This is a genomic window from Celeribacter baekdonensis (genome assembly GCF_003047105.1).
GTDB classification, from domain to species: domain Bacteria; phylum Pseudomonadota; class Alphaproteobacteria; order Rhodobacterales; family Rhodobacteraceae; genus Celeribacter; species Celeribacter baekdonensis_B.
On record NZ_CP028475.1, the window covers coordinates 617,225 to 732,567 of the forward strand.

The window sequence follows — 115,343 nt, forward strand, 5'->3', positions numbered from 1 at the left end:
GGGGCGACCAAAATGCGCCATCAACACAGGTTTGCCGCCTTTGGCCAAAATATCGTCGATCGTTGGTTTGATCCGTTCGATCCGGGTGGCGTCGGTGACATGGCCCGCCTCAAAGGGGACGTTGATGTCCACCCGTGTGAGCACCACTTTGCCGTCCAAATCCATGTCGTCGAGGGTTTTCCATGCCATGTTTGCGTCCTTTCGGGGAGGTTGCAGCATCTTTGGCCCTTGTTTGCGCTTTAGACACGCTTTCGTCAACTCTGGGTTACCCCACTGCGCACTCTTGCCTCTTTCCCTCGCGCGCGTGCCGCTTTAGAGTGCGCTGAATTTATGATGGTGAGGAGGCTTCCATGGCCGAAATTAAAGATCCCGAAAACACGATTATCCTGACGCTTGAAAATGGCGAAGTGGTCATCGAGCTGATGCCTGAAATCGCGCCGAAACATTGCGACCGGATGAAAGAACTGGCCCGTTCCGGTGCCTATGATGGCGTTGTGTTCCACCGCGTGATTGACGGATTCATGGCCCAAACCGGCGATGTGCAATTTGGCAACAAAACCAAAGACTACGAGCCGCGTCGCGCTGGCACGGGCGCGTCCGATCTGCCCAATGTTGAGGCCGAATTCTCCGGTATTCCGCATGATCGCGGCACCATCGGTGCAGCCCGCGCCCAAAACCCGAACTCTGCCAACTCGCAGTTTTTCATCAACTTTTCCGACAACCATTTCCTCAATCGCCAATACACGGTCTATGGTCGGGTGATTTCGGGCATGGACGCCGTGGATAAAATCACCCGTGGCGAGCCGCCGCGCGACCCCGATGTCATGGTCTCCATGAAGGTGGCCGCCGATGTTTAAATCCGCTCTGACAGCTCTGGCCATTTGCGTGGCCGCGCCGAGCTTTGCGACGGGTCTCGACATCACGGTTGAAGGCGAGGCCAATGGCGTGGTTCATATCGACCTGTTCGACGATGTGGCCCCCGGTCATGTCGCTCAAATCACCGCTCTGGCCAATGAAGGTGCCTATGACAATGTGGTGTTTCACCGCGTGATCGACGGTTTCATGGCGCAGACCGGAGATGTCGAATTTGGCAAAATGGACAAAGACGGCTTTTCTATGCAGATGGCCGGACGTGGCGGGTCGCATTTTGATGATTTGAAAGCCGAGTTTTCCGACAAAAGCTTTGACACCGGCGTCGTCGGCATGGCGCGGTCGCAAAACCCGAACAGCGCCAATGCCCAGTTCTTCATCATGTTTGCTCCCGCGCCGCATCTTGATGGTCAATACACGGTGGTTGGTCAGGTGACCCAAGGGATGGATGTGGTCAACGCGATCAAGCGCGGCACAGGTCCAAACGGGGCCGTGATCGGCGCACCGGATGTGATGAAATCGGTCAAAGTCACCGATTGAGCCAAGACAAAATTGAAACGATCAAAGGGCGCTTTCGGGCGCCCTTTGATATGCGCAGCCGCTTAAAATTCGAACCGCAATCCCGCCATAAACGCGCTTTGCGTGTCCGTATAGGACGCCGCCGCATTCAAAGACCATGCCTCGCCAAGCCCGACCTGCGCCCCCAGCGCCACAAGCGCTTGATCCGGGTCCGAGAGCGGCACAGAGAGGATCTCGCTCAGGGTCACACGCGCCCCAACCGGATGGCGATAGGCCAGCTCAAATTCCGTGCCCGCCGCATTGGCCCCGCTATAAAACAGGCCTGCTGAGGCCGCGCCTTGCCCAATGTCGCGGTTCAGTTGCAGTTTCGCATTGGCTTTGGTCCTGTCGCCATCGACCAGTTCAAGGGCGGCCTCGACGCTCATATCGGAGAGATCCATACGCCCGGCGACACCTAAGATGTAGACGTCATAGTCATCAATGTAATGCAGCGACATCGCCGCGCCGTCGCGGGTGTAAGAGGCCCCAAGCGGCAGGTATTTCTGCTCGGTGATCGTGCCATCCGTGGCGCGGCTGAGGCCCATATCACTGCGTTCAAGGGCCGCCGACAGAAACACATCGGTGAGGGCGGGGCGGGCAAAGAGATCATAGGCCGGACGCGGATTGCCAACTGAAAACCGTTCCCCTTGTGCGGTTGTCCAGGTGACAGCGGCGTAGGTCTCGTGCAGGCGTCCAAGACTGCCAAACGCACCAAAGCTCAGGCCTAGGCCATCCCCGGGCGTCGACCAAGTGCCATTGCCGCCGAAGGTCAGGCCCTCGTCCTTTGAACTGTGATCAAGCCCATCCGTGGCACCCAACATCACCCAACCCTCGCCAAGCAACCAAGACTCCGCACGTGCGGTGCCGGTCAGTGATGCGCCAAGGCACAGGCCGAACCAAAGAGAGGTGAGCGCAATCTGGGCGCGGTGAGAGGATTTGCAACAGGTCATAGACCCAATATGTCCTGTGCCGCCATCGCATTCAAGTTTCAGTGATGCGGTCTGTGTGCACATTCGAGTGAAGCATAAAAATGCCGCGCCCAGTTGGAAAAGGGCGCGGCAGAGTGTTCGTTTTATGGTCAAATCCGACCGGTGTTTCAGGCTTTCAACGTCACCAAAGCGTGGCGTTTCTTGCCAGCAGAGAGTTTCAGCGGCGTGCCAAGATCGGCGGCGGTGATCAACAGACCTGCGTCCTTGTGATCGGTATCGTTCACCTTGGCACCGTTGTCGGCAAACAGGCGTTTGGCCTCTTTGCCTGTGCCCACAAGCCCCGAGCGCACAAACAATTGCACGATGGAAATCCCGTCGCCAATCTCTTCTGCACTCAGTTCCAAAGTCGGAAGGTCATCGCCCATTCCGCCCTTTTCAAACACTTCGCGTGCCGTGGCCTCGGCCGCCGCTGCGGCCTCAGCGCCGTGCAAAAGCGTGGTGACCTCATTGGCCAAAATGATTTTCGCGGCGTTGATGTCAGAGCCTTCCAACGCGCCAAGGCGATCACATTCTTCCACCGGCAATTCGGTGTAGAGTTTCAAAAACCGTCCCGTGTCCGCATCCGTGGTGTTGCGCCAGAATTGCCAGAACTCATAGGGCGACAACATATCCGGGTTCAACCAAATCGCCCCGCCTTGGGATTTGCCCATCTTTTTACCGTCCGACGTGGTCAAAAGCGGTGTGGTCAGGCCAAAGATTTCATTGTCCAGCACGCGCCGGGTCAGGTCGATGCCGTTGACAATATTGCCCCACTGATCCGATCCGCCCATCTGCAACAAACAGCCATAGCGGCGGTTCAATTCCAGGAAATCATAGGCCTGAAGGATCATGTAGTTGAATTCGAGGAAGGACAGGCTTTGTTCCCGGTCCAGACGCGATTTCACGCTCTCAAACGACAACATCCGGTTGACCGAAAAATGCCGCCCGATGTCGCGCAGGAACTCAAGGTAGTTGAGCTGATCGAGCCACTCGGCATTGTTGCGCATCAAGGCGCCATTGTTATGCCCTACCGCTTCGCTACTTGAGGGCGCGGCCTTCCCCTCGTCCTTATAATCAAGGTAGCGTGCAAACACCCGCTGCATCCTGTCGATATTGGCGTCGATCTGTTCAGAGGTCAGCAAAGGCCGCTCATCGGCGCGAAACGAGGGATCGCCCACTTTGGTGGTGCCGCCGCCCATCAGGGTGATCGGTTGGTTGCCGGTCTTTTGGAACCAGCGCAGCAACATGATGTTGAGCAGGTGCCCGACATGCAAGGACGACGCCGTGGCGTCATAGCCGATATAGGCGGTGACCATCCCTTTGTTCAGATAATCGTCCAGCTCTTGCAGGTTGGTGCAGTCGGCCAGGAACCCGCGTTCCATGATGATACGCAGAAAGTCTGATTTAGGATGGTAGGTCATCGGTCACATTTCCGTTCAAAGGGTCAGCGCGGCCTGATATATCCGGGCAAAGGCCAAAGGGAAAGAGTGTCATGCGCGGTATCAGTAAAGCAGAGCCAATCTGGGTGGCCGGATGTATGTCCGGCACCTCGTTGGATGGGGTCGATGTGGCCATGGTTCTGACCGATGGGGTGGAGATTTTCGCGTTTGGCGACAGTTATTTTCGCCCCTATAGCGAGCCGGAACAGGCGTTGTTTCGTGCCGAGTTGGGGCTTTGGGCCGCCTCGACGGAGCTGTGTGAGTTGATAGAGACCGCCCATGCTGAAGCCCTGTCCAATCTCAAAGGGTTTGATCTTATTGGCTTTCATGGTCAAACACTGGCCCATGACCCGGATCATGGCCGCACCTATCAAGCAGGCGATGGCGCGGTTTTGGCTGAGCTGTTCGACGTGCCTGTGGTTTGGGATTTTCGCAGTGCGGATGTGGACATGGGCGGGCAGGGCGCGCCGCTTGCGCCGTTTTACCATCATGCCTTAGCGCGCCACATTGGCGCGACATCCCCGGTGGCTTTTCTTAATATGGGTGGGGTTGGCAATCTCACTTGGGTCGATCCGCGCATCGCCGATCCTGCAAGCCCCGGCGCTTTGCTGGCCTTTGATACAGGTCCGGCCAATGCTCCGGTCAATGATCTGATGCGCGCACGACGCGGCATGGCCTATGATGCCAATGGCGCATTCGCCGCCTTGGGCACGCCTGATATGGCCATCGTGACGGCAGGGCTGGAGCTTCCGTATTTCTACAAAATGCCACCCAAGTCTCTGGATCGGAATGATTTTCATGGCGTCATTGATGCGGTTTCGGCGCTCTCAGACGCCGATGCTGTCGCCACTTTGACCGCATTCGCCGCCGCCGGTGTTGCGCGGGCAATGGATCATTGTCCAACCCCGCCGAGCGCGCTTTATGTCACCGGCGGAGGGCGGCACAACACGACTTTGATGACCATGCTCGCCGCCGGGGTTGCCGGTGATCTTGAGTGCCCGGTGCTTCCGGTCGAAGTGGTTGGTTTGGATGGGGATATGTTGGAGGCTCAGGCCTTTGCCTTTCTCGCCATGCGCGTCAAACGCGGTTTGCCGACCTCATGTCCCGCGACCACCGGGGTGCGCGCGGCGATCGGCGGCGGACGGGTGTCGAAGCCCAGCCCATAAATCCAGCCCATAAACTCTGGGCTTGCCACGAAAACACCCCCGATCCACGCCGGACGGGGGTGTCTTACCTTTCAGATCGCTTTAGGCGGCTTCTGTCGCGCCAGATTTTGCGGTCAACAGGCCCGCACCCTTTTCAGAGACAAAGCCAAACAACGTGCCGATGATCATCGACACCAGGACCATCACTGTGGCCTGCGCGGAGGCGGCCAGATCGCCAATCGCCACGCCGGACAAAAGCGCAAAGCCCGCCGTTGCCGCATAGCCGTAAACCGCCGCCGGGATGGTCGCCAAGGCCGGAAGATGCGCGCCCAGCACAAGCACCACAACCGACAGGCCGACGATGATTGAGGTCACGGCGACAGACCCGCCAACCGTTGCCACAACAAACAAGGCGGCCGTTGCGACAACCGCGCCCCAAGCGTGATTGATGGCACATTTGCCGATGGAGGAGGCGGTGCCCCCGGTGTGATAATAGGCACCCCAGCCAATAAAGAGCGCCCAAACTTGTAGACCCAATCCGGTCCCAAGGCAGAGATATGTGGCGACAGACGCCAGCACGCCGATAGAAATCGCCAAAGCGTTGATAAGATTCATGTGACTTTCCTCCCAGTCGGTTCGAGGCGCTTTTGTCCTGTCTCCCCCTTAGGTGTCCCTCAGGTCTTTCACAGTGCGCCTCTTACTTTGAACCTAGAGGGCAGCAACCGTGGGCGGCTATCGGGACCATGGTGGGTCGGGTCTTGCGACCGACCCGACCAAAGGCGCGGATGCAGCTGCGGCATATGCGGGCGGATTTATTGGGAAAATGACGTTTGTGCGGAAGGTCTGAGCACAATCTTTGGTGTGGGGCTGGGGAATGTCGTCTTGGAACGTGGCTGGCGGACAGGCAGAGCGGCGGGACCCCCCCATTCCGTCCTGACCGACCAGCGCTTACTCAACCAAACCATCGGGACAGGCAAACACACCACACGCTCCCGCACTCTTTAACTGACACTAAGTTAACCTAACGTCAGTTTAGGGCTAGTGCGGGAATCCTTACCTTTGGAAAGAAGTTGCGGGGAAAAAGGGCGCGACTTTCCCCGTCCTCTCGGCCCGCAGGCGTTTCTTCCGGCTTTTTGGCGTTTTTCCTGACGGATCCCCCGCGCCGAAGCTCAGGCGCGGGGATGTCAAACCCGCGAGGGGCCAGTTCAAACCCCTCAAACCGGAAACCGGGCGAGACCGTACAGCCCACCAGCGTATAGTCGCCCGTGCTGCGGGCGGCTTGCCAAACCCCTTTTGGAACAATCTGTTGCGGCTCTTGGTCCTGTGTAAAATCAGGCCCTAACATCACATCCCGTGCCGGGCCTCTGTCCGTTTCGGACAGTGACAGGACCAGCGGTGCCCCTGCGTAGTAGTGCCAGATTTCGACCGCATCAACGCGGTGCCAATGGCTGTTTTCGCCCGCTTTCAGCAGGAAATAGATGCAGGTTCCCGCCGGACGTGCGCCATCTTTGGCCTCTGCCACCCATGTCTGGCGAAAATATCCGCCCTCGGGATGTGGCTGTAAATTCAGGCGTTGGATCAGTGCGTCGGCGGTGGGGGCGCTCATGGAAAATCTCTCTCAAATCTTGGGAATATGTCCGGCCGCATCGCCCCGCACCGGCCCATTCATGCGCGGGTCGTCCATCACTTCGATAGCGCGGCCGTAGGGAACAAAGCCTGAGCGGATATAAAATCCCACCGCCTGCGGGCTATCAAGCGTACAGGTGTGTACGAACAGCCGCCTGATCGGGCGCTTGAACGCCAAATCCAAGGCCCGCTCCATCATCCACCGTCCCGCACCCGTGCCGATCAGCTCTTTCGAGAGGCCAAAAAACGCAAGCTCCGTGTTGTCCGGGTCGCGGAAGTCCAATTCCAACAGCCCCAAGTCCCGCCCATCTTTGCGCAACGCATAGACCTCGACATCCTTGTGATGCAGGATCGCCGCCAGCGCCGCATCCTCCATATACAGCCGCGAGAACCACAACCAATCCTCGCCAACCGCGCGATACAGCCCGCGATACCACGCCAAATCCGCCGCCTCATAGGCCAGCAAGGTCACGCCCTCAGGCACCGCCACATCGCGCGGCGCGGGGCGTTGAGACATCTCAAGATACGTTACCACCGCCGCCAGCTTGCCGGAGGGGAGGGGATGGAGGCCGTCAGGAAGAGGCGAGGCGGGGAGAGGGGATGTGTGGGTCATGGGATGCTTATTTAGGAGTTGTCAGTAGGGTGGTAATCGTCTGGATTGGACCATTCTTTAAAGTCGAGAATGTTGTCGAGGCAATGAACGTTCTCAGAAGGCACTGATAGAATTGTCTCCCAAAACACTTTGGCGGTTACGGCGTTATCTTCAACTACATCTCCCTCATCGGACAGAGGATAATGTGTTGATTCGCTCCATTCAATGACGTGAATCGGGCCTTCGCGCTTCTCTCTGATCAGTTCGTTTAAGTGAAGGTCGAGGCCGCTATACCCAAAAAGAATAATCTCTTCTGCGTCGGCAATGCACTTTGGAAGCCGATTGTCCCAATAGTCAGATAGGATTTCTGAGCGACGGATGATGGTTTCTTTGTCATTGCGGTTTGCAAGAACGATATGGCGTTGCAATGTTCTGGTGGAGGCCGCAACCTCGCTCCTATTTAGCTTTCGAGCATCGGTGTCGCTTACGTACAATGGTGATCCGTGTAGGTGCAGGTAGTATCCGCAGTCGCCTTTATAGCTGAAAGTCTCAGGGGTGAACGACCCCCTTAGAAAACCATCTCGAAGATAGGGAGCATTGTTCGTGCCTTCTGTGGCTTTTTGTGATAGTGAGAAATTGACCACATCATTACCTTCTTGGATACGGTGGCCGTCAACAAACGGGGCATAAAGTAAGTCGTCATAGTTAAGTGTCGCGACGTGAGAGCGTGTATCGCGGATGAAGCAGATAAGGTTGGTTAAGAAATCATTCCAAATTTCCTTTTTTTCTTCTGGTATACAGTAGCTGTATAGCTCGTATGCCACTTCAAAAACGTACTTATTTAATGTGCCGGGGTAATTGAGTGCATCGTCCTTGAACCATTCGTTGAGAGCTTCATCCCCTAGCTCAGCCCGAAACGACGACAAATAAGCGAGCGCAACTTGTGCCGTCGCAAGTTCATCTTCATTTTTGGGGCCTGTGGCCGTTTCAATACCTTTTAATGAACCAAGTGTCGTCTTCTCGCCCTCTGCAAGCCGAGTGGGGCAGGTCCAGACGCGCGTCATAGCATTCGTAAGAAGAAAATGGCCTGGGTTGAGCGCCATGCCTAACCCGTTGCCAAAGATAATCAATTTTTTCGGCATGTAAATTCACCACTTAAGAATATAAAAAGCCCCACCATTTGGCGGGGCTTTCGTTGTTTCGTCAAGCGCAGCAAGCACATGCTTGCCGTGGCTCACGGCCTTACTTCTTCAAAATCGACCGCCCGGCATATTCCGCCGTTGCGCCCAATTGTTCCTCGATGCGGATCAACTGGTTGTATTTGGCCATCCGGTCAGACCGCGACAGCGAGCCGGTTTTGATTTGGCCACAGTTGGTCGCCACAGCCAGATCGGCGATGGTGGCGTCTTCGGTTTCGCCGGAGCGGTGCGACATCACGTTGGTGTAGCGGGCGCGGTGGGCCATATCGACGGCTTTGAGGGTTTCCGACAGGGTGCCGATCTGGTTGACTTTGACCAGCATCGAGTTGGCCACGCCCTGCGCAATGCCGTCGGCCAAGCGCACCGGGTTGGTCACGAACAGATCGTCACCGACGAGTTGCACGCTGTCGCCCAGTTTCTCGGTCAACAGTTTCCAACCGGCCCAATCGTCCTCGGCCATGCCGTCTTCGATCGAGATGATCGGGTAATCGGCACAAAGCGCGGCAAGGTAATCGGCGTTCTCGGCGGAGGTCAAAGATTTGCCTTCGCCCTTCATTTCATATTTGCCATCGACGTAATATTCGGTCGAGGCGGCGTCCAGCGCGAGGTAGATGTCCTCGCCCGGTTTGTAGCCGGCTTTCTCAATGGATTTCATGATGAAATCAAGCGCTTCGCGGGCGGAGTTGATGGCGGGCGCAAAGCCACCCTCGTCGCCGATCCCGGTGTTGTAGCCCGCCGCGGAAAGCTCTTTTTTCAGCGTGTGGAACACTTCGGAGCCCATGCGGATGGCCTCTTTGATGGTCGCGGCAGAGACCGGCATGATCATGAATTCCTGAATGTCGATCGGGTTGTCGGCATGTTCGCCGCCGTTGATGATGTTCATCATCGGCACCGGCAGGATGCGCGCGGACGACCCACCGATGTAACGGTAGAGCGGCAGGGCGGAGTAATCGGCGGCGGCTTTGGCACAGGCCAAAGAGACGCCCAAAATGGCGTTGGCGCCAAGGCGGGATTTGTTCGGCGTGCCGTCGAGTTCCATCATCACCGCGTCGATGGCTTCTTGCTCGGTGGCATCCATACCGACGAGCGCTTCCAAAATCTCGCCATTGACCGCAGCCACAGCTTCCAAAACGCCTTTGCCCATGTAACGGGATTTATCGCCGTCGCGTTTTTCATTGGCTTCATGCGCGCCGGTCGAGGCCCCTGACGGGACAGCGGCGCGGCCCATGGTGCCGTCTTCCAGAATAACGTCGACTTCGACGGTGGGGTTGCCCCGGCTGTCAAGAATTTCGCGGCCGATGATGTCGATGATGGTGCTCATGGCGGAGGTCCCTTTGTGAGATTGGGTAGCATGGGTGTTCGGCGCAAGTCTCGCGCGTCACGTTGGTGCTTTGATACCAGTCAAGACGCGCGCGTCAACAATTGAGCGCTAACATCGCGCGCTTCTTTGGGGGTTGTATGACAGAAGTGGCGTTAGCGGTAACTGATTTGGGTCAAAGTGGGGGGATCGGACGCAAGTGGTTCGTCATGGTTTGGGCAAATGGTGCATTTGAGCCCTACGCAGACGGACCTCACTTTGGCTTATCCTGTGCATACTCAGGGTATTTAACGCAAATTTCATAGACGAAGTCGTTGTCTATAGTCGCAATCAACTCCGCATATTTCCGTCGCAGATCACGCCTTTCATCCATGTTTTCACTTCATCAGGTCCCCCTCAAAACCCGTGTGTTTGCACCTCATCGGCCAGCGTCGCCACCGACAGCCGCGCCAGTTTGCGTTCGCGCAGGTAGGCGTAGAGGCCGGAGGCGATGATCAGCGTGGAGCCGAGGTAGGTCATCAGGTCGGGTCGTTCGCCAAACACCACGATCCCCACCAACATGGTGAACACCAGACGGGTGTAGCGAAAGGGGGTGACAGCGGAGGCATCGCCCAATCGCATCCCGGCCACGATACAGGCATAGCCAATGGTGCCAAACACGATCCCGGCGAGGACCATCAGCGCCTCAGGGGTATCGGGCCTTACCGGCGGCGTGCCGGGGGTGAGCGCAAGCATTGCGATGGATGCAACGGCGACCGTCAGATAGGCCTGAAACGACACCACATTGGAGGGCACCGCAGCGTCCATAACGCGGGTCATCAGGTCGCGGATCGCCACGGAAAGGACGGCCACGAGCACCCACAAGGCCTCAGGTTCAAAGCCGGAAAGTCCGGGGCGGATGATCATCAAAACTCCGATGAAGCCGATGACAATCGCCATCCAGCGCCGCCAGCCGACGGATTCATTCAAAAACAAAGCCGCTCCCATGGTCACGACCAAAGGCATGGATTGAAACACGGCACCGACGGTGGAAATATCGACCAAAGACAACGCTGTGGCAAAGGACAACGCGGCAAAGGCTTCGGTTCCGGCGCGGGCCAAAACCATAGGCCGCCAATTGCGTCGGGCAAAAATCACATTGCCCTTGATCCGCGCAATGAGGCCAAAAGCCAGACAGCTCCCAATCGCGATCAACGCCAAAATCTCGCCCACGGGTAGGGTCTCCGAGAGACGTTTGATAAACATATCCTCGACCGTGAAACTGGCCATAGCGGCGACGACGAGGAGGATGGCATTGAGATTGTTCATCGGGGCGGCCCTTTGTGTTGCTTTCCCGCTTGCCGTGTTCTGGCGCCTCTCGCAAGCCCTCACCCCGGATCAAAGCCGCAGATGGGGGATGCAAAAAAGGGGTCAGGGCTTTTTGCGCACACCATAAAGTTCAAAGCGATGGCCCTTAAGATCATAGCCCAGCCGATCTGCGATCTGTTTTTGAAGGGCCTCGATTTCTGGGTCGACAAATTCGATCACTTGGCCGGTTTCGATGTCGATCAGGTGATCGTGATGGGCGCGATCTGCGGCCTCATAACGGGCACGACCATCACCAAAGGCCAGCTTTTCCAAAATTCCGCGCTCTTCAAACAATTTCACCGTGCGGTATACCGTGGCCAGCGAAATGCCCTGATCCTTGGCGGCGGCGCGCCGATGCAATTCTTCGACATCGGGATGATCCTGCGCTTCTTCGAGCACAGAGACAATCACGCGACGCTGTTCGGTCAGGCGCAGCCCCTTGGCCTCGCAACGAGATAGGATCGTGGTGGACATCGGGCCTCCGGGTGAATGTGGGTCTAGGGTAGAAAAACGGGCCGGAATGGTCCAGCCCGCTTTTTGCTCGCTCGGATGAAAAGGCGGTTTGCGGCGCAGGGCCTATCTGGGCGGCTAAAAGCAGAGCTGTCCTTGCATCATTCGGACCGCGTGACCTTGGATGGTCACGGCCTTTGGCGTGGCGGTCACGAAGATGCGGGAGGCGCGCCCCATGTCTTCGCCTTGGTGGATCACCAAAGACAGATCGCGCCCCAGGTCCTCACAGAGCAAACGCCCTAACGCCGCCGCCGCAGATCCGGTCGCGGGGTCTTCGGGAATATTATCCAACGGCGCAAACATCCGCATGTGGATCGTCTCGCCATCGCGCACATAGGGCGCCAGAGCAAAATCCAGGCCCTCGGGGTGGCGGGCGTGACCGTCGCGCAGGGCCGCAATGTCGAGGGTGATGCGCGACAGAGCCGCCCGCGAAGTCAATTCGACAAAGGTAAAGGGCAAACCCATGCTGGCCATCACCGGGGCGGTGGCCAGATCGGACACCATAAGGCCCAAAGCGCGTGCCACCAAGTCGGGGGCGGGCTCCGCGAGGATGTCCAGCGGCTGCGACGCGGTAAACGCGGCGGTGCCATCCTTGGCCTCCGCTGCGATCACCCCAACGGGCAATTCCAACCGCATTTGCGGCCCGTGCCCCAACTCGGAGAGCGCCACAGCCGCACCGATGGTTGGATGTCCGGCAAAGGGCACCTCCATCGTTGGTGTAAAGATCCGCAGGCGAGCGGTGTTGGCCGGGTCTTGTGGCGGTAAAAGAAACACCGTTTCGGAATAGTTGAATTCCCGCGCAATCTTTTGCAACTGATCCTCGGGCAGATGTGCCGCATCGGGGATCACCGCCAAAGGATTGCCGCCAAAAGGACGATCGGTGAAGACATCATAGGTCAGATAGGTCGTCATACGTTCAACCCCGGTTCGCGGCCCACACGTTTGGCCAATTTGGCCACTGTCAGGCCCTGAACGATGATCGAAAACACCACGACGATATAGGTCGCGGTCAGGATCACCGGCTTCCATTCACTGTCCGGCAGTGAGAGGGCGAGCGCCACCGAGATGCCGCCCTTCAGCCCGCCCCATGTCATGATCGGGATGGTGCCTTTGGAAAAGGACCGAAACGGTTTGAGCAACAGCACAGGCACGGCCACGGAGGTGAGGCGGGCCAAAAGCGCCAGAAGGATCGCCATTGCGCCGCCCAAAACCGACGACATGTCAAAGGCCACGGCAAAGACTTCAAAGCCGATCATCAAGAACAGGATGGCGTTGAGGATCTCGTCAATCATCTTCCAAAACGCATCGACATAGCGCCGGGTTTCCTCCGACATGCCGTATTTTGCGCCGACATCACCGATCAACAGCCCGGCACAGACCGCCATGATCGGCGCAGAGACTTCCAGCGCCACGGCAAGCTCGTAGCCGCCAAACGCCAGCCCGAGGGTGATCAACACCTCCAGCGCGTAATCATCAATCAACCGCATGACGCGGAAGGTCAGCCAGCCCAAAATCAGCCCCAAAAGCGCGCCGCCAATGGCCTCTTGAGCAAAGAGTTTCGCCGCGCCTTGCACCGCATTGTCCGAACCATGCGCATCGCCATGTCCTCCCGTCACCCCAAAGGCCAATCCAACCAAAACAAGGTAAACCACATAGCCAACCCCATCATTGAACAGGCTTTCTCCGGCGATTTTGGTCTCAAGACTTTTCGGCAAAGACGCCTGACGCAACACGCCCAACACGGCCACCGGATCGGTCGGCGAAATCAGCGCCCCAAAGGTCAGCGCGATCAACAACGGCATCCCGGTCATCCAGCTAAAGCCCACGCCAACCACCACGGTTGAGAGGCCCACGCCCAAGGTGGCCATCAAAAACACCGGCACCCATTGTGCGCGCAAATCCGAGGTTTTGACATGCAATGCCCCTGCAAACAGCAACAGGCCCAACATGCCCTCCAGCAATGTGTCCGAGAAATCAAAGGCCATGACCTCGGAGCGGATGGTTTCTTCGACCAGAGAGGCGGGGAAAATCGCGTCCAACCCGATGACCACCAGCGAGGCGATCAGGGCGACGACGAGGATGCCGATGGAGGAGGGGAGTTTGAGAAAAAGGTAATTGATCGCGCCAAACGCGCCGGCGAGGACGATCAAAAGCGAGGCGATTTGCAGAAGTGTCATAAGGGAGAGCCTTTGTCAGTCAATCCCGTCTGTTTATCAGGCGAGGCGCGCGCGCCTAGGGGAAAGTTTGCGCACCCCGCTGTGCCACATCGGCCCAGATCGGCAAATGATCGGAGGCCCGACGCGACAGGAGCGTTTCCATCACCCCGGCGTCGCGCATGTCAAGCTCCCCGGTGAGAGCGATCCGGTCCAGCGCGGCCATCGGGCGCGCGGCGTGAAAGCTGCGACCGGGGGCAAGAATGTCAAAGGCGTCGCGCAGCGGATCGAGACCTCTGTGCGCGGACCATTCGTTGAAATCGCCCAAGATCACCGTGGGGCGGGTGTCAAACGCGCGCAATTGATCAAGAATGGCATGGAGTTGCTTTTGCCGCGATGCGCGCAACAGCCCAAGATGAACCCCCACAATCCGCAGTCCCGGCAGATCTACGGCCACCGCGCCGCGCGGCTCCAGCCCTGGCAGGGTGAGCCGATGCGTGGCCTCCGCCACCGTCCCTTTGCGCAGCAAAATCGCGTTGCCATGCCATCCCAAAGACACCGGGGAGGTGTTGAGCGGGAGTGCGACAAAATCCGTATGGGTGTCGATCATCCGGGCGGGCAGGGCGGCCGGGCGTGCCCCCAATCGCATGTCGGCCTCTTGTAGCGCCACCACATCGGCATCCATCGTGTTGATCACATCCAAGATACGCCCCGGCGCGCGCAGCCCATCTGTCCCACGGCATTTGCGCAGGTTATACGAGGCGAGGCGCAGTGCGCCCATTTCCTTTGCTGGCATCATAAGAGTAACATAAGATCGCAGACCCCGGATTGCACCCCGTCGACCGGGTCTTGTTTTGGCCGCCCTTTTCGTGCGGCGCTACGATGAAGGACCGCTATGAAACGCTTGCTCAAAAACGCCCGATCTCAGCCATTGGTGATGCGGCTGGTGTGGCTGGCGCTGATTTTTGAATGTTGTGCCGGGCTGATCACGGCGCGCTACACCTCGTCCTTCGTGGCGCTCGGTACTTTTGGGCTGACGCTTTTGCCGATGCTGTTTGCAAAGCGCTATCACATCTACATCCCGCGCTCATTCATGGCCGGGATTGTGCTGTTCCTGTTTGCGACGTTGTTTTTGGGCGAGGTCGGCGATTTCTACAATCGCTATTGGTGGTGGGATGTGGTGCTGCACGCAGGCTCCGCGCTTGGCTTTGGTTTGATCGGGTTTGTCGCGATTTTCATGCTGTTCCAAGGCGATCGCTACGCCGCACCGCCTTGGGCCATCGGCATGTTTGCCTTTTGCTTTGCCATGTCCATCGGCGCGCTCTGGGAGATTTTTGAATACGCGATGGACCAAGCCTTTGGCACCAATATGCAAAAATCCGGCTTGCAAGACACGATGTGGGATTTGATCGTCGATGCGGGGGGCGGCTTGATCGGAGCGATCTCAGGCGCGCTCTATGTGGCGCGTGACCAAGGTTCGCTGTTTGCGGGGCCGTTTGCCGGATTGTTTCGTGATTTCATCACCCGCAATGCCCGTTTGTTTGGCAAATACCGCTCCAAATAACCCGCTCTCTCCCCCGGCCTCTCCTAGCCCCCTAAGTGCCGCAAAACGTCTGCGCCACCACCTCATCCTCGGCGGGCGGTTGGATCAAGTCACGGTCCGCCTCCGCCAGATCAAATGGTGTGGACAACACCCGCACAAGACGCTTTGCCAAACTGTCATCGCCCGCCAAAGAGGCCTCAATCGCCTGCTCAATCCGATGCGTGCGCGGGATCACGGCCGGGTTGGCGCGCGCCATCAGGGCGGCATAATCCGACGGCCGCCGCGCCTGCCAACGCTCAGACCAGCGATCAAATGCCTCGCGATCCAACATCCAATCCCGTGCAGTGCCGTCCGACAAGCCACGGAACACATTGGTGAAATCGGCCCCGTTCTTGGCCATCAAAGCCAACAGATCTTGGATCAAGGCCACATCATCCTCACCCGCATCCGCAAGGCCGATTTTGGCCCCAAACACCTGCCGCCATTCGGCTTGGTAAAGCGCGGGGAAACGGTTCAATGCCTCGGAGAGTGCGTCAATCGCCTGCGCTTGCGACCCAAGTTCGGCCTCCATCAACGGCACAAAGCACGACCCAAGCTGCGCCAGGTTCCAATGCGCGATCGAGGGCTGTTGCTCATAGGCATAGCGGCCCTGTCGGTCGATTGAGGAATACACCGCCTTGGGCGAATAGCCGTCGATAAAGGCGCAGGGCCCATAGTCGATGGTCTCGCCGGAGATGGCCATATTGTCAGTGTTCATCACCCCATGGACAAAGCCCAGTCCCATCCATTTGGCGATCAGGCGTGCCTGAGCCGCAAGGATCGCCTCATAAAGACCCAGCGTGCCGTCAGCTTCGGGGAAATGTCGGGCGCGGACGTGATCGGCGAGACGTTTCACCGCCTCTAAATCCTCTTGCGCGGTGAAATATTGAAACGTGCCGACGCGAATATGACTGGCGGCCACCCGCGTCAGGATCGCGCCGGGAAAGGCGCGTTCGCGTTGCACCCGCGCGCCGGTGCGCACGGCGGCCAAGGCCCGCGTGGTCGGCACTCCGGCGGCCTGCATAAATTCGCTGACGATAAATTCGCGCAACACCGGACCGATCCATGCCCGCCCGTCGCCATTGCGCGAATAGGGGGTGCGGCCCGCGCCTTTGAGCTGGATGTCAAACCGGCCTTGCTCTGTGATCGCCTCGCCCAACAACACCGCGCGCCCGTCACCCAAACGCGGCGACCAGCCACCGAATTGGTGCCCGGCATAGACCTGCGCCAAAGGATCGGCCCCGTCCGGGATCACATTTCCGGCAAACACAGCCGCGTCCCAATCAGAGGCACCCAACTGCGCCGCCAGTTCTGTGTTGAACAACACCATCTCGGGGGCGGGCACCTCTTCGGGGGCGATTTTAGTGAAAAACCGCTCTGGCAGGCGGGCGTAGCTGTTGTCGAATTGGACCTCAGATTGGACCATAGTGCGCCCTCCGTTTCGTGTCACAAGTTTACTTAGCGCATCCGTTCAGTCGCGCCACCCGTTCGGTCAAAAGCGCGAAAAATCCGTCCGCATCCGCCTCGCCCATAAACATCGCATTTGGCGCGCGATCTGTGACCCCCCACCAATCGGCAACGGTCATGCCGCGGGTCAGATCGGAGTGGGTCTCGATCTCGACATTGATAAACCGCCCCGAAAACAAGTCCGGTTTGATCAGATAGGCGATCACGGTCGGATCATGCAGCGGCCCGCCCAGAGAGCCATATTTTTCCACATCGAAGCGCTCAAAAAAGTCCAGCCACCCGGCCACAACATCGCCCAGATGGGTGCCGAAATCGCGAAAGGCCTGAAGCCTCGGCGCGGTCACCAGCACCTTATGGGTGCAATCGAGTGGCATAACGGTTAGTTTGACGCCAGATTTGAACACAATATCAGCGGCTTCTGGGTCAACGTAAATGTTGAATTCGGCGGCGGGAGTGACATTGCCGACCTCAAAATATGCACCCCCCATCAAGACGATTTCCTGAACCTTTTCAACAATATCCGGCGCTTTGTTGAAAGCCGTCGCAATATTGGTCAAAGGCCCCAAAGGACAGAGCGTCACTGTGCCAGCAGGGTGCGCCCGCACTGTGTCGATGATGAAATCAACGCCGTGTTGATCCTGGATCGGCATCTTTGGCTCAGGCAATTCAATGCCGTCCAACCCGGTTTTGCCATGCACATGCTCTGCCGTCACCAACGTATGCGCCAGCGGGCGGTCGCAGCCTTCGAACACTTTGACATCGGGCCGCCCAGCCACTTCGCAGACCTTGCGCGCGTTCTTCGCGGTCAACGCCAAAGGCACGTTTCCGGCAACCACGGTGATGCCGAGGACGTTCACCTCTTCGGGCGAACCAAGCGCCAACAGGATCGCCATGGCGTCGTCTTGGCCCGGATCGGTGTCGATGATGATATTGCGGGGAGAGTTGGGGGACATCGCGCGCCTCTTTGGTATTTCGTCTAGGCGCAGGATGTCTTGGCAGAGCCGGGATGTAAAGGCGGGCCAGAGGCTGGTCCCCGCCGTTTTAGCGCCGTTTTAGCGACGAATTTGACGCGCGCCTGCGGCCCCTTTGACCACGATGGTGCGAATGCCCGCAATCTCTTCGTTCGACAGCGATTTGGCCGCGGTGATCTGACGTTGTGCGGCGGTGCCGGTGGGCGCGTTTGATGTTGGCGGGCGCAGGCGGAACTCATAGGCGGCGACATCGGCCCGATCGGAGGCAACGCGGACCAGTTCGGCATCGAAATAGCCAAGCGTGGGCAAGGTTGCGGTGGCGGTGATGATTGCGCCGGAGGCCGATCTGACCACTGTGACATCCGAAATGACGGGGGCCAAGGGCCGGGTGTCGACGAAATTCGGATAGCCTTTGCGCGGTGCGAGAGACGGCAGGACGGTGACAGCGGTGCCATCATTCAGTACCGTGACAGGTTCGGACTTTCCAAACCAATTCAGGGGGTTGATCCGCGACTCTTTGATCGTGGCACAGCCCGTTACCAACATGAGCACCAGCCCAGAAACAATCACCTGACGCCGCATCGGGCCTCTCCCCATAAATCTCTTTGACCAAGGGCTACCTGAAAACAGCAGGCTTGAAAAGGGCCGCAATCGGCGCGGATGCTGGACCTTCGCCCCCAGACGCCTTATGTGACACAGCAACGGAACAAGGAGAGACCCGATGGCGACGGAGCGCTTTGAAGACATCGTTGAAACTTTTGAGTTTCTGGACGATTGGGAGGACCGCTATCGCCATGTGATCGAGATGGGCAAGGCCTTCGCCCCCTTGGATGACGCGTTCAAAGTGGCCGCGACCAAGGTTGAGGGCTGTGCCTCGCAGGTCTGGTTGGTGCCGACGATCGAAGAGGGGCGGTTTGATTTTGCCGGGGCCTCTGATGCGATGATCGTTCAGGGCCTGATCGCGATCCTGCATGAGCTCTACGCCGGTCTGACCTTGCCCGAAGTTCTGGACGTTGATGCCCATGCGGAATTGGCCCGTCTGGGGTTGGACGAACACCTCTCCGCGCAACGCTCAAACGGGGTGCGGGCGATGATCACCCGCATTCGTGAAACGGCGGCCAGAGCCACTGCGTGATTGACATCAGGCGTTGATAAACCGCTCAAGATCGCCGTAGCCTGTCAAGCGGCGCTCGAATGTTAGGCCCAGACGGTCGGCACAAACACGCGCCGTCGCGGTCAATTCCGCATCCTCTGTCTGCGCCAGATAGACCAGTTTTTCGTAGTTACCGAAATACATGTGACGCAAATCCGGGTAGCGGTCCAATCCCAAAGGTTTCCACACAAAGGCGTCAAATTGCCGGGCGAGAAAGTCCGTCAGATAGAAACTTGTGACTTCGCCATGGGCGGCAAAGACCTCGGCCCCTTCAAAAAACGAATAGCAATGCGGAGCAGAGATCATGTCCGCGCCGTATCTCTCACATAAATCCTGCAACTGCCCGCCCGTACCACAATCCCCGTAAGCCACGAGAATATGATCATAATTCCCCCGGTGCTTGAGGATCGTGGCCTCCACCGCCGGGGTGATTTTTTCGGGCGTGTTGTGCAAGATCGCGGGCAGGCAGGTCAGCGTCAGATGATCCAACCCGTTGGCCGCAATCAGGGCCAAAACCTCGCGTGCCAAAGCACCACAGGCGATGACCAAGGTCTTGCCTGTGCCGATTTGGTCGAGGCCCTGATCGCGCAGGGTCTCGTCGCTGAGCGGGATGGGTTTCATGTCAGTTTGACCGCGGTCCCATAGCACATGACCTCAGAAGCGGATTGGGCGATGGCCGAAGTTTGAAACCGCACCGCGACAATCGCATCTGCGCCAAGTGCTGTGGCCTCTGCGATCATCCGGTCCATTGCCTGTTCGCGGGCTCCGGCCAACAGGGAGGCATATTCTTTCACCTCGCCGCCGACGATATTGCGCAGGGATGCGACAATGTCAGAGCCGATGTGTTTGGCGCGCACCGTCGAGCCACGCACCAGTCCAAGAGAGACGGACACCTCTCTCCCGGCGACGGTTTCAGTTGTCAATACAAGCATTTATAGACCCTTTTACTTTTCAATTTTGTCGTAATGATCATCTTCGGCGCTGGACAGACGGTCCTCCAGCACGCGCCAAGCTATGTAGCCCACGATGAGGGCGACGATCACCACGGGCCACATCAGGGGCATTTGCAAACTGGCCAAAATCATGGAGCCCAACCACAGCGTCCCAAAAATAGCGCCGCCCACGACGACGAGGATTAAGGCCAATTTGTCAATTCTCATGTCTGGCTCCTGCGTTCGTGGGCACGCGGTTAGATCTGATTGTGGCGCGCGGCGATCAGGCGTTTCGCGGTTTCCACTGCAATCGCCGCATCATCACAATAGGCATCCGCACCGATGGCCCGGCCGAATTCTTCGTTCAGAGGCGCACCGCCACAGAGCACGATATATTTGTCGCGCAGGCCTTGAGTGGTCAGGCTCTCGATCACGGTTTTCATGTAAGGCATGGTCGTGGTCAACAGCGCGGACATGCCAATGATATCCGCACCTTCGGCCTCTGCCGTACCGATGTAGCTTGCGGCCTCGGTGTTGATGCCCAGGTCGATGATCTCAAACCCCGCGCCCTCCATCATCATCGCCACAAGGTTCTTGCCGATGTCATGGATGTCGCCTTTGACTGTGCCAATGACCATTTTGCCCATTTTTGGCGCGCCTGTTTCGACCAAAAGCGGCTTCAGGATCGCCATGCCGCCCTTCATCGCCTGCGCCGCGCGCAGCACTTCGGGGACAAACAAAATCCCGTCGCGGAAATCATCGCCGACGATCTGCATCCCTGAGACCAGCGCTTTGGTCAGGATGTTATAAGGGGTCCACTCCCGTTCCAACAGGATGCGCACGGCCTCTTCGATCTCGTCTTTCAGACCATCATACAGGTCATCCATCATCTGTTCGGTCAATTCGTCGTCGTTGAGATCGGACAGGATCAGGTCGTCTTCATTGTCAGACATCTGCAATTCCTTCTTGGACAGCGCCATACTGCGCCTCTGTGTGCGGTGATTTCTGCCAAATCCCATGCAAAGGGGACTGGCAAATGTTCTCATTTTGTTCTACATCTTGGGCATGGCTCATGATTCCACTCAACACCCAGATATGCTTGCTGATACGCTGCCGCTTGGGCTGGTGCCCAAGGCGCGTGGCGCGCAGTCGAACGCCAGCGGACGCTTTGAACGGCTGGCGCGTGAAACCTTTATCGACGGCTGGGATGCCGAGTTGGAGCAAACCATCGCGCGCACCACCACGGTGGACGAACGCCCGCGCAAAATCATCACCCGCAATGACAGTCCCGACATCCCGTTTGATCGCTCGATCAACCCGTATCGGGGCTGCGAACACGGCTGTTCCTACTGTTTCGCGCGGCCCACCCATGCCTACCTCGGCCTGTCTGCGGGCTTGGATTTTGAAACCCGGCTGACCCGCAAAAAAGGCGCAGCCGAGGTCTTGGCCCGCGAACTCAGCGCCCCATCTTACACTGTGGACCCGATCGCCATTGGCACCAACACCGATCCCTACCAACCGATTGAGGCGCGCGATCGGGTGATGCGCGCGCTGATTGAGGTGCTCTGCGCGCACAATCATCCGCTCACGATCACCACCAAAGGCACGTTGATCGAACGCGATATTGATCTGTTGAAACCCATGGCCGCAAAGGGTCTGGTTCAAGTTGGCTTGTCTGTCACCACGCTGGGCTCGCGCCTGTCGCGGCAACTCGAACCCCGTGCGCCGGTGCCGGCGCGGCGGTTGAAAACAATGCGCCTTTTGGCGGATGCGGGCATCCCCGTGCGCGTCATGATTGCACCAATCATCCCGGCGCTGACCGATCACGAGTTGGAGGCCATCATGGGAGCCGCCGCCAGTCACGGTGCCAAGGCCGCAAACTATATCATGTTGCGGTTGCCCCTGGAGGTTGCGCCCCTGTTTGAGGATTGGCTGGCCACCCATGTGCCCGACCGGGCGCAACGGGTGATGAACCGCGTGCGCGAGTTGCATGGCGGTCAGGTTTACGACAGCCATTGGGGCAAGCGGATGAAGGGGGAGGGCGAATGGGCCGAGTTGATGGCCAAACGTTTTGATCTCGCGCTCAACCGTACCGGCCTCATGACAAAGCTGCCCGCGCTCAGACAGGATCTGTTCGCGGTGCCGCCCAAAGCGGGCGATCAACTGAGCCTGTTCTGAGACCGGGCGGATCATAGTGGGTCCTCTATGGATTAGGTATGGATCAATCGCGGGCCCGGCGGCGGCCGGAGCGTTCGCGTTTGGCGGGGCCCTTGTCGTCGGTGCCATCGGAGGCCGATGAGAAGCCGCCAAGTTTCGCGGTGATCTGTTCCAACGTCGGACGCTCGCCGCGCGGACGGGTTTCAAGCGCCTCTTTCATGGCACGCAAATGTTCGGGCGTAGTGCCGCAGCAGCCGCCAATGATCGTCGCCCCCGCATCGCGCGCCATACAGGCGTAATCACCCATCAATTCGGGCGTGCCATCATAATGGATATGCCCATCCATGTAGCGCGGGATGCCGGCGTTGCCTTTGGCGATGATCGGGCGCTCATGGCCCTGAGCGGAAAAGCCCAAAACCGTGCGCAACAAATCCGAGGAGCCGGTGCCGCAGTTGGCGCCGTACGCCACGGGCGGCGTTGCCATTTTTTCAACCATATCCGCAAGTTGCGCAGAGGTGACGCCCATCATGGTGCGCCCCGCCGTGTCAAAGCTCATAGTGCCAACCCAAGGCAGTCCGGCCAAAGCTGCGCCTTCTGCGGCGGCTTTATATTCGTCGGCGGCAGAGATCGTTTCGATCCACGCCACATCGGCCCCTCCGGCTTTCAGCCCCTCGGCCTGTTCGTGGAACATTTCGACGGCGGCAGAATATGAGAGCGGCCCCATCGGTTCCATGATCTCGCCAGTCGGTCCCATAGACCCGGCCACGATCACCACACGCCCGGCGCGGTCGGCGACATTGCGGCCGATTTCGGCGGCGGCTTTGTTCAGCTCATGCACGCGGTGTTCGGATTTGTGCAGTTTCAACCGCGAGGCGGTGCCACCAAAGGAGTTGGTGAGGAAAATGTCAGATCCGGCCTCAACCGCGCCCAAATACAGCTGGGTGATGTTTTCGGGTTTGTCGACATTCCAAAGCTCCGGCGCATCGCCAGAGGACAGCCCCATGTTAAACAGCGTTGTCCCCGTCGCCCCATCAGCCATCAGCCAATCGCGGGTTTCGAGAAGTTTGGAGAGGGCGTTGGGCAGGGGGGCGTCGGTCATGGCGGCTCCGGGGGACTGAAGTAAGGGGGCGCGCGGGGCGCGCGGACAAAGAAAAACGTCCCGGACGGGCGGACCGACCGGGGATTTGTAGCCCATGTGACATGTCTGGCCCGATTTATCAAATTCAATCAGGTCATAAAGATCATGAGCGCGCTGCACATTCGCCTGTTCATCATGCGCAAGGCTGGATCAGTCCGTGGGCCTTGGTCGGCGGCGAAACACATGCAATGTGCGGTGCGTGGCAAAGCGTGAGGCCTTCATCGGGTTCGCGGTCGGTTTGGGCGGCGGCGCTGTCACCCGGCGCAACACATCCATGCCCGCCACCACAAGAGCCAAGCGCGAAGGCGCGGCGAGATAGAGCGTTTCCCACTGCGGGGCAAAAGCGGATTTGAACCGACGCAGGCCCGCAGCTCCCGATTTTGCCAGGAATTTGGACCGGACCCAGCGGGTCAAAGCCCCTGCGTCCTGACCGTTCCATGGCACGGCGGCCAAGGACAGGCGCGGACAGCCATAGGCAGCCGCGGCACGAATGGCCTCGACGATCAGCATCTGTATCGTGCCATCCGGGGCCGCGGGGCCTGCACGCATCAGGTCCAGCGTCATCTCATGGCGACTTTCGTGCAGGGAAATAAAGGCCACAAGGTTTGCGCCCTGATAGGCGAGAAACACCCTTTGGCAAGAAATGTAATCGCGGTCATAGGTGCCCATGGAAAACCCGCGCTCTTTGCCGCGCATCCTGAGCCATTCTTGCGCCACGCGATCCATGTCTGCCAAGGGCAGGTCGCGGGACCCTTCCTGAACTTTGATCTGCGCCTCTTCGGCCTTGCGGATGACCCGACGCAACTGCCGGGTTTTTGAGCCTTCGAGCGAAAACTCGGCGGGGACGAGCCAGGCCTCTTGTGCTGTGGGCAGCACTTTCCACCCCGCCCTGCGCGCCGACGCGGCCATGCGCGCGCCGCATTTATAAATCGCAGGCATACGGTAGCGCATGCCTGCGGTGCGGGTAAGGGCATCACGGGCGGCAGACGGGCAGCCCCGTGCGGCAAGTGGGTCCGAGAGCATGACAAGCGATTGGCCGATCGGGGCCGCGAGGCCTACGGGCAAGCCCTTTTCCGATGTCAGTAGAGAGAAATCACGTGTGCGCAACAGGTTGGCTTCAGCCCGCGGGGCAGAAAACAGCTGTAATTCCATTTCAGGTGTGAGGTAGGGGGAGCTTTTGGTTTTGACCAGACCCGGTTCGCGCGACAGCGAGCACGAGCGGGGTCCGCGCAGGATCAGCAGCCCGGCGAGCGTGGCTGGGAGGGCATAATAGACCAGTCGAAATGCCAAAACCGCTCCCAAAAGTTGTTCGAGTTCAATGGTGTGGAGCAGTGAGGCCAGCGTGGCCTCAAACGGGCCGACCCCGCCCGGTGTCGAACCAATGATGCCCGCGCCCAGTGAGAACAGATAGGCCGAAATGGTTTGGCCGATGGCCAGGTGCAACTCGGGGGGCATCAGCGCATAAAGGGCGAGGCCCGCGAGGATGGTGTCACAGGCGGCCAGCCCGATGACCGTGCCCATGGCGCGTAGACTGGGCCAGGGCACACGCACCAGTGGTCCGGGCGGGTAGACTGAGATCACAGCCATCACTGTTGCCAGCGCAATCGCCCCTGTGGCGAGCGATTTCATCCATGGGATGTCCGGTTGAAAGGCCAGCACCGCGACAGCGGCGACCACGGCCCAACCGGCCAAAAAGGAAAGCGCGACCGCAGCAGAGAGGCGCGCGGCCTGCCAAAGCGTCAATTCCGGCAACATCCGCCAACGGATCAACGTGCCCGTCAAAGCGCCAAACCCCAAGAATTGCGACAATCCGATCGCCGCAATGCCAGACAGTCGTGCCGCACGGGCGGAAATGCCAGTGCCAAGCTGAGCATGCAGCACGCGGTCATACTGTCCGACGGCCCAGAAACTCCCCAACGTGGTCAACCCCGCCAGCCCCCATTGTCCGGGGCGGATCGTGGTGATCGACGCGGCAATGGCGGCAAGGTCGAGATGGGCGATCTTGCCCCAGATCAGCCAACCGATGAACAGGGTCATGGCCAGCGGCAAAAGCTGTTTGCCCAAAAGTGCGCGAAAGCCGTGTGTCGTATCCGGTTTCGCCTCGTGTGCCCGCCCAAGTTGCGACGGCCCCGGCGTGGATTTTGGGCGCACGGGGGCAGGGGCGCGAAGGGCCTCTTCGATGTCGAACGGACTGTGGCGCATGGCGAACATGGTCCTTTTGGCTGAGCCTGAGGCCGGGTTTTGGTGCGTGCCGAGAGATCAGACGCACACATCATTGGTCTGTGAGCATTAGTCCCGGTTTGCCAAGATTCGATTAATCCGGGCTCAATTTGATCGCAGCGCAGTCAAAAATACCAAATGGAGCTGTGAGAGGGTGGGAATGTTAAAACGGCCCGCAAGATAACTGCGGGCCGTGACGTCAAAATAGACAGTGTCTGTTAGAGGCTGAACCACACCCACCAAACCCGACCACAGCCGAGCGTGTCGGATCGGCGCTAAGCCAAACTTATTGCGTCAGCTCGTTTTGAGCCTCGACCATGAAGGCGGCATATTGTTCGCGGATTGCGATGGCGGATGAGCGTGCGCCGAGATCTTCGGCAACTTTGGCGATCACGTCTTCGGCACCGGATTCTTTCAGATCAGCCCGGATCACCTCAGCCACATAGGCCAAAGCATCGGCTGCGGATTTTCCCATAATATCGGCGGCCCAAAGCGCGATTTTTTTGTCCGCACGCGCCTCCAACCGGAATTGAGCTTCGGCGTCATGGGCAAATTTCGATTCAAATGCAGCTTCACGCTCGTCAAATGTGGTCATTGTTGGCTCCTCCTCAACAGATGATCTTATTTAAAATATGGGACTTATCTTTGCGACATATCAAGTCACTTGGGTGAAATTTTATCAAAAACTTTATACGCGTAAAATCCGCGACCGACGGGCAGGGGGCGTTTGCGCAGAGTTTTAGGCTCAGGCGGGTGCAATTATGGCACCGAACTTGCTCCCGGCGTTCCCTTGCCCTAAAGAGCGGCATAAAGAGGCCGGTCGCGATGATTCCCGGCCCATCAGCTTTTGGAGGCCCCATGGCGCGCCGTAAAAAAATCTATGAAGGCAAAGCGAAGACCCTGTACGAAGGTCCAGAGCCAGGCACGCTGATCCAGTATTTCAAAGATGACGCCACTGCGTTCAACGCCGAGAAGCGCGCCACCATCGAAGGCAAGGGCGTGTTGAACAACCGCTTGTCCGAGTTTTTCATGAACGGGCTGACCGCCATCGGCGTGCCGAACCACTTCATCAAACGCCTTAACATGCGCGAGCAGTTGATCCGTCAATGCGAGATCATTCCGCTCGAAGTCATCGTGCGCAACTTTGCCGCGGGCTCGATGGCGAAACGTCTGGGTCTTGAAGAGGGCATGCGTCTGCCGCGTCCGATCATCGAATTTTCCTACAAAGACGATGCTTTGGGCGACCCTTTGGTGCCCGAAGAATATATCATCGCTTTTGGTTGGGCTTCGCAGCAGGACCTCGACGACATCGTCGCTTTGGCGCTGCGGGTGAATGATTTCATGTCCGGCGTGATGTACGGCGTTGGCATCAAATTGATTGATTTCAAAATCGAAATTGGCCGAGTTTGGGAGGGCGATTTCATGCGCCTGATCGTGGCCGATGAGATTTCACCGGACAGCTGCCGGTTGTGGGATATTGAAAGCGGGCAGAAGCTTGACAAAGACGTGTTCCGCCGTGACTTGGGCTCGCTCACCGATGCCTATTCCGAAGTGGCCCGCCGCCTTGGCGTTTTGCCCACGAACGGCCCGATCGGCGACAAGCCGACCCTGATCAACTAACTTCCTAAAGGATTGCCCACGATGAAAGCCCGCATCGACGTCATGCTGAAAACCGGTGTTCTCGACCCCCAAGGGGCGGCCGTCCAACACGCGCTTGGCGCGCTTGGGTTCGAGGGCGTCAACGAGGTCCGTCAGGGCAAGGTGATCGAATTGGATCTGGCCGATGGCACGTCCGAGGACACCATCAAAGAGATGTGTGACAAGCTTTTGGCCAACACCGTGATCGAAAGCTACCGGATCACCCTGCTCTGATCTGAGTTTGATCTGTAAGACATTGAAAAGCCGCTCCTTTGGGGGCGGTTTTTTGTTGGGCGATTGGGGTGCTTGGAGGTCTTTGTGTCTGGTCGTCAGGGGGGCTCCAAAAACCGCTCCACTCGTTCTCGGTCTGCATTGGACAGAACCGGGTCTAGAGAGTGAAGGGCGGCAAGGCTTGCATGGATCAAATCCTGGTAAAGTGCTGTGTCCGCTTTCAGGACGCAGGGGGCAAGTTTGAGCACCTGTATGAGACGGTCACCGTGATAAAAATCGCCTTCTGAAAAGGGATTTACCTTAAGGGGTTCAATCGCTTTGGGGAGCAGGAACTTTATGCCAATGCCTTGGCCGATTATGATGCGAAGGTCTTGGACTGTGAATGCGTTTAACGGTTTTTGACGCCATTGATGACAGGTTGTCACAAGATAGGAACCGAATTCCGGCGCAGGCCACACGTCTTTTTCCAATTGCTCAAGTGTTTTGCGCTCTATGGCTGTCATGCGATGATGCTCGTGTACAATCCTTGTTTGCTCAAGCTCCGTCATGCGCAAGGGACAGCGCTCTGGCCCCGAAATCCGTTTCCACAGGATTCGGGTCGCCAAAATGAAAGCGGCTTTTTAGGTCTGAGGCACATCTACACAGGAGCCTTATGATGATCTTTCAAGGAGTGCCCACACTCACCACCCATGCGCTGCGTCTGGGCATGCCGGACGCCAATGGCCAGACGCCCGAGCGGGTGTTGAACCCCTATGACGCCGCGCCATGTCGGCATTGTTTGTGCCATGTGCCCAAAGGGGCGGGGATGCTGATTTGCGCGCATCGACCGTTCTCCGCGCTGCACCCCTATGCTGAAACCGGACCGATCTTTCTTTGCGCACAGGCGTGCCCGCCTTACTTCAGTTCAGAGATCCCGGAGGTGTTGACCAGCTCGCCGGACTATCTGATCAAAGCCTATACCGTGGAGGAGCGCATCGTTTACGGCACGGGACGGATCACGCCACAATCCGAGATCAAACCCTATTGCGTCGAATTGCTGACCCGCGAGGACATCGCCTTTGTCGACATCCGTTCCGCGCGCAACAATTGTTGGCAAGTCCGGGTGACACGAGGGTAATCCCCACTTGATCCAAACCCCGTCCCATCGTATCAGGCGGGCGAATGCCTCCCATCTGCCTATCTGCCAAGGAGCTCTGCTGATGAAAGCCGCCGTTCTGCAATTCCCCGGATCGAACTGTGATCGCGATATGTACACGGCGCTTAAACGCGCGGGGGCGGATGTTACGATGGTTTGGCACAAGGACGCGGACCTGCCCGAAGGCGTCGATGTTGTCGGCGTGCCGGGTGGGTTTTCTTATGGCGATTACCTGCGCTGTGGCGCGATTGCGGCGAACTCGCCCGTCGTGGCCTCGTTGAAAAAACACGTTGAGCGTGGCGGCTATGCCTTTGGCATTTGCAACGGCTTTCAGGTGCTCACCGAAGCGCGGCTTTTGCCCGGTGCTTTGCTGCGCAATGGGGATTTGAAATACATCTGCCGCACCGTTGGCTTGGCCGTTGAAACCACCGACAGCCCCTATACCTCCGCCTATGCTCAAGGTCAGCACATCCGCATCCCGATTGCGCATCACGACGGCAATTTCACCGCCGATGCCGACACGTTGGACATGTTGGAGGGCGAGGGGCTTGTGGCGTTCCGTTATCTGGACAACCCGAACAGCTCGGATCGCGACATCGCGGGCATCTTGTCGCCGAACCGCCGCGTCTTGGGGATGATGCCGCACCCGGAACGGGCGTCTGAGCCCGCGCATGGCAATGAAGACGGCGCTGCGTTCTTTGCCGCGCTGCTCGACGCCGTGGTCTCTGCCTAAACCGGGTTAAGGGTGGGTCAACTCTGAGCCGCCTGTGGACCGCGCATTGGGCTCCTCTGTGGCGAAACTCCGCTCAAATTGTTGAAAACCGTCAAAAATCCGCTGGGTTTGACGCCGGAGCCGCTCTCGCGCCCTCTTGCGGCTCCGGGGCGGGCGGGCGTATTCTGTTCGCATGAGTGACCGCGACCTGATGGGGCCGAAAAGGCCGAAAACAATGACCTGGGCCGGACGACTGGCGCTTGTTGCGTTTGTCGTGGCGGCCATTGGTGTGATTTGGGTCACCAACCTGTTTCTGACCGAACGCTACACCATCCTGACGCGCAACCGCGCCGAGGTGCGCCAAGCGCTCTACTCCGGCAACCTGCTGTCCGAGCTTCAGCGCAATTCCATCGTTCCAATCCTGTTGTCGCGCGACCCGGTTTTGGTCGGGGCTCTGAATTCCAATGATTTCGCCCAGACCTCGCAACATCTGATCTCCTATGTCCAAGAAATTGGTGCCGCGGGGATCACACTTTTGGATGAAAGCGGGCGGGTTGTGGCGGCGACAGATCGCTCGCTTTTGGGCGCCAACAACCGGCAATCACCCTATTTCGTCGACGCGCTGCGCTCCAACGATACGATTTTCAAAACCACCCAGCTCGACAATGGCGCCTATGAGTTCACCTACAGCCGCCGGATTGATGTCAACGGCGCGCTGGCTGGGGTGATCGTGGTGCTGGTCGATCTGGCCCGATTTGAAAAAACATGGGCCGGGATTTCCGACGCGGTGGTGGTGGCCAACTCGGAAGGTCAGATCATCCTGTCGACCGAACCCCGTTGGCGCTCGAAAACCGAAACCGAGGCCTTGGCCGTCACCGATGCGCCGACCGCGATTGAACGGGCGTTTCAAATCACCACCGATTGGTCGCCGGACCCGGCAGAGGTCTATTTGGGTGGTGAGGCCTTGATGCGCTTAGAGAGCCGCATTCCGTTTCGCGGCTGGCGGATGACCTCCTTCACGGCCTATTCCAGCGTGCGCGAGCGGGTGAATGGGTTTTTGGCGCTTGAGATCATGGGCTTTGCTGTGTTGCTCTCGGGGGTGTTTTACCTGACCTCGCGGCGTGCGGTGTCACGAGCGGGTTTGTTCCAACGTGAAAGTGCCGAGTTGCGGCTGTTGAACGCGGCGCTTGAGCGTGAGATTTTGGAACGCAAACGGGCGGAGAAAAGCCTTGAGGTTGCCGAGCAGACCTTGGCGCAATCGTCGAAATTGGCCGTGCTGGGCGAAATGTCGGCGGCGGTCAGTCACGAATTGAACCAACCGCTGGCGGCGATGAAGACCTATTTGGCGGGGGCGCGGCTGTTGATCAAACGCAAGCGCTCAGAGGAGGCTTTGGCCTCGTTTGGGCGGATTGACGACCTGATCAACCGCATGGCCGCGATCACCAAACAGCTCAAATCCTATGCCCGCAAAGGCTCTGATCAGCTTCAGCCGATTGACCTGCGCGACTGTGTGTCCTCGGCGCTCTCAATGATGGAGCCGCAACTCAAACAGCGCTCGGTCGAGATCATTCGCACCTTGCCGCCGGAGCCGGTGATCGTCGATGGCGACCGGGTGCGGTTGGAACAGGTCTTGGTCAATCTGCTGAGAAACGCCTTTGATGCTTGTAAAACCGCATCTGAACCCCAAATCGAAATATTGGTCACAGGTGGCACTCAAGCCGCCGTGACCGTGCGCGACAATGGCAGTGGCATTGAGGACCTCGATACGCTGTTTGAGCCGTTCTACACCACCAAGGCGCCAGGCGATGGCGTCGGGCTTGGGTTGGCGATCTCGTCTGGGATTGTGGCCGAGTTGGGGGGGCGCTTGATGGCGCGCAACCGTCCTGTGGGCGGTGCCGCCTTTGAAATGGTGCTGCCCTTGTCGCGCGAAAGCCGGCACGCGGCGCAGTAACGCCGCATCTTTGGTGGCCTGAATGAAGGTGGCCCAGAGTTTGGGCCGAAAAAGAAGAGGAAAGACCATGGCGACGGCAATGAAAATCGCGATCGTCGATGACGAACAGGACATGCGCCAATCCATCAGCCAATGGCTTGCGCTGTCTGGATTTGACACGGAAACCTTTGCCACGGCGGAGGAAGCTGTGAAGGCGCTTGGATCGGATTATCCGGGCGTTGTCATCACCGATATCAAAATGCCGGGCATGGATGGGATGCAGTTTCTCAAGAAACTGATGAGCGTCGACAGTGGCCTGCCGGTGATCATGATCACCGGGCACGGCGATGTGCCGATGGCGGTCGAAGCGATGCGCATTGGCGCGTTTGATTTCCTGGAAAAGCCGTTTAACCCGGACCGGATGACGGAACTGGCGAAAAAGGCCACCAATGCGCGCAGGCTGACGCTTGATAATCGGGCGCTGCGCCGCGAGTTGTCCGATGGCACCGGCATCATGAATAAACTGATCGGCGCAAGCCCGGTGATGGAGCGTTTGCGCGAGGATATTCTGGATCTGGGCCAAGCCGATGGTCATGTGTTGATCGACGGCGAAACCGGCACGGGCAAAACCCTGATTGCCCACGCGTTGCATGCTGTCGGTGCGCGGGCCTCGAAGAAATTCATCACCTTTGCCTGCGCCGGACGCGATGAGAATGATCTGGCGAAGCGGCTGTTTGGTCCCGACCCGGACGGGCAAATTCAACCGCTGTTCGAAGAGGCGCGTGGCGGCACGTTGGTGCTCGAAGACATCGAGGCAATGCCGATGCCGCTTCAGGCGCGTTTGCTGACCTTGATCAACGAACAGGGCACGCCGCCGGAAACCCGGATCATCGCGATCTGTAACCTGCAAGAACAAGGCCGGACCTGCGAGTCCGCGATGCGCCCGGACTTGTTTTACCGCTTGGCGGCAATGAAAATCACCACGCCGCCCCTGCGCGCGCGCGGCGAAGACATCCTGTCGCTGTTCACCCAGTTGAGCCAACAGTTTGCCGAGGAATACGGCTGCGACGCGCCTGAGGTGTCAGCGCAAGAGGCCGCACAATTGTTGCAAGCACCGTGGCCCGGCAATATCCGGCAGTTGATCAATGTGGCGGAGCGTTCGGTGTTGCAAAGCCGTCGTGGCTCTGGCTCGATCACCTCTTTGTTGCTCTCGGAATCGGACGCCCCCGAACAGCAAACCATGACCACCGAAGGCAAGCCGTTGAAGGAATATGTCGAAGCGTTCGAGCGGATGTTGATCGACAACACGATGCGCCGCCATAAGGGGTCTATCGTGGCGGTGATGGACGAATTGTGCCTGCCGCGGCGGACGTTGAATGAGAAAATGGCGAAATACAGCCTGCAACGCGCCGATTATCTGTAACCGGATTTGGCCCTGCCCGTGACCTGCCCGTCATCGTGCGGGGCCTATTCACAGACTTGAAATTCGACAACTCCGTCCCCCGCGCCAAACCGCGCCATGGTGTTGACCTCGATATCGACCAAATAGCCATCCCCGCCAAGGTTTTGGGTACAACAGCCGTCACAATCCGCATCTGAACAAATGTCGATGGCTTGGGCGGTGATCTCGTGCCCACCTTGGCGCAGATGCAGCACCTTCATGCCCAACCATCCCCAGTCTTTTTCATGCACTGCCACGATATTATGCGCGGCGACCCAAGCCTCGGTTTGTGCGTCTTCCAGGCCGTAAAACAGCCCCGCCCAAGTGCAGGCATTATAGGCAATGCATTCTTCGCTCTCAGGGGCGGGGTAGGAGGTGTAATTGGTCAGATTGGCCTGATGCCATTCGGACGCGCAAGTGAGGGGGGCGGCCTGGCTGAGTGTCGGGGCGAGGGCTAAGATGAGAGCACAGGTGGTTGAAAAGGGCAGGGTTCGAGGCATTGCTGGCTCCTTTGACGCAGGTCTAGATCAGCAAAGCGCAGATGCCTGAGCCAGGCAAGTGAAGAGGGCCCTGGGGGTGAGAACAGGTGAGCCTTTGTTAAGCTCTTGCAGATAAAAGGGCAAAAGTCATTGGCATTCTGCTCCCATCCGTTGGGGCGCAAAGATACGCGATTGGCGCATGTTTTTCCGCGATTTCCAACGTGAAATGTCACTTTGCAAATTTGCGTGTTGTCATAGAGGCGCGGGATCACTACTGATAGGAGAACGCAGGTCCGGCTTGGTGTCCCTTTGAGGTCCCTTGTGTCCTTTGGGAAAACGCCACCCTGGAAACCGCGTGAGACTCATTCGCTGCATGCGAGAGCTGGAGCCGCCTGTGAGGTCCTTGATCCACCTGAGATCAGTGAACCCCATCGACGCCGCCCGCCCGTAGTGCAGACCGATGCCGCAGCTGGGCAGACAAGGTCAGGCATGACAAAGCCAGACGTGACACACCCAGCAGCATGAAACGCCCCTCACGTCCAGATCGGACAAGGGGATTTGTATGGGGACTAGGGCAGGGCCGAAGGGCGCGCCTGATGTGCCGGAGAAGAACCGCGATGCAACGCGACGAGGCAAGATTAGAGCACAGACGGGACGCTTGCGTCCCCGCGCCCTTGCCCGCACGATCGCTCGCCCCAAAACATCACCCGAAAACACGCGTGCCCGCCCGAAGGGGAGGCGCGTCTGTTGTGGGTGCCGAAAGACAACAATGGCTAAAAAGATGCTTATCGATGCCACCCACGCGGAAGAGACCCGCGTTGTGGTGGTGGACGGAAACAAGGTCGAGGAATTCGATTTTGAATCTGAAAACAAACGCCAGCTTGCTGGCAACATTTACCTCGCAAAAGTAACGCGCGTCGAACCGTCGCTTCAGGCGGCTTTTGTCGATTACGGTGGAAACCGTCACGGCTTTCTCGCGTTTTCGGAAATCCACCCGGATTATTATCAGATCCCGGTCGCGGATCGCGAAGCCTTGATGGCCGAAGAATTGGCCTATGCGAAAGCGCAAGAAGAGGAAGAGGACAAGCCGAAACGCCCGCGTCGTCGGTCGCGTTCGCGCACACGGTCCAAGGCCGAAGAGCTGTCGTCCTCTGATGCGGTCGAGACCCAAGAGGTCGCGGGCGAGCAGACGGATCAAGACAGCGCCACCCAAGACAGCGCCACCGAAGAGAACGTTAAAGAAGACAGCGCGCCCCAAAGCATTTCGGGCATGGATGTGATCGAACCGGAGGCCTCCGAGGCCGATGACATGATCGCGGACCCGTCCGAGCATAGCCCGGTTGAAGAGGGCACATCGCCCGCCTTTGCGGTACAAGACACGCCCGTGGAAGAGCCTGCGGATGACGCTGAAACGGCCTCTGACGACAGTTCGGATGATCAAGGCGACAGCGACGATGATGGTGATGAGGGCGACGACGAAGACGACGCCGAAACCGCCGCAGACAAAGACGACAGCATCGAAAGCGTGGCTGACGATGACACGTCGGATGATTTCCGCCCGGTGCGCAAGCCGCGCCCGCGTAAATACAAAATCCAAGAGGTTGTTAAAGTCCGCCAAGTCTTGTTGGTTCAGGTCGTCAAAGAAGAGCGCGGCAACAAAGGCGCGGCTTTGACCACCTACCTCTCTCTGGCCGGCCGCTATTGCGTATTGATGCCGAACACCGCACGGGGCGGCGGCATTTCGCGTAAAATCACCAATATCGCAGACCGTAAGAAACTCAAAGAGATCGCAGGCGAACTTGAAGTGCCGCAGGGCGCTGGCCTGATCGTGCGCACCGCAGGGGCGCAACGCACCAAGACCGAGATCAAGCGCGATTACGATTACCTTAAACGGATGTGGGAACAGATCCGCGCGCTGACGCTGAAATCCACTGCGCCTGCGAAAATCTATGAAGAGGGCGACCTGATCAAACGCTCGATCCGTGACCTTTACAACAAAGACATCGACGAGGTGTTTGTGGAGGGCGAGGCGGGATTCCGTGAGGCAAAAGCCTTTATGGAAATGATCATGCCGACTCATGCCGAGAACGTGAAACATTACTCGGACAGCTTGCCGTTGTTCGCGCGGTTCCAGGTCGAAAGCTACCTCAGCTCGATGTTCAATCCGACCGTGCAACTCAAATCCGGTGGCTATATCGTTATTGATTTGACCGAGGCTCTGGTCGCTGTTGACGTCAACTCCGGTCGCGCCACCAAAGAAGGCTCGATCGAGGAAACCGCGCTCAAAACCAACCTTGAGGCCGCCGAAGAGGTGGCCCGCCAAGCGCGTTTGCGCGATTTGGCCGGGTTGATCGTGATCGACTTCATCGACATGGAAGAGCGTCGCAACAACGCCGCTGTCGAAAAGCGTCTGAAAGACAAGCTCAAAACCGACCGCGCCCGCATCCAAGTGGGCCGGATCTCGGGCTTTGGTTTGCTTGAAATGTCGCGTCAACGTCTGCGTCCGGGCATGTTGGAAGCCACGACCCAGCCCTGCCCGCATTGTCACGGCACCGGTCTGATCCGCTCGGATGACAACATGGCGCTGACGATCCTGCGCCAACTCGAAGAGGAGGGCACCCGCAAGCGCTCCCGCGAGGTTTTGGTCAAAGCTCCGGTGGCGGTGATCAACTATCTGGTCAACATCAAACGCGAACGTGTGGCTCAAATCGAGGCGCGTTACGGCATGGCCGTGCGTCTTGAGGCCGATCCGTTCATGATCTCGCCAGACTTTACCATCGAACGGTTCAAAACCGCGACCCGGGTGATTGTGGCCGAACAGAGCAACGTCATTTCGGCCTCCGCCGATATGATGGCTGACTATGTCGAACCGGAGGAAGAGCCGGTCGATGCCGTGGTTGAAGAGGCTGAGGCTGTTGAGGTGTCTGAGCCGCGCAGCGTTGATGCCACCGAGGACACGGGCGAAGAAGAGAAGCCGAAAAAACGTCGTCGTCGTCGTCGCCGTCGCCGTAAACCCGGTGATGCGCCTGAGGGGCAAGAGGGTGAAAACGGGTCGGATGAGGACGCTGGGTCCGATGATGATACCGCGTCTGAAGATGGTGAAAGCACTCCGGCTGAGGCCAGATCGGATGCGTCTGAAGCGGCTGAGGATGCCCCGGTTGAAAAGCCCAAGCGTACCCGTACCCGGTCGCGCAGCAGCAAAAAAACCTCGCCTGTGAGCGAAGAGGTCACAGAGACAAAAGACGAGGCGAAAGAAGAGGGCGCGCCGGAGGCTGAGGCTGTGGCTGTGGCTGTGGCTGTGGCACCCGCCGCTGAGGATGCGCCGGTTGAAAAGCCCAAGCGCACGCGGACCAGTCGGGCACGCAAACCTGCTGTTGTTGCGGAAGAGGGAGCCGAACCGGCTGCTGAGACTGAGACCGTCGCAAAGCCCAAAACCACACGTTCGCGGGCCAAAAAGCCTGTGACCGAAGGGGAGGGCGAAGCTGCGGTTGCAAAGCCGAAGCCCGCACCGCGCAAACGCAAGACCAAAGCCCAACGCGAAGCCGAAGAGGCCGCGAAAGCGGCTGAGGCGGCAGCGGTTGAAGCGTCGGCCCCTGCTGTGACGGAAACGCCTGCTGAAGCCCCGGTTGAGACTGTACAGGTTGAGGCAGCGCAAGTTGAGGCTGTGCCTGAGGTTGCTGCGGAGGTCGTGCCCGAGACCGTCGCTGAGGTGGCTGTTGAAGCCCCCGTGGTCGAAACACCTGCCGAACCAGTTGTTGAAACCGTTGCCGAACCTGTCGCCGAAGCGGCCTCGGAGCCGACACCGGCACCGACCACGGAGTTGGCCGAGGCCTCCAGCGGGACAGAGACCGCATCCGAGCCAGAGGATGAAGGTCCGAAACGCCGCGGTTGGTGGAGCATCGGACGCTAAATTGAGCGCTAAAGCCTCGCAATATTAATCAAAACGGCCGGGTTAATCCCGGCCGTTTTTGTCTGTATACCCACGGACCCAACGCAAAAGTGAGCAGGCGCGACATAGCGGACGCTTTTCACAGGCGTCGGGACATGGCATGAGCAGGACATGTTTGGAATCGATCTCTTTGACGCAACCCTCTTGCCCTCGATGCTCGTGGCTTTGGCCGCTGGCATGGTGTCGTTTTTGAGCCCATGCGTTTTGCCCATCGTGCCGCCCTATCTGGCCTACATGTCGGGCATTTCGATGAATGAGCTCACCGGCGGCGGGCGCGGGTCGCGCAAGGCGATCCTGCCCGCGATCATGTTCGTTCTGGGCCTGTCCACCGTGTTTTTGTTCATGGGGTTCACGGCCTCGGCTTTTGGCATGTTTTTTCTGAAAAATCAGGAGGTTTTCGCCAAAATCTCAGGCGTTGTGATCCTGATTTTGGGCCTGCATTTTCTCTCTGTCTTTCGTATTCCGGTCTTGGATCGAGAAGCGCGGCTGGATGCAGGCGACAAGGGGGGCACGGCGTTCGGGGCCTATATCCTCGGGTTGGCCTTTGCCTTTGGTTGGACGCCGTGCATCGGCCCGCAATTGGGCGCGATCCTGTCCATGGCCGCTTCTGAGGGCTCGGTCTCGCGTGGCACCATGCTTTTGGCCACCTATGCCTTTGGGCTGGGACTGCCGTTCCTGTTGTCAGCGATCTTCATCACCCGCGCCGTTGGCCTGATGAACCGGCTCAAACGCCACATGGGTCTGATCGAAAAACTCATGGGCGGGCTTTTGGTTTTGGTCGGTCTGATGATGCTGACAGGGGCGTTTACACGCCTGTCCTATTGGCTTTTGGAAACCTTCCCGGCATTGAGTCAGCTCGGGTAACACACCGCTTTGTGTCCCTTTGAGCCAAGAGGGGTCGCGAGACAGAAATTCGGGCTTATTTTGATCACATTTGCGCGCTAAGATGTTTGAAAACCAAAGGGTTCGGGCATGACGGCGCAAGGCAGTGAGGTGGGAGAGCAAGAGGTCAGGCGGCGGCGGGTGTTTTACATCCCCGGCTACGACCCGATCCCGCCGCGCCGCTATCGCGAACTTTACCGCAAAGAAAGCCGCGCTCAGGCGGAGATTTCCGGCTATGAGATTGCGCTGTCTGCCAAGAAAGGCCCGCGGTTTGGCTGGTCGGTGCGCAGCCACATCCACGGTGCACAGATCGAGAGCGAGATCGACGTGTTGGTCTGGTCCGATATTGTCCAAGCCAGCATGGACGCCGGGATTTTACGCACCTATCTGATCCTTGCGCGCACGGCGTGGACCTATATTGGCTCTGGCGCGTTGTTTCGGTTGATGAAATTGCGTCGCGGCCCGGTGTTGGCGGCGCTCTATCCGATTGGTGTCTTGCTGTTGCAGCTTGCCGTGGCGCTTGGGCTGGTCTGGGGCGTGAGCGCACTGGCCGGGATGTTTGGGACGCTTGCCCATTGGGGCGGGATCGCGATCGGGCTGGGCTTGGCCTCTGCGCTTTTGACATGGTTCAAGCGCCAAGATGGCAGGTTTTTCGCCTATTACCTGATGCATGATTACGGGTTTTCGGCGCGCTGGCACGGCGCCGATCCTCCGGCCTTGGTCAACCGGATTGCTGAGTTTCGCGCCGATATTGCCGAGGCCATGCGCCAAGACTGGGACGAGGTGTTGATCGTCGGCCACTCGTCGGGCGCGCATTTGGGCGTGTCGATTTTGGCGGACCTGATCCGCCGAGGCGAGGTGCCGGACGCTGGCCCCGAAGTGTCATTCCTCTCGCTGGGGCAGGTGGTGCCGATGGTGTCCTATCTGCCGCAGGCGAAGGCGTTGCGCCGGGATTTGGCCTATTTATCGGCGCGTGAGGAGGTGTTTTGGCTCGATGTCACCGCACCGGGTGACCCCTGTTCCTTTGCGCTGTGCGATCCGGTGAAAGTCTCCGGTGTCGCACCCAAAGATCAAAAATACCCGCTGGTGATCTCCGCTGCGTTTAAAAACACGCTCTCTCCCGCGCGCTGGAACGCGCTCAAACGGCGATTTTTTCGGCTGCATTTTCAATATCTTTGCGCCTTTGATCGACCCGGCCCCTATGATTATTTCCAAATCACCGCAGGAGGGCACACCCTTCGCACCCGCTTTGCCACGCACATGCCCAGCCCCAGCCGGATCGACATCCCGGCCAACAAATATACGGACATGGCCCCCGAATGACCCCAGACATAAACCCCGATATGATCCCACCGAAGCCGATGCCGCGCCCGGAAAAAACCAGCCTGCGCCAATATGTGAAACTGTTTCGCAAAGACATTCTGTCGGCTCAGCCCGCCAAGCTTTATCGTGCATGGATGGCGGAATATAAGACGCCGTTCTTCCGCTCGTTTCTGGTCAATCAGCCGTCCTTGGTCAAACGGGTGCTCAATGACGAGCCGATGAATTTCCCTAAATCCGCACGCATTGCCGAAGGGCTGCGGCCGCTTTTGGGCCATTCCGTGTTTTTGACCAATGGCGAAACGTGGCTGCGGCAACGGCGGATCATTGACCCGGCCTTTGAAGGCGGACGGTTGAAAGACACGTTTCCGGCGATGTTGGCCGCCGGGCAGGGCATGGTGGAGCGTCTGCGCAGCCAATACGGCGCGTTTGACATCGAACCTCATGCCTCGCACGCAGCCGCCGATGTGATTTTTCGCACCCTGTTTTCAATCCCGATCACCCATCATGTCGCGCGCGACGTGTTTGACGAATTTCAAGCCTATCAACGGGCCCAACCGATCCTCAACATCGCGGCCTTTGTGCCGTTACCGAAATGGATGCCGCGGTTTCATCGCAAACACACCCGCAAGGGGGCCAAGGCGATCCGCCGGTTGATCACGGATCTGACCGCAGCGCGCCAAACCGAGATTGCCGCGGGCACCGCGCCGGATGATCTGGCCACCAAAATCATGACCACCACAGACCCGGTCACGGGGCAGGGGTTTGACACCTCTGAAATGGTCGATCAGGTGGCGATCTTCTTTCTCGCAGGCCATGAGACCTCGGCGTCTGCGCTGGCTTGGGCGCTGTGGCTTTTGGCAGCCAACCCGCAGGTGCAGGATCGGGTTGCCGCAGAAGGCACGGCCTTTGGCGATCAACCGAGTTTCTCGGACCTCTCGAAATTGCGCTATACCAAGGATGTGTTCCGCGAAACCCTACGGCTCTATCCGCCCGTGCCGATGATGGTGCGAGAGGCCAAATGCCCGGTGCAGTTCCGTGAGCGCCAAGTTCCCAAAGGCGCGCAGATCGTGTTGTCGCCTTGGCATTTGGGGCGGCACGAGCGATTTTGGGACCGCCCGGATGCCTTTGACCCGGACCGGTTCAAAACCGAAAACGGCAAACAATGCCTGCGCGATGCGTTTATTCCGTTCTCATCCGGTCCGCGGGTCTGTACTGGGGCGGGGTTTGCCATGGTGGAGGGGCCGTTGCTTTTGGCAATGGTGGCGCGCGCTTTTCGGATCACGACGGTGGCGGAGCAAACGCCAATGCCCGTCGCGCATTTGACTGTGCGCTCAAAAGACGGGATTTGGCTGCGTCTGGAACCGCGCGTTTAACTGTGATCCCGGATGTGAGCGTTTGGCGGATGGCCCCGGCTGAGAAACGTCCGTTCTGAAGGAGCAGCAAAAGCGCGAACAGGCTCCCTGACTGATGGCGCGAGGCTTGAGTTCGGGGAATGCGCGTTCTACACATTCAGGGACTGCTATAGTCTTTCGCACATATCTGTGTCGCAGGTTTGTTGCGAAACGCTTAAGATAAAAGGACGAAACACATGTCTGCGCCTTCCCCGATCAAACGCGATCTGATTGAGACCATTGGCAACACGCCGTTGATCCGCCTGAATGGGCCATCAGAGGCCACGGGCTGTGAGATTTATGGCAAGGCCGAGTTCATGAATCCGGGTCAATCGGTCAAGGACCGCGCAGCGCTTTACATCATCCAGGATGCTGTGGCCAAGGGGCTGTTAAAACCCGGCGGTACGATTGTTGAGGGTACAGCGGGCAACACTGGCATCGGTTTGGCGCTTGTTGGTTCGGCTCTTGGGTTCAAAACCGTGATCGTGATCCCGGAAACCCAGTCGCAGGAAAAGAAAGACATGCTGCGGCTTGCAGGCGCTGAATTGGTTCAGGTGCCTGCCGCGCCCTATAAGAATCCGAACAATTATGTCCGCTATTCGGGTCGCTTGGCCGAAGAACTTGCACAAACCGAGCCAAACGGCGCGATCTGGGCCAATCAGTTCGACAACGTTGCCAACCGTCAGGCCCATATCGAAACCACCGGACCCGAGATTTGGGACCAAACAAACGGCAAGGTTGACGGCTTTATCTGTGCGGTTGGATCGGGCGGGACTTTGGCCGGTGTGGGTTTGGCGTTGCAACCCAAGGGCGTCAAAATCGGCATCGCTGATCCGATGGGCGCGGCACTTTATAGTTTCTACAAAACCGGCGACCTGACCTCAGCGGGCAGTTCGATCACCGAAGGCATCGGCCAAGGCCGCATCACTGCAAACCTCGAAGGCTTCACCCCGGATTACGCCTATCAGGTGCCGGACGAAGAGGCGCTGCCGGTGGTGTTTGATCTGTTGGAGAAAGAGGGGCTTTGCCTTGGCGGCTCCTCCGGTGTGAACGTCGCGGGGGCCATGCAAATGGCGCGCGAGATGGGGCCGGGGCACACGATCGTCACCGTGCTGTGCGATTATGGCACGCGCTATCAGTCGAAACTGTTCAACCCGGAATTTTTGAAGGAAAAAAATCTTCCGGTGCCGCAGTGGCTGGACCGTGGACCGCGTGATCTGCCTGACGTATATGAAGGTGTATGATCACACGCATATTCGTTCGCCTTCTTTTTATTCTCTCCCTCGCGCTGCCGCTCGCCGTCAGCGCGCAGGAGACCGTCGCCCCCGATTATAAAGCCTGGGCGAGCCAGGCCAGTGCCGCCGAAAAGCAATTGGCGGACAGCGGCACGGCCAATGCCACGTTGGAAAACCTACGCGATGAATTGGTCGGGTGGCGCACGCAATTCTCCGACGCCCAAAGCACCAACAGTGCGCGCATCGACACGCTCAAGGCCCAAATCGCCGCTTTGGGGGCTGCGCCCGGCGAGGGGGAAAGCGAAGCGCCCGAGATCGCCAAGCGGCGCAAGGACCTCAATTCGCAATTGGAGGCGGCGCAGGCCCCGGTCAAATCCGCCGAAGAGGCCTATACCCGCGCCAATGGGTTGATCTCAGAGATTGATTCTGAACTGACCTCGCGCCAAACCGACGCCCTGATGAAACTGGGCAGCTCTCCGATCAATCCCACCCTCTGGCCCGAAGCTCTGGCCGCGATCACGCAAACGGGCGTAACCGCATGGACCACAATTTTGGGCAATGCCCGCTCCGAAACCGGGATTGCCAAACTCAAAGCTAACGCGGCCACTTTGCTACTCTATCTGGTGATCGCATTGGTTTTGGTGGCGCGCGGGCGCTATTGGTCTGAACAATTCACCGGCTTTGTCCGGTCCCGCTTTGTCGGGGCTGCCGGGCAGGGCGTGACCGGATTTATCGCCTCGCTGTCGCAAATCATCGCCCCCGTCTTGGGGCTTGTGGCCATTTCCGCCGGGGCACAGGCGTCGGGGCTTTTGGGGCCGCGCGGCGCTCTTTTGTTCAATGCGGTGACCGCTGTTGGCCTGTCCTATTTTGTGTCGCGCTGGGTCGTCGGGCGCACGTTATACGCGGGCGGGCATGATCGGCCTATTTTTGATCTGACAAACGGTCAGCGGGCCGAGATGGCCGGGCATGCCGCCTTGATGGCGGTGATGATTGCGGTTCAATTCATTTTGACCCAATTGGCCGATCTGGATGGCTATAGCGACGACACGCGGGCGGTCTTGTCCTATCCGCTGGTGGTGCTGACCGCGATTTCTCTCTATCGGTTTTCATTGCTTTTACGCAAAGCCTCACAAGCCCCAAACCTCTCGGAGGAGGGTGAGGCCGAAGATGATGCGGGGCCGCAAAGGTTCACCGCGCTCCTGTCCAATATTGTTGCCCGTCTGGTGCGGGTCGTGGCGGTGGCTGCGGTGCTTTTGGGTGCGGTCGGATACATGTCAGCGGCCGTGTCGGCGGTCTATCCAACGGTGATGTCGCTGGCGCTTTTGGCGCTTTTGACTGTGTTGTCGCGTTTGGCCTCTGATCTTTATGCTCTGATCACCCGTCAAAAGGATGACGAGGGCGACGGGCTTGTCCCGGTGCTTTTGACCTTTGCCCTGAGCCTCGCGGCCCTGCCGGTTCTGGCGCTGATTTGGGGCATGCGCAAAGAGCGGCTTTGGGACATTTGGGCCCGGATGCGTGAAGGCGTGCCGGTCGGGGGTGTTGATCTGTCCGTGTCGGTGTTTTTGACGCTGATCTTGGTCTTTGCCTTTGGCCTTGGGGCGACGCGCCTATTGAAAACCGCGCTGTCTACGGCGGTCCTGCCCAAAACCCAGCTCGACAAGGGCGGCCAAAACGCCATCGTCGCAGGCGTCGGCTACGTCGGGGTGTTCCTCTCCGCGATTTTTGCCATCACCTCGGCGGGGATCGACCTGTCGGCATTGGCGATTGTCGCCGGTGCGCTCTCCGTCGGGATCGGGTTTGGCCTGCAGAACATTGTGCAAAACTTTGTCTCGGGCATCATCCTTTTGATCGAACGGCCGATTTCGGAGGGGGATTGGATTGAGGTCGGCGGCCAGATGGGGTTTGTCCGTGACATCTCCGTGCGCTCGACCCGTGTCGAGACCTTTGATCGCACCGATGTCATCGTCCCCAACGCCGATTTGATTTCCAATCAGGTCACCAATTACACCCGTGGCAATATGATTGGCCGGGTCATCGTCCCCGTCGGCGTGGCCTATGGCACCGACACGCGTAAGGTCGAAGCGATCCTCAAAGACATTGCCAACGCCCAACCCATGGTTTCGGTCAACCCGGCCCCACAGGTGTTGTTTCTGAATTTCGGCGCCGATGCGCTTGAATTCGAAATCCGTGCGATCTTGCGCGACGTGACCTTTATCGTTGCGGTGAAAAACGACATCAACCATGAGATTGCCCGCCGCTTTGGCGAAGAAGGCATTGAAATTCCCTTTGCCCAACGTGACATTTGGCTGCGCAATCCTGAGGCGTTGAACCCGCGCAGCCGGGCGGGGACCGTGGCTGCCACAGAGGCGGAAATAGCAACGATTGAGCCCAGCGATTTTGACTCAGAAGATGGGGCAGGCGAGGCAGACGGAGACAGCACATGACGCAACCGCTTTTTCGTGAGGACGCATATCTTCAGGACATCGAAGGTGTGGTCACCGGGCATACGCCCGAGGGTGGGGTGATTTTGGATCAGACGATCTTTTACCCCACTGGTGGCGGTCAGCCGGGCGACAGTGGTCGGTTGATTTGGGGCGACACAGGGCTTGCGATTGCCACGACGGTAAAGGGCGAGGGGGCCGAGATCGTCCTTGTGCCCGCCGAACCTGCACCGATGCCGGAGATTGGCACCAAAGTGATCCAACGTCTGGATTGGGTGCGCCGCCATCGCCACATGCGCATCCACACCGCATTGCATCTTTTGTCGGTTGTCATCCCTTTGCCGGTCACCGGCGGTTCGATTGGCACTGAAAAAGGCCGTCTGGATTTTGCCATGGACGCGCCGCCCACCGACAAACAGGCGCTGGAAGACGCGCTCAATGCGTTGATCGAACGTGATTTGGTGGTCTCGGATGATTGGATCACCGATGAGGCGCTTTTGGCTGATCCGTCGATTGTCAAAACCATGTCGGTGATGCCGCCAACCGGGCAGGGCCGGGTGCGGCTGGTGCGGATCGGGCAGGGGGCCGATCAGATTGATCTTCAGCCCTGTGGCGGCACCCATGTGGCGCGCACCTCCGAGGTCGGGCGCATTCGGTTTGGCAAGATTGAGAAAAAAGGCCGGATGAACCGGCGCGTCACGATTATTCTTGATTGATCGGGTGCGGTTCGGTGCGTTTTCAAGCCATTGTTTTTGCGAAAATGGCGTGCGCACCGGGCTTCTTTTCATGCACTGCATTTTTCTTTGAGAAAATATAGCAACAGGCCTTGCATAGGGCGCGCGCTTCGGGCTAAAGAGCGCTCCACGGACAGGTGGCCGAGTGGTCGAAGGCGCACGCCTGGAAAGTGTGTAGGCGGGGAACCGTCTCCAGGGTTCGAATCCCTGTCTGTCCGCCACTTCCCTCTTATGACTTAGAACCGAACTAACATCTTGAACGCCAAGGTGTTTTCGGGTTTGGCGTTCTACCCATCAGGCTTTGTTTACGTAAACACCGAACTCCACACCGCATTTTGCATGAACACGGTGCCGCTCCCCAAGGGGGCAGGGCTTGTCCGGTTTCCGCGATTGTGTGGGGCGCTGTTCGCCTGTGTATCGCTGGCATCAATCTCGTCCATAAAAAGCCATCAGTGCGCATAGCTCACAGGCCACGTTCATGGCCTTAAGTCTTGAGCCGAGTAAGTTCACCTCAAGAAAGGGTCTGTCGCTGTGGGTCTCATCGAGGCCCGTCGCGGTTTGCGTCTCCCGGTGTGCCATGCAGCAGGGGGCGGGAGTATTTCGCGCAATCCAAACCCCTCGCGGCCCTGCCCAGAGATCAGCGTGCCTCCGCGTCGTGCTCTCTTATGTGGGGCCTGCTTATGTGCCTGTGGATTTGATTGCCACATGATCTGTTGCGTCCCCCCAGGCGTGTGTGAGGCTGTTGATGTTTGGGCGAGTCGTGTGGGTTTGCGTTTTGGAGAGATTCATCTGTGATTCCTGATGTGATTTGTGGTGATTTGGCCTTTGAATACCAAATGTTGCGCGGGGCGGTGTGGATAACCCGGGTCTGTTGCGTTGGCGCCTGACGTGGCGGGTTGGGGTTGATAGGTTTTGGGGAGGGTGCGCAAGAAAAGTCATAAAAAAATATGTTTATTAACAGTGGGTTGCTTTGTTTTTCGATCTATCTGTCATAAAACTGAAAAAAGGGGTTGCGGGTTTGTCGCACTCGCCTTAGAACCCCCTTCACCGGCAGCGACGCAGTCACTGACGGGGCGCTGAACGGGGCGGACGGAACGGGGTCGCGAGAGTGACTTAGGGAAGTTCGGATTGGGACGCGGAAGAAAATTTTGAGGTTTGATCTGGGCGGGCGCGCTGAAGAGGTTTGGCGCACTGGTCTGGTTTTTGTCTCTGGCTCTTTGAAAATTTGGTTGAACGAAGAGATATGTGGGCGGTTTGGTCTTATCGACTGACGAAGCTCAGCATATCGCGCTCTTAGGGAATGGGTTTTACTCGCTACCGATTATAGAGTGTCAGCTTCACTGTTTGTCGGCTTTTTGTTAACTTTGTTAACTGAAGCACAACAAACAGAAGTCCCTACTTATTTGATAGGTAGGGCGATGTGCAGAGGTTCGAACGTCAAGGTTATGCAGTAATGCATTTCAACTTGAGAGTTTGATCCTGGCTCAGAACGAACGCTGGCGGCACGCCTAACACATGCAAGTCGAGCGGGATCTTCGGATCTAGCGGCGGACGGGTTAGTAACGCGTGGGAACGTACCCAGATCTACGGAATAGCCTCGGGAAACTGAGAGTAATACCGTATACGCCCTTCGGGGGAAAGATTTATCGGATTTGGATCGGCCCGCGTAAGATTAGATAGTTGGTGGGGTAATGGCCTACCAAGTCTACGATCTTTAGCTGGTTTGAGAGGATGATCAGCAACACTGGGACTGAGACACGGCCCAGACTCCTACGGGAGGCAGCAGTGGGGAATCTTAGACAATGGGCGCAAGCCTGATCTAGCGATGCCGCGTGAGTGATGAAGGCCTTAGGGTCGTAAAGCTCTTTCGCCTGTGAAGATAATGACGGTAGCAGGTAAAGAAACCCCGGCTAACTCCGTGCCAGCAGCCGCGGTAATACGGAGGGGGTTAGCGTTGTTCGGAATTACTGGGCGTAAAGCGCACGTAGGCGGACTAGTCAGTCAGAGGTGAAATCCCAGGGCTCAACCCTGGAACTGCCTTTGATACTGCTAGTCTTGAGTTCGAGAGAGGTAAGTGGAATTCCGAGTGTAGAGGTGAAATTCGTAGATATTCGGAGGAACACCAGTGGCGAAGGCGGCTTACTGGCTCGATACTGACGCTGAGGTGCGAAAGTGTGGGGAGCAAACAGGATTAGATACCCTGGTAGTCCACACCGTAAACGATGAATGCCAGACGTCGGGTAGCATGCTATTCGGTGTCACACCTAACGGATTAAGCATTCCGCCTGGGGAGTACGGTCGCAAGATTAAAACTCAAAGGAATTGACGGGGGCCCGCACAAGCGGTGGAGCATGTGGTTTAATTCGAAGCAACGCGCAGAACCTTACCAACCCTTGACATCCTGATCGCGGATCGTAGAGATACTTTCCTTCAGTTCGGCTGGATCAGTGACAGGTGCTGCATGGCTGTCGTCAGCTCGTGTCGTGAGATGTTCGGTTAAGTCCGGCAACGAGCGCAACCCACATCCTTAGTTACCAGCGGTTTGGCCGGGGACTCTAGGGAAACTGCCCGTGATAAGCGGGAGGAAGGTGTGGATGACGTCAAGTCCTCATGGCCCTTACGGGTTGGGCTACACACGTGCTACAATGGCAGTGACAATGGGTTAATCCCAAAAAGCTGTCTCAGTTCGGATTGGGGTCTGCAACTCGGCCCCATGAAGTCGGAATCGCTAGTAATCGCGTAACAGCATGACGCGGTGAATACGTTCCCGGGCCTTGTACACACCGCCCGTCACACCATGGGAGTTGGGTCTACCCGACGGCCGTGCGCCAACCTTTCGAGGAGGCAGCGGACCACGGTAGGCTCAGCGACTGGGGTGAAGTCGTAACAAGGTAGCCGTAGGGGAACCTGCGGCTGGATCACCTCCTTTCTAAGGATGTTCCTAGCAGCAAGAACTTGTTCTTACTCGTGGAACACTTAGCAGCTACAGTCCTCACTTAGCCGGATAGGCGGTAGGACATTCAATGTAGCATAAGATCAACGTAATAGTTGATCAAACTCGGACCAGGCCGTCCTCATATCTCTTCGTAACACTAGAATTTACAGGCCACTACCGGTCTGTCTTGGGTCGGTAGCTCAGGTGGTTAGAGCGCACGCCTGATAAGCGTGAGGTCGGAGGTTCAAGTCCTCCTCGACCCACCATCACTTTGTGATAACGGGGCCTTAGCTCAGCTGGGAGAGCACCTGCTTTGCAAGCAGGGGGTCATCGGTTCGATCCCGATAGGCTCCACCATCACTTTGCACTTTCTGCAAGAAAGTGTCAGTCGCGAGAATGGCCATAGTTCGACCTTAGCCGTCTGAATGTATCAGCAAACACTTTAGAGTGTTTTCTCGTCCATTTGGACAGCGGTGCCTCCGCAAGGAGGTGCCAATTGACATCGTATAGAGAGATTAAAATGCAACACTGTTGATCATCACGCGTAAGTGGTTGATCTCAGATGGACTTGCACCCACTGGGTGCGAGAGGCGTTTTAAAGATTGTTTCCTCGATCTTTAATGACGTATCCCTTCTGAAATCGCAGTGTTGTCCAAGTCAAAATACACTAACCGGTTCAAGATCGCACGGTCTTGAACCAAGACGCATCCGCTTCATACGGTGGATGTGATCTTATGTCAGACCTGAGAGGTCTGGCGGGAAAATGTATGCTTTTGGTTTGGAAAGCGCGCCGTCACATCTTACCAGCTTGTGTCGGCCTGCAAGATGGCGAGAACCTTTTGGTTCTCAGTTTTGCTCTTTCTGGATCAAATCAAGCGCGAAAAGGGCGTTTGGTGAATGCCTAGGCAGTAAGAGGCGATGAAGGACGTGATACTCTGCGATAAGTCATGGGGAGCTGAGAATAGGCTTTGATCCATGAATTTCCGAATGGGGGAACCCACCTGACAGTTTGATATAATTGCCTGACCACTTTCGAGTGAGATGGCACTTTATATCCGGCTGAACCAGGTACTTATAGACTGAATACATAGGTTTATAAGAGCAAACCCGGGGAACTGAAACATCTAAGTACCCGGAGGAAAGGACATCAATAGAGACTTCCCTAGTAGCGGCGAGCGAACGGGAACCAGCCGAGCCTGATAAGTGACTAGAACATGTTGGAAACCATGGCCATAGCGGGTGACAGCCCCGTATAGGAAGCTTTGAGGGACGTATTAAGTAGGGCGGAACACGTGAAATTCTGTCTGAAGATCGGGGGACCACCCCCGAAGGCTAAGTACTCCTTACTGACCGATAGTGAACCAGTACCGTGAGGGAAAGGTGAAAAGCACCCCGACGAGGGGAGTGAAACAGTTTCTGAAACCGGACGCCTACAAGCAGTCGGAGGGGCCTTGAGCCCTGACGGCGTACCTTTTGTATAATGGGTCATCGACTTGGTCTCACGAGCAAGCTTAAGCCGTTAGGTGTAGGCGCAGCGAAAGCGAGTCTTAATAGGGCGCATGAGTTCGTGGGATCAGACCCGAAACCGAGTGATCTAGGCATGACCAGGATGAAGGTAAGGTAACACTTACTGGAGGTCCGAACCCACACCTGTTGAAAAAGGTCGGGATGAGTTGTGCCTAGGGGTGAAAGGCCAATCAAACTCGGAGATAGCTGGTTCTCTGCGAAATCTATTTAGGTAGAGCGTCATCCGAATACCCCGGGGGGTAGAGCACTGGATGGGTAATGGGGCCCCACAGGCTTACTGATCCTAACCAAACTCCGAATACCCGGGAGTACTAGATGGCAGACACACAGCGGATGCTAACGTCCGTTGTGAAGAGGGAAACAACCCTGACCTCCAGCTAAGGCCCCTAATTCATGGCTAAGTGGGAAAGCAGGTGGGACGACCAAAACAACCAGGAGGTTGGCTTAGAAGCAGCCATCCTTTAAAGATAGCGTAACAGCTCACTGGTCTAGATAAGTTGTCCTGCGGCGAAGATGTAACGGGGCTCAAGCCATGAGCCGAAGCTGAGGATGCCGTAAGGCATGGTAGCAGAGCGTAGTGTGACATAGGACCTGTCTTTATTACCGCAGTCGAATATTTGGACACGCAAGTGCTCAAGTAGCCGAAGGCGGTAGCACAAGGCATGGTGCTTTCTGTGAAGCCGGCGCGTGAGCGATCCGGTGGAGAGATCACTAGTGAGAATGATGACATGAGTAGCGACAAACAGGGTGAGAGACCCTGTCGCCGAAAGTCCAAGGGTTCCTGCTTAAAGCTAATCTGAGCAGGGTGAGCCGACCCCTAAGGCGAGGCCGAAAGGCGTAGTCGATGGGAACCAGGTTAATATTCCTGGGCCAGTAAGAAGTGACGGATCTCGAGGGTAGTTCATCCTTATCGGATTGAATGGGCTGCTTAGAGGTTCCTGGAAATAGCTCTTACATAAGATCGTACCCTAAACCGACACAGGTGGACTGGTAGAGAATACCAAGGCGCTTGAGAGAACTATGTTGAAGGAACTCGGCAAAATACCTCCGTAAGTTCGCGAGAAGGAGGCCCGGTTCTAAGGCAACTTGGAGCTGGGGGCACAAACCAGGGGGTGGCGACTGTTTACTAAAAACACAGGGCTCTGCGAAGTCGTAAGACGACGTATAGGGTCTGACGCCTGCCCGGTGCCTGAAGGTTAAAAGGAGGAGTGCAAGCTCCGAATTGAAGCCCAGGTAAACGGCGGCCGTAACTATAACGGTCCTAAGGTAGCGAAATTCCTTGTCGGGTAAGTTCCGACCTGCACGAATGGCGTAACGACTTCCCCGCTGTCTCCAACATAGACTCAGCGAAATTGAATTGCCTGTCAAGATGCAGGCTTCCCGCGGTTAGACGGAAAGACCCCGTGCACCTTTACTACAGCTTCACACTGGCATTAGGCCGAACATGTGCAGGATAGGTGGTAGGCTTTGAAGCAGGGACGCTAGTCCCTGTGGAGCCTCCCTTGAGATACCACCCTTGTTCTGCTTGATGTCTAACCGCGGACCGTTATCCGGTTCCGGGACCCTGTGTGGCGGGTAGTTTGACTGGGGCGGTCGCCTCCTAAAGAGTAACGGAGGCGCGCGAAGGTTGGCTCAGAGCGGTCGGAAATCGCTCGTTGAGTGCAATGGCAGAAGCCAGCCTGACTGCAAGACTGACAAGTCGAGCAGAGACGAAAGTCGGCCATAGTGATCCGGTGGTCCCGAGTGGAAGGGCCATCGCTCAACGGATAAAAGGTACGCCGGGGATAACAGGCTGATACTGCCCAAGAGTCCATATCGACGGCAGTGTTTGGCACCTCGATGTCGGCTCATCTCATCCTGGGGCTGGAGCAGGTCCCAAGGGTACGGCTGTTCGCCGTTTAAAGAGGTACGTGAGCTGGGTTTAGAACGTCGTGAGACAGTTCGGTCCCTATCTGCCGTGGGTGTAGGATACTTGAGAGGAGTTGCCCCTAGTACGAGAGGACCGGGGTGAACGATCCACTGGTGGACCAGTTGTTATGCCAATAGCAGTGCTGGGTAGCTATGATCGGAAAGGATAACCGCTGAAGGCATCTAAGCGGGAAGCCCCCCTCAAAACAAGGTATCCCTGAGAGCCGAGGTAGACCACCTCGTCGATAGGCTGGAGATGTAAGTGCAGTAATGCATTCAGTTGACCAGTACTAATTGCTCGATAGGCTTGATTTGATCCAGTAAAAGCAAAACTGAAAAGTTTTACTCACTGTGACAAACAGAAGCATACATACCAACACACAGTATAATGTATCTGACTTGGACAAGGCCGGGCCTCAAACCCGGTCGTGGCTCTTTATTCGGTTTGGTGGTCACAGCGCTAGTGAAACACCCGATCCCATCCCGAACTCGGCCGTTAAGCACGGTTGCGCCGATGGTACTGCGACTTAAGTCGTGGGAGAGTAGGTCACCGCCAAACCTAATAAAGAGCCACATTTAATCTCTCTAACGATATCTAAATATCCCAGATCGATCCACACAGACATCGGGAAATATAAAGAACATATATGTTCTGTTAAAGATCGTGCTTTGACAAAAACACAAAGCACTGTGCAAGCCGAAAAAGGCCAACGCACAACAAAATGTCGCGGGGTGGAGCAGCCCGGTAGCTCGTCAGGCTCATAACCTGAAGGTCACAGGTTCAAATCCTGTCCCCGCAACCAAAAATATAATCAAGAAATTACAATGATATAGTGACCCAAGGGGCGATCTTTGCGTTTGGGCGGTTTGAGGCGGGTGCTACGCTGGTGCTACTTTTTAGAGCGCGACGGGAAGTGGCGCGGCCGGAACTGGAGGCAGCGTGGAAGAAAACCGGGCTGTACAGAAAGCAGGTCTCGCTGATCTCGAAGGCACGGCAGGCGAGCGCGATACTGACGCCGTGCTGCGCAACCGCGTTCGTGGCCATCTCGCGCCTCCGAGACGGCCTCAGCGCTTTTTCCAAGCGGCCTCCTTCAGCAAGTCGTTCTGCATGCTCATCTCAGCACACATGCGCTTCAGACGGCGGTTCTCCTCCGCCATATCTTTCATCTCTGATATCAAGGACGCGTCCATGCCGCCGAACTTCGCCCGCCATTTATAGAAATTCGCGCTGCTCATCCCATGCTCGCGGCACAGTTCAGAAACCGGCACGCCGCCCTCGGCCTGCTTCAGGATCGCAATGATCTGCGCGTCGCTGTATCGTCCATTGTTCATCGTAAATGTCCTCAGATATCTTGCCGAGAAAATTCTACTTTTGAACACCACTAATTTTAGGGCGGATTACCTGACCACCGTAGTCGCTCACCCCGCTGCGCGAGATTACTCAATCTGCGCCGATCGGCGTAAATAACCCTCGGACTCCGGTCGTGGCTGGATGAAAGTTGAGTGGCAGGTCACGGTATCCGAAATGCGGTGGAACTCAGACTTCATAACAAGATAGATGCAGAAAGTGGGGACAGATGCAACGTTTCCGCATTTACGAGCAGGCTGAGCTTTTCATGCCCGAAAAACTTTCGGGATATTGCCTGTGTAATGGTCGCCAGCCAGTCTATTGCCCAAGTTGGTAAATGAGACGGCGATAGATTCCCACTCCGGTGGGCATTTTCTATTCTGAGGAAGCTAAAACCAAGCGATTTCGCCTGAGTCATCCTCAGACAAAGCAAAGGGTGCGTCAATATTGTCAAAGAGTTTGTGTGCAAGATGCCGAAGGCGGATGACTTCACTCAAGGGGTCTATTTCAACGGAATGATCGCCATTTGCCGATGATAGGTGTCCCATAACGCGCTGAAGATCGTCGAGCGTTTGATGGAGGCGGTCAATTGCTTGCAGGCTTCTTTGCACCGCGGGTGAAAGGGATTTTGCTTCCGCTAGGGTGGGGCCAAGAGCAATTTGAACTTCAGCAGAGAGGATGACCAAAGCGATCATCTCATCCTGAATACGCTTATTGAGGGTTGCGATTGGAATGGCCGTCGCCTGTTCGACGTCTCGATGGATTCCAGCGCTTGTTTGAACTGCTGTCATCAAAGTTTTCCTACAATCGCTTCTATTGCGGCTCTAAGGCGTGCTGGATCGAAGGGCTTTTTCAAAAAGTTGTTCATCCCTAAGCGCTTGCCCATATCGATGATTTCTCGATCAGCCCGCCCCGTTATGAGAAGGAACCCAACACCTCTCGTTGCCCCATTGGATCGAAGGGCATGTAACAATTGTAGCCCATCCATCCCTGGCATGTTGTAGTCGGAAATCACCAAGTGCACAGGTGCGACTGCGAGTTTCTGCAAAGCAGAAGGTCCATCAGCGGCACTTGCTACATTTCGAATGCCGAATGAATCAAGCGCATTCGTGATAAGGCCTCTGCTTGTGGACATGTCATCTACGACTATGACACGCAATTGGTCTCTAAGTGCCATTAGATGGGTCCTTTGCTGTTTCTGTCCTCAAGGGGAATAGCTGCGGTGTCGGAGCTTATCGTTTGATAAGTAGTGACGCCCACATTTTTGTATAGAGGGTTAATGCTGTCGATAATGCGTTCCGAATGACCAAGCATGAGCCAACCTCCCGCTTCAAGAACTTGCGCATATCGCCGATAAAGACGGGCTTGAGTTTCCTCATCGAAATAAATCACAACATTTCGACAAAATATAACGTCGAATTTGCCTTTCATGGGCCATTCTGCATGCAAGTTGAGTTGCCGGAATGAAACCAGCCCCCGCACGTTGGCGTTAACCGTCATGACTATTTCGTCACCCTGCTGATCTCTGCTAAAATGCTTGGCGATGATTTCATCAGTGAGGCCCGTGGTCAGAGATCCTTTATATTGCGCAGATCTTGCCTGGCTTAGAACCTCGGGATCAATGTCTGTAGCTAGGATTTTTATATTCTTTTTTATCAGACTTGGGTCTGCGTTCAGCAGTGTCATAGCGATTGAATAGGGCTCTTGACCATTTGAGCACCCAGCTGACCATATTCTAACTTTACCCCCAGCGGCGAGCTTCTGTTGCAAGGAGGGGAGTATTGTCTTCGCCAGAAACTCAAAATGATGATTTTCCCTAAAGAAATGAGAAACGTTGGTTGTCAGCGCGGAAATGAAGTTTCCCAGCTCTGTGCTGTCGTTGCCAGTTTCAACAAGGTCCAAATAGTCGTCAAAACTGGACATGCCAAGAGCACGTAGGCGTCGTGTTAAACGCGATTTGACCATTGAGACTTTCGAAGTTGCCAAGACGATACCCGCTTCACGTAGTGCAATTTTTGCAATACGCGCAAACGCTTGATCGGAAATAGCGCTTTCGATGGTCGAACGACCTTTTATGGGAGAAAACTCGCTCAAGCGACCTCCTCTCCTTGGGGCGGCATGACTGCCTCCAAGTCAAGAATACGGATCATTCGGCCATCAACTATCGTAAGAGCAGAAACAAATGTACGCGCGTCATCTGCAGCCAAATCGGGGGGCGGCTGCATTTCTTCCGACGGGATCGCAAGAATGTCTGAGACGGCATCAACCATCAAACCAGCGGTGCGGCCGCCGAGGTCAACTACAATAATGACATTGCGCTCAGTGTCCTCACCAGTTTGCAGCCCAAGCCGTGCAGCAAGGTCGATAATCGGGAGAACTGTCCCGCGTAAGTTGATGACACCTTTTACAAAGAATGGTGCATGAGGCAGAGAGGTTGCTCTGGCAGATCCTCGAATTTCGCGAACCGACATGATGTCGACGGAGTAATCTTGGCCGCCAACGCGGAAGGACAGAAGTTCAATCGACGTTGCGTCAGTCTGTTTTTCGTTGTCAGTCATGGTCTTATCCTACAAGTGAATGCTGGGGCTGGCGGGTTTTGGTGCGACCGGAAGCTTGGCTAACAAGGTCCATAGGGTCGAGGATCAATGCGATTTGCCCGTCGCCTAGAATTGTCGCCGCAGCGATACCAGGCACGCGCCCGTAGCTCCCCTCCAAGCCTTTTATGACGACCTGCCGCTGATCTTCGATGGCATCGACGGCGAGCGCCGCCCGGTTTCCGTCCTCTTGGCCAATCAGTAAAACAATACCGCCGACATAGCTTTCTAACGGGCTGCGATAGCCAAGTTCGGCGCCGAGATCGAGGAGGGGAACAAAGCCACCGCGGATTTGGACGACATGGGTTTCAGGGCCGAGGGCCTTGAGATCCTCATCTGTCAGCGTCAGTGTTTCGAGAATTGCATTTAGGGGAACGACAAGGGTTTCATCGGCCACCCGCACGACCATCCCATCAAGAACGGCGAGGGTCAGCGGAAGGGAGATTGAAAATGTTGTGCCCTTTCCCTCTTGAGAGGTGATATTGATCCGGCCGCCTAGAGACTGGATTGAGCTTCTGACGACATCCATACCGACGCCGCGACCAGACAAGTTCGAAATCGCAGAGGCTGTAGAAAACCCCGGCAGGAACAACAGGTTGTCGATATCCGCGTCTGAAAGTTGCGCATCAGCCGAAATGAGACCTTTTTCAATTGCCTTCTCTTTCACGCGCTCGCGGTTGATGCCGGCCCCATCATCGGCCACCTCAATGACGATGCGACCTGAGCGATGCTGAGCTGTGAGCGTCACATGGCCTTCACGGGGCTTTCCAGCAGCAATCCGCGCTTCCGGGCTTTCCAGACCATGATCAACCGCGTTACGGATCATATGGGTCAGCGGATCGGCCAAGCGTTCGATAACAGTTTTATCGACCTCAGTGTTTTCGCCATCTGTGTGCAGACGGACCTCTTTGCCAACAGAAGCAGACGATTCTCGTACGATACGCCCCATGCGTTGGAACAGAGATTTAATCGGCTGTGCACGGATCATCATGACGGATTCTTGGATGTCACGAGTCAGTTGAAGAAATTCTTCCAATCCTGTGGAAACCGGGGAGTTTGGCGGCAGGCCAGCTTCTGCAACAGACTGGCTCAGCATGGCCTGATTGATCACCAACTCACCGACCAGATTGACAAGGCGGTCAATTCTTTCGAGGTCAACGCGGACCGTGGCGCGGGGCTGTGTTGGTGTGCCGGTTGTTTTGGTGGGCCCGCTCGAAGTGCTGGGAGAGGCTATGGCAACGTCATCCTCGGCTGCATCAGATACTGTAGCGATGGGAGCAGACTTTTGCTGTGCTTTTGCGACCGGAGCCGCCGGTGCGCTGGGCGTTTCGATTTCGGCCTGCGAGGGAGTTTCGAGGGGAACAGGATGCGATGGAGCCGAGGGCACAGGCGCGGCTTGTACAGGCTGGGGCGTGGCTGTCGGTTTGGGCATGGAGGGCGTTAGGTTTGGACGGGCTGCCGCCGTACCTCCTGAGAGTGGGGAGATTTCGAGAAGGCACAGGCCATCGACAAATTCAAACACTTCTCGCACAGAGAGTTCCGGTTCCTCGGTGTGAACCGTTGCCGTCCATGACAGATACCCTGTATCGGGGTTGAGGCTATTGAGATCAGGAAGTTGGCCGGTTTTACAGACAACGGAGATGTCACCCAAATCTCGAAGGGCACGGAACAGGTAGAGGGGTTCGTTGCCAGACGCGTAAAGGGAGTCCTCGGGTTTGAACACCACAAGGAAGCCTTTTGGGCCGCCCGATGATGGGAGATCTTCGGCGGGGGAGAGATCAGGCAACTCCTCATCAGTATCTGATGCAAGTGGAAAATCGCTCAGATCGGGAAGATCGGGCAAGCCGCCTAAATCACCACCAACATCCAGATCAAAAGAGAGAGTGGCTGGGGTGAAGTCGAGCTCTTCCTCCTCCTCTTCTTCTAGTCCGACCAGCACGTCGATTTTTTCGAGCGCGGGTCCGGTGATGTCCTCAGAGACGGTTTCATCATCACGTGCGGCGCGCACAAGGTCGCCCAGAATATCCGCGCAGGCGAAGAAAAGGCGGATGGCCTCGGAGTCGGGGATGAAACGTCCGGTGCGGACCTCATCCATCGCCGTTTCAAACCGGTGGGCAAAACGCACGAGGTCATCAAGCCCAAAGGCACCCGCACCGCCTTTGATGGAGTGTACGGCGCGGAAAACGACGTTGATCGTTTCCGAGTCTGTATCGCCGTCATCCATCATTTGAAGGCCGTCCTGAAGGCTTTCCAGGAGTTCTTCACATTCGATAAAGAATGAGGCGCGGATTTCTGCCATTGGGTCGGACATGAGGAACCTCTTAACCAGCAACCATTTGAAGGGCCTTAACGAGCTTGGCGGGATCGAATGGTTTTACGATCCAGCCAGTCGCCCCTGCGGCGCGGGCTTTTGCTTTGAGCTCATCGGCACTTTCGGTCGTGAGCACGAGAATGGGGATGCGGCTCCATTTTTCTTCTGAGCGCACGGCGTCGATGAAGCCAAACCCATCCATGCGCGGCATGTTGATGTCAGTGATGATGACATCCGGTTCGATGTCTTCGAGAACTTCGAGGCCATGCACGCCATCTTCGGCGAGATGGGCGGTGAAGCCTGCTGAGGAGAGGGCGAGGTTTAGCATATCTCGCATGGTGCGGCTGTCATCGACAGCAAGGACTTCAAGGCTCATGTCCAGGCCTCCGGTTGGGTCAGGGTTTCAGGAGAGAAGCCAAAAAGGCTCAGAATATCGACGCAGCCGTCGGAGGCATTGGCCAGACGGGTGGTTTTGCCTTCGGCGGCTCGGGTTTTGACGCAGGACAGGATCACCTGAAGGGGCAGACTGCCAAGATGGCGTACGTTGCTTGCGTCAATCACCAACTCAGCGTCGGTGATGGATTTCAATTCGCTCAAAAGCGGGGCCACGGATTGATAGTCGAGCCGGTCGTGGAGTTGGACATGCGTGGTCATGCAGGCGCTCCTAATTTTCGGCAGTGGAAAGACATCTAAAAATTCCCTTACATCTGCGGTCACATCGACTGGTGTAAGGGCAAGGGAGTTAAAACGAAGTTACGTTGTTCAATTTTTATCTGATCATGCAAAAAGGCTCCGAATTTTGACGTTCGGAGCCTTTTTGTGAATTTTAACAGGTATTTACGGGTATATATTGTTCAAATGTGAGGCACATCCGGTCAAGGCGGCGTAGTCATCTTCGATCACGGAAACGGAAAAGTTTTTCATGAAACCGGCAAAACGACCCTTGTCGCGGAAGGCATCCGAGAAGCCGAATGGCTCAAGATAGGGTGCAATGTGACGCGCCACACCGCCGACAAGATAGACGCCACCAAAGGGCAGTTGGATCAACGACAGGTTGCCAACCACCGTGCCGAGGATTTTGACAAAGAGACGCGCGGCCTCGATGGCGCGGGGATCAGAGCCATCCTCGACACCGGCCATAATTTCGGCTGCGGATTTTTCATGGGCATCTCCCGCTTGCGTGCCAAGGAACAGGTAGACCCGTTCCAGCCCACGACCGGATAAAACGTCCTCAACGGCGGGAAAGCCATGTGCGGTTTCAACGAATTGGCACAGCTCAAGTTCGTGTTCATTGCGGATCGGTAGATTGGCGTGACCGCATTCAGACGGGGCCACATACCGACCTTTGCCGGTTTCAAACACAGGTGCTGCGTTAAAGCCGGTGCCAACCCCGACCACAAGGCGCACTGCATCAGGCGCGGCAGGGGCGGCGGCAATCACCGGGCGGATATTTTCGGCACTGACAAAGCCTAAAGCGTGGCCCTGAGCCTGAAGGTCGTTGAGGATGGCAACATGTTCTGCGCCCGTCGCCCGGTGCAGCGTGTCGCTGTCAATGGTCCAGTCCAGATTGGTCATTGTGCCAACGCCATCGCGCACAGGACCGGCCACAGCGACACAGGCGCCTTTGCAATCCACGCCGCCTTCTTCGCCGATATATTGCCGCAACACGGTTTCCAGACCGGGGAACTTGCGGTTGGAATAGCGCCGGATCGTGTCTTGCAAAAGATCGACCCCATGGGCCAATGCCACACGCGTGTTGGTGCCGCCAATATCGGCCACAAGGGTCAGGGTGTCGGCAGGATGTCGGCTCATGGGTCAGCTCCGCGTCAGGATGTCTTTGAACATGTGATAGGAGGCTTTGGGTGTGCGTTGCAATGTCTCAAAATCCACATGAACGATGCCAAAGCGTTTTTCATAGCCAAACGCCCATTCATAATTGTCCAAAAGCGACCAATAGAAAAAGCCTTTGAGATTTGTGCCGTCCTCAATCGCCTGTTTCATCATGGCAAGGTGGTCGTGGATAAAGTCACAGCGCTCCGTGTCCTTTACCACGCCGTTTTGGACGTGATCCTCCCATGCCATGCCATTTTCGGTCACATAAATCGGTAGAGTGCCGACATAGCGCTCCGACAGCCATGTCAGGAAATGGTGCAGCCCCTCGGGGTAAATTTCCCAGCCCATCTGAGTGGTGGCCCGGTGCCCGGCGATCTCTTTGGTGTGCGGCCATGCGGTCTCAGGATCATGAGCGTGGATGTGGCGGGTGTAATAATTGACGCCAAGCCAGTCGAGCGGTTGATGGATCAAGGTCTTGAGATCATCCTCCCAGCCGATTGGCATATGCGGGGCAAAGCCGTTGAGCGCCTCAGCGGGGTAGGTGCCTTTGGTGATCGCTTCGATGAACCAACGGTTGTAGATCGCGTCCTGAACGGCTGCGGCTTTGATGTCCTCGGGGGTGTCCGTCGCAGGGGTGGGGTATTCGAAATTCAACACGATCCCCAAATTGTCCCGCCCCTTGGCGCGCAGCCGGGTCATCGCCTCGCCATGGGCCTTTAGAATATGGTGCATGGCGCGGGAGGTGGCACGGATGTCCCGTTGGCCGGGGGCATGAGCGCCGATAAAATGCGACAGGTAGGCGACGCACCAGGGTTCGTTGATCGTGGCGATCGAGGTCATCCTGTCTCCGATTTTGGCGTCGATGATCTCAACATAATCGCCAAACCAATTGTGCACATCCGGGTGGGTCCAGCCGCCTAAATCGGCCAAAGCCGACGGCATTTCCCAATGATAAAGCGTCTGATGCGGCTGCAATCCTCGTTCCAAAATGGCATCGGTGAGGCGGTCGTAATAATCCAAGCCCTCTTGGTTGACCTGTCCTCGCCCCTCGGGCAGCACCCGCGCCCAGCTTGTCGAAAACCGGTAAGCGTCGAAATGTCCGGCCTGCAAGAGATCCATATCCTCACCATAGCGATGATATTGATCACAGGCTGTCGCGCCGTCCTCCGCATTGATCACATTGCCCGGCGTGGCGGCAAACGTGTCCCAATGGGTCGACCCCGCGCCGCCGAATTGATGGCCTTCGACCTGATACGCGGCCGTGGCGGCTCCAAATATAAAGTCGTTGGGGAAATCTTTTCGGGTCAAAAGCTGCGGCGTTTTTATGCGGCCCATCATGGGGAGTCCTCCGGGGTCTTGAGTGTCCTGACCAGAACGGCATCGGGTCGGTTCGCGGATGCGGTCATCCTACAGGGTGAGTACTGTTCTGTCGCGTCTATAACGTTTTAGATTGAGTTTCTGGGATGTCAAAGCGCTTTGACGAATTGGGCAAAAATGTTTGTCGCAACACGGGCGGGCCATGATGCCCTGCCAGGCGATCCTGTTCTAAATCTTCGGTGCGGGGCCGGTGGTGTGGCCGATGATCAGTTCTGCATCCAAAAGCACATGTTGCGCTGGGCGCGTGGGATTGGCGATCAATTCCATCAAAATCTCGGCGCAAATTCGTCCGGCTTGGCGCACAGAAGATCGGGTGGCGGTATAAATCGGTTCGCTATTGCCGTTGCGCAGGTAGGAGAGATCATCGTCATGGATGATCAGCGAAACATCTTTGCCGATCTTCAAATCCGCCGCATCAAGCGCGCGGCGCACACCAAAGCCGACAATGATGGATGAGGCCAGCAAAGCGGTGGGTGGGGTCTTCAATGCGAGCATTTTTGTCGTCGCTGAAAACCCATATTCCTCTGTCATTTCAGAGGAATAACAGAGGGCGTTGTCCTCGGATACCCCGGCCTGTTCAAGTGCCGCACGATAGCCAATGCGTCGTTTGGCGGCGAAATCCATGGTTTCCAAGCCGTTCAAAAGGCCGATGCGCCGATGGCCGAGATCCAGTAGAAACTGGGTGGCGCGTTCAAACGCGCGGGTGTTGTTCATATCGACCCAGGAATATTGCTGTTCATCGGTGGAGCCAGATCGGCCATGCACGACAAAAGGCATGCCAATCTCGCGCAACAGTTTGATGCGCGGGTCGTCGTCTTTCGGTCCATGCACGATGACGCCATCGACCGAGCCTTTGGCGGCGATTTTGCGGTATGCATCTGATTCAGAGGAATCGGGCACGACCGTCAAATGCATGTCGTAGTTTTCGCGCGAATAGACCTCTGAGGCCCCGGCGATAAAATCGGTGAAAACCGGGTTCACCACCTCATGTTCGGTAGAGAGGGGAATCACATGGCCCACCGCATGGTTGCGCCCGGTGGCCAGACCCCGGGCCCGTGTGTTGGGGGTGTAATTGTGCTGTTTGGCTGCGGCTTCGACCTTTTTACGGGTTTTCTCTGAGACCTCGGGGTAGCCGTTCAGAGCGCGTGACACGGTTGTCTGAGACAGGCCAAGCAGTTCTGAAAGCTCTTTGAGGTTCATGGGGCATCCATTTTCTTTGTCGTGTTTGGTGGGTTGAGGACCACGCTAGACGGTTCTTGGGTCACAGGTAAAGCGATGATGCGCAGTGATCCGGTGTGCCATTGGTCAATTTTATGACGCCACATCAGATATCTGCCGTAAGGGAAACCTTATACGGGGTATTTTCGGACAGTGAAGTCCGAAAGGTTTGATCGTTGTCATTGACTCTTAGGGTGACTTGAGGGAATCATACAACATGTCAAAGCGCTTTGGGTGGTGGGAATCTGTTTGATTTCTCACCTGATAGCGCTAGGCTTTGTATGCCCATGTCGGGGTATGAAAACTGGGAGGTTTACATGAAAAAGACACTTCTTACGGGGGCGGCCACACTGGCTTTGCTCGCGGGCGCGGCGCAGGCACAAGACCTTGCTGGCCAACAATTGACGATTGCGGGCCCTTGGATCGGTGCCGACCAAGAGATGGTCGAAAAAGTGCTTGCCATTTTTGAAGAAAAGACCGGCGCGGATGTGCGCTATGTTGGGTCTGACAGTTTTGAACAACAAATTATGATCGACGCCGAAGCCGGGTCGGCCCCGAACGTCGCTGTGTTCCCACAGCCGGGTCTTGCGGCAGATATGGCCAAACGCGGCTTCCTCACACCGTTGCCCGCAGGCACCGAAGAGTGGGTGAAAGAGAATTACGCGGCGGGTCAATCGTGGATTGATCTGGGCACTTACGCAGGCCCTGACGGCAACGATGCGCTTTATGGCTTTTTCTATAAGGTCGATTTGAAATCTCTGGTCTGGTATGTGCCGGAAAATTTTGAAGATGCGGGATATGACATCCCGACCTCGATGGAAGAGCTCAAAGCCCTGACAGACCAAATCGTTGCCGATGGCGAAACGCCGTGGTGCATTGGTCTGGGATCTGGCGGTGCGACCGGCTGGCCCGCGACCGATTGGGTCGAAGACCTGTTGCTGCGCACTCAAACCCCGGACGTCTATGACGGTTGGGTCGACAACTCGATCCCGTTCAACGATCCGCGCATCGTTGACGCGATCAAAGAATTCGGCTGGTTTGCCCGCAATGACGCTTATGTGTCTGGTGGGGCAGGGGCGGTGGCCTCGACCGACTTCCGCGACAGTCCGAAAGGCCTCTTCACCTCGCCGCCACAGTGCTACATGCACCGTCAGGCGTCCTTCATCCCGGCCTTCTTCCCTGAAGGAACGGTTGTCGGCGAAGATGCGGATTTCTTCTACTTCCCGGCCTATGCTGAAAAAGACCTCGGCAAACCTGTTTTGGGCGCTGGCACCTTATGGGCCATCACCAGCGACAGCCCGGCGGCACAAGAGTTCATCAAGTTCCTTGAGACCCCTGAAGCGCACGAAGCCTGGATGTCTCAAAGTGGCTTCCTGACGCCGCATAAAGGCGTGGACACGTCGAAATTCGGCGATGCGCCGACGGCTGCGATGAACGAGATCTTGCTCAATGCGACAACCTTCCGCTTTGACGGCTCTGATCTGATGCCGGGTGGCGTGGGTGCAGGCTCGTTCTGGACCGAAATGGTCAACTACGCCGGTGGCAAATCTGCCGAAGATGTGGCGGATGACATTCAGGCCTCTTGGGATGCTCTGAAATAATCAGACAATTGGGATGATCCGGGGCGGTGTTTTGCCTCGGGTCGCCCCCGTTCTTGCACGCTTCTTTGTGTCTTTCTGACAGGTCAGGCAACAGGGAGGGATGATCCGCAATCCGTTTTCATGGCCCCGGAAACAGATTTCCGCATCCCCAGATTTCTGAGCGCAAGACGCAGAATTCCTGTTACGGTTGTAAATGCCGCGGCAGACGACGTGCACCAGTTGCGCAAAATCGCCGTTTCGTGTTCGATGAAGAGAGCCATCGACCTCAGAGGTGAACCATGAGTGAAGAGCAGCGCGCCGTGCTGTGACACGACAGATTTGGAGCTCAACGAGGCTCTCAAAGCAAAAGGAGGGGCACATGCATCCAGCACTACAAGGTCTGTTGACCATTGTGATCGGCGTCAGCGCCTGCATCGGCTATTTCTATTTCTCCAATGTCATCTTGGACAAAGTGATTTTTCCGGCCCGTGGTCCGCACGCTGGTCGTAACATCAACCGCGCCAATTTGATCCGACCTTGGTTGTTTCTGTTTCCGGCCGTTGCCGCCCTCGGTCTCTATTTGGCCTATCCGGTGGTCGAAACGCTACGTCTCTCGCTGACGGATCGCGACATGGGCGGGGCGTTTATTGGGCTTGAAAACTATCGCAAAATGTCGATCGACCCGAAATTCTGGGAAGCGATGCGCAACAACGCCTTGTGGCTTTTGGTTGTGCCCGCCGTCTCCACTGCGATGGGGCTTTTGGTGGCGCAACTGACCGATCGCATCCGCTGGGGGGCGATTGCCAAGTCTTTGATTTTCATGCCAATGGCGATCTCTTTTGTCGGCGCGGCAGTGATTTGGAAACTGGTCTATGACGCCCGCCCCTTGGGCACCGAACAGATCGGTATTCTCAACGCGGTTTTGGTCGCCTTGGGCGGTGAGCCGCATACGTTTTTGACCCTGCCGTTTTGGAACAACTTTTTCCTGATGGTGGTGCTCGTTTGGATTCAAACCGGCTTTGCCATGGTGATCCTGTCCGCCGCCCTGCGCGGTGTACCGGAAGAAACCATTGAGGCCGCGATTGTTGATGGCGCCAACCCGTTTCAGATCTTTTTCAAAATCAAAATCCCGCAAATCATGGGCACGATTGTGGTGGTCTGGACGACAATCACCATCACTGTGCTCAAGGTCTTTGACATCGTCTTCGCGATGACCAACGGCCAATGGGAAACCCAAGTTTTGGCCAACTACATGTATGACAAATTGTTCCGTGCCAATGATTGGGGTGTGGGCTCCGCCGCCGCGATGGTGATCATGCTTTTGGTCACGCCGATCTTGGTGTGGAACGTCTACAACGCCCGCAAAGAAATGAAATAAAGGATCGGACCGATGGATAATATTGCCGGCAAAAAGTCCTCCTTGACCTGGGCCGTCCACATCTCTGTGGCGATACTGGTCTTTCTTTGGATGTTCCCGACCGTGGGGCTTTTGGTCTCGTCATTCCGTTCGGCGGATCAGATTTCCGGCTCCGGCTGGTGGAAAGCCCTGTTCCCACAAGAACAGAATGTGATGATCCGCACCTCCGACCCGGAAAAACAGCAACAGATCGACGGCGCCTATGTGATCGAAGGCAACCTGTTTGAACAGGACGGCCTGCCGATTGGCACGGTCTCCGTTTGGGGCACGTCTTCGCGCGACATCAGCGCCTATAAGGCCGGGGACACCGCCGATTTGGGCAAAGATGGTCAATTGACCGTTGCGGAAAACGGCGATTACACCTTGCTCAGCGAGACGGAATTCACCGGGTCGCGGGGGAGCGCGTGTTTTTGACCGCCAAAACGCCGCCAACTTTCACGCTTGAAAACTACAAAACCGTGCTGTTTTCCGGCAAAACCACCGACAATATGGGCAAGGCCTTTCTCAACACCTTCACGGTGACGATCCCGGCGACGGTCATTCCGATTTTGATCGCGGCCTTTGCCGCCTATGCGTTGGCGTGGATGGATTTCCCGGGCCGCGCGTTGTTGATTGCGGCTGTGGTGGCGTTGCTGGTGGTGCCTTTGCAACTGGCGCTCATTCCATTGCTCAGTTTTCACGGCGCAGTGGTGGAGGCGACGATTGCCTTTTTGGGCACGCCGGACCCCGAAAACCTACGCCGCTTTGCCACCGTCAACGGTCTTGGGCGGCTTTTGGGGTTTGCACCAGGTGAGGTTGTGTCCTCCAAAGGCTATCTTGGCGTTTGGATGGCGCATACGGGATTTGGTCTGCCTCTGGCGATCTACCTGTTGCGCAATTACATGGTCGGTTTGCCGAAAGACATCATCGAGAACGCCCGTGTGGATGGTGCGACGGATTTTCAGATTTTCACCAAAATCATCCTGCCGCTGTCCTTCCCGGCGCTGGCGTCTTTCGCGATCTTCCAATTCTTGTGGACGTGGAATGACCTTTTGGTCGCTCTTGTGTTCCTGATCGACAGCTCCGGCGACACCACGGTGATGACCCGCCAAATCGTCGAGCTTTTGGGCACACGTGGCGGCAATTGGGAAATCCTGGCCACCGCGGCCTTCGTGTCGATCGCTGTGCCACTGACTGTCTTCTTCTTTATGCAAAAATATCTCGTCCGCGGCCTGCTGGCCGGGTCTGTAAAATAATCAAAGAGCATCTCGCATGAATGTTATCTCCTCCTCCCCGATGAAACCTTTTACGCGTGAAAAGGATTGGTGGCGCGGCGCTGTGATCTACCAGATCTATCCGCGCTCCTACCAGGACAGCAACGGCGACGGTATTGGCGACCTGTTGGGCATTGTCCAACGTTTGCCCTATATCGCCTCGCTTGGTGTTGACGCGATCTGGATTTCGCCGTTTTTCACCTCGCCGATGAAGGATTTCGGCTATGATGTCTCGGATTACTGCGACGTTGACCCGATGTTTGGTCACCTGTCCGATTTCGACGCGCTGATCGACACCGCGCATCAATATGGCGTCAAGGTTCTGATCGACCTCGTGCTGTCGCACACCTCTGATCAACACCCGTGGTTCAAGGAAAGCCGCAGCTCGCATGACAATGACAAAGCCAATTGGTACGTCTGGGCCGATGCCAAACCCGACGGCACACCGCCGAACAACTGGCTGTCGATCTTTGGCGGATCTGCCTGGCAATGGGACGCCGGGCGGATGCAGTATTTCCTGCACAACTTCCTGACCTCACAGCCGGATTTGAATTTCCACGAACCGCAAGTGCAAGACGCGCTTTTGGACGTGGCCGAGTTTTGGTTACAGCGCGGGGTGGACGGGTTCCGTTTGGACACGATCAACTTTTACACCCATGACGCCGAGCTGCGTGACAACCCGCCGCTCAAACCGGAGGAGCGCCAGTCCAAAACCGCCCCGGCAGTGAACCCCTACACCTGGCAAAACCACATCTATGACAAATCGCGGCCTGAGAACCTTGTGTTCTTGCGCAAGCTGCGCGCAGTGATGGAGCCCCATAATGCGGCCGCCGTGGGCGAGGTTGGCGATGATCAACGCGGGATGGAGATCCTTGGTGAATACACCAAGGGCAATGATCTCATGCATATGTGTTACGCGTTTGAGCTGTTGTCGGGGGACACGCCGTCGCCGTCCTATATCAAAGAGGTGATGGATCATTTCAACGCAGTGGCTGAAGATGGCTGGGCCTGTTGGGCCTATTCCAACCACGATGTGGTGCGTCACGTAACGCGTTGGAAGCTCAGCGCGGCGGGCGCACGCGCCTTTACCACATTGATGATGTGTCTGCGCGGCTCGGCCTGTATTTATCAGGGCGAAGAGTTGGGGTTGCCGGAGGCGGAATTGGCCTTTGAAGACCTGCAAGACCCTTATGGCATCCAATTTTGGCCGGATTTCAAAGGCCGAGATGGGTGCCGCACGCCGATGGTGTGGGAACGCTCGAACCATCACGGCGGTTTTTCCAACTCTGGACAAACATGGTTGCCGGTGAGTGCCGACCACTTGCCATTGTCTGTGGCGCAATCGGAGGAAGAGCCGGGTGCCTTGCTGCATCACTACCGGCGCGCGATTGCCTTTCGCCATGCGCATCAGGCGCTCAAAACCGGCGATATGGTGGATATGCGGGTTGAGGGCACCTGTTTGATCTTCACCCGCAAGAATGATGAAGAAGAGCTGTTTTGTGCCTTCAACCTGTCGGATCAACCGGCCACGTTGGAGACACCAAAGGGCGATTGGTATCAGGTCGGCAGCGAATTGAATTCCGCCTCGCCGATGGAGGACGGAAAACTGCATCTTGGACCGTGGCAACCGGCAATCATGCTGCGCGAAAACATCTAAGGGGCGAGGGGAGAGAGACTATGGCAGATCTGAAACTGGAGAATGTCGCCAAGACCTATGGCGGTAAAGTCGAAGTCCTCAAGGACATCAATCTCGACATTAAAACCGGCGAGTTGATCGTGTTTGTTGGCCCGTCGGGCTGTGGCAAATCCACGCTTTTGCGGATGATTGCGGGCTTGGAAAAAATTTCCGGCGGTACGTTTGAGATTGACGGCGAACGGATGAACGATGTGCCGCCCGCGCAACGCGGCATTGCCATGGTGTTTCAATCCTATGCGCTTTATCCGCATATGACGGTCTATGATAATATGGCGTTTTCGTTGAAAATCGCCAAAAAATCGAAACAAGAGATTGACGCGGCGGTGAGCAAAGCCGCGAAAATTCTACAACTCGACGACTATCTGGATCGTTTGCCAAAAGCACTCTCGGGCGGGCAACGTCAGCGGGTCGCCATCGGTCGCGCCATCGTGCGCGACCCAAAGGTCTATCTGTTTGACGAACCGCTTTCCAACTTGGACGCCGCTCTGCGGGTCGCCACCCGGTTGGAGATCGCTCAGCTCAAAGAGTCGATGCCTGACAGCACCATGGTCTATGTCACCCACGACCAGGTTGAGGCGATGACGCTGGCCGACCGCATTGTGGTGTTGGCCAACAAAGGCATCGCACAGGTCGGTTCGCCCCTTGATCTTTATGAGCGCCCCGACAATGAATTCGTCGCACAATTCATCGGCTCTCCGTCGATGAATCTTTTGCCCGGCGAGATCATCGAGACGGGGACGCAAACTAAGGTCAAGCTCGACGGTGAAGGCATTGCCATTTCCGCGATTCCGACCCAAGCCTCAGACATGGGGCGCCGGGTCAATGTCGGCGTGCGGCCTGAGGACATGGTGCTGACGGATGAATTGGCGATCTTGAACGGCACGGTGGATATCATTGAGGCCCTGGGCGAGGTGACCTTGCTGTATTTCGTACCCGAACGCGGTCAGGAGCCGTTGATCGCGAAACTTCCGGGCATCCACAACAATCTGCGCGGCACCGAGGTCAAACTCACCGCCGATCCCTCAAAGGTCCATCTTTTCGCCGATGGCCTGAGTATGCGCCCCAAAGATTAAGCCATCGAACATGTGGCAAAGGGCAGTCCCCCGTGGGCTGTCCTTTTCCTTGGGGGGCCGTGGTCACAGCCGCCTCTCTGGCCCGCGACAACACGGCGCTGCGCAAGAGCTTCCTCTGAGCCGGGCGGGGTGGTATTCATCCCCTGCAATACTTGCGCGAAAGGCCCGAACATGTCGCAAACTCCGCCCCGCATTATGCCCAAACCGTTCAACACGGCCCCCAAAGGCATTTGGCGCGCCACGCCTCCGGCGATTTTCCCTCCGATCTTGGGGCTTTTGGGCCTTGGCCTTGCTTGGCGCGCTGCGGCCAAAGTCATGCCTGCGCCTGAGTGGATCGGTGAAATGATCTTGGGCGCGGTGTCGCTTTTGTATGTTTTCGCCCTGGTCGCCTATTTCGCCAAAGTCGTGCGCCGTCCGGGCGTTGTGGCCGATGATTTGCGCATCTTGCCGGGGCGGGCCGGGTTGTCCGCCGGGGCGGCGAGCGGGTTTTTGTTTGCGGCTGTGCTTGTGCCCTATTCGGTCGCGCTTGCCAAAACTGTCTTGGTCTTGGCTCTGGCGGCCCAAGTCATCGTGGCGCTGTTGACCATCCGCTCCTTTGCGCTTGGCCCGGTTGAGCAACGCCGGGTCACACCTGTGTGGCACCTGACCTTTGTCGGCTTTATCATCGCGCCGGTTGCCGCCGTGCCCTTGGGCTGGACGGGGCTGTCGCACTTCATTTTTGCCACCACCTTGCCCATTGCCGCCGCGATCTATGTGATCTCCGCCGTGCAATTCGCCAAATCCGACGTGCCGCCGCCCTTGCGCCCGCTCTTGGCCATTCACCTGTCGCCGATCTCGCTTTTTGGCATCGTTGCAACGCTTTTGGGCTATACCACTCTGGCCTTGGCCTTTGCTTGGGTCGGGGTGACGGCCCTTGGTGTCGCCCTTTTGGCGATCCGATATTTGACCAAAGGCGACTTCTCGGCGCTTTGGGGGGCCTTCACCTTTCCCTTGGCCGCTTTTGCCAATCTGATGTTTGCGGCGGCCACACTCGCGCCCCTGCCGTTTCGCGTGATTGGCGGTTTGGAATTGGTCGCGGCCACATTGGTGATCGTCTATATCGCCGCCAAAATCATGCAGATTTGGACCAAAGGCAAACTCTCCAAAGCCACCAACGCGGCCTCTGTTTGAGATCGCAACAGCTTTAAAATTGACGCTATAGGGCCGCCTCCAACCGGAGTGCGGCCCTAAATATTGCGTGATGCGTCACGAAAAACGGCAAAACGCCCTTTCCATAGGGGGGCATCCATGTAATAGGGACGTGCCAAACCGTATCCCCCATGGAGAGACCCGATGGAGATTCGCGAGGCCCTTACCTTTGATGATGTTTTGCTGGTTCCTGCGGCCAGTTCTGTCCTGCCCTCAACGGCAGACACAGGGACATTTGTCACCAAATCAATCCGGTTGAACATCCCTTTGATGTCCTCAGCCATGGACACGGTCACCGAAGGCCGCATGGCCATCGCCATGGCCCAGATGGGCGGGATCGGTGTCATTCACCGCAACCTCGACATCAAACGGCAATCCGACGAAGTGCGCCGGGTCAAACGCTTTGAAAGCGGGATCGTGTATAACCCGATCACCCTGACCGCCAATCAAACCATCGCCGATGCCAAGGCGCTCTGCGCGCAATACAATTTCACCGGCTTTCCGGTGGTGGATGCGGATCGCCGCGTGGTTGGCATTGTCACCAACCGTGACATGCGCTTTGCCACCTCAGATGACACGCCGGTGTCGCAAGTGATGAGTTCCGACAATCTTGCGATCCTGCACGAACCCGCTGATCGCGACGAGGCGATTTCACTGATGAAAGCGCGCCGGATCGAGAAACTCCTGGTCACCGATGCCAATGGGCACCTGACCGGGCTGTTGACCCTCAAAGACACCGAACAAGCCGTGCTGCACCCCTCTGCGTGCAAAGATGATCTTGGCCGGTTGCGCGTTGGTGCCGCGACCACCGTGGGCAACGAGGGTTTTGAGCGCTCTGTGGCGCTGATTGATGCGGGCTGTGACCTCATCGTCATCGACACCGCGCATGGTCACTCTGAAGGCGTGGCGATGGCTGTTGAGCGGCTGAAAAACTACCGCGAAGACGTTCAGGTCATCGCAGGCAACGTTGCCACAGGTGCGGCCACTCAGGCGCTGATTTCGGCGGGTGCGGATGCGGTGAAGGTCGGCATTGGTCCGGGCTCGATCTGCACCACCCGGATGGTCGCGGGCGTGGGTGTGCCACAACTGACCGCCATCATGGATTGCGCCAAGGCGGCGGGCGATGTGCCCGTGATCGCGGATGGCGGCATCAAATTCTCTGGCGATTTTGCCAAAGCCATCGCGGCGGGGGCCTCGGTGGCCATGGTCGGGTCGATGATTGCGGGCACGGACGAGAGCCCCGGCGAAGTGATCTTGTATCAAGGCCGCTCTTACAAAGCCTATCGTGGCATGGGCTCCTTGGGTGCGATGGCGCGCGGTTCAGCGGATCGGTATTTCCAAAAAGACGCGGCCTCCGACAAACTCGTGCCTGAGGGCATCGAAGGCCAGGTGGCCTACAAAGGCCCGGCGGGCGCGGTGATCCACCAAATGGTTGGCGGCTTGCGCGCGGCCATGGGCTACACAGGCTGTGCCACTGTGGCTGAGATGCGCAAAAATTGTGGTTTCGTCAAAATCACCGGCGCGGGCCTGAAAGAAAGCCATGTCCACGACGTGCAAATCACCCGCGAAAGCCCGAATTACCGCGTCGGCTGAGGCGGTTTTCGAGACGATCAAACGGGGGCTTGGCGCAAATTGCGGCACGTCCCCGTTGCTTTTTCATTTGGAACATGTTTTCGCTAGATCATGACACCAGCCGCTCGCCTTTCCGCTGCCATTGAAATTTTGGATGACGTGCTTGTCGGCGAAAATGCCGAACGGGTTCTGACAACATGGGCGCGCGGGCATCGCTACGCTGGCTCGAAAGACCGTGCCGCGATCCGTGATCTGGTGTTTGATGCGATCCGTTGCATGCGCTCTTACGCGTGGCTCGGTGGGGCGGGCGATCGGCCCTCTGGTCGGCAATTGATCCTGGGCGCGTTGCGCGCGGCGGGCACCGATCCCGACACGTTGTTTTGCACCGATCGTTTTGCTCCACGTCCCTTGCACGAGGGCGAACGCGAACATCCTGCGCCGCTTGAAACCGCACCGCGCGGCGTGCGCTTGGATTGCCCGGACTGGCTTTTGCCGTTGTATGACGCCACTTTGGGCACTGATGCGGATGCAGCCCTTGAGCTGTTGCGCCACCGCTCCGACGTGTTTTTGCGGGTAAACCCGCGCAAAGCCAGTTTGGACGCGGCCCGTGAGGCTTTGCAAAAGGACGACATCGACGCCGTGCCGCATCCTCTGTGTGACACGGCGCTTAAAGTCACTCGCAACGCCCGCGCCGTGGCCCGTTCGCAGGCCTATCTCACAGGGTTGGTCGAGATTCAGGACGTAGGATCTCAGGCGATCCTTGATGTTTTGCCGCTGGAACCTGGCCAATCTGTGTTGGATTATTGCGCTGGTGGCGGTGGCAAAGCTTTGGCCATCGGCGCGCGTGCGGATGTGAAATTGACCGCCCATGACAGTGATCCCGCGCGGATGCAGGACATCGCCCCCGCGCATCTCGCGCTGGGATCGACATCGCTTTGGCCCGCACATCCGAATTGGCCAAGGCCTATGATCTGATCCTGTGCGATGTGCCCTGTAGTGGCTCAGGTGCGTTTTCACGCAGCCCTCAGGGCAAATGGGCGCTGACCGAAAGCCGGCTGTCGCATTTGGTGCAAATTCAGGCGGATATTTTGGACGAGGTCGCCCCAAGGGTGCGTCCCGGTGGCCATCTGGCCTATGCCACCTGTTCGCTTTTCAAAGTCGAAAACGACGACCAAGTGGCTAAATTCGCCGCGCGACACCCCGAATTCTCCCTGCGTATGAGCCGGCATGTCAGCCCGCTTGAGGGCGGTGACGGATTTTTCATCGCGGTGTTTCAGCGTGCTGTTGTTCTCTGACCCATTGTTTGGCTCTGAATTGACTTTTAAAAACCCTCATTAGGAGCGGTGAAGGTTAACAATACAACTTTACCGATAGTTTTTCGACGTCTATCCTCCTCCCTACCTCCGCTCTTAAAGCGTCATTAACCAATTCATCGCACAAGAGGGGAGCGGATCGGGATTGAACCGGTCCTTTGGATCGTCTGGGGGCAATTTGCTCCAAAAACAGCGTGTTAAGCACGTAGGTCATTGCGTGCACCGCACGTTTAGAATTGCGTGCACCGCACGTAGGTAATTGCGTGCACCGCACGACAAGGGGGGATTTGTGACGAGTGTCAGTATGACAGCAGGCCCATTGTCGAAACAGGCCGAGCGCCTTGCTCCCTATAGTATGGCCCTTGGTCTCGCGGGGCTTTTGCTCTGTGGCGGGGCGTTGGTCTTGCCGCTGCCACGCTTTGGTCTTTTGGCGTTTGGCACTGGGGCCGTTTTGCTATGGGCTGCCATTCTTGTGTGGGCGCTGACATATCTGCGCGGCTCTGCGCGCAAGCGGGTGCACAACGCCCTGTCGCAATTTGTGGCCAATGATGCGGCACCCTGTTTCACCACAGATCTTGATGGGGTGATCGGCTATGAAAATCCTGCGGCCATCAAACGGTTTGGCGGGCGCGGCGGAGAGACGCTTTTGACCGCGCTTGAGGATTTGTTTGCCGCCCCTGCCACCACTTTGGCGCGGCTGCAATCGCGTGCTTTGGCCAAAGGCGGCGCGCGTGAAGATGTGGTGATGCGCCATGGCCACGTGCGCCTGGGTGTCCATATGATCGGGGAGGATGGGTTTTTATGGCGCTTGGAGGATATGGCCGAAAGGGGCAGCACCTTGGACGGCGAAGCCTTGGCGCTTCCGATGATGACCCTGAGCAAAAACAGCGCGGTCTTGTTCATGAACGAGGCCATGCGTCGCCTGATCGGCCATCGTGAAAAGACCTTGGATCGGGTCGTGACCGACCTGCCGCTGCGCCATGGCGATGTGCATGTTTTGTCCGGCACCCAAGGTCGCGTCTATGCCCGTGTCGCCCAGTTTGAAACGGGCGGGTCTGGCCGTAAAGAAGTGTATTTTTTGCCGGAAAAGACCCCTTCTGTGGGCGAATGGGATGCGTTCGATGCGCTGCCTGTTGCGCTTTTGAAAGTCTCTGTCGATGGTCGCATTTTGCAATCCAACCGACCGGCGCGCGAACTTTTGTCCATCATGGCCCATGATCAACTCAGCCTCGGCGATCTGGTCGAAGGGCTGGGGCGGCCTGTTCAGGATTGGGTCACAGATGTCGCCATGGCACGGGCGCGCAAACCGGAATTTGTCCGCGCCGCACGGCCACAAAACGATACGTTTTTGCAAATCACCCTGAGCCGGGTGGAGGGGGCGAGCGATGAGATTGAATTGATCGCGGTGCTCTCAGATGCCACCGAGCTCAAATCGCTTGAGGCGCAATTTGTCCAAAGCCAGAAAATGCAGGCCATCGGCCAATTGGCGGGCGGTGTCGCGCATGATTTCAACAACCTGTTGACGGCCATTTCGGGCCATTGTGACCTTTTGCTGCTGCGTCATGACAAATCCGATCCCGACTATGGCGATCTGGTGCAAATCCATCAGAACGCCAACCGAGCCGCTTCTTTGGTCGGCCAATTGTTGGCGTTTTCGCGCAAACAGACCCTTAAGCCCGAGGTGATCGACCTGCGCGATACCCTGTCTGATCTCACCCATTTGCTGAATCGGTTGGTGGGAGAGAAAGTGACCCTCACCCTTAGCCATGACGCGGGCCTGTTGCCGATCCGGGTCGATAAACGTCAACTCGAACAGGTGATCATGAATCTCGTGGTCAACGCGCGCGATGCCATGCCGTCAGGCGGCGAGATCAAGGTCGAAACCCGTAACGAAGTGCTGCGCCAAGCCTTTACCCGAGATCGGGCCACGGTGCCTGCGGGCGAATATGTTGTGGTCAGCGTCACGGACCAAGGCGTGGGTATTCCGCCGGAGCGGTTGCAAAAAGTGTTCGAGCCGTTTTTCACCACCAAACGCACGGGCGAGGGCACTGGTCTTGGCCTGTCCACCGCCTACGGGATCATCAAACAAACCGGGGGCTTTATCTTTTTGGACTCCGTTGTTGGTTCCGGCACCGCCTTTACCATCTTTCTGCCGGCGCATACCGCTCGGGCCGAGGCGGTGGTCGAGGCCGCAAACAAACCGATCCCAGATGCGACGGTGTCCAACGAGCGTGGTTCTGGTGTGATTCTTTTGGTCGAAGACGAAGCACCCGTGCGCGCCTTTGCTTCGCGCGCTTTGCGGTTGCGGGGCTATACGGTGATTGAGGCGGAAAATGCCGAAGAGGCATTGGACACACTCGAAGACAGCAGCCTGCACATTGATGTGTTTGTCTCTGATGTGATCATGCCGGGGATGGATGGGCCGAGCTGGGTCTCGGAGGCGCTCAAAACCCGGCCCGACGTGAAAGTGGTGTTCGTCTCAGGCTATGCCGAAGACCATTTCACCGAACAGCAGGCGCGCATCCCCAATTCGGTGTTTTTGCCCAAACCGTTCTCTCTGTCGGAATTGACCGCGACCGTTCAGGCACAGTTTTACTAAGAGGTGAGGGGCTGTTCCTTTGAGCCTTTCGAAAAAATCATTTTCAAACAAACGCTTATTCACTGAGTGACATTATTTTCAGCGTCTCTGTCATGGTAAACGGTTTGTTAAATATTGGCGGTGCATTTTATCTTTAGGCTTGGAATGTTAAGAATTGAGTTGAAATGTTCTCTTTTTGTCCCCATAAGTGTCCGTGAGAACAAGAGGCGAACAAGAACAGTCCCCAGACCGCCGCATGAGGTGACAGATTTGCACCCGTTGCCGCGCGAGATCAGGTGTGAAATAAGGAAGTGAACAATGGCTACGGCGGCGAACATGACCAAAAAAGATGGCGAAAAGCAAAAGGCACTCGACAGTGCGCTGGCGCAAATTGAGCGGCAATTTGGCAAGGGCTCGATCATGCGTCTCGGCGCGGACAACCCGGTGCAAGAGATTGAATCCACCTCGACGGGGTCGCTTGGTCTGGACATCGCGCTTGGCATTGGTGGCATTCCGAAAGGCCGGATCGTTGAGATTTACGGCCCGGAAAGCTCGGGTAAAACCACTCTGACGCTGCATTGTGTCGCTGAAGAGCAAAAGAAAAACGGCGTCTGCGCTTTTGTTGATGCCGAACACGCGCTTGACCCGATCTATGCCCGCAAGCTGGGTGTGAATCTGGACGAGCTGCTGATTTCTCAGCCAGATACAGGCGAGCAAGCGCTTGAAATCGTGGACACTTTGGTGCGTTCTGGCGCGGTGAGCCTTGTGGTGGTCGACTCGGTTGCGGCCTTGACGCCGAAATCTGAACTTGAAGGTGACATGGGCGACAGCTCGGTTGGCGTACACGCGCGTTTGATGTCTCAGGCGATGCGCAAACTCACCGGCTCAATCTCGCGCTCCAAATGCACCGTGATTTTCATCAACCAAATCCGTATGAAAATCGGTGTGATGTTCGGATCGCCCGAAACCACAACCGGCGGCAACGCGTTGAAATTCTACTCTTCCGTGCGTCTGGACATTCGCCGCATTGGCGCGATCAAGGACCGTGACGAGGTGGTCGGCTCTGAAACCCGTGTCAAAGTCGTCAAAAACAAAGTCGCTCCGCCGTTCAAACAGGTGGAATTCGACATCATGTATGGCGAAGGCATTTCCAAAACCGGCGAACTTTTGGACCTGGGCGTGAAAGCGGGCGTGGTCGATAAATCCGGCGCGTGGTTCTCCTACGGCGATGAGCGCGTGGGGCAGGGCCGTGAAAACGCCAAACGCTTCCTGAAGGAAAATCCCCACATCGCTCTTGAGATCGAAGATAAAATCCGTGCGGCGCATGGGTTGGATTTTGATCTGGGCGCGGAGTTTTCCCATGACGACATCGTCGATGACGAGGGCGACGACGCATAAGAGCGCATTCGGGCCGTCACCGCCCACATAAGTTTCAAGTCAATAAGGGCCGGAACCATCGCGTTTCGGCCCTTTTCCTCTGCGCGGTTATGGACAGGATCGCACAGGGGCGGTAAACCGTCCAGAACGCCACATTTGGCGACCCAAAAACGCCTGTAAGGATGAGCCCAACATGCCCAGCGTGAACGATATCCGCTCCACCTTTCTCAACTATTTCGAACGCAACGGCCATAAGGTTGTGGACAGTTCGCCGCTTGTGCCGCGCAACGATCCGACGTTGATGTTCACCAACTCCGGCATGGTGCAGTTTAAGAACTGTTTCACCGGGGTGGAGAAACGGGATTACACCCGCGCAACCACGGCGCAAAAATGCGTGCGCGCTGGCGGCAAACACAACGATCTCGACAATGTCGGCTACACTGCGCGCCACCACACGTTCTTTGAGATGCTGGGCAATTTTTCCTTTGGCGATTACTTTAAAAACGAGGCAATCCCCTTTGCTTGGGAGCTGATCACCAAGGATTTCGACATCCCGAAGGACAAACTCTACACCACCGTTTATCACACCGATGACGAGGCGTTTGAGATCTGGAAAAAGGTTGGCGTGCCGGAAGAGCGGATCATCCGCATCGCCACCTCCGACAACTTTTGGCAGATGGGGGACACGGGGCCGTGCGGGCCGTGTACAGAGATTTTCTATGATCATGGCGATCATATTTGGGGTGGCCCTCCGGGCAGCCCAGAGGAAGATGGCGACCGGTTTATTGAGATCTGGAACGTCGTGTTCATGCAAAACGAGAAGTTTGCAGACGGCACGATGACCGAGCTCGACATGCAGTCGATTGACACCGGCATGGGGCTTGAGCGCATTGCGGCGTTGTTGCAGGGCAGCCACGACAACTACGATACCGATCTGATGAAGGCGCTGATCGAGGCTTCAGCGCATGCCACGTCCATTGACCCTTATGGCGACAAAAACATCCATCACCGGGTGATTGCCGACCATTTGCGGTCGACCTCTTTCCTGATCGCCGATGGTGTGATGCCGTCCAATGAGGGCCGTGGGTATGTGCTGCGCCGGATCATGCGCCGCGCTATGCGCCATGCGCATTTGTTGGGCGCGAAAGATCCGATCATGTACAAGCTGGTGCCAGAATTGGTGCGTCAGATGGGCGAGGCCTACCCGGAATTGCGTCAAGGTCAGTCGATGATCGAAGAGACGCTAAAACTGGAAGAAGCACGCTTTATCAATACGTTGGATCGCGGTCTGAAGCTCCTGGATGAGGAGGTGTCGGGTCTTGCAGAGGGCGTGAACCTGCCGGGCGAAGCGGCGTTCAAACTTTATGACACCTATGGTTTCCCGCTTGATTTGACCCAAGACGCCCTGCGCGAACAAGGCCGCGCGGTGGATACCGCTGGCTTTGACGCCGCCATGGCCGAGCAAAAAGCCAAGGCCCGCGCAGCCTGGTCCGGGTCGGGTGAAACGGCCGATGCGACCGTCTGGTACGACATTGCCGAAGAGCATGGCGTCACCGAATTTTTGGGTTACGACACCGAGACCGCCGAAGGTCAGGTGCTGGCGCTGGTCAAAGGCGGCGCTGGGGTCTCCTCAGCGACGGCGGGCGACGAGGTTATGGTCGTGGTCAACCAAACGCCGTTTTACGGTGAAAGCGGTGGCCAAGTCGGCGACATGGGGTTGATCCGCGTTGATCGCGGATCGGTCGATGTGACCGACACGAAAAAAGTGGCTGGCGTGTTCATTCACATCGGCAAAGTCACCACGGGTGAGATCAAAACCGGGCAGGCGGCAGAGCTGATCGTTGATCATGCCCGCCGCACCGCGATCCGCGCCAACCACTCCGCCACGCACCTGTTGCACGAAGCGCTGCGCGAAACGCTGGGCACACATGTGGCACAGCGCGGGTCATTGAATGCGCCGGATCGGCTGCGGTTTGACTTTAGCCACACCAAGGGCCTGAGCGCCGAAGAGCTGCGCAAGGTTGAGGAGGATGTGAACGGCTACATCCGTCAAAACACCCCGGTTGAAACCCGGATCATGACGCCAGATGACGCCCGAGCACTTGGCGCACAGGCGCTCTTTGGCGAGAAATACGGCGACGAAGTGCGCGTGGTCTCCATGGGCCGCGCCGATACGGGCAAAGGCGCGGATGGCATGACCTATTCGCTCGAACTGTGTGGCGGCACTCATGTGAAACGCACCGGTGACATCGGCCTGTGCGTGATCTTGGGCGACAGCGCCTCAAGTGCGGGCGTGCGCCGGATCGAGGCGCTCACGGGCCAAGCGGCATTGGATCATCTGGCCGAGGCTGCGAACCGGGCTGAAGTGATCGCAGCCGCGCTCAAAACGCCGGTGAGCGAAGTCGTTGAGCGGGTCAAAACGCTGGCCGAGGAACGCAAGAGATTGGAACAAGAGGTGGCCAATCTCAAACGCGAATTGGCCATGGGCGGCGGGGCCAAAGGCGCGGTCGAGGCCAAAATGATCAATGGCATCCCCTTCCTCGCGCAAGCGCTGCAAGGCGTCTCCGGCAAAGACCTGCGAGCCTTGATTGATGCCCACAAAACCAACCTCGGTTCTGGCGTGATCTTGTTGATCACCGACGAGGACGGCAAGGTCGCCGTGGCCTGTGGCGTCACCGATGATCTGACCGCAAAAGTCTCTGCGGTCGACGTGCTTAAGGCGGCTGTGCCTGCCGTTGGCGGCAAAGGTGGCGGTGGCCGGGCGGATATGGCGCAGGGCGGGGGCAAGGATTTCTCCGGTGCCGAGGCTGCCATTGCCGCCGCTGAAACTCTGTTGAAAGGATAAGATATGCCAGCCCTTTGGATCGCCCATGTGACCGTCACGGATGAAGAGGCTTATGGCAAATATGCCAAGCTTGCCGGCCCTGCCATTGCCAAACATGGCGGCAAATTCATCGCCCGCGCTGCACGCTATGTTCAGCTTGAAGGCAAAGATCGCCCTCGCAATGTTGTGGCGAAATTTGACACGGTGGAAGCGGCGGTCGCTTGTTACCATTCGCCCGAATACCAAGAGGCGTTGAGCCATGCCAAAGGCGCGTCTGAGCGCGAGCTTTTGGTGGTTGAGACCGAAGAGTAATCGGAACACAGTTGATGACGCGGCGCGGGGAGGCCCCGCGCCGTTTTATTTGGAATACGGGTTTTTCGGCCCGCGATCCTCAGACAGAGTCTGTGTGCGCTCACGCACCAGAGCCTCAATCGCATCGGTCAGATGTTCGGTGTCGATGTGATCATCGCCCGCCGCCACGCGGATCACATGAGCGCGGTGCAACACGTCGGTGTGGGTAAACCCCAAAGGCGGCTCAAAGCGGTAGCTGGCCAGTTCCACCAACATCCCATTCGGTTCGCGGAAATAGATGCTGTCCATAAAGCCGCGATCTTTCGGGCCAGAATGGGTGATCCCGCGCGCATCCAGTCGCGCAACGATGTGATCGAAACTGACTTTCGAAACATTGAAGGCCAAGTGATGCAAAGAGCCGGGGCCTTGGTCAATCCGGTGGCGGCCAGGTGTGCGATCCTCTGAGGTGAAGACGGTGATCAACCGGCCATCACCGGGATCAAAATACAGATGGCCTTGTTTCGCATCATCGAGATTGGGTTGTTCAAAGACAAAGGGCATGCCCAACACGCCCTCCCAGAAATCAATCGAGCTTTGCCGGTCCGCGCCGGTGATGGTGATGTGGTGCACACCTTGGGTTTGGATTTTTTTCATACGATGATCCTCCGTTTGACCACCATATAGGAAATTCCTCCCTTTGGCGCAGTCCCCGTGGCCGCACAGAGACTGCGCGCCAAAGCAAAAGGCCCGCGTTTTCACACGGGCCTTTGTCATCAGTATGAAACGTCTAAGCTGGTTAGGCTTTGGACGATTTCGCGTGGCGCTTGCGCTCGTTCGGATCGAGGTAACGCTTGCGCAAACGGATCGCTTTCGGCGTCACTTCGACCAGCTCGTCATCGTCGATATAGGCAATCGCCTGTTCCAAGGACAGCGTCACCGGGGTGGTGAGGCGCACGGCCTCATCGGTGCCCGACGCACGGACGTTGGTCAACTGTTTGCCCTTGAGCGGGTTCACTTCGAGGTCATTGTCACGGCTGTGCTCGCCAATGATCATGCCCTGATAGACATCGGCCTGAGCGCCGATAAAGAAGTGACCGCGATCTTCGAGTTTCCACAAAGCGTAGGACACGGCCTGACCGCTGTCCATGGAGATCAAAACGCCCTGACGACGACCCGGGATGTGGCCTTTATAAGGGGCCCAATCGTGGAACACGCGGTTCAAAACGCCGGTGCCGCGGGTGTCGGTGAGGAATTCGCCGTGATACCCGATCAAACCGCGCGACGGCACATGCGCGATGATGCGCGTTTTGCCGTTTTGCTGTTTCATCTCGGTCAGCTCGCCTTTGCGCACGCCGGTCAGTTTTTCGATCACTGCGCCGGAGTATTCGTCATCCACGTCAATGGTGACTTCTTCGATCGGCTCAACTTTGACACCGTCGAGTTCGCGCATCAAAACCTGCGGGCGGGAGATCGACAGTTCGAACCCTTCACGGCGCATGTTCTCAATGAGAACGCCCATCTGAAGCTCGCCACGACCGGCAACCTCAAAGGCTTCGCCGCCGGGGGTGTCGGTGACTTTGATAGCCACGTTGACTTCGGCTTCTTTCATCAAACGGTCACGGATGACGCGCGATTGCACCTTTTTGCCATCGCGGCCCGCCAGCGGGCTGTCGTTGATGCCAAAGGTGACGGTGATGGTGGGCGGGTCAATCGGCTGTGCTTCGAGTGGCGCGTCTACTTCGAGGGCACAGAGCGTATCCGACACGGTGGCTTTCGACATGCCCGCGATGGAGACGATGTCGCCTGCGATGGCTTCAGGAATTTCCTGCATGCCAAGGCCACGAAACGCCTGAATTTTCTTGACCTGGAATTGTTCGATCTTTTGACCGTTGCGGGTCAGCGCCTGAATGGTCGCGCCGGTTTTGAGCGTGCCGGTTTCAACCCGGCCAGTCAGAATGCGGCCCAAGAACGGGTCAGCGCCCAAAGTGGTGGCGAGCATTTTGAAGGGCTCGTGCTGATGCTTGAGCTGACGCGGGGCAGGGACGTGGTTGAGCACGAGGTTGAACAGCGCGTCCAAATTTTTGCGCGGCCCGTCGAGTTCCGTGTCACACCAGCCAGAGCGGCCAGAGGCATACAGATGCGGGAAGTCGAGCTGATCGTCATCGGCATCAAGCGAGGCGAAAAGATCGAAACACTCATCGAGTGCGCGATCCGGCTCGGCGTCCGGTTTGTCGACTTTGTTGAGAACCACGATCGGACGCAGGCCAAGAGCCAGCGCTTTCGAGGTCACGAATTTGGTTTGCGGCATCGGGCCTTCGGCGGCATCGACCAGCAACACAACCCCGTCCACCATGGACAGGATGCGTTCGACTTCGCCGCCAAAGTCGGCGTGGCCGGGCGTGTCGACGATGTTGATGCGGTGGCCTTTCCACTCGACCGAGGTGGCTTTGGCGAGAATGGTGATCCCGCGCTCGCGCTCCAGGTCGTTGCTGTCCATAGCGCGTTCAGTGGTGGACTGATTTTCGCGGTAGGTGCCCGACTGTTTCAGAAGCTCATCGACGAGCGTCGTTTTGCCGTGGTCAACGTGGGCGATGATGGCGATATTGCGAAGATCCATAGGGTGCGGTTTCCGTGTGAGGTATGTCTTGCGCGGGGGCCTACCCGGCCCGGCGACAAAACACCAGCTTTAAAGCACCAGAGCGGTGAAAAACCCGCATTTGGCGCTAAAAATGCTTATGAATTGGGAAGGGTCAATGGGTCACAGTTTTTGAGAACACATTGATCACGAGAACCCCGGCGAGGATAAGGGCCATGCCGAGGACGGCGGGGAGGTCGATTTTTTGACCAAAAGCGACAAGTCCGATGAGGGTGATCAGGACGATGCCCAGCCCGGACCAGATGGCGTACACGATACCGACGGGCATGACTTTGAGCGTGTGCGATAGAAAATAGAACGACAGGCCATAGCCGATGACCACGATGGCCGAAGGGATGAGTTTGGTAAACTGATGCGAGGCATTGAGCGCGGTTGTGCCGATGACCTCGGAGACGATGGCCGCCAAGAGGAAGAGATAATGTTTGGGCATATTGATCCCTCCTTACATTGCAATATAGCGGTCGCGGCGGTGGTTGATCGCGATCACAAGGTTGACGACGACTGCACCGAGCAAGGAATAGAGCACCTGTGGCAACGGCAAGATGAAGGCGGCGACGGCAAAGAGACAGGCGTCAAAGGCCAGTTGGACATAGCCCGCTTTGAATTTGGTCGCGTCTTGCAGGTAGAGCGCCAAAATGCCGATCCCGCCCAGCGAGCCGCCATGCCGGAAAATCGCCATCAACCCCGCGCCGGTCATAAAGCCCAGCATGATCGCCCCAAACACCGGGTTGAGCGTTTCAAAGGAGACGAAATGCGGGAAAATTTCAGAGAAGACCGAAATCAGCGCCACGCAGGCAAAGGTTTTCAGAACGAATTTGAGGCCCATGCGTTTGTAGCCAAACCAATAGAACGGCAGGTTCACCGCAAAGAACACCCAGCCAAAAGGCAATTTGAACATATAGGAGATCAACAGCGCCAGACCGGCGGTTTGCCCGGTCACCAGCCCCAGATCGCGCAGCATCACAAGGGCAAAGGCGCACATGGCGGTGCCGAAAATAAACCCCTGCGCATCTTCGAGTAGGCTGTGTGTGTCGGCTTTTTGATCGGCGGTTTGCATGCGTGTCCTCGGGGCTTTTGACGGCCCTGATGCGGACCTCAACTGGCGATATATCTGTCGCGGCGGTGATTAAAGGCGATCACACCATTGAGGATCACCGCGCCCAAGAGGGAATAGAGTACGCGAGACGGTTCGAAAAGGAAGAAAGCCACGGCAAACAGCACAGCATCAAAGCAAAGTTGCACAATCCCGGCGCGGATGCCGTATTTATCCTGTGCATAGAGCGCAACCACGCCCAATCCGCCCAGCGACCCTTTGTGGCGAAACGTGCCCAAAAGCCCGTATCCAGTAAGGATGCCAAAGGCGACGGTGCCAAACACCGGGTTGAGCGTGTCAAACGACATCCATTTGGGAATCACCGCGACAAGGATCGACAGTGCCGTGACGCAAAGCGCCGATTTGATGGTGAATTCCTTGCCCATGCGAAACCAGGCGAGGGCGTAAAACGGGATGTTGATCAGCCAAAACACCCAAGAGAAGGAATAGCCGGTGAGATATGAGATCACCAAAGCCAAGCCCGCCGTCTGGCCGGTGATGAACCCGAGCTGGGCGATGATGGTCAACCCTATGGCGGTGGTGATCAGCGCGATGGAGAACCCTTGGAGGTCCTCGAACAGCGTGTGTTTCGCCGGGTTTTGCGGAATGGGAAAGGGTGCGGGCATAGCTGACATGTAGGACAGGAATGCTGACCTGTCTAGCATAAAATGCTCGCCTTGGTGTCCCAAAGAAACGGGGCAGGGCGCCTGCCATAAAAAGCGGCAGATCAGCCAGACTGCGCCATAAACCCAAGCAGAGATTGCGCCAAAGCGGGCGGTGGCGTGGCGCGGGACGGCACAGCCTGTGCCTTGGCCCGATCCGCTTGGGCTTGCGCGTGGATCTCCTCAAGCCGGTCCAGACTCTTTTGGGCAACTTCGATCGGATCTCCGGCCCGCCGTGACATTTCGATCTGAAATTTGAATGAGGCGATGACATCGCTTTTCTGCGTGCCATCGAAAGAGGGGCTGTTGGTGATCCCGGCCTGATAGAGGCAATTGCACAGATGCTGTTGAAACCGCGTGCCACGGGTTTCGAGCATCATCATGTCGCCAAACTCATAGATCCCGGCCTCACGCAGCCGGTCTGTCATTTCGTCGATCTCATCGGGCGAGATATGGGTCAAATCATAGTCGGCATAGATCGCCTCTGCCGTGGGGGCAGACGGTTGATCGGTGAACCCGCTGCGCTCCGTTGTGTGCGTGACTGGGGCCTGCGGTCCTGACGTGGCGCTGGCTGTTTGGACGGAGAGGCTGGTTTGGGGGAAATTGGGGGCGATCAACATGGGCTGCCTTTCGTCAGAATTTCGTCAAGAGAGGTCATTCAATCCAAAGCCTCTGGGCCTGAAACAACACAAGCGTCTCTGCCATCTGCGCCGAAGGCCCGGTGGGGGCCGCGGCAGAGGGGCGCTTCATATGCGCCGCCTCCAATTTGGCCAACTGACTGTCAAGCCGTTCGGTGGTTTGGCCATAACGGTGGGCCAAATCGCGCTCGGAGCGGGTCTTGGCCAAAAGATCCATCGGTGCCTCCGCGTCGAAACCGCTGTTCGTCTCATACCCCAACACATTGGCGCGGCTTTCCATCTCGGTGCGGTAGGTCGCGCCTTGACGCTCCAACCCCATGAGAAAGCCAAGATCGTCAAACCCCGCCGTTTTCAACTCGGAGGTCATCTGATCAATTTCGGTCGCCGAAATTTGGGTCAGCTCGTAGCGGGCAAACACCGCATTCGCAGCCGAGGCTTTGGATTTTGCGGTGGCTTTGGCGGTCTCTGCCGCGCTGTCGATCGTGCTTTTTGTGGGTGCAGGTGAGCCAGTTTGGCGAGGCTTTTCAGGGGCTTTTTGATCTTGGACCGGGCCCGCCGTTTGAGCGTTGTTGTCAGACAAAGCCGAGGCCCCGTTCCCCTCCGGCGTGGCGGAGGGTGAACGGAGCGCCTGTTGCTCTTGCGCGCGACCGATGAGGGCCGCAGATGTATAGGCAGATGCCAACTGCATGTCGGAAACCTTCTGTTCTCCGTTTGAGACAGGGTTTAGACACACAGGCTTAAGGGGCCACTAACATCTAAAATTGTGCAGAAATTTAGGGCCTTAGCCGAAGACCAGCGACAGGCCCAAGAGTGTGGAGGCCGCCCCCAAAGCGCGGGGTGCAAAGGGATGCGCGCGGGCCATATATTGGGCCAAAATAACACCGGAGGCGTGCAGTGCAGCCGTCACAAGGATAAAGCCAGCCCCAAAGGACCATGCGGTGGCCGCCCCGAGTTCGGCACCATGGGCATGACCATGAAACAGGCCAAAAAACGCAGCCACGGCCACGCCGCCCCAAAGACCCGGTCGCAAAGCCAGCATCACAAGCACACCAAAGAGGATCGAAGAGGCGAGGATCATCGGTTCGACAAAGGGCAAAGCCACCCCCATGCGCGCCCCCATATAGCCCAACGTCATCGCGCCGACAAAACCCGCAGGCACGGCCCAGATCGCGCGTCCGCCGATCTGAAGCGCCCAGACGCCGACCGCCAACATGGCCAATATGTGATCAAGGCCAAACAGCGGATGCGAGGCCCCGGCCAGAAACGACCCATGCTCTTCGGGCGGCAAATGCGCGAAGGCGGGGGAGGCGGCGAGGGCGATCAGGGTCGCGCCGAAAAGAGATTTTGTGAGGTCTTTCATAACTGTTCCTTTTGAGGTCAACATCGGCACCCCGACATGGGTCACGCCGTGGCGCAGTCTGTCAAAGCCCGTGGCGAGGTGCAAGACCGTGTCGAGGTGGACCACAGACACAAAAGGCCGGGGCATGTCGGCCCCGGCCCTGATGTCATCGCGAGAGTGCGGTTTAGCCGCCCAATGCCTTGTTCAGGTTCTCGTCGATTTTTTCCAAGAACCCCATCGTGGTCAACCAGCCTTGATCCGGGCCAACCAAAAGCGCGAGGTCTTTGGTCATGAAACCACTCTCAACCGTGTCGACGATGACCTTTTCCAAAGTGGTGGCAAAGCGCATCAATTGATCGTTGTCGTCCAATTTGGCACGGTGTTTCAGGCCTCCCGTCCACGCAAAAATCGAGGCCACGGAGTTGGTCGAGGTGGCTTCGCCCGCTTGGTGTTGACGGTAATGGCGGGTGACAGTGCCGTGGGCGGCCTCTGCTTCGACGATCTTGCCATCGGGTGTCATCAATTGCGAGGTCATCAGGCCCAAAGAGCCAAAGCCCTGTGCGACGGTGTCTGATTGCACGTCACCATCGTAGTTTTTACAGGCCCAGACGAATTTGCCCGACCATTTCATCGCACAGGCGACCATGTCGTCAATCAGGCGGTGTTCGTACCAAATGCCAGCCTTTTTGAAATCTTCGGCAAATTCGGCCTCATAGACCTCTTCGAAAATGTCTTTGAAGCGACCGTCATAGGCTTTGAGGATGGTGTTTTTGGTCGACAGATACACCGGCCAGCCGACATTGAGGCCGTAGTTCAACGAGGCGCGGGCAAAGTCGCGGATGCTGTCGTCCAGGTTGTACATCGCCTGATACACACCGGCGGAGGGGGCGTCGTAGACGACTTTTTCAATAACGGTGCCGTCGTCGCCAACGAATTTCATCGTCAACTGGCCCTTGCCGGGGAACCGGAAATCGGTGGCTTTATATTGGTCCCCAAAGGCATGACGCCCGACCACGATCGGCGACGTCCAACCGGGCACAAGGCGCGGCACGTTTTTACAAATGATCGGCTGGCGAAAAATTGTGCCGCCAAGGATGTTGCGGATCGTGCCGTTGGGCGATTTCCACATTTGTTTGAGGCCGAATTCTTCGACGCGTTGCTCGTCGGGGGTGATGGTGGCGCATTTGACCGCGACACCGACCTCGCGGGTTTTCATGGCGGCGTCGATGGTGATCTGATCATCGGTGGCGTCGCGGCTTTCGATCCCGAGGTCATAATAAAGCAGATCAATGTCGAGATAGGGCAGGATCAGTTTTTTCTTGATGAAGTCCCAAATGATGCGGGTCATTTCATCGCCGTCCATCTCAACGATGGGGTTGTCTACCTTGATCTTGGTCATAGGACTGTCCTTGGAGCGGAGGAGGGTGGGGAGTCGTGGTTTTCATAGCGCATTGGAGAGTAAAAGGGAAGTGGAGTATACCAATGTATACCGAAAATGAGATGTGTGGCTTGGGTCAGACAGATTTGAGGGGCATTGGTGGAAAAACATATGGAAGGTTTGGGGTCTTCAGGCAAATGGAGATTTTGGACTGAAAAGCTGGGAAATTATGGGGTAAAATAATACCTATTTTGTAATGCGTTGAATTTGTTGTTTAAAATAAGATTTGAGGCGCTTGACGTGGCGTGTGAAACCTATAGAACTCGCCCAATCAAATTCCCACCCTAAAGGGCACGACAAATGAAAACTTTTTCCGCAACACCGGCGGACATCGACAAGAAATGGATCCTGATCGACGCTGAAGGCGTTGTTCTGGGCCGTCTTGCTTCGATCGTCGCTATGCGTCTTCGTGGCAAACACAAAGCCACCTTCACCCCGTCCATGGACATGGGTGACAATGTCATCATCATCAATGCTGACAAAATCCAGCTGACCGGCAAAAAACGCACCGACGAGCGTTTCTACTGGCACACGGGTCACCCGGGCGGCATCAAATCCCGCACCATCGGTCAGATCCTTGAGGGCAAATTCCCCGAGCGCGTCGTGACCAAAGCGGTTCAGCGTATGTTGCCGGGCGGCAAACTGTCCCGTCAGCAAATGACCAACCTGCGCGTTTACGCAGGTGCAGAGCACCCGCACGAAGCTCAGAATCCCGAAGTTCTGGACGTTAAGTCCATGAACAAGAAAAACACTCGGAGCGCATAATCATGGTTGAAGAAATCAAATCCTTGGACGCGCTGAACGCTGCTGTTGGTGACACTGTTGTCGAAGTTGCGGCTCCCCGTGAGCCCGTTCGTGACTCCCTTGGCCGCGCGTATGCGACCGGCAAACGTAAAGATGCGGTCGCTCGCGTTTGGATCAAACCGGGCTCCGGTAAGGTCACCGTCAACGGCAAAGAGCAGAACGTCTATTTCGCACGTCCCGTGCTTCAGATGATCCTGCGTCAACCGTTTACCGTTGCTGGCCGCGAAGGCGAGTTCGACGTTGTCGCAACCGTCAAAGGCGGTGGTCTTTCTGGTCAGGCCGGTGCTGTGAAGCACGGTATTTCCAAAGCCCTCCAGCTGTACGATCCCTCCTTGCGCGCCGCTTTGAAAGCCGCTGGCTTCCTCACCCGCGACTCGCGCGTTGTGGAACGTAAGAAGTTCGGTAAAGCCAAAGCCCGTAAGAGCTTCCAGTTCTCCAAGCGTTAATTTCGCTGGATATATATCGCAAAAGGTCGCCGCAGAAGGGTCTGTCGGCGGCCTTTTTTATGGCGCGTTTGGTGCCGTCTTTCGGACCCAACGGCTGCGGCGCGGGGGAGGGTGCCCTTGTCATAAACCTCTGGCTGAGACATAGTTTTGAAAACTGTGTTGTAAGAGTGCCATTTGACCCATCCATACTCAGATTTGCCGCCGAAGGCCTTTTGGAAAACCGGCGTGGTCCAAACGGATAAGGCCCGTTGGCCAGACGTGTTCACGCCTAAGTTTCAGATCACGCCGTACTCTGCGATTGCCACGGCCGGAAGCTGTTTTGCGCAACGTATTCGTCAAGCCTTGGCGGGCGAAAACATCCCTATTTTGGATGCCGAACCTACCCCGCCCGAATTCAACGAGACCCTTGCGAAAGAGTTTGGCTATGGGCTGCATTCGGCGCGCTATGGCAATATTTACACGCCGCGCCAATTGCTTGAGCTGTTAAAGGATGTTGCGGACAACCGTGTTGATGAGGCGTTGTTTTGGCAAAAAGATCAGCGATTTTTTGATGCGCTGCGCCCAAATGTCGAACCTGAAGGCTGTGTGAGCCTAAAGGAGGCTGTTGAGCTGCGCTACCAACATCTTGCGCGGGTCAAGGCGCTGGTTGAAACGGCTGATGTGTTTGTCTTTACCCTTGGGTTGACGGAGGCATGGATTCATTTGCCAACAGGGCGGACTTTGCCCGTGGCGCCGGGGGTGATCGCCGGGGAATATGATCCCGAGCTCTATAAGTTTACCAACTTCACCCACGCTCAAATGTTCAGAGATCTCAAGGCGATCCGGCGGTTGTTCAAACGGTTTAATCGCGGATTGAAACTCGTTTTGACGACCTCTCCGGTCCCCATTACGGCAACGGCGTCGGGTCAGCATGTGTTGGTTGCCAGCACCTACACCAAATCGACCCTGCGTTCTGTTGCCGGGGAAATTGCGATGAAATTTCACAATGTGGATTATTTTCCGGGCTATGAATTGGTCACCACATGGGGACGTGACGACGCCGCCTATGCGCCCAATTTGCGCACCATTCGCCCGGAAGTGGTGGCCGAAGTCATGGCGATTTTCTTGGATGCCTATGGCTTGCGCCAGAAAGAGGGGACAGCAGGGGCGGTTGCGTTAAAGACACCGCAGGCCCGCCCTTTTGAAGGCCACGACGAGGACAGAGACGAGGACAGCGACGACAATGATGCCGACGATGATTTGGTCTGCGAAGAGATCCTGTTAGAGGCCTTTCAAAAATGAGCAAAAAGGGGCTTTTGATCGGAAACTCCCATCTGGCGGCCTATGCGCGCGCCTTGGAGGTTGGGGCACAGCTTTGGCCGGATCAAAGCTATGACAGATTTGGGGCCTACGGCGATTGGTTGGACAGTTTTGGCATCGAAGACGGATGGCTCTGTTCTCAAGATGACAAGGCCAATCAAATGGTTGCATCCTTGACCGGGGTCTCAAAGCGGCGTCCAGATGAGTATGATTTCATCGTTCTTGCCGGCCTCAGATTTTCAATCTTTGCGCTCATCCGGTTGTTCAAACAGAAAGGGTGCGTGGCCATGGCCAGCGCACAGGACTATGAGACCGCGCGAGCCAACGGTCTGACGCTTGTGTCTGAAATGCTGTTGCAGCATTTGGCGCAAGAACAGTTGAACACGTCGCTGGCCATGAGATTGGTCCGTGACATACGCGCCGTCACCGATGTTCCGGTGTTTCTGGCCAGTCAGCCGCGACCCACCCGACAGGTTCTGATCAAGGGCACAAAATTCGGTACGTTTTACGAGATAAACCGACTGAAAGAAGGGGCCTTCGTCTCTGCGTTTTATCAGAAAATGGCCCATAAGGTCTGTGCCGAGGCCGGGGCGATTTACCTCCCCCAACCGCCGAAAACCATCGAAGACGGCCTTTTCACCGAAGAGAGCTACATGATCGGGACCGTGCGCCCCTATCATAAAATCCGGCCCGGGAAAAAAATGGACTATCGCCATGCCAACGCAGAGTTCGGGGCGTTGATGTTGGATCAAATCGCGGCGCATCTGAGCTAGCACCTGTCTGTGAGTCTGCCCCTGCGCCATCTGGCAGGGGGGATCAAAGGAGCGTGATGGACCGCGAGCGTTGCGGTGCAAAATCTCTCTAGGCTGCGCCTTATTTTGCGCGTTTAATGATCGACATGGGGGGAATAGTGGTGAATGTGACGGACGTGACGCAGAGAGATCGAAAATCGCTTGCAGATTTGATCAAATCCGTGGAGCGTAAAAGCAACACGACGCACTGAGGGGCACATATGATGACAGCAGGGGAAAAACTGCGACGATTTTTTAGAACCGATCAAGGGGTTGGGCTTTTGCTTGTGTCCCCCACGGCGCTCTACGCGCTGTTGTTGTTGGCGGTGCCTTTAGTGGCGATCTTTTTGATTTCGTTTTTGACCCAGACGGGTGTGCGGGACTTTGCCCCAGGTTTGTCACTGGCCAATTATAAAGAGGCGCTGACCGATCCGCTTTATCGCCAATTGATGCTGCGTTCGCTGATGGTGTCGGGCTCCGTAACGGTGATCACTGTTTTGCTGGCCTTCCCTATCGCGTATTTCGTCTCTTTCGGGGTTAAGCCGGAGCATAAGTCACTTTGGATTTTCCTCATCACCATCCCGTTTTGGACCTCCTATCTGATCCGCGTGTTCCTGTGGAAAGTGATTTTGGGCTACAATGGCGTGTTGAACTCAGGGCTGAAACTCGTTGGAATCATTGATGAACCTCTGACCTTTATCCTTTATAACGTCAACGCCGTGATCATCACGCTGGCCCATGCCTATGCGCCCTTCGCGATTCTGCCGATCTTTGTCGCGCTTGAGAAAATCGACCGGTCTTACCTTGAGGCCTCGCGCGATCTGGGCGAAAGCCGCACCATGACGTTTCTGCGCGTGACCCTGCCTTTGGCCGCTCCCGGCGTGGTCGCGGCTGTGCTGATCGTCTTCATCCCGACCATCGGTGATTACGTGACCCCACGCCTTGTCGGCGGCCCCGGCGGTTTGATGATTGCCAATATGATCCAAACCCAATTCCTGCGCCTCAATAACGCGCCTCTCGGGGCCACTTTGGCGGTGCTGGCGATGTTGATTGTCGCCGTGATTGCCATCGTGTTCTTGATCATTGGTTACCGTGCCGCAGGTGGTGGTAAAAAAGGAGGGCGCAGCAAATGAAGACGCTCAAAATCTATGCCATTGCCTATCTGGTGTTTTTATATGCGCCGATTTTCCTTCTGCCGCTCTTTGCCTTCAACACCTCGACGATCATCGCCTTTCCATTGACCGGGTTCACCACCGAGTGGTTCACCGCGCTCTTAGACATCACGGAAATGCACAACGCTTTGCTCAACTCGCTTGAGATCGCCGTCACCTCGGCCGTGTTGGCGACGATCTTTGGCATCTTTGGCGCGATGGCCTCGACGCGCTATCAATTCCCCGGCCAAAAGGGCATCATGGGCTTTATCATGTTGCCCTTGGTGCTGCCCGAAATCATTGTTGCAGTGTCGCTCTTGGTTGTGATCCTGAAACTGGGCATGTCCACGGGGGCGTGGTCGGTGATCGCCGGGCATACGTTGATCTGTACGCCCTTTGCCATCGCCATTCTCAACTCTGCCTTCGCTGCGCTCGACCCATCGCTGGAAGAGGCCGCTTATGATCTTGGCGAAACCCGCGCCTCGACCTTTCGCCGCGTGACCTTGCCTTTGGTCATGCCGGGGATCGTGTCGGCGCTGTTGATCTCTTTCACCATTTCGATGGATGAATTCATCATTGCCTTTTTCCTCACCGGTGCCGATCCGACGCTTCCGGTCTATCTCTTTTCCATGCTGCGGTTCCCAAAACTGCTGCCCGCCGTGATGGCGCTTGGGACGATCCTTGTGGTTCTCTCGATCCTGCTCATCACCATCGCTGAAATTTTCCGTCGCCGTGGCGCCAAACGCGCAGGCCTCAAAGACACCGGGGGCTTCCTCTAATGACGAACCAACCAAAACCTGAACGTAAGCCACTTATTTCGCTTCAGAATATCCAAAAGCACTATGGTGAGTATCACGCGCTGCGGGGGATCAACCTTGAGATTGGCGAGGGCGAATTCTTTTCCCTTTTGGGTCCGTCGGGGTGTGGCAAGACCACGCTTTTGCGCACCATCGCCGGGTTTGAAGACATCGATTCCGGCTCTGTGATGCTTGCAGGCAAGGACATGATGGGCGTGCCGGCCAACAAACGGCCGACCAATATGGTGTTCCAATCCTATGCGATTTTCCCGCACCTGACCGTGGCCGAAAATGTCGCCTTTGGTCTGCGCAAATCACCGATGTCAAAGGCGGAAAAAGCCCAAGCCGCAGAGGCCGCGCTCGAAATGGTCGGTCTTACGGGCTATGGCAACCGCGCCGCTCATGCGCTGTCTGGTGGTCAACGCCAACGGGTTGCGCTGGCCCGCGCTCTGGTCCTCAAACCGAAAGTGCTGCTGCTCGATGAGCCGCTCTCAGCCCTGGATCGCAAGATGCGCGAACAGATGCAGGTCGAGTTGATCAAGCTGCAACGCGAGGTCGGCATCACCTTTATCCTCGTCACCCATGACCAAGAAGAAGCGTTGGTCATGTCCGACCGGATCGCTGTGATGTTTGAAGGCGAGATCGCGCAATGCGATGATCCCGAAGTGCTTTACCGCCGCCCCAAAACCAAACGCGTGGCGGATTTTATTGGCGTGATGAATTTTCTCCCCGCCACATGCCGCCACGAGGCCGGTAAGAAAATCGTCAATATCGTTGGTCTGGGAGAAACCGAAATCACCGATGACCAATGCCCCGAAGGCTTCCCCGAGGGCGCGGCTACAGTCGGGTTCCGCCCGGAAACCTTGACCATTCTTTACGATACACAGACGCCGACCCATCGCGAGTCCCCGGCCTTGATCGAAGAGGTCGTCTACTACGGCGACATGACCTATTACGACGTGAAATTCGATGGGGTGGACACGCCTGTGCGCCTGTCGATGCGCAACCTGTTTGGTCGTGACGTGCTCGAGGTCGGCACCCGCGCCCGCATAAGCTGGTCGCCCGGCGCTTTGGTCGTCTTCGGCTAAAGCCAATAAAACAAGCGCTTTGGTCGTGTTCGGCTAAAACAAGAAAGCGGGCTTTGGTCATGTACGCCAAAGCCCGTTTTACGTCTGAAAATAGACAGATGTCGCTATTTGTCCTGTGGGATCAACCCCAGCCCGCGTAGGTAAATCCCGATGCCGGTTTCCAACAGGTCTTCGGGCGGAAACGGGCTTTTGGTGCCAGGGGAGCCGCGGGCAAAGAGTTCAACCACGCCATGCGACATCGCCCAGATATGGGCCGAAACCATTTGCGGCGGCGGGCGGTTCTCGGCCGGGATATGTTCGGACAGGTTGACGGCGGCCTGTTCCATCACGCCCAACGCGCGTGTGGCGACCTGATACAGATCGGGCGTGCGTTGCACCGAAATGCCGGACTCAAACATCGCCACATAATGCCCCGGATATTTGCGCGCAAAGGCCAGATAGGCCCGGCCCACGGCTTCGAAACTCGCCAAGGCGGAGGGCTGTCCGGTCTCATAGGCGTAATCCAACAGATCGGCGAAGACCTCGTAGCCTTGTCGGGCAATCTCGGCGATCAAGTCCTCGCGGCCCTCGAAATGGCGATAGACGGCGGCGGGGGTCACGCCTGCGGTCTTTGCCGCTTCGGACAAAGAAAACCCGGTCGGGCCTTTTTCCTCAATCAGGCTCAGAGCCGCATCGACCAAGGCCTGACGCAGATTGCCGTGATGATAGCCGCGCTTTTTGGTCATACGATGCCGCTCATTCGTCCACGTCGCCCGTGGTCAACAAGGCCGGACCATCCACGATCTTATCGTCAATCTCGCCCAGGCCTTTTTTATCCTTGCCCCTATAGTCAATCTGGCTGAGCACAGCGCGGATCGCATTGAGGCGTGCGCGGTATTTGTCATCCGATCGGATCACCGTCCAGGGCGCGGTGTCACTGTGGCTACGCTCCATCGTCTCTGAAATCGCCACAGTGTAGTCATCCCAGCGCTTGAGGCCCTCAACATCAATCGAGGACAGTTTCCACTGTTTCAACAGATCACCCTCACGAGCCAAAAAGCGGCGCAATTGTTCGGCACGCCCGACGTTGAGCCAGATTTTGAAAAGCTGGATGCCTTCGGAGACCAACATGTCCTCAAATTCGGGAAGTTGGTGAAAAAATTTGTTGCGCTGATCATCGGTGCAAAATCCGAACACTTTTTCCACCACGGCGCGGTTGTACCACGAGCGGTCAAACAGCACCAATTCACCCTCGGTCGGCAGGTGATCGACATAGCGCTGAAAATACCATTGCCCAGCTTCGCGTTCGGTTGGTTTTCCCAATGCCACAATGCGGGCTGAGCGGGGATTGAGGTTCTCACGAAAGCGTTTGATCGTCCCGCCTTTGCCCGCCGCGTCACGGCCCTCAAACACCACCACAATCCGCTTTCCCGTCTCACGAATATCGGCCAAAAGTTTGACCAATTCGCGCTGCAAGGCGTCCATTTCGTCTTCGTATTCAGATTTTTTCATCCAAGACGAATAGGGGTAAGTGTCTGACAGAATGTCCTTTTTACTGCCCTCCTCAATGGCTTTGCGGATGCTTTTGGGGGCTTCATCGGAATAATAGCGAGAAATCGCGCCATCAAAGGGCAGGTCGGTCATGTCACGGCTTTCGTGTTAATGCTGTTAACAATATGGGCCTTTTGGCACGGGAGTGCAATGCAACTGCGCGCTCTAGCGGTCCTCAAGACGTGCGGTCAATCGGTCGACGGCGGCCACAACCTCTTGGGTCGCCACGTGATGTGGCATATGGCCCAGACCCTCAAGCCGCACCAGATGATCGGAGTCCACATCGCGCGCCAAAGGAGCGGCATGCACCTCAAGACCCACAGTCGTATCCGCCGTGCCATGAACACTTTCGATCGGCAGCATGAGGGAGGGGTAACCTGTCGTCATATCGCGCAATTGCGCCTTGAGCGTCACGCGCTGTCGGGCGTTAAGCGTTTGGGTCGCGGGGCGGAGGGACAGGCGCGGTTGGAAAAAGGCAGTATAGCCCTCTGGCGCATGTTGCGGCGCGAACACCGCGTCTATTTCAGAGGCCAAGACCGGGGAGGGCAGATAGGCCATCAGCATCCAGGAAAAGATGTCGCCGATCACCGGGGTCGCCATCGTTCGGTAAAACAACGAAGGGTCACCCGCCCATTCATGCGAGGCGGCAGAGACCAGAACCAAACCGAGCATATTCTCCTGATCCTGCAACGCCCATTCAAGGGCCACCGCACCACCGTAAGATTGTCCCAAAACCATCAGCTTGCGCGGCTCCAGCTCAGAAATCGCCTCGCGCAGGGTTTGCGCCTGGGCCGCCAGGCTTTCGTCACTGAGAGCGGGCGAATAACCAAAGCCGGGACGATCGACAACATAGACGCGGTAGCGTTCCGCAAGTGCCGGAGCGAGACGGAATGTCATGTCATAGGTCGAGCCGGACGCGCCGTGAATCAACACGATGGGAGGCGCGCCCTCAGGGCCGTAGCGCTCGACATGGACGATTTGGCCGCTCAACGTGGTGACCATCTCGCCGGTTTGCGGCGCTTTGCGCATCGCGATTTGACCGCGCTTTTGGGCGATCAAAACCGTGGCGGCCATCAAGGCGAGGAGAACCGATAGACATATCAGAGCCTTACTCACCGATCTTCGCCAAATCATACTGCGTGGTTTGATACATTTCGTTGATCCAGTTGCCGTAAAGCAAATGCGCATGCGAGCGCCAGCGATTCACCGGACGCAACGACGGGTTGTCGTTTTGGAAATAATGCAACGGCGGCACGATGGGCTTTCCGGCATCGACGTCGCGGCGGTATTCTTCGTTCAACGTGCCGGTGTCATATTCGAAATGGTTGAAAATATAGAGCGCGCGATGCTCCGGGTCTTGTACCAGACACGGCCCGGTTTCGTCCGAGCCCAACAGCGGGATCAGCGCAGGAACCGCGTCAATTTCCGCTTGGCGCATTTCCGTCCAACGGCTGACCGGGATGTAACATTCGTCCGAAAACCCGCGCAGGTAGGGGGAGGCGGGGGCAAGGTTGTTTTGACGGAACAGGCCAAAGGCTTTTTCTGCCAAAATGTGCTTTTTCACCCCATGGAAATAATTGATCATCGCCATGCCGCCCCAACAGACGCCAAAGGTCGAATGCACATGGGTTTGAGTCCACTCAAACACCTCTTTGAGCTCGTCCCAATAGGTCACCTCTTCGAACGGCAGATGTTCAATCGGCGCGCCAGTGATGATCAGACCGTCGAATTTCTCGCCCGAGGCTTTGACCTCCTCAAAGGGGCGGTAAAACTCTTCCATATGCTCGGCGGCGGTGTTTTTGGCCTGATGTTCGCTCATCCGAATCAGTTTGAAATCAATCTGTAACGGTGTTGCGCCGATCAAACGGGCGAACTGATTTTCGGTCTGAATTTTCTTCGGCATCAGGTTCAAAAGCGCGATGCGAAGCGGGCGAATTTCCTGAGATTTGGCCCGGCCTTCGCCCATGACCATCACGCCCTCGGCCGAGAGCACGTCATAGGCGGGTAGGTTTTCGGGCAAGGTGATGGGCATAGTCAGGTCCTTCGTGGTGGAAGAGTGATTTAGGTCTGCGCAGCCTGCAAATCAAGCGCCGAGCCAATGAGCGCGTCAAAGCCTTCGGGGGTTTTGGCCGCGGCCACGTCTTCGGCGCTCACGCTCACCCCCCAATTTTCGGCCATGGCGGCATAGCGCGGCTGACGGTGGGCGAGGGCGCGGGCATAGGTGTAGCGGATGAAATCATCGGGGTTGACCTCGGCTTCGCTGACGCGGTTCTCGCTGAGGTATTCGTCCCAGATCGCCGCCAAAAACTCCGGCTGATAGGCCATCGGTTTGGGCGCGCGATCAAAGCGACGGATCAACTCTTCGGTATGGGCCTCCGAGCCCTTGATCCAGACCAAAAGCGCATCTTTCGAGAGGGCTTTGAGGATCGGATCACTCGGGTCTTCGGCATCGACCCATTCACAGATCGACCCGCCTGTGTCGCACACAAAATGCGGATAGCCGTAGAGGTCCTGGGCGCGATGGATGAAGTGCCCCGTGTCTAAAAGCGCGGCTTCTTCGGCGGCACGAAACAGCGCCTGACGGCGTTGAAATTCGGCCATCGGGATGCCGCCAAGCTCCGGCGCGCCGGGTTTGCCGAGGAAATAGGACACCGGGGCGAGATTGTTAAAGGTGATGTTGGATTTGATATAGATGCTGTCGGACAGGAATTGATCGCGCAAAAACGGATCGCGCATCGCGACCTTTTTGAGGTTGTCGTCAATCGCCTCGCCCAGATAGCGCGTGCCGATGCGGTAATCGACCGAGTAATGATACCAGGCTTTGGTGTCTCGCAACATGTTGGAAATATGGGTTTTTCCAAGGCCTGACATGCCAAAGAGAATGACTCTTTTGGCGCGACAATCACGCCAGTCTTTGCCCGAGGTGTAACTCATCTCGCATCCTTTGTTGATCTTCCCTTGGGTGCCATGTGGGCGCGGCTGGAGCAAGGGGTTTTGGCACGGTCTGTATTATGTTTGCGCCGGTTTGATGCCTTTGAGCCGCGTCAAAATCCGACCATCAATCACCAAAAGCCCAAGCGCGATCAAACCAAATCCGGCATAGGCCGAGGGCGAGAGGCTTTCGCCCAACACAACGGCCCCGAGCGCGATCGACACCGGGGCGACGATCAACGTGGTCAGCGACGTGTTGCCCGCCCCCGCAGATTTGAGCACGCGGTAGTAGATCAAATAGGTCACGCCGGTGGCCATCACCGAAAGGTACAACAGCGCCCTCCAAGTGGAGGCCATGAGAGACATCGGCGGCGGACCAGACGTGACAAACGCCACGGGCAGGGCAAAAATGGCAGCCCCCGACAGCATCCCTGCGGCGGCGACTTGCGGTTTGAGATCGCCCAAAAGTCTGCGGCCAATGACATTGGACAGGCCATAAGACATCGTCGCCGCGATCATCGCCAATTGGCTCAGCGAGGTCAGATCAAAGGCATGAAGCGCATCCGGGCCGATCACCGTGACAATGCCCAAAACGCCCAAAATCACCCCCGCACCTTTGCGCAGGCCGAGCTTTTCATCGGCAAAAAACAGCGCCGCAAACAGCACGCCGAAAATCGCGGTGGCGGCGTTGAGAATGCCCGCAAGCCCTGAGGGAATGCGATGTTGCGCCCATGTGATCAAAAGAAACGGCAGGGCGGAGGTCAGGCAGCCGACCACGATAAAACGCCACAAATAGTGGCGCATTGGCGGGACCGGCAGGCCTTTGATCAAGACATAGGACCATAACACCAGCGCCGCGATGGTGACGCGCCCGGCGACGACCCAATAGATCGGCAACTCGCGGATCAACAGCGCGACGGACAGGAACGACCCGCCCCAGAGCAATCCCATGGCGGCAAGGCCAAGCCATGCGGCGGCGGAAATGGTTTTTTGCGGGGCCATGATGGGTGTCCTGTGGGAACAGTTTCGCTTGGCGCGGACCATGGCGGAGGGCGCGGGCGCAGGCAAACCGGAATTTGTGCAAAAGAGGATCACGAAATGTGATCGGCAATGTGAAATGCATATGAAAAGGCCCCGCAGAGGGGCGGGGCCTTTGAAACATCCATTTTGACAGGGTGTTTGACCCGTGGATTAGAACGAGTGCGAAATTTTGATGCCAAACGCGGTGGCGTCATTGCCTGTGAACTCACCAAATGTGGTGCCCGGTGCCGTTGGGTTTTCGGTTTCGGCATCGCCGATCCAAACGTAGCGCACGCCACCCGAAATCGCGGTTTGCTCGGTGATCTGGTATTTCAGGCCAAGACCCAGCGAGGCGTAGCCATCGGTTGGGCCGAGGTTGCCGGAATAGCCGCCGCTGGATTTTTCATAGCCAACCATGATCGAACCGCTCAGTTTGTCATTGAACCGGCGCCCGACACCCAAGCTGTAGGAGATCGTGTCATTGTCGTAATCGACAAGCGCATCGCCAGCACTGGCGACATAGGCGGTCGGCGAAATGTCAAAGGCGGTCCATTCGGCCCAACGCACGGAGGCCATCAACAGCGTATCTGCGGCAATCCCGGTTTGAAAATCGAGATTGACCGATTGCGGCAGGCGGGTTTCCATCGGGCTGTCAAAAACGCCGTTCTCGGTCGTGGTAAAATCATGGGTGATTTCAGAGTTATAGGTCAGAGCCGCGCGTAGGGCGATGTCGGGGATCTCATAGGCCGCACCGATCACATAGCCCCAATCGGTTTCTGTGGTGGTCTTCATCGTATAGCCGTTGGACAGCGCAACTTTGCCTTTCGAGGTCACTTCACGCACACCACCAAGAACCGAGATGCGGTCGTTGATTTTGTAGCGCAGCACTGCAGTCAGGCTGTTGGAGTCGATCGAGGCTGTCGAACCGACATAGGCGTAGGGCGCGGGGGAGTCCGCGAAGGAATAATTGACGTCAGCCCCAAAAGGTTGGTCAAAAATCAATGCAACGCTGAATTTATCGCTGATATCGGTTTTATAGGCGGCACCGACAGATGTGTAGGACTCGACCATGTTGCCAGAGGTCTGACCCAAGCCCGGAACGACAGTCGTGCCGTCATTATAAGTGCCGGTTTGAACGCCTGATACCGTTGGGTTCACGCTCCCAAACGAGAATTCCAAATAGCTGCCATCTTCAAAAATTGGCGCGATGGATTGGCCGGACCGGTCGATCCCACCTGCAAATGCGCCTGTCGCACCGACGGTGCAGGCCAATGCCAAAATTGATGTGTTCTTCATATTCTCCATCCCTAAACGAGCCCTGGGCGCGTTTCCTTTATGTATTTTGCCGACACGGTTTTATTTTGTCGATCTGGTGGTTCAGTGGTGTTGTCACTGTCTTGTGATGTCATTGCGCGAATTGCCGCACTTGTTATGATCTCAGCCTAAGCCTGCGCGAAATTTCAAGCAATTCTGACGCCGCGTCATTGTTTTAAAATGATAAATTGCTGCGCTGCAACAGCGGGGTCACGCGGGTCGCTTTGCTGTGCGCCGGGATTCAGAGAGGATGTTGATGTAATTGGCGGCAAAAATGATACCAGCCCCAATAAAAACAAAAATATCAAGGCTTTCGCCATAAAGAAGCATCCCAACCACACCGATCACAGGCAGGCGCAGAAAGTCAATGGGCGTGACGATGGAGGCGGGGGCAAGGCTCAGCGCTTTGGTCAGACAAAAATGCGCGCCAAGCCCGGCCAGAGCGATCCAAACCACCCAAGGTAGGTCCGTAAGCGTGAGCCATGCGGCAGAGCCATCCATCATGGCGCAGACAAAGCCAAACAAAAGTTGCAGCGTCACCATCCAGAACATGATGGCGAGGATAGACACGTTGACCGTGCGGGTGAGTTGTTTGGTGAACAAAGCCGAGGTGGCAAATCCAAAGGCACAGGCCATGGCGGCAAGCAAACCGATGGACAGGCCATCGGCACCAAACGGGCGGGCCACGATCAGGATGCCGGCAAAGCCCATCAGCGCAGCCAAAGCCCGTGTTGGGGTCATTTTTTCGCCCAAAAATAGGGTGGCGCCCAAGCCCACGAGAATGGGATAGGAAAATTCCAGTGCGAAAAGTTGCGCCAGCGGGATCAACGTCAGGGCGAAGAGCCACAGGTTTTGACCGGCAAAATGGCCCAGGTTTCGACCGACGTGAAGCGGCAGGGACCGCGGTCTAAGCTCGGACAGGCGGCCCTGAAAAATCGCGACAGGCAAGACGATCATCAGGCCAAACAGCGAGCGGTAGCCCAAAATTTCGAATGTATCGAGGTTGGCCGACACCAAGCGCCCAGCCACAGCCATGGAAGAAAAGCCGAACACGGCGCCCATCATCCAAAAGGCGGCGCGGATCGGGTGCGTCGGCGCGTTGGTCATAGCACGCTCTTGGTGAAATCTCGGATCATATGTTTGGTGACGCGGCCCCAATCAGAGCTATGGGTGCGGTCCTGATGGGCGGTAAAATCGGCCTCACTGCGAAACACTTCGCTGACATGAAAACAGCACGGATCAAGTTCGTCTTGCCAAAGATCAAAGGACAGACACCCCGGTTCGGCCTCGCTGAGACGTTGGTGGCGGGGCAAAAGTGCCACAACGCTCTCGACCTCATGCGCGTCACAGCGCATCGTTCCTGTCAGCATGACTTTTGCCAAATCGCGCCCTCCCGTCGACTGATCCCCCAGTGGCAGCCGTTTTCCTTTTGACTGCTTAGTTCGAACCAGACCAGATTCCAAAGAAAATGCGCTGTGATCACAGAGGCATCCGTGCACAGGGGGCTTTTTCAAACGCGTCAGGCTTTGGTATGGTTTGGGGGATTTAGCGCTGGGATTTGGGGTCCAAATCGGTCCCGTAATTCGCTTTCCCAAGCGTCATACCTGTCCGCGTCGTCGTGAACAGGCGTGTTGCGGCGCAGCGGGGACAGATCAACGCCATATTGGGGTTCGATCTCGGCGCGCCGGTCGATCAAATCGTTCATCGTCAAACAGGGCAAACCCGCCTGACGCGCTGAATGCAATGTGGTGCAGTGGCTGAGGTAGAACATTTGATAGGCCGTGCGGGGTGTAAGCTGTTTTGCCAAAGTTCTGCCAAGTGCAATCTGGCGTTCAAAACCCGGTCGCCGCATCAAAAAGGCAAAGAGGGCCACGCGAGATATGGCATTGGGCAAGAGGTCCAAGACAACCTGACGCGTGGCCTTGGCGGACAGCAATTGGATCAGGGTGCAGGGAAGAAAATACTCATTTTGGGGCCAGCCATAGGAGCGGAACTGGCTGTGCGGGTCGCGGTAAAGGTAAAACCCACTCCCGTCTGCGCCAAGTGGCATGCCCTGCAAATGTCGACCTGAGCGGCAAAACCCGAAAAAGGCACGTTTTCCTTGATCGTCTGCGACACGTTTACAGGCCTCCAAATAGGCCAGCGCGCGCGGATTGGGGCGGGTCCGGTAGGGCGTTGAGAGTGTGCTTGATCTGTCGAACAGCCTCCAAAGCGGCTTTCCGGTTAAAGGGTCTGTCAGAAGATATGCATCGAAATAGCCCCCGGTCCACGTCGGATGCCGCAGCTCTTGTGTCTGTTTGGATTGGTTCTGTCGCGCCAGCTTGATCCGTTTGGGTGACCCGCAGGTTTCATGAAATGGCTCGTAAAAGACCAGATAGTCGTCTGAGGAAAGAAAGCACCGGGCAAGGGCTGTGCTGCCCGTGCGCCACATTGAATGCGCAAAGACGTGGCCTTTGCTGCTGTGAGGTTTGGGGCTCTGAACTGTTTTTTCCATTGAGACCCCCAAACCGATCAACACATGTTGATGTCATACCACAAGGGTGTCGCTCGGCTGTGCGCCCTTTCCTTGGTGCGCCCCTCATGTGCCCCTGTCGTCTGGACTGTTACTCCAGCTCAATCGTGCCCGGCGGCTTTGAGGTGCAGTCATAAAACACCCGGTTGATGCCTTTGACCTCGTTGATGATCCGGGTCGACGTTTCGCCCAGGAAATCATGGCTGAACGGGTAGTAATCCGCCGTCATGCCATCGACAGAGGTCACGGCGCGCAAGGCGAGCGCGAAATCATAGGTCCGCCCGTCCCCCATCACGCCGACGGTGCGCATCGGCAAGATTGCGGCGAAGGCCTGCCAAATCTCGTCATAGAGCCCATGTTTGCGGATCTGGTCGATGTAAACCGCATCGGCCTTTTGCAGAATCGCCAGTTTTTCGCGGGTGATTTCACCTGGACAGCGGATCGCAAGACCCGGACCAGGGAAGGGGTGGCGACCGATGAAGGAGGCCGGAAGGCCCAGCTCATGACCCAGCGCGCGGACCTCGTCTTTGAACAAGGCGCGCAGCGGTTCGACCAGTTTCAGCCCCATTTTTTCCGGCAGACCGCCGACGTTATGGTGCGATTTGATCGTCACTGAGGGACCGCCCGAGAAGGACACGGATTCGATCACGTCGGGGTAAAGCGTGCCTTGGGCCAGGAATTTCGCATCCTTGATCTCATTGGCGTATTTCTGGAACACGTCGATGAACAGCTTGCCGATGATCTTGCGCTTGGTTTCAGGGTCCGAGACTCCCTCCAATTCGCCTAAGAACAGGTCGGACTCATCGGCATGGATCAGTTTGATATTGTAATTGTCGCGGAACATTTTCACGACTTGCTCGGCCTCATTCAGCCGCAACAGCCCGTGATCGACGAACACACAGGTCAGTTGCTCGCCAATCGCCTCATGCAACAGAATCGCGGTGACCGAACTGTCAACGCCACCGGACAGGCCGCAAATCACATGATTGTCGCCCACCTGTTCACGGATTTTCGAAATCATTTCCTCACGATAGGCACCCATGGTCCAATCGCCGGTAAAGCCCGCAAGCCGTACGAAATTCTCATAAATCGTTGCGCCGTTCGGCGTGTGATGCACTTCGGGGTGAAACTGCACCGCGTAGAAGTTGCGCTCAAGATCCGCAGTGATCGCGAAAGGTGCGCCGGGGCTTGTGCCAAAGACCTCAAAGCCGGGGGCAATTTCGGCGACATGGTCGCCATGCGACATCCAGACTTGTTCTTTGCCTGTGCCATCCATGAACCAGCCGTTCAAAAACTCCGGGCGGGTCTCTGTTGGCGTCACATAGGCGCGGCCAAATTCGGCGGTCGCATGTTCGCCCGCTTCGACCCGGCCGCCCAGGTCATGCATCATCACCTGCTGGCCATAGCAAATGCCCAAAATCGGCACGCCCAGATCATAGGCCGCTTTCGGTGGCCGCGGGCTGCCTTCGCGCATCACCGAATCCGGGCCGCCGGAAAAGATGATCGCTTTCGGCGCAATCTCTTTCAGCAACGTCTCGGTGACGTTTTGATAGGGGTGAATTTCGCAAAAGACATTCAACTCACGCAGACGACGCGCAATGAGCTGCGTCACCTGAGAGCCAAAGTCGATGATGAGGAGGCGGTCATGGATCACTTGAGTCATGACATGCCTTTACCCGTAGGCCTGCCTCTGTGGCAAGATGGATTCCCGCCATATGTGCCCAATAAGCGGCCAATGAATGCGGATTTTTCTGGTCGCAGGGGTTCGCTTTGGCGTGTGGACGCTTTTGCACAAAAGAACCCCCCGTTTCGGCCCCTCTCGATCTTAAAACAGAGACGGCGGAAATGGGGGGTGTTGGCGCCCGGGCGGGGTGCTCAAATCAGGTTCAGGCGGCGGTTTGTTCGCGTGGCAAAAGGCGGGCCTCACCCATCAACGCAATCAACACTTCGACATGGCGCGTCACATTATAGGCCGCATCGCCTGAGCGGCGGGTTTCTTCGATCTTGGCTTCTTCTTCGATCAAAGAGGACACGGCGCGTGCGGGCGAGGGCGCATTGGCCGTGCGCATGACCCGTTTGAGGTCGCGGTTGCGGTTGTAATCATTGAGACCAAAGCGGGCGGCGCGGATCAAAAGGCGTGGGCGGCGCAGGGTATTGAGCAGGGTTGTGACATCATTCATGGTCTTGGTCTCCTGTTGCATGAGTGCCCGCGTTTTTGAGGGATGTCTGTGTTGGACATGTGGCCCCGTCATCGCGGTTCTTCATCACTTTTGCACAACCTAAGCGTGTGTTGCGCATTGTTTCCAAATTGCGAACGGTCCTTTGCGGGCTTGTTTATAAATTGGAAACGATAATGACCAAACGGGAAACAATTAACGTTTAGGTAACCAATGCAACTCATGGTTGTGGATAGATTCGGGGGAAATCGGCGGGATAACCTGTGTAAAACACATGTATATCCTGTGGGTTGGTGAAGGCTCTCGATTTCAACTGTGTCTAAAATGGAAACAATTCTGAAGAGTGAACTTGGGGGAACGATGTTGGAACACGGGAAGTATTTATCTGTACGGGGGCAGGCCCTGCCAAATTGGGTGCCGCAGGAGGCACAAAGATATTTGGCACATACGGAAGCGGGCGACACCATTCGCGAATTGGCCCGAAAGGGGGGCTGTGCACCCTCAACCGTGATGCGTCAGGTGCGTAAAGTTGAACAAAAACGCGATGACCCGTTGATTGACGAAGCTCTGACCACTCTCAGCCGCCTCACCCCAAAAGACACGCATGACACAGCCCCGTTTCAAGACGCAGGTTGCCCTAAGCCCCCAGCGAAGGACATGGACACAATGACAGACCAAACGCCGTTCGATCACGCCGATGGGCAGACCCCACCAGATGATGCCACCATTGCCCGCGAAGCGCGGCGCATTTTGCGTCGTTTGTCTGAGCCGGGCGCTTGTCTGGCCGTGGCGAAGGATATGGAAAAGGCCGTGGTGGTGCGCGATCTGCCGGATGGGCGCACCACACGTACCGCCGTTTTGGATCGCCCCATCGCACAGGCGATGGCGCTCAAAGATTGGATCACGGCGCAGGCCAAGGGCAAAATCACCCGCTACACCATTACGGCCGCAGGCCGCGCCGCGTTGCGCCGGTTTTTGGCCGAAGATGAGAGTGCGCGGGCCGGCTTTGCCGAGGCTCCGATGAAATTTGGCGATCAGCACCGCGATTGGGCGTTTCGCGATGAGCCGACCCTCTCTGAGGATAAGCCCAAACGCATCCGTTACAACGCCGCCGAAAGCCCGGTGATGGTCCTCTCGCGGCGGCGCGACAAAGGCGGCGAAGCGTTTTTGCCGCCCGATCTGGTGGCTGCGGCTGAACGGTTGCGCGAGGATTTTGAGCTTGCGCAAATGGGGCCGCGTGTGGCGCAAAATTGGGATCGCTTTCTCACCGGCGGCGGGCGCGGTGAGTTTTCCGGCGATGCCAAAGGCTTTGGCCCCGAAGCCGCCAAGGCGCGCGTGGCTGCGGCTTTGGCCGATCTTGGGCCGGGGCTTGGCGATGTGGCGTTGCGGTGCTGTTGCTATCTGGAAGGCATGGAGCAGGCGGAAAAGCGCATGGGGTGGTCAGCGCGTTCTGGCAAAATCGTCCTGCGCATCGCACTACAGCGGCTCAAAGCGCATTACGATCAGGCCGGATATTCGAATCTTATTGGGTGATTGGCGTTAAAAATCGCTCCAGTGGAGCGATTTAGCCAATCACGCGAAAACACTCCTGTTTTCGCCGGGGCGTTAAAAATCGCTCCAGTGGAGCGATTTAGCCAATCACGCGAAAACACTCCTGTTTTCGCCGGGGCGTTAAAAAACGCTCCAGTGGAGCGATTTAGCCAATCACGCGAAGCCCCCAGTTTTCGCCGGGGCGCTCTGTCTGACGAAACGCGCCACTGGCGCGTTTCCTTTGTTTTTCAGGCCATTAGGCCGCAGGTGTAGAATCTACACTGGCCGCAAAGGCCCGCGCCTCGGCGCGCTGGTCAGGGCCAAACATCTTGATTTCGATTTTTGGAAACAGCGGCTGTATCATCCCAACCCAAGTTCCGACCCAGTTGCGGTCGGTGACGATGGACATATGGTGAAAATCGCTCCAGCGACGGATCAAGGAGACTTCATAGCGAACATCTTCGATCAGAGCGCCAGCGGTGACATCGGTAAACCCAATGAGATCAACCATCAGCCCATAGGGCGCAGGCCGTTCCAACATGGGCGCAAGGGCTGCCTCGGCGGAGACGATGTCCTCTTTGCTGATTTTGCCCTCAATGGTGAGAGCAAGAGCTTTATCGTTGAGAGTATCTATGTGGATCATGGTGCTGTCCTTTTCTGGTCAGTCTGTCCTGTTCACCCCTTTTAGATGGGCATTTTTCAACAAAAATAAAGAGCCGGACTCTGTCCGACCCTTTCAAGTTTTATGTCAGGCCTGTGAGGCCGTTCAGGCGTCAAGCTTGGCCAATTCCGAGCGAACTCCGGCCTCATAGTCCGGGTGCACCCGGCCCAAAACCGCCAGCCAACGGTCCCGCACAGAAGGTGAGCACGGCGCCATCGCACCTGCCATATTGGCATGCAGGCGAGCGCGTTCTTCCATCCCCATCACCGCGGCGTAAAGTGCGCGGGGCTGGACGTAATCGGCATCCGCATCCTCTTGGACATATTTATCCGCGTCGCCTGAGATCTTCAGCGGCGGCTCGGCCACGCTCATATCCGGCTTGGCGCTCTCGGCATATTGGTTTGGTTCGTAATAGGCATCACTATGTCCGGTGTTCGGCCCCATGAAATTCATCGCGCCGTCTTTGTGGTAGTGATGCACCGGGCATTTGGGCGCATTGGCGGGCAGGGCCTCGTAATGGGTGCCAAGGCGATACCGGTGTGCGTCGGCATATGCAAAGACGCGGGCTTGCAACATTTTATCGGGGCTAAAGCCGATGCCTGGCACTTTGTTCGAGGGGGAATAGGCCGCGTTTTCAACCATTTGAAAGTAGTTGTCGGGGTTTTTGTTGAACTCCAACATACCCACGGGGATCAACGGGAATTGATCATGCGGCCAGACTTTGGTCAGATCGAACGGATTGAACGCCACCGTTTCGGCCTGTGCCTCGGGCATCACCTGAATGTTGAGTTCCCATTTCGGAAAATTTCCGGCCTCGATCGCGGCAAACAGATCCTCTTGGTAGCTCTCGCGGGTCTTGCCAATCAGGGTTTCGGCCTCTTCAGAACTGTGGTTTTTGATCCCCTGCTGGTTGCGGAAATGGAATTTGACCCAGACCCGTTCGCCCGCTTTGTTCCACATCGAATAGGTGTGTGAGCCGTAGCCGTGCATATGCATCGGGTTCACCGGGATGCCGCGATCGGACATCAGGATGGTGACTTGGTGCACGGATTCAGGCTGCGCCGCCCAGAAATCAAACATCGCCTCAGGAGAGCGCAGATTGGTTTTCGGGTGGCGTTTTTGGGTGCGGATAAAGTCGGGGAATTTGAACCCGTCGCGGATGAAAAACACCGGGGTGTTGTTGCCGACCACGTCCCAATTGCCCTCATCGGTGTAGAATTTCACCGAGAACCCGCGCACATCGCGCTCGGCATCCGCCGCGCCCAATTCGCCCGCCACGGTGGACCAGCGCGAAAGGATGTCACAGGTGTTTCCGACCTTCGAGAAAATATCGGCGCATGTGTATTGCGTGATGTCATGGGTGACGGTGAAAGTGCCCTGGGCACCCCAACCTTTGGCATGGACCACACGCTCGGGGATGCGTTCGCGGTTTTGATGGGCCAGTTTTTCGATCAACTGGTAATCGTCAAGCATCACCGGCCCGCGCGGACCTGCGGTTTTGGATGTATCATTGTGGGACACCGGCGCGCCGGCGGAGGTGGTTAAACGGGTGGTCATGTCTGTCTCTTCCTGAATGTGGGTCTGCATCTTGCGGAGAGTGTGTCACCGGGCGTAAATTAAATGAAATTGTACTTTATGTAGTTTGGTATTAGTTAAAATTATGGAGGCCTGCCATGTTGACGCTTAGACAAATGACCTATTTCACCGCCTTGGCCGACACGCGCAGTTTTTCCGCTGCGGCCGAGCGTGTGCATGTCACGCAACCCGCTTTGTCCCAGCAAATCAAAGAGATGGAATTGAATCTGGGCGCGCAATTGGTCGAGCGGCTGCCGCGCGACATTCGTTTGACGCGGGAAGGGCAAGTGGTGTTGGAACGGGCCCATAAGATTTTGGCGATGACCCGCGATCTGGAAGCCGAGATTCGCCAATCCAAAGGGCTGAGCGGGCGGTTGAGCCTTGGGGTGATCCCAACGATTGCGCCCTATCTGTTGCCGCGCGCCCTGACCCGGATCAAAGCCGCAGCGCTTGATCTCGATCTGCGGGTGCGCGAGGCCCAGACCGCCGATCTTTTGACGGCGGTGATCAACGGCCGGTTGGACGCGGCGGTGATCGCGCTGCCCTATGATGTGACTGGGCTGTTGGCGGAGCCGCTGTTTACGGATTGTTTCCTGTTGGCGGGTTCAAAATCCCGGATTGAGGCGCTCAGCGCGGCGATTGCGCCGCCGCGCCCCACCGATCTGCCGCCCGATGCGCTTTTGCTGTTGGACGAGGGCCATTGTTTGGCCGATCAGGCTTTGGATGTCTGCGGCCTGACCCGTTCGCGTCAAACCGTTGATTTGGGCGCGTCTTCTTTGTCAACGCTGTGTGGCTTGGTGGCACAGGGGTTTGGCCTGACCTTTGTGCCCGAAATCGCCCTGTGTTCCGAACAGGCGGCCAGCCCCGATATGACAGTCTTGCGCTTTCCCGACCCACAGCCGCAACGCACCATCGCTTTGGTACGGCGGCATTCGACGGAGGCCAAAACATGGTTCACCGATTTGGCCGCGCTTCTCTCAGAGGCGGGCAGTGAGGTGATGGAGGAGGCGCGCAGGCGCGGTTAACCGGCCGCCGCCAGACATTGTATGCCGCTGTTTGGGTCAAACATCGCCCAGCCCGCCGCCGTGACGCGCTCAGAGTGCGGGGCTGTGACGATGATATAGGTCCACGCGCCGATGTCAGTGTGCCGCGTGCGATACCAATCGCCGGGCTCAAGCGCACTGATGACACCGCTGTTCGACTCCGGTCCGGCCAAAAGCGACACCCCATTTCCGGTATAGCCCATACAGAGGAAGCCCTCTCCCTCTTCAAAAAGGCTCGGCTGCTCCACCAAAATCCTGCGGAACTGGATGTCATCAAGGGCGAGATAGGTGCTTTGCGTGTTGAGTTTACAGCCCTGATACTGTTCGATTTCCCGCAGTTCCGCCACGCGTTCTGCGTCCCAGGATGTCAGCGACACGTTTTTGCCAATGCAATCGGAATTGTCAAAATAGGTCTGGCCCAATGGTGTGCCAAAGCAATAGCCAGACCGGTCCATGATCCAATTTCGACTATACCACAGGTCCTCACAGGTCCCGGCATGGGCAGGGCCAGCGGGCAGGGCGAAGGGGAGAAATGTGAGACAGATCAACAGTAAGGCGCGCATATGAGCTCCGTAAATCAGTATTCGGCTGAACCTTAAGGTCATTTTCTAAACAACTGGTATTCAAATCTACAAATTGAAATCAGCTATGCGCCTCGCGAAGTCCCGTTATGCAGGCGTTCCGGTGGGTGTTCCCATGCTGCACATGCAAAAGGCCCGCAGGAGGCTGTCCCACGGGCCTTTCCAAGAGCTGTTCGACGGTCTTATGCGACGGCTTCGGCTTTTGCCTCTTTGAGGTAGGACAGCACGGTTTCGGGCGAGGAGACGCCATAGGGGTCTTCGCCGTGGTTGTCGCACAGGCCCGGCTCTTCGAACCAGGCTTCGATCATGCCGTCGTTGACGACAGCGGCATAGCGCCAGGAACGCAGGCCAAAGCCCAGGTTGTCTTTGCGCACCAACATGCCCATGCGGCGGGTGAATTCGCCGGAGCCATCAGGGATGACTTTGACATTTTTAAGCTCTTGAGATTGCGCCCATTTGTTCATGACAAAGCTGTCATTGACGGACATGCAATAGATCTCGTCGATGCCTTCGGCTTGGAAATCGGCAAAGCCATTCTCAAAGCCCGGCAATTGGTAGGTTGAGCAGGTCGGGGTGAAGGCGCCCGGCAGGGAGAACAACACAACGCGTTTGCCAGCAAAGTAATCGGCGGTGGTTTTGTCTTCCCATTTGAACGGGTTGTCGCCGCCAATGCTGTCGTCACGCACGCGGGTGTGGAAGGTCACTTCGGGCAGTTTATATCCGGCTTTCATAGCTCAGCTCCTGTTTGGGTGTCCCGGGAGAGCGGGACGCAGACTTCTATCGCAGCCCTTTTAGAGCGATTCTAAAGCGTGCTTCAATGCAGGCGCGGCGAAAAATGCCGCAGAAGCAAATGGCGTGGTTTTCGCGAGACATTTGCGGGCAGACTGCCTATATCATGGTCCAAACGGAGAAAGGCCCTGCCATGCGTGATCTCAAGATTCCCGACCAACGCCATCCTGAAAAGGCGCATCGGGCTGACAATGCCCAGCCGAAAAAGCCGGATTGGATCCGGGTAAAGGCACCGACCTCGGCAGGCTATAAAGAAACGCATCGCATCATGCGCGAGCATAAGCTGGTGACGGTCTGCGAAGAGGCGGGTTGCCCGAACGCCGGTGAATGCTGGTCGCAAGGCCACGCCACGATGATGATCATGGGTGAAATTTGCACCCGCGGCTGTACCTTTTGTAACGTCGCCACCGGCCGCCCGGATGCGCTTGATGTGTTTGAACCGGGCCGTGTTGCCGATGCCGTGCAAAAACTCGGCCTCAAACATGTGGTGATCACCTCGGTCGACCGCGATGATTTGGAAGACGGTGGGGCAGAGCATTTTGCCCAGACCATCCGCGCCATCCGTCACCGTGCGCCGGAGACCACGATCGAAATTCTCACGCCGGATTTTTTGAAATGTTCCGATGCCGTGTTGGAAACCGTCGTGGCTGCCAAGCCCGATGTGTTCAATCACAACCTTGAGACTGTGCCAGGTCTCTACCCGACCGTGCGTCCCGGCGCGCGCTATTTCCACTCGCTGCGCTTGCTTCAGCGGGTGAAAGAGCTTGATCCGACGATGTTCACCAAATCCGGTATCATGGTGGGTCTGGGTGAGGATCGCCAATCGGTGCATCAGGTGATGGATGACATGCGCGCCGCCGACATCGACTTTTTGACCATCGGTCAGTACCTTCAACCGACACCAAAACACCATGCGGTGGATCGGTTTGTCACCCCGGACGAATTCAAAGCCTATGAAAAAACCGCCTATGGCAAAGGGTTCTTGATGGTCTCGGCCACGCCGCTGACGCGCTCGTCCTACCATGCGGGCGACGACTTTGCGCGCCTGCGCGACAACCGTTTGCAAAAGCTCGGCCGGGCCTGACGTGACCGACCAGACATTTGAGATTTTCCTCACCGCCCCGCCGGGGCTGGAGCCGATGCTTATGGCTGAGGTGCAGCAGGCGGGGTTTGACGCGCCTGTGCTCTCGCCGGGCGGGGTGACGATCCGTGGCACATGGGACGATGTCTGGCGGGCCAACCTGTGTTTGCGCGGGGTGTCGAAAGTTTTGGCGCGGATTGGCGAATTTCGCGCCTTTCATTTGGCGCAACTCGACAAACGTGCGCGCAAATTCCCATGGGGCGAGATTTTGGGGCAGGGCGTGCTGACCGAGGGCCTCTCCCTCAAGGTCGAAGTCACCACCAACAAAAAGTCGAAAATCTATCACGCGGGGGCCGCGGTCGAGCGGTTTGAACGCGCCATTGCCGAGGAATTCGGCGCCAAGATTGCCGAAGGCTTGGAGGACGCCGATTTGGTGATCAAGGCCCGGTTTGACGACAATAACATTCAGCTTTCCGTTGATACCTCCGGCGAGGGATTGCACAAACGTGGCCACAAACAGGCGATGGGCAAAGCGCCGATGCGCGAGACCATGGCGGCACTGTGTTTGCGCGCCTGTGGCTATGATGGCACGGAGCCGGTGCTCGACCCGATGTGTGGCTCGGGCACCTTTGTGATCGAGGCGGCGGAAATCGCGCGGCACATGATGGCCGGACGTGCCCGCCGCTTTGCCTTTGAGAACCTTGCCACCTATGATCCGGCGCGGGTGCAAAACATCAAAGCGGATTGGCAAAATCGCGAGAGCGCTTTGCAGTTTTACGGCTCAGATCGCAATGTGAACGTTGTGCGCATGGCGAACGAAAATGCCGAGCGCGCGGGGGTGGCCGATATGTGTACCTTTCTGCCTGTGCCCGTGTCCGAGATCACCCGCCCCGAGGGTGCGACCGGCCTTGTCATCGTCAACCCGCCCTATGGTGCGCGGATCGGCAAGAAAAAGGACCTGTTCGCGCTCTATTCTGCCTTTGGCGAGGTGATGAAAGACCGGTTTTCCGGCTGGCGCGTCGGCATGATCACCTCTGATGATCAATTGGCACAGGCCACAACGCTCCCTTGGTTGCCCCCTCTGGCTCCCATCGCTCATGGCGGTCTCAAAGTTCGGCTGTATCAGACCGCGCCCCTGGTGTGATCCGGGGGGAATGGGGCCTGTTCCAGGGCGATCTGCCTTGTGCGAAAATGTGAATCCTGTGATCTCGCTCAATGCAATCTTGCACGCCTCTATGTTAAAATAACGCATCATAGCAAGAGAAGGTGTTTGATGATGCATAGGCCAAATTGGGATGATTTTCGCTTTGTTCTGGCCGTCGCGCGCACTGGCTCTGTTTCGGGCGCGGCGCGGGAACTGGGCGTCAATCACGCGACGGTGTTGCGCCGGGTTGCCGCGATTGAATCGCGTCTTGGTGTTGAGTTGTTCGAAAAATCCGTGCGCGGGTATGACATTTCGCCGGAAAAGCTGCGCCTGATTGAAGCCGCGCGCGAGGTCGAAATCGCCGTCAACGCGGTCGAGCGTATGGCGCGCGCGGGTGAGGCACCTTTGGCAGGGGTGATCCGCGTCACCTCGACCGATACGTTTTGCCATAAAATCCTGCCGCCGCTTTTGGCGCGTCTGTCGCAGCGCGAAACGGATTTGTCCTTCGAGCTTTTGTCGAACAACGCTCATCTTGATTTGTCGCGGCTTCATGCCGATGTGACCGTGCGTCCAACCTATAAATTGCCCGACGATCTGATCGGCGATATGGCAGCGCAAATGGGGTTTGGCTTTTATGCCGCCTCAAATGATGTGCCTGACGATCATTGGTTGGGGCTGACCGGGGCCATCGGACGTTCGCCCGTCGCGCAAAAGCTGCGCGAGGAATTGGACCGGCGTGCCGTCACCTTCACCGCCGCCGCCGACAGTTTTCTGTCGCTGCAATCTTTGGCCGAGGCCGGGTTGGGGAGGGTGATGTTGCCCGCGTTTTTGGGCAATGGGTCGGCGCGTTTGGTGCGGGTCGCGCCGGTGCTTGAGGTGCCGCCTGTGCCAATTTATGTCGCCTCTCACGCGGATCTGGCCGACGCACCCCGGCTGCGCTTGGCCCGCGCCCGGATTTCGGCGGCACTTGAGGCTGAGCAGGAGCGGCTCTTGGGGCGCAGATGATCTATGCCTTGCTCAGGGCGCGGGCCGGACCTTGATCTTGCTCGCGCCATTGACCTGCATCCAGTCGGGCAGGCCCACGAGTTTTTCAACGCCATAAAGCGCCACACAGACCGCGATGATCGCAAAGACGAATTTAACGCGTGATTTGGACGGCGGGTTCTGCGCCCAG

Annotated in this window: 101 protein-coding genes, 4 tRNA genes, 3 rRNA genes and 4 pseudogenes (2 of these 112 running past the window's edge); 50 read left to right on the plus strand and 62 right to left on the minus strand. The window is 57.1% G+C overall.

Annotated elements, in window-relative coordinates; translation table 11 throughout:
• Nucleotides 1-189: the 5' portion of a phosphoglycerate kinase gene (locus tag DA792_RS06475; protein ID WP_107719153.1), read on the minus strand. The gene continues 999 nt to the left of window position 1, outside the view; 189 of the gene's 1,188 nt are visible here — the first part of the coding sequence; the start codon lies at nt 187-189; its stop codon lies off the left edge, out of view.
• Between the two features lie 161 nt (nt 190-350).
• Between DA792_RS06475 and DA792_RS06480 the strand changes: the two genes are divergently transcribed.
• Nucleotides 351-857 carry a peptidylprolyl isomerase gene (locus tag DA792_RS06480; protein WP_009571360.1) on the plus strand — a complete coding sequence of 169 codons (507 nt, stop codon included), beginning with the start codon at nt 351-353 and terminating at the stop codon, nt 855-857.
• On the plus strand, nt 850-1,410 hold the full coding sequence (locus DA792_RS06485; RefSeq protein ID WP_107719155.1) for a peptidylprolyl isomerase: 561 nt from the start codon (nt 850-852) through the stop codon (nt 1,408-1,410). Before DA792_RS06480 ends, DA792_RS06485 begins: the two co-directional genes overlap by 8 nt.
• Before the next feature lie 62 nt (nt 1,411-1,472).
• Here DA792_RS06485 and DA792_RS06490 read toward each other — a convergent pair whose 3' ends face one another.
• Complete coding sequence (locus DA792_RS06490; RefSeq protein WP_107719157.1) at nt 1,473-2,378, minus strand: hypothetical protein; 906 nt, start codon at nt 2,376-2,378, stop codon at nt 1,473-1,475.
• Between the two features lie 146 nt (nt 2,379-2,524).
• Entirely contained in the window at nt 2,525-3,817 is a 1,293-nt protein-coding gene (gene tyrS, locus DA792_RS06495; RefSeq protein WP_107719159.1) for a tyrosine--tRNA ligase, read from the minus strand.
• A 71-nt stretch (nt 3,818-3,888) separates the two neighbouring features.
• Here tyrS and DA792_RS06500 point away from each other — a divergent pair, with 71 nt between their 5' ends.
• A complete protein-coding gene (locus DA792_RS06500; protein WP_107719161.1) occupies nt 3,889-5,001 on the plus strand; it encodes an anhydro-N-acetylmuramic acid kinase in 1,113 nt (370 codons plus the stop codon).
• An 81-nt stretch (nt 5,002-5,082) separates the two neighbouring features.
• On the opposite strand, the gene DA792_RS06505 is transcribed toward DA792_RS06500, so the two are convergent.
• The 10 genes and pseudogenes from DA792_RS06505 to DA792_RS06550 all read right to left on the minus strand — a co-directional run bounded on the left by DA792_RS06505 (nt 5,083) and on the right by DA792_RS06550 (nt 14,506).
• Complete coding sequence (locus tag DA792_RS06505; protein ID WP_107719163.1) at nt 5,083-5,595, minus strand: DUF1097 domain-containing protein; 513 nt, start codon at nt 5,593-5,595, stop codon at nt 5,083-5,085.
• 562 nt (nt 5,596-6,157) lie between these two features.
• Nucleotides 6,158-6,586: pseudogene (locus DA792_RS06510) on the minus strand (cupin domain-containing protein); the annotation flags it as partial.
• Between the two features lie 12 nt (nt 6,587-6,598).
• Nucleotides 6,599-7,219 (minus strand): GNAT family N-acetyltransferase, encoded by a 621-nt coding sequence (locus DA792_RS06515; RefSeq protein WP_254679371.1) that lies wholly within the window; start codon nt 7,217-7,219, stop codon nt 6,599-6,601.
• Between the two features lie 11 nt (nt 7,220-7,230).
• Entirely contained in the window at nt 7,231-8,340 is a 1,110-nt protein-coding gene (locus tag DA792_RS06520; RefSeq protein WP_107719165.1) for a hypothetical protein, read from the minus strand.
• Between the two features lie 100 nt (nt 8,341-8,440).
• Entirely contained in the window at nt 8,441-9,718 is a 1,278-nt protein-coding gene (gene eno / locus DA792_RS06525; protein ID WP_107719167.1) for a phosphopyruvate hydratase, read from the minus strand.
• Between the two features lie 393 nt (nt 9,719-10,111).
• On the minus strand, nt 10,112-11,023 hold the full coding sequence (locus DA792_RS06530; RefSeq protein ID WP_107719169.1) for a DMT family transporter: 912 nt from the start codon (nt 11,021-11,023) through the stop codon (nt 10,112-10,114).
• A gap of 102 nt (nt 11,024-11,125) precedes the next feature.
• On the minus strand, nt 11,126-11,536 hold the full coding sequence (locus tag DA792_RS06535; protein ID WP_107719171.1) for a Fur family transcriptional regulator: 411 nt from the start codon (nt 11,534-11,536) through the stop codon (nt 11,126-11,128).
• A 114-nt stretch (nt 11,537-11,650) separates the two neighbouring features.
• Entirely contained in the window at nt 11,651-12,484 is an 834-nt protein-coding gene (locus DA792_RS06540; RefSeq protein ID WP_107719173.1) for a PhzF family phenazine biosynthesis protein, read from the minus strand.
• The gene (locus tag DA792_RS06545) at nt 12,481-13,749 is read right to left on the minus strand and encodes a cation:proton antiporter (protein WP_107719175.1); all 1,269 of its coding nucleotides are present in this window, start codon (nt 13,747-13,749) and stop codon (nt 12,481-12,483) included. Before DA792_RS06545 ends, DA792_RS06540 begins: the two co-directional genes overlap by 4 nt.
• 55 nt (nt 13,750-13,804) lie before the next feature.
• Nucleotides 13,805-14,506 carry an endonuclease/exonuclease/phosphatase family protein gene (locus DA792_RS06550; RefSeq protein ID WP_107719177.1) on the minus strand — a complete coding sequence of 234 codons (702 nt, stop codon included), beginning with the start codon at nt 14,504-14,506 and terminating at the stop codon, nt 13,805-13,807.
• Nucleotides 14,507-14,620: 114 nt separating this feature from the next.
• Between DA792_RS06550 and DA792_RS06555 the strand changes: the two genes are divergently transcribed.
• Nucleotides 14,621-15,289, plus strand: a complete 669-nt coding sequence (locus tag DA792_RS06555) for a hypothetical protein (protein WP_107719179.1) — start codon at nt 14,621-14,623, stop codon at nt 15,287-15,289.
• 31 nt (nt 15,290-15,320) lie between these two features.
• On the opposite strand, the gene DA792_RS06560 is transcribed toward DA792_RS06555, so the two are convergent.
• From DA792_RS06560 to DA792_RS06570, 3 genes are all read right to left on the minus strand, one after another.
• Nucleotides 15,321-16,733, minus strand: a complete 1,413-nt coding sequence (locus DA792_RS06560; RefSeq protein ID WP_107719181.1) for a protein adenylyltransferase SelO — start codon at nt 16,731-16,733, stop codon at nt 15,321-15,323.
• Nucleotides 16,734-16,761: 28 nt separating this feature from the next.
• Nucleotides 16,762-17,727 (minus strand): nucleoside hydrolase, encoded by a 966-nt coding sequence (locus tag DA792_RS06565; RefSeq protein WP_107719183.1) that lies wholly within the window; start codon nt 17,725-17,727, stop codon nt 16,762-16,764.
• Nucleotides 17,728-17,826: 99 nt separating this feature from the next.
• On the minus strand, nt 17,827-18,327 hold the full coding sequence (locus tag DA792_RS06570; protein WP_107719185.1) for a hypothetical protein: 501 nt from the start codon (nt 18,325-18,327) through the stop codon (nt 17,827-17,829).
• 139 nt (nt 18,328-18,466) lie between these two features.
• Here DA792_RS06570 and DA792_RS06575 point away from each other — a divergent pair, with 139 nt between their 5' ends.
• Nucleotides 18,467-18,880, plus strand: coding sequence for a SufE family protein (locus DA792_RS06575; RefSeq protein ID WP_107719187.1), 414 nt, complete (start codon nt 18,467-18,469; stop codon nt 18,878-18,880).
• A gap of 6 nt (nt 18,881-18,886) precedes the next feature.
• Here the strand turns inward: DA792_RS06575 and DA792_RS06580 are convergent, their stop codons facing one another.
• From DA792_RS06580 to DA792_RS06595, 4 genes are read right to left on the minus strand one after another with little or no spacing between them, the layout of a single operon-like run.
• A complete protein-coding gene (locus DA792_RS06580; protein ID WP_107719188.1) occupies nt 18,887-19,519 on the minus strand; it encodes a DUF1638 domain-containing protein in 633 nt (210 codons plus the stop codon).
• Nucleotides 19,516-19,830 (minus strand): YbjQ family protein, encoded by a 315-nt coding sequence (locus tag DA792_RS06585; protein ID WP_107719191.1) that lies wholly within the window; start codon nt 19,828-19,830, stop codon nt 19,516-19,518. Before DA792_RS06585 ends, DA792_RS06580 begins: the two co-directional genes overlap by 4 nt.
• 12 nt (nt 19,831-19,842) lie before the next feature.
• The gene (locus DA792_RS06590) at nt 19,843-20,058 is read right to left on the minus strand and encodes a hypothetical protein (protein ID WP_107719193.1); all 216 of its coding nucleotides are present in this window, start codon (nt 20,056-20,058) and stop codon (nt 19,843-19,845) included.
• 29 nt (nt 20,059-20,087) lie between these two features.
• Nucleotides 20,088-20,783, minus strand: coding sequence for a corrinoid protein (locus DA792_RS06595; protein WP_107722589.1), 696 nt, complete (start codon nt 20,781-20,783; stop codon nt 20,088-20,090).
• A 142-nt stretch (nt 20,784-20,925) separates the two neighbouring features.
• On the opposite strand from DA792_RS06595, the gene DA792_RS06600 reads away from it, so the two are divergent.
• A complete protein-coding gene (locus DA792_RS06600) occupies nt 20,926-22,008 on the plus strand; it encodes a PA0069 family radical SAM protein (RefSeq protein WP_254679378.1) in 1,083 nt (360 codons plus the stop codon).
• 43 nt (nt 22,009-22,051) lie between these two features.
• On the opposite strand, the gene bmt is transcribed toward DA792_RS06600, so the two are convergent.
• From bmt to DA792_RS06615, 3 genes are all read right to left on the minus strand, one after another.
• The gene (bmt, locus tag DA792_RS06605; protein WP_417268428.1) at nt 22,052-23,086 is read right to left on the minus strand and encodes a betaine--homocysteine S-methyltransferase; all 1,035 of its coding nucleotides are present in this window, start codon (nt 23,084-23,086) and stop codon (nt 22,052-22,054) included.
• 189 nt (nt 23,087-23,275) lie between these two features.
• Entirely contained in the window at nt 23,276-25,327 is a 2,052-nt protein-coding gene (locus tag DA792_RS06610; RefSeq protein ID WP_159075188.1) for a phosphatidylglycerol lysyltransferase domain-containing protein, read from the minus strand.
• 304 nt (nt 25,328-25,631) lie between these two features.
• Nucleotides 25,632-25,940 (minus strand): DUF1476 domain-containing protein, encoded by a 309-nt coding sequence (locus DA792_RS06615; protein WP_107719197.1) that lies wholly within the window; start codon nt 25,938-25,940, stop codon nt 25,632-25,634.
• A gap of 263 nt (nt 25,941-26,203) precedes the next feature.
• On the opposite strand from DA792_RS06615, the gene purC reads away from it, so the two are divergent.
• Together purC and purS are read left to right on the plus strand one after the other, a co-directional pair.
• Complete coding sequence (gene purC, locus DA792_RS06620) at nt 26,204-26,965, plus strand: phosphoribosylaminoimidazolesuccinocarboxamide synthase (RefSeq protein ID WP_107722592.1); 762 nt, start codon at nt 26,204-26,206, stop codon at nt 26,963-26,965.
• Nucleotides 26,966-26,986: 21 nt separating this feature from the next.
• Nucleotides 26,987-27,217: a phosphoribosylformylglycinamidine synthase subunit PurS gene (gene purS / locus DA792_RS06625; RefSeq protein WP_107719199.1), complete on the plus strand. Its 231-nt coding sequence runs from the start codon at nt 26,987-26,989 to the stop codon at nt 27,215-27,217.
• A 95-nt stretch (nt 27,218-27,312) separates the two neighbouring features.
• On the opposite strand, the gene DA792_RS06630 is transcribed toward purS, so the two are convergent.
• Nucleotides 27,313-27,762, minus strand: coding sequence for a contact-dependent growth inhibition system immunity protein (locus DA792_RS06630; RefSeq protein ID WP_107719201.1), 450 nt, complete (start codon nt 27,760-27,762; stop codon nt 27,313-27,315).
• 104 nt (nt 27,763-27,866) lie between these two features.
• Between DA792_RS06630 and DA792_RS06635 the strand changes: the two genes are divergently transcribed.
• The 4 genes from DA792_RS06635 to DA792_RS06650 all read left to right on the plus strand — a co-directional run bounded on the left by DA792_RS06635 (nt 27,867) and on the right by DA792_RS06650 (nt 32,414).
• Nucleotides 27,867-28,331, plus strand: coding sequence for a DUF1203 domain-containing protein (locus DA792_RS06635; protein ID WP_368074499.1), 465 nt, complete (start codon nt 27,867-27,869; stop codon nt 28,329-28,331).
• A gap of 82 nt (nt 28,332-28,413) precedes the next feature.
• The gene (gene purQ / locus DA792_RS06640; protein ID WP_107719203.1) at nt 28,414-29,082 is read left to right on the plus strand and encodes a phosphoribosylformylglycinamidine synthase subunit PurQ; all 669 of its coding nucleotides are present in this window, start codon (nt 28,414-28,416) and stop codon (nt 29,080-29,082) included.
• A gap of 214 nt (nt 29,083-29,296) precedes the next feature.
• Complete coding sequence (locus tag DA792_RS06645) at nt 29,297-31,012, plus strand: sensor histidine kinase (protein ID WP_199908130.1); 1,716 nt, start codon at nt 29,297-29,299, stop codon at nt 31,010-31,012.
• A gap of 67 nt (nt 31,013-31,079) precedes the next feature.
• Nucleotides 31,080-32,414 carry a sigma-54-dependent transcriptional regulator gene (locus DA792_RS06650; RefSeq protein ID WP_107719208.1) on the plus strand — a complete coding sequence of 445 codons (1,335 nt, stop codon included), beginning with the start codon at nt 31,080-31,082 and terminating at the stop codon, nt 32,412-32,414.
• Between the two features lie 44 nt (nt 32,415-32,458).
• Here the strand turns inward: DA792_RS06650 and DA792_RS06655 are convergent, their stop codons facing one another.
• Nucleotides 32,459-32,932, minus strand: a complete 474-nt coding sequence (locus tag DA792_RS06655) for a hypothetical protein (protein ID WP_107719210.1) — start codon at nt 32,930-32,932, stop codon at nt 32,459-32,461.
• 748 nt (nt 32,933-33,680) lie between these two features.
• Between DA792_RS06655 and DA792_RS06660 the strand changes: the two genes are divergently transcribed.
• From DA792_RS06660 to DA792_RS06725, 14 genes are all read left to right on the plus strand, one after another.
• Nucleotides 33,681-36,821 (plus strand): ribonuclease E/G, encoded by a 3,141-nt coding sequence (locus DA792_RS06660; protein WP_107719212.1) that lies wholly within the window; start codon nt 33,681-33,683, stop codon nt 36,819-36,821.
• A 150-nt stretch (nt 36,822-36,971) separates the two neighbouring features.
• Nucleotides 36,972-37,724 (plus strand): cytochrome c biogenesis CcdA family protein, encoded by a 753-nt coding sequence (locus tag DA792_RS06665; RefSeq protein WP_107719214.1) that lies wholly within the window; start codon nt 36,972-36,974, stop codon nt 37,722-37,724.
• Between the two features lie 108 nt (nt 37,725-37,832).
• Nucleotides 37,833-39,065 carry a hypothetical protein gene (locus DA792_RS06670; protein ID WP_107719216.1) on the plus strand — a complete coding sequence of 411 codons (1,233 nt, stop codon included), beginning with the start codon at nt 37,833-37,835 and terminating at the stop codon, nt 39,063-39,065.
• Between the two features lie 20 nt (nt 39,066-39,085).
• Nucleotides 39,086-40,438, plus strand: coding sequence for a cytochrome P450 (locus DA792_RS06675; RefSeq protein WP_107722594.1), 1,353 nt, complete (start codon nt 39,086-39,088; stop codon nt 40,436-40,438).
• A 215-nt stretch (nt 40,439-40,653) separates the two neighbouring features.
• Nucleotides 40,654-41,700, plus strand: a complete 1,047-nt coding sequence (locus tag DA792_RS06680; protein WP_107719218.1) for a cysteine synthase A — start codon at nt 40,654-40,656, stop codon at nt 41,698-41,700.
• Complete coding sequence (locus tag DA792_RS06685) at nt 41,697-44,135, plus strand: DUF3772 domain-containing protein (RefSeq protein WP_107719220.1); 2,439 nt, start codon at nt 41,697-41,699, stop codon at nt 44,133-44,135. The genes DA792_RS06680 and DA792_RS06685 overlap by 4 nt, the downstream gene beginning before the upstream one ends.
• Nucleotides 44,132-44,848, plus strand: coding sequence for an alanyl-tRNA editing protein (locus DA792_RS06690; RefSeq protein ID WP_107719221.1), 717 nt, complete (start codon nt 44,132-44,134; stop codon nt 44,846-44,848). Before DA792_RS06685 ends, DA792_RS06690 begins: the two co-directional genes overlap by 4 nt.
• Nucleotides 44,849-44,997: 149 nt before the next feature.
• Nucleotides 44,998-45,087 (plus strand) — tRNA-Ser (locus DA792_RS06695).
• A 1,240-nt stretch (nt 45,088-46,327) separates the two neighbouring features.
• Nucleotides 46,328-47,795 (plus strand): 16S ribosomal RNA (locus DA792_RS06700).
• Between the two features lie 195 nt (nt 47,796-47,990).
• A tRNA-Ile gene (locus DA792_RS06705) sits at nt 47,991-48,067 on the plus strand.
• Between the two features lie 15 nt (nt 48,068-48,082).
• A tRNA-Ala gene (locus DA792_RS06710) sits at nt 48,083-48,158 on the plus strand.
• A gap of 512 nt (nt 48,159-48,670) precedes the next feature.
• Nucleotides 48,671-51,551 (plus strand): 23S ribosomal RNA (locus DA792_RS06715).
• Between the two features lie 129 nt (nt 51,552-51,680).
• Nucleotides 51,681-51,795, plus strand: a 5S ribosomal RNA gene (rrf, locus tag DA792_RS06720).
• Together the 16S, 23S and 5S rRNA genes with 3 tRNA genes alongside form the textbook arrangement of a ribosomal RNA operon.
• 167 nt (nt 51,796-51,962) lie before the next feature.
• A tRNA-Met gene (locus DA792_RS06725) sits at nt 51,963-52,039 on the plus strand.
• A 149-nt stretch (nt 52,040-52,188) separates the two neighbouring features.
• Here DA792_RS06725 and DA792_RS06730 read toward each other — a convergent pair.
• The 11 genes and pseudogenes from DA792_RS06730 to DA792_RS06780 all read right to left on the minus strand — a co-directional run.
• Nucleotides 52,189-52,568, minus strand: a pseudogene (locus tag DA792_RS06730) (transposase); the annotation flags it as partial.
• Nucleotides 52,569-52,973: 405 nt separating this feature from the next.
• Nucleotides 52,974-53,375 carry a hypothetical protein gene (locus tag DA792_RS06735; protein WP_107719223.1) on the minus strand — a complete coding sequence of 134 codons (402 nt, stop codon included), beginning with the start codon at nt 53,373-53,375 and terminating at the stop codon, nt 52,974-52,976.
• Entirely contained in the window at nt 53,375-53,761 is a 387-nt protein-coding gene (locus DA792_RS06740) for a response regulator (protein ID WP_107719225.1), read from the minus strand. The genes DA792_RS06735 and DA792_RS06740 overlap by 1 nt, the downstream gene beginning before the upstream one ends.
• Entirely contained in the window at nt 53,761-54,678 is a 918-nt protein-coding gene (locus DA792_RS06745) for a CheR family methyltransferase (protein ID WP_199908131.1), read from the minus strand. Before DA792_RS06745 ends, DA792_RS06740 begins: the two co-directional genes overlap by 1 nt.
• On the minus strand, nt 54,675-55,142 hold the full coding sequence (locus DA792_RS06750) for a chemotaxis protein CheW (RefSeq protein WP_009571306.1): 468 nt from the start codon (nt 55,140-55,142) through the stop codon (nt 54,675-54,677). The genes DA792_RS06745 and DA792_RS06750 overlap by 4 nt, the downstream gene beginning before the upstream one ends.
• 4 nt (nt 55,143-55,146) lie before the next feature.
• Nucleotides 55,147-57,489, minus strand: coding sequence for a chemotaxis protein CheA (locus DA792_RS06755; RefSeq protein ID WP_107719227.1), 2,343 nt, complete (start codon nt 57,487-57,489; stop codon nt 55,147-55,149).
• Nucleotides 57,490-57,499: 10 nt separating this feature from the next.
• On the minus strand, nt 57,500-57,865 hold the full coding sequence (locus tag DA792_RS06760; RefSeq protein ID WP_009571304.1) for a response regulator: 366 nt from the start codon (nt 57,863-57,865) through the stop codon (nt 57,500-57,502).
• Complete coding sequence (locus tag DA792_RS06765; RefSeq protein ID WP_107719229.1) at nt 57,862-58,143, minus strand: STAS domain-containing protein; 282 nt, start codon at nt 58,141-58,143, stop codon at nt 57,862-57,864. The genes DA792_RS06760 and DA792_RS06765 overlap by 4 nt, the downstream gene beginning before the upstream one ends.
• 183 nt (nt 58,144-58,326) lie before the next feature.
• On the minus strand, nt 58,327-59,301 hold the full coding sequence (locus DA792_RS06770) for a glucokinase (protein ID WP_107719231.1): 975 nt from the start codon (nt 59,299-59,301) through the stop codon (nt 58,327-58,329).
• 3 nt (nt 59,302-59,304) lie between these two features.
• Nucleotides 59,305-60,660 carry a GH1 family beta-glucosidase gene (locus DA792_RS06775; protein WP_107719232.1) on the minus strand — a complete coding sequence of 452 codons (1,356 nt, stop codon included), beginning with the start codon at nt 60,658-60,660 and terminating at the stop codon, nt 59,305-59,307.
• Between the two features lie 207 nt (nt 60,661-60,867).
• Complete coding sequence (locus DA792_RS06780) at nt 60,868-61,899, minus strand: LacI family DNA-binding transcriptional regulator (RefSeq protein WP_107719234.1); 1,032 nt, start codon at nt 61,897-61,899, stop codon at nt 60,868-60,870.
• Between the two features lie 335 nt (nt 61,900-62,234).
• Here DA792_RS06780 and DA792_RS06785 point away from each other — a divergent pair, with 335 nt between their 5' ends.
• The 12 genes and pseudogenes from DA792_RS06785 to DA792_RS06840 all read left to right on the plus strand — a co-directional run bounded on the left by DA792_RS06785 (nt 62,235) and on the right by DA792_RS06840 (nt 80,100).
• Nucleotides 62,235-63,518, plus strand: coding sequence for an ABC transporter substrate-binding protein (locus DA792_RS06785; protein WP_107719236.1), 1,284 nt, complete (start codon nt 62,235-62,237; stop codon nt 63,516-63,518).
• Between the two features lie 358 nt (nt 63,519-63,876).
• Nucleotides 63,877-64,875, plus strand: a complete 999-nt coding sequence (locus DA792_RS06790; RefSeq protein ID WP_107719238.1) for a carbohydrate ABC transporter permease — start codon at nt 63,877-63,879, stop codon at nt 64,873-64,875.
• A 12-nt stretch (nt 64,876-64,887) separates the two neighbouring features.
• Nucleotides 64,888-66,149, plus strand: a pseudogene (locus tag DA792_RS23440) (carbohydrate ABC transporter permease).
• 16 nt (nt 66,150-66,165) lie between these two features.
• Nucleotides 66,166-67,824: an alpha-glucosidase gene (locus DA792_RS06800; RefSeq protein WP_107719240.1), complete on the plus strand. Its 1,659-nt coding sequence runs from the start codon at nt 66,166-66,168 to the stop codon at nt 67,822-67,824.
• Between the two features lie 20 nt (nt 67,825-67,844).
• Nucleotides 67,845-68,936 (plus strand): ABC transporter ATP-binding protein, encoded by a 1,092-nt coding sequence (locus DA792_RS06805; protein ID WP_107719243.1) that lies wholly within the window; start codon nt 67,845-67,847, stop codon nt 68,934-68,936.
• A gap of 171 nt (nt 68,937-69,107) precedes the next feature.
• The gene (locus tag DA792_RS06810; protein WP_107719246.1) at nt 69,108-70,106 is read left to right on the plus strand and encodes a tellurium resistance protein; all 999 of its coding nucleotides are present in this window, start codon (nt 69,108-69,110) and stop codon (nt 70,104-70,106) included.
• Between the two features lie 162 nt (nt 70,107-70,268).
• The gene (guaB, locus tag DA792_RS06815; protein ID WP_107719248.1) at nt 70,269-71,717 is read left to right on the plus strand and encodes an IMP dehydrogenase; all 1,449 of its coding nucleotides are present in this window, start codon (nt 70,269-70,271) and stop codon (nt 71,715-71,717) included.
• Between the two features lie 90 nt (nt 71,718-71,807).
• Nucleotides 71,808-72,991 (plus strand): annotated as a pseudogene (locus tag DA792_RS06820) (RsmB/NOP family class I SAM-dependent RNA methyltransferase).
• A gap of 322 nt (nt 72,992-73,313) precedes the next feature.
• Entirely contained in the window at nt 73,314-75,608 is a 2,295-nt protein-coding gene (locus DA792_RS06825) for an ATP-binding protein (protein ID WP_107719251.1), read from the plus strand.
• A 297-nt stretch (nt 75,609-75,905) separates the two neighbouring features.
• Entirely contained in the window at nt 75,906-76,985 is a 1,080-nt protein-coding gene (gene recA, locus DA792_RS06830) for a recombinase RecA (RefSeq protein WP_107719253.1), read from the plus strand.
• A gap of 172 nt (nt 76,986-77,157) precedes the next feature.
• Nucleotides 77,158-79,809, plus strand: a complete 2,652-nt coding sequence (gene alaS / locus DA792_RS06835; RefSeq protein WP_107719255.1) for an alanine--tRNA ligase — start codon at nt 77,158-77,160, stop codon at nt 79,807-79,809.
• Between the two features lie 3 nt (nt 79,810-79,812).
• Complete coding sequence (locus tag DA792_RS06840; RefSeq protein ID WP_009571288.1) at nt 79,813-80,100, plus strand: DUF1330 domain-containing protein; 288 nt, start codon at nt 79,813-79,815, stop codon at nt 80,098-80,100.
• 45 nt (nt 80,101-80,145) lie between these two features.
• Here DA792_RS06840 and DA792_RS06845 read toward each other — a convergent pair whose 3' ends face one another.
• The 9 genes from DA792_RS06845 to DA792_RS06885 all read right to left on the minus strand — a co-directional run bounded on the left by DA792_RS06845 (nt 80,146) and on the right by DA792_RS06885 (nt 87,866).
• Entirely contained in the window at nt 80,146-80,733 is a 588-nt protein-coding gene (locus tag DA792_RS06845) for a VOC family protein (RefSeq protein ID WP_107719257.1), read from the minus strand.
• A 142-nt stretch (nt 80,734-80,875) separates the two neighbouring features.
• The gene (typA, locus tag DA792_RS06850; RefSeq protein ID WP_107719260.1) at nt 80,876-82,696 is read right to left on the minus strand and encodes a translational GTPase TypA; all 1,821 of its coding nucleotides are present in this window, start codon (nt 82,694-82,696) and stop codon (nt 80,876-80,878) included.
• A gap of 133 nt (nt 82,697-82,829) precedes the next feature.
• Complete coding sequence (locus DA792_RS06855) at nt 82,830-83,165, minus strand: DMT family transporter (protein WP_107719263.1); 336 nt, start codon at nt 83,163-83,165, stop codon at nt 82,830-82,832.
• 12 nt (nt 83,166-83,177) lie between these two features.
• On the minus strand, nt 83,178-83,792 hold the full coding sequence (locus DA792_RS06860; protein ID WP_107719264.1) for a YitT family protein: 615 nt from the start codon (nt 83,790-83,792) through the stop codon (nt 83,178-83,180).
• A gap of 38 nt (nt 83,793-83,830) precedes the next feature.
• Complete coding sequence (locus DA792_RS06865) at nt 83,831-84,454, minus strand: YitT family protein (RefSeq protein ID WP_107719266.1); 624 nt, start codon at nt 84,452-84,454, stop codon at nt 83,831-83,833.
• A gap of 101 nt (nt 84,455-84,555) precedes the next feature.
• Complete coding sequence (locus DA792_RS06870) at nt 84,556-85,110, minus strand: hypothetical protein (RefSeq protein WP_107719268.1); 555 nt, start codon at nt 85,108-85,110, stop codon at nt 84,556-84,558.
• A 34-nt stretch (nt 85,111-85,144) separates the two neighbouring features.
• On the minus strand, nt 85,145-85,816 hold the full coding sequence (locus tag DA792_RS06875; protein ID WP_107719270.1) for a hypothetical protein: 672 nt from the start codon (nt 85,814-85,816) through the stop codon (nt 85,145-85,147).
• Between the two features lie 93 nt (nt 85,817-85,909).
• Nucleotides 85,910-86,614, minus strand: coding sequence for a HupE/UreJ family protein (locus DA792_RS06880; protein ID WP_368074500.1), 705 nt, complete (start codon nt 86,612-86,614; stop codon nt 85,910-85,912).
• A gap of 37 nt (nt 86,615-86,651) precedes the next feature.
• Nucleotides 86,652-87,866, minus strand: coding sequence for an NADP-dependent isocitrate dehydrogenase (locus DA792_RS06885; protein ID WP_107719273.1), 1,215 nt, complete (start codon nt 87,864-87,866; stop codon nt 86,652-86,654).
• Between the two features lie 339 nt (nt 87,867-88,205).
• Here DA792_RS06885 and rplM point away from each other — a divergent pair, with 339 nt between their 5' ends.
• From rplM to DA792_RS06920, 7 genes are all read left to right on the plus strand, one after another.
• Nucleotides 88,206-88,670, plus strand: a complete 465-nt coding sequence (gene rplM, locus DA792_RS06890; RefSeq protein WP_009571278.1) for a 50S ribosomal protein L13 — start codon at nt 88,206-88,208, stop codon at nt 88,668-88,670.
• A 2-nt stretch (nt 88,671-88,672) separates the two neighbouring features.
• Nucleotides 88,673-89,155 carry a 30S ribosomal protein S9 gene (gene rpsI, locus DA792_RS06895; RefSeq protein WP_107719275.1) on the plus strand — a complete coding sequence of 161 codons (483 nt, stop codon included), beginning with the start codon at nt 88,673-88,675 and terminating at the stop codon, nt 89,153-89,155.
• Nucleotides 89,156-89,329: 174 nt separating this feature from the next.
• Nucleotides 89,330-90,436 carry a GSCFA domain-containing protein gene (locus tag DA792_RS06900; protein ID WP_107719277.1) on the plus strand — a complete coding sequence of 369 codons (1,107 nt, stop codon included), beginning with the start codon at nt 89,330-89,332 and terminating at the stop codon, nt 90,434-90,436.
• The gene (locus tag DA792_RS06905) at nt 90,433-91,227 is read left to right on the plus strand and encodes a hypothetical protein (protein ID WP_107719279.1); all 795 of its coding nucleotides are present in this window, start codon (nt 90,433-90,435) and stop codon (nt 91,225-91,227) included. Before DA792_RS06900 ends, DA792_RS06905 begins: the two co-directional genes overlap by 4 nt.
• Nucleotides 91,228-91,469: 242 nt before the next feature.
• Nucleotides 91,470-92,378, plus strand: a complete 909-nt coding sequence (locus tag DA792_RS06910) for an ABC transporter permease (protein ID WP_107722596.1) — start codon at nt 91,470-91,472, stop codon at nt 92,376-92,378.
• Entirely contained in the window at nt 92,375-93,175 is an 801-nt protein-coding gene (locus DA792_RS06915; protein WP_107719281.1) for an ABC transporter permease, read from the plus strand. Before DA792_RS06910 ends, DA792_RS06915 begins: the two co-directional genes overlap by 4 nt.
• Nucleotides 93,175-94,281, plus strand: a complete 1,107-nt coding sequence (locus tag DA792_RS06920) for an ABC transporter ATP-binding protein (RefSeq protein WP_107719283.1) — start codon at nt 93,175-93,177, stop codon at nt 94,279-94,281. The genes DA792_RS06915 and DA792_RS06920 overlap by 1 nt, the downstream gene beginning before the upstream one ends.
• Nucleotides 94,282-94,385: 104 nt before the next feature.
• Here the strand turns inward: DA792_RS06920 and DA792_RS06925 are convergent, their stop codons facing one another.
• The 12 genes from DA792_RS06925 to DA792_RS06985 form a co-directional block, all read right to left on the minus strand.
• The gene (locus tag DA792_RS06925; protein WP_009571272.1) at nt 94,386-95,006 is read right to left on the minus strand and encodes a TetR/AcrR family transcriptional regulator; all 621 of its coding nucleotides are present in this window, start codon (nt 95,004-95,006) and stop codon (nt 94,386-94,388) included.
• 10 nt (nt 95,007-95,016) lie between these two features.
• Nucleotides 95,017-95,904 carry a polyphosphate kinase 2 gene (ppk2, locus tag DA792_RS06930; protein WP_107719285.1) on the minus strand — a complete coding sequence of 296 codons (888 nt, stop codon included), beginning with the start codon at nt 95,902-95,904 and terminating at the stop codon, nt 95,017-95,019.
• A gap of 72 nt (nt 95,905-95,976) precedes the next feature.
• Nucleotides 95,977-96,927 carry an alpha/beta fold hydrolase gene (locus DA792_RS06935; RefSeq protein ID WP_159075189.1) on the minus strand — a complete coding sequence of 317 codons (951 nt, stop codon included), beginning with the start codon at nt 96,925-96,927 and terminating at the stop codon, nt 95,977-95,979.
• Nucleotides 96,920-97,843 (minus strand): homoserine O-succinyltransferase, encoded by a 924-nt coding sequence (locus tag DA792_RS06940; RefSeq protein ID WP_107719289.1) that lies wholly within the window; start codon nt 97,841-97,843, stop codon nt 96,920-96,922. The genes DA792_RS06935 and DA792_RS06940 overlap by 8 nt, the downstream gene beginning before the upstream one ends.
• Before the next feature lie 29 nt (nt 97,844-97,872).
• Nucleotides 97,873-98,745: an ATPase gene (locus tag DA792_RS06945; protein ID WP_107719291.1), complete on the minus strand. Its 873-nt coding sequence runs from the start codon at nt 98,743-98,745 to the stop codon at nt 97,873-97,875.
• Between the two features lie 75 nt (nt 98,746-98,820).
• The gene (locus DA792_RS06950) at nt 98,821-99,744 is read right to left on the minus strand and encodes a DMT family transporter (RefSeq protein WP_107719293.1); all 924 of its coding nucleotides are present in this window, start codon (nt 99,742-99,744) and stop codon (nt 98,821-98,823) included.
• Between the two features lie 189 nt (nt 99,745-99,933).
• Nucleotides 99,934-101,058 carry an OmpP1/FadL family transporter gene (locus tag DA792_RS06960; protein ID WP_254679402.1) on the minus strand — a complete coding sequence of 375 codons (1,125 nt, stop codon included), beginning with the start codon at nt 101,056-101,058 and terminating at the stop codon, nt 99,934-99,936.
• A gap of 228 nt (nt 101,059-101,286) precedes the next feature.
• On the minus strand, nt 101,287-102,183 hold the full coding sequence (locus DA792_RS06965) for a DMT family transporter (RefSeq protein WP_107719297.1): 897 nt from the start codon (nt 102,181-102,183) through the stop codon (nt 101,287-101,289).
• Complete coding sequence (locus DA792_RS06970) at nt 102,180-102,458, minus strand: putative quinol monooxygenase (protein ID WP_254679403.1); 279 nt, start codon at nt 102,456-102,458, stop codon at nt 102,180-102,182. The genes DA792_RS06965 and DA792_RS06970 overlap by 4 nt, the downstream gene beginning before the upstream one ends.
• Before the next feature lie 137 nt (nt 102,459-102,595).
• Nucleotides 102,596-103,570: a hypothetical protein gene (locus DA792_RS06975; protein WP_159075190.1), complete on the minus strand. Its 975-nt coding sequence runs from the start codon at nt 103,568-103,570 to the stop codon at nt 102,596-102,598.
• Nucleotides 103,571-103,679: 109 nt separating this feature from the next.
• Nucleotides 103,680-105,251: a glutamine-hydrolyzing GMP synthase gene (guaA, locus tag DA792_RS06980; protein ID WP_107719301.1), complete on the minus strand. Its 1,572-nt coding sequence runs from the start codon at nt 105,249-105,251 to the stop codon at nt 103,680-103,682.
• Between the two features lie 223 nt (nt 105,252-105,474).
• On the minus strand, nt 105,475-105,768 hold the full coding sequence (locus DA792_RS06985) for a DUF6477 family protein (RefSeq protein ID WP_074641397.1): 294 nt from the start codon (nt 105,766-105,768) through the stop codon (nt 105,475-105,477).
• A 357-nt stretch (nt 105,769-106,125) separates the two neighbouring features.
• Between DA792_RS06985 and DA792_RS06990 the strand changes: the two genes are divergently transcribed.
• Nucleotides 106,126-107,298, plus strand: coding sequence for a DUF6456 domain-containing protein (locus DA792_RS06990; RefSeq protein WP_107722599.1), 1,173 nt, complete (start codon nt 106,126-106,128; stop codon nt 107,296-107,298).
• A gap of 253 nt (nt 107,299-107,551) precedes the next feature.
• Here the strand turns inward: DA792_RS06990 and DA792_RS06995 are convergent, their stop codons facing one another.
• Together DA792_RS06995 and DA792_RS07000 are read right to left on the minus strand one after the other, a co-directional pair.
• The gene (locus DA792_RS06995) at nt 107,552-107,938 is read right to left on the minus strand and encodes an STAS/SEC14 domain-containing protein (RefSeq protein ID WP_107719305.1); all 387 of its coding nucleotides are present in this window, start codon (nt 107,936-107,938) and stop codon (nt 107,552-107,554) included.
• 123 nt (nt 107,939-108,061) lie between these two features.
• Entirely contained in the window at nt 108,062-109,513 is a 1,452-nt protein-coding gene (locus DA792_RS07000) for a catalase (protein ID WP_107719307.1), read from the minus strand.
• A gap of 116 nt (nt 109,514-109,629) precedes the next feature.
• Between DA792_RS07000 and DA792_RS07005 the strand changes: the two genes are divergently transcribed.
• Nucleotides 109,630-110,556, plus strand: coding sequence for a hydrogen peroxide-inducible genes activator (locus DA792_RS07005; RefSeq protein WP_107719309.1), 927 nt, complete (start codon nt 109,630-109,632; stop codon nt 110,554-110,556).
• On the opposite strand, the gene DA792_RS07010 is transcribed toward DA792_RS07005, so the two are convergent.
• Complete coding sequence (locus tag DA792_RS07010) at nt 110,553-111,137, minus strand: YARHG domain-containing protein (RefSeq protein WP_159075191.1); 585 nt, start codon at nt 111,135-111,137, stop codon at nt 110,553-110,555. The two genes, DA792_RS07005 and DA792_RS07010, sit on opposite strands and share 4 nt — an antisense overlap.
• 200 nt (nt 111,138-111,337) lie before the next feature.
• Complete coding sequence (locus tag DA792_RS07015) at nt 111,338-111,886, minus strand: peroxiredoxin (RefSeq protein WP_107719313.1); 549 nt, start codon at nt 111,884-111,886, stop codon at nt 111,338-111,340.
• A gap of 86 nt (nt 111,887-111,972) precedes the next feature.
• On the opposite strand from DA792_RS07015, the gene lipA reads away from it, so the two are divergent.
• The 3 genes from lipA (at nt 111,973) to DA792_RS07030 (ending at nt 115,174) form a co-directional block, all read left to right on the plus strand.
• Nucleotides 111,973-113,028 (plus strand): lipoyl synthase, encoded by a 1,056-nt coding sequence (gene lipA / locus DA792_RS07020; RefSeq protein ID WP_107719315.1) that lies wholly within the window; start codon nt 111,973-111,975, stop codon nt 113,026-113,028.
• A 55-nt stretch (nt 113,029-113,083) separates the two neighbouring features.
• Nucleotides 113,084-114,169, plus strand: a complete 1,086-nt coding sequence (locus tag DA792_RS07025) for a class I SAM-dependent RNA methyltransferase (protein ID WP_199908174.1) — start codon at nt 113,084-113,086, stop codon at nt 114,167-114,169.
• A 129-nt stretch (nt 114,170-114,298) separates the two neighbouring features.
• A complete protein-coding gene (locus DA792_RS07030) occupies nt 114,299-115,174 on the plus strand; it encodes a LysR family transcriptional regulator (protein ID WP_107719319.1) in 876 nt (291 codons plus the stop codon).
• Nucleotides 115,175-115,186: 12 nt separating this feature from the next.
• Here the strand turns inward: DA792_RS07030 and DA792_RS07035 are convergent, their stop codons facing one another.
• Nucleotides 115,187-115,343, minus strand: the 3' portion of a protein-coding gene (locus DA792_RS07035; RefSeq protein ID WP_107719321.1) for a hypothetical protein. Its footprint extends 35 nt past the window's final position; 157 of the gene's 192 nt are visible here — the last part of the coding sequence; its start codon lies off the right edge, out of view — the gene reads right to left on this strand; it ends in the stop codon at nt 115,187-115,189.

Coding starts and splice junctions, on each gene's coding strand:
- DA792_RS06735 (WP_107719223.1), bottom strand. CDS start 53,375: ATGACAGCAGTTCAAACAAGCGCTGGAATCCATCGAGACGTCGAACAG.
- DA792_RS06615 (WP_107719197.1), bottom strand. CDS start 25,940: ATGACCACATTTGACGAGCGTGAAGCTGCATTTGAATCGAAATTTGCC.
- ppk2 (WP_107719285.1), bottom strand. CDS start 95,904: ATGACCGACCTGCCCTTTGATGGCGCGATTTCTCGCTATTATTCCGAT.
- DA792_RS06635 (WP_368074499.1), top strand. CDS start 27,867: ATGATGATCTTTCAAGGAGTGCCCACACTCACCACCCATGCGCTGCGT.
- DA792_RS06480 (WP_009571360.1), top strand. CDS start 351: ATGGCCGAAATTAAAGATCCCGAAAACACGATTATCCTGACGCTTGAA.
- DA792_RS06550 (WP_107719177.1), bottom strand. CDS start 14,506: ATGGGCGCACTGCGCCTCGCCTCGTATAACCTGCGCAAATGCCGTGGG.
- DA792_RS07010 (WP_159075191.1), bottom strand. CDS start 111,137: ATGCGCGCCTTACTGTTGATCTGTCTCACATTTCTCCCCTTCGCCCTG.
- DA792_RS06750 (WP_009571306.1), bottom strand. CDS start 55,142: ATGACTGACAACGAAAAACAGACTGACGCAACGTCGATTGAACTTCTG.
- DA792_RS06520 (WP_107719165.1), bottom strand. CDS start 8,340: ATGCCGAAAAAATTGATTATCTTTGGCAACGGGTTAGGCATGGCGCTC.
- DA792_RS06655 (WP_107719210.1), bottom strand. CDS start 32,932: ATGCCTCGAACCCTGCCCTTTTCAACCACCTGTGCTCTCATCTTAGCC.
- DA792_RS06570 (WP_107719185.1), bottom strand. CDS start 18,327: ATGCGGCGTCAGGTGATTGTTTCTGGGCTGGTGCTCATGTTGGTAACG.
- DA792_RS07015 (WP_107719313.1), bottom strand. CDS start 111,886: ATGAAAGCCGGATATAAACTGCCCGAAGTGACCTTCCACACCCGCGTG.
- DA792_RS06685 (WP_107719220.1), top strand. CDS start 41,697: ATGATCACACGCATATTCGTTCGCCTTCTTTTTATTCTCTCCCTCGCG.
- DA792_RS06860 (WP_107719264.1), bottom strand. CDS start 83,792: ATGCAAACCGCCGATCAAAAAGCCGACACACACAGCCTACTCGAAGAT.
- DA792_RS06910 (WP_107722596.1), top strand. CDS start 91,470: ATGACAGCAGGGGAAAAACTGCGACGATTTTTTAGAACCGATCAAGGG.
- DA792_RS06535 (WP_107719171.1), bottom strand. CDS start 11,536: ATGTCCACCACGATCCTATCTCGTTGCGAGGCCAAGGGGCTGCGCCTG.
- DA792_RS06965 (WP_107719297.1), bottom strand. CDS start 102,183: ATGACCAACGCGCCGACGCACCCGATCCGCGCCGCCTTTTGGATGATG.
- purS (WP_107719199.1), top strand. CDS start 26,987: ATGAAAGCCCGCATCGACGTCATGCTGAAAACCGGTGTTCTCGACCCC.
- DA792_RS06490 (WP_107719157.1), bottom strand. CDS start 2,378: ATGACCTGTTGCAAATCCTCTCACCGCGCCCAGATTGCGCTCACCTCT.
- rpsI (WP_107719275.1), top strand. CDS start 88,673: ATGGTTGAAGAAATCAAATCCTTGGACGCGCTGAACGCTGCTGTTGGT.
- DA792_RS06760 (WP_009571304.1), bottom strand. CDS start 57,865: ATGAGCCTTGAAGTCCTTGCTGTCGATGACAGCCGCACCATGCGAGAT.
- DA792_RS06740 (WP_107719225.1), bottom strand. CDS start 53,761: ATGGCACTTAGAGACCAATTGCGTGTCATAGTCGTAGATGACATGTCC.
- DA792_RS06610 (WP_159075188.1), bottom strand. CDS start 25,327: ATGCGCCACAGTCCGTTCGACATCGAAGAGGCCCTTCGCGCCCCTGCC.
- DA792_RS06670 (WP_107719216.1), top strand. CDS start 37,833: ATGACGGCGCAAGGCAGTGAGGTGGGAGAGCAAGAGGTCAGGCGGCGG.
- tyrS (WP_107719159.1), bottom strand. CDS start 3,817: ATGACCTACCATCCTAAATCAGACTTTCTGCGTATCATCATGGAACGC.
- purQ (WP_107719203.1), top strand. CDS start 28,414: ATGAAAGCCGCCGTTCTGCAATTCCCCGGATCGAACTGTGATCGCGAT.
- DA792_RS06805 (WP_107719243.1), top strand. CDS start 67,845: ATGGCAGATCTGAAACTGGAGAATGTCGCCAAGACCTATGGCGGTAAA.
- DA792_RS06680 (WP_107719218.1), top strand. CDS start 40,654: ATGTCTGCGCCTTCCCCGATCAAACGCGATCTGATTGAGACCATTGGC.
- DA792_RS06950 (WP_107719293.1), bottom strand. CDS start 99,744: ATGGCCCCGCAAAAAACCATTTCCGCCGCCGCATGGCTTGGCCTTGCC.
- DA792_RS06995 (WP_107719305.1), bottom strand. CDS start 107,938: ATGATCCACATAGATACTCTCAACGATAAAGCTCTTGCTCTCACCATT.
- DA792_RS06560 (WP_107719181.1), bottom strand. CDS start 16,733: ATGGTCCAATCTGAGGTCCAATTCGACAACAGCTACGCCCGCCTGCCA.
- DA792_RS07005 (WP_107719309.1), top strand. CDS start 109,630: ATGTTGACGCTTAGACAAATGACCTATTTCACCGCCTTGGCCGACACG.
- DA792_RS07030 (WP_107719319.1), top strand. CDS start 114,299: ATGATGCATAGGCCAAATTGGGATGATTTTCGCTTTGTTCTGGCCGTC.
- DA792_RS06630 (WP_107719201.1), bottom strand. CDS start 27,762: ATGACGGAGCTTGAGCAAACAAGGATTGTACACGAGCATCATCGCATG.
- DA792_RS06885 (WP_107719273.1), bottom strand. CDS start 87,866: ATGACCAAGATCAAGGTAGACAACCCCATCGTTGAGATGGACGGCGAT.
- DA792_RS06575 (WP_107719187.1), top strand. CDS start 18,467: ATGGCGACGGAGCGCTTTGAAGACATCGTTGAAACTTTTGAGTTTCTG.
- DA792_RS06785 (WP_107719236.1), top strand. CDS start 62,235: ATGAAAAAGACACTTCTTACGGGGGCGGCCACACTGGCTTTGCTCGCG.
- DA792_RS07025 (WP_199908174.1), top strand. CDS start 113,084: ATGCTTATGGCTGAGGTGCAGCAGGCGGGGTTTGACGCGCCTGTGCTC.
- DA792_RS06915 (WP_107719281.1), top strand. CDS start 92,375: ATGAAGACGCTCAAAATCTATGCCATTGCCTATCTGGTGTTTTTATAT.
- DA792_RS06845 (WP_107719257.1), bottom strand. CDS start 80,733: ATGAAAAAAATCCAAACCCAAGGTGTGCACCACATCACCATCACCGGC.
- DA792_RS06875 (WP_107719270.1), bottom strand. CDS start 85,816: ATGCAGTTGGCATCTGCCTATACATCTGCGGCCCTCATCGGTCGCGCG.
- DA792_RS06505 (WP_107719163.1), bottom strand. CDS start 5,595: ATGAATCTTATCAACGCTTTGGCGATTTCTATCGGCGTGCTGGCGTCT.
- typA (WP_107719260.1), bottom strand. CDS start 82,696: ATGGATCTTCGCAATATCGCCATCATCGCCCACGTTGACCACGGCAAA.
- DA792_RS06675 (WP_107722594.1), top strand. CDS start 39,086: ATGATCCCACCGAAGCCGATGCCGCGCCCGGAAAAAACCAGCCTGCGC.
- DA792_RS06925 (WP_009571272.1), bottom strand. CDS start 95,006: ATGACCAAAAAGCGCGGCTATCATCACGGCAATCTGCGTCAGGCCTTG.
- DA792_RS06665 (WP_107719214.1), top strand. CDS start 36,972: ATGTTTGGAATCGATCTCTTTGACGCAACCCTCTTGCCCTCGATGCTC.
- eno (WP_107719167.1), bottom strand. CDS start 9,718: ATGAGCACCATCATCGACATCATCGGCCGCGAAATTCTTGACAGCCGG.
- DA792_RS06585 (WP_107719191.1), bottom strand. CDS start 19,830: ATGCTTGTATTGACAACTGAAACCGTCGCCGGGAGAGAGGTGTCCGTC.
- DA792_RS06920 (WP_107719283.1), top strand. CDS start 93,175: ATGACGAACCAACCAAAACCTGAACGTAAGCCACTTATTTCGCTTCAG.
- DA792_RS06870 (WP_107719268.1), bottom strand. CDS start 85,110: ATGTTGATCGCCCCCAATTTCCCCCAAACCAGCCTCTCCGTCCAAACA.
- DA792_RS06565 (WP_107719183.1), bottom strand. CDS start 17,727: ATGTCCCCCAACTCTCCCCGCAATATCATCATCGACACCGATCCGGGC.
- DA792_RS06880 (WP_368074500.1), bottom strand. CDS start 86,614: ATGCCCCGGCCTTTTGTGTCTGTGGTCCACCTCGACACGGTCTTGCAC.
- DA792_RS06825 (WP_107719251.1), top strand. CDS start 73,314: ATGACAGCAGGCCCATTGTCGAAACAGGCCGAGCGCCTTGCTCCCTAT.
- DA792_RS06545 (WP_107719175.1), bottom strand. CDS start 13,749: ATGACACTTCTGCAAATCGCCTCGCTTTTGATCGTCCTCGCCGGCGCG.
- DA792_RS06840 (WP_009571288.1), top strand. CDS start 79,813: ATGCCAGCCCTTTGGATCGCCCATGTGACCGTCACGGATGAAGAGGCT.
- rplM (WP_009571278.1), top strand. CDS start 88,206: ATGAAAACTTTTTCCGCAACACCGGCGGACATCGACAAGAAATGGATC.
- bmt (WP_417268428.1), bottom strand. CDS start 23,086: ATGACCGACGCCCCCCTGCCCAACGCCCTCTCCAAACTTCTCGAAACC.
- DA792_RS06770 (WP_107719231.1), bottom strand. CDS start 59,301: ATGAGCCGACATCCTGCCGACACCCTGACCCTTGTGGCCGATATTGGC.
- DA792_RS06765 (WP_107719229.1), bottom strand. CDS start 58,143: ATGACCACGCATGTCCAACTCCACGACCGGCTCGACTATCAATCCGTG.
- DA792_RS06800 (WP_107719240.1), top strand. CDS start 66,166: ATGAATGTTATCTCCTCCTCCCCGATGAAACCTTTTACGCGTGAAAAG.
- DA792_RS06865 (WP_107719266.1), bottom strand. CDS start 84,454: ATGCCCGCACCCTTTCCCATTCCGCAAAACCCGGCGAAACACACGCTG.
- DA792_RS06960 (WP_254679402.1), bottom strand. CDS start 101,058: ATGAAGAACACATCAATTTTGGCATTGGCCTGCACCGTCGGTGCGACA.
- alaS (WP_107719255.1), top strand. CDS start 77,158: ATGCCCAGCGTGAACGATATCCGCTCCACCTTTCTCAACTATTTCGAA.
- DA792_RS07000 (WP_107719307.1), bottom strand. CDS start 109,513: ATGACCACCCGTTTAACCACCTCCGCCGGCGCGCCGGTGTCCCACAAT.
- DA792_RS06590 (WP_107719193.1), bottom strand. CDS start 20,058: ATGAGAATTGACAAATTGGCCTTAATCCTCGTCGTCGTGGGCGGCGCT.
- DA792_RS06515 (WP_254679371.1), bottom strand. CDS start 7,219: ATGACCCACACATCCCCTCTCCCCGCCTCGCCTCTTCCTGACGGCCTC.
- DA792_RS06990 (WP_107722599.1), top strand. CDS start 106,126: ATGTTGGAACACGGGAAGTATTTATCTGTACGGGGGCAGGCCCTGCCA.
- guaA (WP_107719301.1), bottom strand. CDS start 105,251: ATGACTCAAGTGATCCATGACCGCCTCCTCATCATCGACTTTGGCTCT.
- recA (WP_107719253.1), top strand. CDS start 75,906: ATGGCTACGGCGGCGAACATGACCAAAAAAGATGGCGAAAAGCAAAAG.
- DA792_RS06690 (WP_107719221.1), top strand. CDS start 44,132: ATGACGCAACCGCTTTTTCGTGAGGACGCATATCTTCAGGACATCGAA.
- lipA (WP_107719315.1), top strand. CDS start 111,973: ATGCAGGCGCGGCGAAAAATGCCGCAGAAGCAAATGGCGTGGTTTTCG.
- guaB (WP_107719248.1), top strand. CDS start 70,269: ATGGAGATTCGCGAGGCCCTTACCTTTGATGATGTTTTGCTGGTTCCT.
- DA792_RS06530 (WP_107719169.1), bottom strand. CDS start 11,023: ATGAACAATCTCAATGCCATCCTCCTCGTCGTCGCCGCTATGGCCAGT.
- DA792_RS06485 (WP_107719155.1), top strand. CDS start 850: ATGTTTAAATCCGCTCTGACAGCTCTGGCCATTTGCGTGGCCGCGCCG.
- DA792_RS06645 (WP_199908130.1), top strand. CDS start 29,297: ATGACCTGGGCCGGACGACTGGCGCTTGTTGCGTTTGTCGTGGCGGCC.
- DA792_RS06790 (WP_107719238.1), top strand. CDS start 63,877: ATGCATCCAGCACTACAAGGTCTGTTGACCATTGTGATCGGCGTCAGC.
- DA792_RS06905 (WP_107719279.1), top strand. CDS start 90,433: ATGAGCAAAAAGGGGCTTTTGATCGGAAACTCCCATCTGGCGGCCTAT.
- purC (WP_107722592.1), top strand. CDS start 26,204: ATGGCGCGCCGTAAAAAAATCTATGAAGGCAAAGCGAAGACCCTGTAC.
- DA792_RS06660 (WP_107719212.1), top strand. CDS start 33,681: ATGGCTAAAAAGATGCTTATCGATGCCACCCACGCGGAAGAGACCCGC.
- DA792_RS06810 (WP_107719246.1), top strand. CDS start 69,108: ATGTCGCAAACTCCGCCCCGCATTATGCCCAAACCGTTCAACACGGCC.
- DA792_RS06500 (WP_107719161.1), top strand. CDS start 3,889: ATGCGCGGTATCAGTAAAGCAGAGCCAATCTGGGTGGCCGGATGTATG.
- DA792_RS06540 (WP_107719173.1), bottom strand. CDS start 12,484: ATGACGACCTATCTGACCTATGATGTCTTCACCGATCGTCCTTTTGGC.
- DA792_RS06940 (WP_107719289.1), bottom strand. CDS start 97,843: ATGCCCATCACCTTGCCCGAAAACCTACCCGCCTATGACGTGCTCTCG.
- DA792_RS06985 (WP_074641397.1), bottom strand. CDS start 105,768: ATGAATGATGTCACAACCCTGCTCAATACCCTGCGCCGCCCACGCCTT.
- DA792_RS06755 (WP_107719227.1), bottom strand. CDS start 57,489: ATGTCCGACCCAATGGCAGAAATCCGCGCCTCATTCTTTATCGAATGT.
- DA792_RS06945 (WP_107719291.1), bottom strand. CDS start 98,745: ATGAGTTACACCTCGGGCAAAGACTGGCGTGATTGTCGCGCCAAAAGA.
- DA792_RS06650 (WP_107719208.1), top strand. CDS start 31,080: ATGGCGACGGCAATGAAAATCGCGATCGTCGATGACGAACAGGACATG.
- DA792_RS06855 (WP_107719263.1), bottom strand. CDS start 83,165: ATGCCCAAACATTATCTCTTCCTCTTGGCGGCCATCGTCTCCGAGGTC.
- DA792_RS06595 (WP_107722589.1), bottom strand. CDS start 20,783: ATGTCTGACAATGAAGACGACCTGATCCTGTCCGATCTCAACGACGAC.
- DA792_RS06775 (WP_107719232.1), bottom strand. CDS start 60,660: ATGATGGGCCGCATAAAAACGCCGCAGCTTTTGACCCGAAAAGATTTC.
- DA792_RS06600 (WP_254679378.1), top strand. CDS start 20,926: ATGCTTGCTGATACGCTGCCGCTTGGGCTGGTGCCCAAGGCGCGTGGC.
- DA792_RS06780 (WP_107719234.1), bottom strand. CDS start 61,899: ATGAACCTCAAAGAGCTTTCAGAACTGCTTGGCCTGTCTCAGACAACC.
- DA792_RS06580 (WP_107719188.1), bottom strand. CDS start 19,519: ATGAAACCCATCCCGCTCAGCGACGAGACCCTGCGCGATCAGGGCCTC.
- DA792_RS06975 (WP_159075190.1), bottom strand. CDS start 103,570: ATGGAAAAAACAGTTCAGAGCCCCAAACCTCACAGCAGCAAAGGCCAC.
- DA792_RS06555 (WP_107719179.1), top strand. CDS start 14,621: ATGAAACGCTTGCTCAAAAACGCCCGATCTCAGCCATTGGTGATGCGG.